General features: G+C 46.4%; 113 protein-coding genes, 13 tRNA genes, 4 rRNA genes, 1 pseudogene, 1 riboswitch and 1 other annotated feature (2 of these 133 only partly in view). Of the genes and pseudogenes, 17 read left to right on the plus strand and 114 right to left on the minus strand.

The features are described 5' to 3' along the window. A protein-coding gene (locus tag NYE45_RS25875) for an MFS transporter (RefSeq protein ID WP_340014533.1) crosses the window boundary here: on the plus strand, nt 1-549 show its final stretch. 831 nt of this gene lie to the left of the window's left edge; 549 of the gene's 1,380 nt are visible here — the last part of the coding sequence; its start codon lies off the left edge, out of view; the stop codon is at nt 547-549. Nucleotides 550-743: 194 nt separating this feature from the next. On the opposite strand, the gene NYE45_RS25880 is transcribed toward NYE45_RS25875, so the two are convergent. The 3 genes from NYE45_RS25880 to NYE45_RS25890 form a co-directional block, all read right to left on the minus strand. Then, nucleotides 744-1,193 (minus strand): nuclear transport factor 2 family protein, encoded by a 450-nt coding sequence (locus NYE45_RS25880; RefSeq protein WP_340014534.1) that lies wholly within the window; start codon nt 1,191-1,193, stop codon nt 744-746. Between the two features lie 282 nt (nt 1,194-1,475). Beyond that, complete coding sequence (locus tag NYE45_RS25885; protein WP_017692155.1) at nt 1,476-1,883, minus strand: Rrf2 family transcriptional regulator; 408 nt, start codon at nt 1,881-1,883, stop codon at nt 1,476-1,478. A 106-nt stretch (nt 1,884-1,989) separates the two neighbouring features. Beyond that, entirely contained in the window at nt 1,990-2,829 is an 840-nt protein-coding gene (locus NYE45_RS25890) for a helix-turn-helix domain-containing protein (RefSeq protein WP_340014535.1), read from the minus strand. A gap of 118 nt (nt 2,830-2,947) precedes the next feature. Here NYE45_RS25890 and NYE45_RS25895 point away from each other — a divergent pair, with 118 nt between their 5' ends. Both NYE45_RS25895 and NYE45_RS25900 read left to right on the plus strand, forming a co-directional pair. Then, a complete protein-coding gene (locus NYE45_RS25895; protein ID WP_340014536.1) occupies nt 2,948-3,952 on the plus strand; it encodes a Gfo/Idh/MocA family oxidoreductase in 1,005 nt (334 codons plus the stop codon). Nucleotides 3,953-3,972: 20 nt separating this feature from the next. Continuing rightward, on the plus strand, nt 3,973-4,920 hold the full coding sequence (locus NYE45_RS25900; RefSeq protein WP_340014537.1) for an aldo/keto reductase: 948 nt from the start codon (nt 3,973-3,975) through the stop codon (nt 4,918-4,920). A gap of 269 nt (nt 4,921-5,189) precedes the next feature. Here NYE45_RS25900 and NYE45_RS25905 read toward each other — a convergent pair whose 3' ends face one another. Together NYE45_RS25905 and NYE45_RS25910 are read right to left on the minus strand one after the other, a co-directional pair. Next, nucleotides 5,190-6,209, minus strand: a complete 1,020-nt coding sequence (locus NYE45_RS25905) for a Gfo/Idh/MocA family oxidoreductase (RefSeq protein ID WP_062836369.1) — start codon at nt 6,207-6,209, stop codon at nt 5,190-5,192. Nucleotides 6,210-6,264: 55 nt separating this feature from the next. Continuing rightward, nucleotides 6,265-7,041, minus strand: coding sequence for a sugar phosphate isomerase/epimerase (locus tag NYE45_RS25910; RefSeq protein WP_047841639.1), 777 nt, complete (start codon nt 7,039-7,041; stop codon nt 6,265-6,267). 198 nt (nt 7,042-7,239) lie between these two features. On the opposite strand from NYE45_RS25910, the gene NYE45_RS25915 reads away from it, so the two are divergent. From NYE45_RS25915 to NYE45_RS25935, 5 genes are all read left to right on the plus strand, one after another. Continuing rightward, entirely contained in the window at nt 7,240-8,070 is an 831-nt protein-coding gene (locus tag NYE45_RS25915) for an AraC family transcriptional regulator (protein ID WP_340014538.1), read from the plus strand. Between the two features lie 206 nt (nt 8,071-8,276). After that, nucleotides 8,277-8,978: a response regulator transcription factor gene (locus tag NYE45_RS25920; RefSeq protein WP_340014539.1), complete on the plus strand. Its 702-nt coding sequence runs from the start codon at nt 8,277-8,279 to the stop codon at nt 8,976-8,978. Between the two features lie 20 nt (nt 8,979-8,998). Further along, entirely contained in the window at nt 8,999-10,447 is a 1,449-nt protein-coding gene (locus NYE45_RS25925; RefSeq protein WP_340014540.1) for an ATP-binding protein, read from the plus strand. A 146-nt stretch (nt 10,448-10,593) separates the two neighbouring features. Continuing rightward, on the plus strand, nt 10,594-11,352 hold the full coding sequence (locus tag NYE45_RS25930; RefSeq protein ID WP_340014541.1) for an ABC transporter ATP-binding protein: 759 nt from the start codon (nt 10,594-10,596) through the stop codon (nt 11,350-11,352). Between the two features lie 2 nt (nt 11,353-11,354). Beyond that, nucleotides 11,355-13,757, plus strand: coding sequence for an ABC transporter permease (locus NYE45_RS25935; protein ID WP_340014542.1), 2,403 nt, complete (start codon nt 11,355-11,357; stop codon nt 13,755-13,757). Nucleotides 13,758-13,839: 82 nt separating this feature from the next. Here the strand turns inward: NYE45_RS25935 and mmuM are convergent, their stop codons facing one another. From mmuM to NYE45_RS25985, 10 genes are all read right to left on the minus strand, one after another. Continuing rightward, nucleotides 13,840-14,907, minus strand: a complete 1,068-nt coding sequence (gene mmuM / locus NYE45_RS25940; RefSeq protein ID WP_340014543.1) for a homocysteine S-methyltransferase — start codon at nt 14,905-14,907, stop codon at nt 13,840-13,842. Next, entirely contained in the window at nt 14,885-16,297 is a 1,413-nt protein-coding gene (gene mmuP, locus NYE45_RS25945) for an S-methylmethionine permease (RefSeq protein ID WP_340014544.1), read from the minus strand. Before mmuP ends, mmuM begins: the two co-directional genes overlap by 23 nt. A gap of 92 nt (nt 16,298-16,389) precedes the next feature. Beyond that, nucleotides 16,390-16,491: riboswitch (SAM riboswitch) on the minus strand. A gap of 72 nt (nt 16,492-16,563) precedes the next feature. Further along, on the minus strand, nt 16,564-17,766 hold the full coding sequence (locus tag NYE45_RS25950) for a Ger(x)C family spore germination protein (RefSeq protein ID WP_340014545.1): 1,203 nt from the start codon (nt 17,764-17,766) through the stop codon (nt 16,564-16,566). Next, complete coding sequence (locus NYE45_RS25955) at nt 17,763-18,863, minus strand: GerAB/ArcD/ProY family transporter (RefSeq protein ID WP_340014546.1); 1,101 nt, start codon at nt 18,861-18,863, stop codon at nt 17,763-17,765. Before NYE45_RS25955 ends, NYE45_RS25950 begins: the two co-directional genes overlap by 4 nt. A 38-nt stretch (nt 18,864-18,901) precedes the next feature. Beyond that, a complete protein-coding gene (locus tag NYE45_RS25960; RefSeq protein ID WP_340014547.1) occupies nt 18,902-20,614 on the minus strand; it encodes a spore germination protein in 1,713 nt (570 codons plus the stop codon). 148 nt (nt 20,615-20,762) lie between these two features. Next, nucleotides 20,763-21,668, minus strand: coding sequence for a methyl-accepting chemotaxis protein (locus tag NYE45_RS25965; RefSeq protein ID WP_340014548.1), 906 nt, complete (start codon nt 21,666-21,668; stop codon nt 20,763-20,765). 178 nt (nt 21,669-21,846) lie between these two features. Beyond that, complete coding sequence (locus NYE45_RS25970) at nt 21,847-24,327, minus strand: EAL domain-containing protein (protein WP_340014549.1); 2,481 nt, start codon at nt 24,325-24,327, stop codon at nt 21,847-21,849. A gap of 146 nt (nt 24,328-24,473) precedes the next feature. Then, complete coding sequence (locus NYE45_RS25975) at nt 24,474-25,598, minus strand: response regulator (RefSeq protein ID WP_340014550.1); 1,125 nt, start codon at nt 25,596-25,598, stop codon at nt 24,474-24,476. Then, the gene (locus NYE45_RS25980; protein WP_340014551.1) at nt 25,576-28,680 is read right to left on the minus strand and encodes an ATP-binding protein; all 3,105 of its coding nucleotides are present in this window, start codon (nt 28,678-28,680) and stop codon (nt 25,576-25,578) included. Before NYE45_RS25980 ends, NYE45_RS25975 begins: the two co-directional genes overlap by 23 nt. A 254-nt stretch (nt 28,681-28,934) precedes the next feature. Then, nucleotides 28,935-29,480, minus strand: a complete 546-nt coding sequence (locus NYE45_RS25985; protein ID WP_340014552.1) for a VOC family protein — start codon at nt 29,478-29,480, stop codon at nt 28,935-28,937. 331 nt (nt 29,481-29,811) lie between these two features. Between NYE45_RS25985 and NYE45_RS25990 the strand changes: the two genes are divergently transcribed. Further along, nucleotides 29,812-31,755: an NAD(P)/FAD-dependent oxidoreductase gene (locus NYE45_RS25990; RefSeq protein ID WP_340014553.1), complete on the plus strand. Its 1,944-nt coding sequence runs from the start codon at nt 29,812-29,814 to the stop codon at nt 31,753-31,755. 116 nt (nt 31,756-31,871) lie between these two features. On the opposite strand, the gene NYE45_RS25995 is transcribed toward NYE45_RS25990, so the two are convergent. Both NYE45_RS25995 and NYE45_RS26000 read right to left on the minus strand, forming a co-directional pair. Continuing rightward, entirely contained in the window at nt 31,872-32,465 is a 594-nt protein-coding gene (locus NYE45_RS25995) for a TetR/AcrR family transcriptional regulator (protein ID WP_340014554.1), read from the minus strand. A 153-nt stretch (nt 32,466-32,618) separates the two neighbouring features. After that, on the minus strand, nt 32,619-33,062 hold the full coding sequence (locus tag NYE45_RS26000) for a VOC family protein (protein ID WP_340014555.1): 444 nt from the start codon (nt 33,060-33,062) through the stop codon (nt 32,619-32,621). Between the two features lie 87 nt (nt 33,063-33,149). On the opposite strand from NYE45_RS26000, the gene NYE45_RS26005 reads away from it, so the two are divergent. Beyond that, on the plus strand, nt 33,150-34,181 hold the full coding sequence (locus NYE45_RS26005; RefSeq protein ID WP_340014556.1) for a YafY family protein: 1,032 nt from the start codon (nt 33,150-33,152) through the stop codon (nt 34,179-34,181). A gap of 26 nt (nt 34,182-34,207) precedes the next feature. Here the strand turns inward: NYE45_RS26005 and NYE45_RS26010 are convergent, their stop codons facing one another. Next, nucleotides 34,208-35,404, minus strand: coding sequence for an MFS transporter (locus NYE45_RS26010; protein WP_340014557.1), 1,197 nt, complete (start codon nt 35,402-35,404; stop codon nt 34,208-34,210). Between the two features lie 185 nt (nt 35,405-35,589). On the opposite strand from NYE45_RS26010, the gene NYE45_RS26015 reads away from it, so the two are divergent. Then, the gene (locus NYE45_RS26015; protein ID WP_340014558.1) at nt 35,590-36,456 is read left to right on the plus strand and encodes a LysR family transcriptional regulator; all 867 of its coding nucleotides are present in this window, start codon (nt 35,590-35,592) and stop codon (nt 36,454-36,456) included. A 22-nt stretch (nt 36,457-36,478) separates the two neighbouring features. Beyond that, nucleotides 36,479-37,153 (plus strand): VOC family protein, encoded by a 675-nt coding sequence (locus NYE45_RS26020; protein WP_340014559.1) that lies wholly within the window; start codon nt 36,479-36,481, stop codon nt 37,151-37,153. A 43-nt stretch (nt 37,154-37,196) separates the two neighbouring features. Here the strand turns inward: NYE45_RS26020 and NYE45_RS26025 are convergent, their stop codons facing one another. Then, nucleotides 37,197-37,562 carry a MerR family transcriptional regulator gene (locus NYE45_RS26025; protein WP_340014560.1) on the minus strand — a complete coding sequence of 122 codons (366 nt, stop codon included), beginning with the start codon at nt 37,560-37,562 and terminating at the stop codon, nt 37,197-37,199. Between the two features lie 128 nt (nt 37,563-37,690). On the opposite strand from NYE45_RS26025, the gene NYE45_RS26030 reads away from it, so the two are divergent. Beyond that, nucleotides 37,691-38,341 carry a nitroreductase family protein gene (locus tag NYE45_RS26030; protein WP_340014561.1) on the plus strand — a complete coding sequence of 217 codons (651 nt, stop codon included), beginning with the start codon at nt 37,691-37,693 and terminating at the stop codon, nt 38,339-38,341. A 443-nt stretch (nt 38,342-38,784) separates the two neighbouring features. Here NYE45_RS26030 and glmS read toward each other — a convergent pair whose 3' ends face one another. The 7 genes from glmS to ppc form a co-directional block, all read right to left on the minus strand. Continuing rightward, nucleotides 38,785-40,617 carry a glutamine--fructose-6-phosphate transaminase (isomerizing) gene (glmS, locus tag NYE45_RS26035; protein WP_036668148.1) on the minus strand — a complete coding sequence of 611 codons (1,833 nt, stop codon included), beginning with the start codon at nt 40,615-40,617 and terminating at the stop codon, nt 38,785-38,787. A 785-nt stretch (nt 40,618-41,402) separates the two neighbouring features. Continuing rightward, the gene (gene glmM / locus NYE45_RS26040; RefSeq protein ID WP_340014562.1) at nt 41,403-42,743 is read right to left on the minus strand and encodes a phosphoglucosamine mutase; all 1,341 of its coding nucleotides are present in this window, start codon (nt 42,741-42,743) and stop codon (nt 41,403-41,405) included. A 72-nt stretch (nt 42,744-42,815) separates the two neighbouring features. Continuing rightward, on the minus strand, nt 42,816-44,309 hold the full coding sequence (locus NYE45_RS26045) for a CdaR family protein (RefSeq protein ID WP_340014563.1): 1,494 nt from the start codon (nt 44,307-44,309) through the stop codon (nt 42,816-42,818). Then, nucleotides 44,302-45,138, minus strand: a complete 837-nt coding sequence (gene cdaA / locus NYE45_RS26050; RefSeq protein WP_017692119.1) for a diadenylate cyclase CdaA — start codon at nt 45,136-45,138, stop codon at nt 44,302-44,304. Before cdaA ends, NYE45_RS26045 begins: the two co-directional genes overlap by 8 nt. 314 nt (nt 45,139-45,452) lie before the next feature. Then, the gene (locus tag NYE45_RS26055; protein WP_062836343.1) at nt 45,453-46,067 is read right to left on the minus strand and encodes a zf-HC2 domain-containing protein; all 615 of its coding nucleotides are present in this window, start codon (nt 46,065-46,067) and stop codon (nt 45,453-45,455) included. 136 nt (nt 46,068-46,203) lie between these two features. Beyond that, the gene (sigW, locus tag NYE45_RS26060) at nt 46,204-46,770 is read right to left on the minus strand and encodes an RNA polymerase sigma factor SigW (RefSeq protein WP_017692117.1); all 567 of its coding nucleotides are present in this window, start codon (nt 46,768-46,770) and stop codon (nt 46,204-46,206) included. 262 nt (nt 46,771-47,032) lie between these two features. Next, nucleotides 47,033-49,825, minus strand: coding sequence for a phosphoenolpyruvate carboxylase (gene ppc / locus NYE45_RS26065; RefSeq protein WP_145152596.1), 2,793 nt, complete (start codon nt 49,823-49,825; stop codon nt 47,033-47,035). A gap of 578 nt (nt 49,826-50,403) precedes the next feature. On the opposite strand from ppc, the gene NYE45_RS26070 reads away from it, so the two are divergent. Continuing rightward, nucleotides 50,404-50,739 carry a WGxxGxxG family protein gene (locus NYE45_RS26070; RefSeq protein ID WP_340014564.1) on the plus strand — a complete coding sequence of 112 codons (336 nt, stop codon included), beginning with the start codon at nt 50,404-50,406 and terminating at the stop codon, nt 50,737-50,739. A gap of 213 nt (nt 50,740-50,952) precedes the next feature. Here NYE45_RS26070 and NYE45_RS26075 read toward each other — a convergent pair. The 20 genes from NYE45_RS26075 to NYE45_RS26170 all read right to left on the minus strand — a co-directional run bounded on the left by NYE45_RS26075 (nt 50,953) and on the right by NYE45_RS26170 (nt 58,953). After that, nucleotides 50,953-51,023 (minus strand) — tRNA-Gly (locus NYE45_RS26075). A 12-nt stretch (nt 51,024-51,035) separates the two neighbouring features. Beyond that, nucleotides 51,036-51,109, minus strand: a tRNA-Pro gene (locus NYE45_RS26080). Between the two features lie 15 nt (nt 51,110-51,124). Further along, nucleotides 51,125-51,201: transfer RNA gene (locus NYE45_RS26085), tRNA-Arg, on the minus strand. A 7-nt stretch (nt 51,202-51,208) separates the two neighbouring features. Then, a tRNA-Gly gene (locus NYE45_RS26090) sits at nt 51,209-51,283 on the minus strand. Between the two features lie 10 nt (nt 51,284-51,293). Then, nucleotides 51,294-51,374, minus strand: a tRNA-Leu gene (locus NYE45_RS26095). A 6-nt stretch (nt 51,375-51,380) separates the two neighbouring features. Then, nucleotides 51,381-51,456 (minus strand) — tRNA-Lys (locus tag NYE45_RS26100). Nucleotides 51,457-51,465: 9 nt separating this feature from the next. After that, nucleotides 51,466-51,540: transfer RNA gene (locus tag NYE45_RS26105), tRNA-Gln, on the minus strand. 12 nt (nt 51,541-51,552) lie between these two features. Beyond that, nucleotides 51,553-51,628, minus strand: a tRNA-Val gene (locus NYE45_RS26110). A gap of 7 nt (nt 51,629-51,635) precedes the next feature. Then, nucleotides 51,636-51,707: transfer RNA gene (locus NYE45_RS26115), tRNA-Glu, on the minus strand. A 10-nt stretch (nt 51,708-51,717) separates the two neighbouring features. Beyond that, nucleotides 51,718-51,790, minus strand: a tRNA-Thr gene (locus NYE45_RS26120). 3 nt (nt 51,791-51,793) lie between these two features. Continuing rightward, nucleotides 51,794-51,869 (minus strand) — tRNA-Asn (locus NYE45_RS26125). Between the two features lie 84 nt (nt 51,870-51,953). Then, a 5S ribosomal RNA gene (gene rrf, locus NYE45_RS26130) occupies nt 51,954-52,070 on the minus strand. A 137-nt stretch (nt 52,071-52,207) separates the two neighbouring features. Continuing rightward, nucleotides 52,208-55,135 (minus strand): 23S ribosomal RNA (locus tag NYE45_RS26135). A gap of 251 nt (nt 55,136-55,386) precedes the next feature. Further along, a tRNA-Ala gene (locus NYE45_RS26140) sits at nt 55,387-55,462 on the minus strand. Between the two features lie 22 nt (nt 55,463-55,484). Next, nucleotides 55,485-55,561, minus strand: a tRNA-Ile gene (locus NYE45_RS26145). A gap of 36 nt (nt 55,562-55,597) precedes the next feature. Further along, nucleotides 55,598-55,714, minus strand: a 5S ribosomal RNA gene (gene rrf, locus NYE45_RS26150). A gap of 156 nt (nt 55,715-55,870) precedes the next feature. Then, nucleotides 55,871-57,423, minus strand: a 16S ribosomal RNA gene (locus NYE45_RS26155). Together the 16S, 23S and 5S rRNA genes with 13 tRNA genes alongside form the textbook arrangement of a ribosomal RNA operon. Nucleotides 57,424-57,665: 242 nt before the next feature. Beyond that, nucleotides 57,666-57,953: a hypothetical protein gene (locus tag NYE45_RS26160; RefSeq protein ID WP_340014565.1), complete on the minus strand. Its 288-nt coding sequence runs from the start codon at nt 57,951-57,953 to the stop codon at nt 57,666-57,668. Beyond that, complete coding sequence (locus NYE45_RS26165; protein ID WP_017692114.1) at nt 57,953-58,183, minus strand: hypothetical protein; 231 nt, start codon at nt 58,181-58,183, stop codon at nt 57,953-57,955. The genes NYE45_RS26160 and NYE45_RS26165 overlap by 1 nt, the downstream gene beginning before the upstream one ends. 152 nt (nt 58,184-58,335) lie before the next feature. Then, nucleotides 58,336-58,953, minus strand: coding sequence for a stage II sporulation protein M (locus tag NYE45_RS26170; RefSeq protein WP_340014566.1), 618 nt, complete (start codon nt 58,951-58,953; stop codon nt 58,336-58,338). A 122-nt stretch (nt 58,954-59,075) separates the two neighbouring features. On the opposite strand from NYE45_RS26170, the gene pdaB reads away from it, so the two are divergent. Then, complete coding sequence (gene pdaB / locus NYE45_RS26175) at nt 59,076-59,852, plus strand: polysaccharide deacetylase family sporulation protein PdaB (RefSeq protein ID WP_340014567.1); 777 nt, start codon at nt 59,076-59,078, stop codon at nt 59,850-59,852. A gap of 100 nt (nt 59,853-59,952) precedes the next feature. On the opposite strand, the gene NYE45_RS26180 is transcribed toward pdaB, so the two are convergent. Then, nucleotides 59,953-60,585 carry a KinB-signaling pathway activation protein gene (locus NYE45_RS26180; protein WP_062836196.1) on the minus strand — a complete coding sequence of 211 codons (633 nt, stop codon included), beginning with the start codon at nt 60,583-60,585 and terminating at the stop codon, nt 59,953-59,955. 125 nt (nt 60,586-60,710) lie between these two features. On the opposite strand from NYE45_RS26180, the gene gerD reads away from it, so the two are divergent. Next, on the plus strand, nt 60,711-61,472 hold the full coding sequence (gene gerD / locus NYE45_RS26185; protein ID WP_340014568.1) for a spore germination lipoprotein GerD: 762 nt from the start codon (nt 60,711-60,713) through the stop codon (nt 61,470-61,472). 85 nt (nt 61,473-61,557) lie between these two features. Here the strand turns inward: gerD and NYE45_RS26190 are convergent, their stop codons facing one another. The 63 genes and pseudogenes from NYE45_RS26190 to NYE45_RS26500 form a co-directional block, all read right to left on the minus strand. Next, nucleotides 61,558-62,658 (minus strand): Mrp/NBP35 family ATP-binding protein, encoded by a 1,101-nt coding sequence (locus NYE45_RS26190; protein WP_340014569.1) that lies wholly within the window; start codon nt 62,656-62,658, stop codon nt 61,558-61,560. A 79-nt stretch (nt 62,659-62,737) separates the two neighbouring features. Then, the gene (gene cwlD, locus NYE45_RS26195) at nt 62,738-63,493 is read right to left on the minus strand and encodes an N-acetylmuramoyl-L-alanine amidase CwlD (protein ID WP_169483052.1); all 756 of its coding nucleotides are present in this window, start codon (nt 63,491-63,493) and stop codon (nt 62,738-62,740) included. 67 nt (nt 63,494-63,560) lie between these two features. Continuing rightward, nucleotides 63,561-63,770, minus strand: a pseudogene (gene sat, locus NYE45_RS26200) (sulfate adenylyltransferase); the annotation flags it as partial. A 65-nt stretch (nt 63,771-63,835) separates the two neighbouring features. Further along, nucleotides 63,836-64,528 carry a phosphoadenylyl-sulfate reductase gene (locus tag NYE45_RS26205; RefSeq protein WP_062836192.1) on the minus strand — a complete coding sequence of 231 codons (693 nt, stop codon included), beginning with the start codon at nt 64,526-64,528 and terminating at the stop codon, nt 63,836-63,838. Between the two features lie 781 nt (nt 64,529-65,309). Next, nucleotides 65,310-65,702: a 30S ribosomal protein S9 gene (gene rpsI, locus NYE45_RS26210; RefSeq protein ID WP_017692105.1), complete on the minus strand. Its 393-nt coding sequence runs from the start codon at nt 65,700-65,702 to the stop codon at nt 65,310-65,312. A 19-nt stretch (nt 65,703-65,721) separates the two neighbouring features. After that, nucleotides 65,722-66,159: a 50S ribosomal protein L13 gene (gene rplM, locus NYE45_RS26215; protein ID WP_024633564.1), complete on the minus strand. Its 438-nt coding sequence runs from the start codon at nt 66,157-66,159 to the stop codon at nt 65,722-65,724. Nucleotides 66,160-66,364: 205 nt separating this feature from the next. Beyond that, entirely contained in the window at nt 66,365-67,138 is a 774-nt protein-coding gene (gene truA, locus NYE45_RS26220) for a tRNA pseudouridine(38-40) synthase TruA (RefSeq protein WP_340014570.1), read from the minus strand. A gap of 159 nt (nt 67,139-67,297) precedes the next feature. Continuing rightward, on the minus strand, nt 67,298-67,663 hold the full coding sequence (gene rplQ / locus NYE45_RS26225; RefSeq protein ID WP_017692102.1) for a 50S ribosomal protein L17: 366 nt from the start codon (nt 67,661-67,663) through the stop codon (nt 67,298-67,300). 34 nt (nt 67,664-67,697) lie between these two features. Further along, on the minus strand, nt 67,698-68,642 hold the full coding sequence (locus NYE45_RS26230) for a DNA-directed RNA polymerase subunit alpha (RefSeq protein WP_017692101.1): 945 nt from the start codon (nt 68,640-68,642) through the stop codon (nt 67,698-67,700). A 136-nt stretch (nt 68,643-68,778) separates the two neighbouring features. Then, nucleotides 68,779-69,174: a 30S ribosomal protein S11 gene (gene rpsK / locus NYE45_RS26235; protein ID WP_017692100.1), complete on the minus strand. Its 396-nt coding sequence runs from the start codon at nt 69,172-69,174 to the stop codon at nt 68,779-68,781. A 19-nt stretch (nt 69,175-69,193) separates the two neighbouring features. Then, complete coding sequence (gene rpsM / locus NYE45_RS26240) at nt 69,194-69,562, minus strand: 30S ribosomal protein S13 (protein ID WP_062329455.1); 369 nt, start codon at nt 69,560-69,562, stop codon at nt 69,194-69,196. Nucleotides 69,563-69,582: 20 nt separating this feature from the next. Next, nucleotides 69,583-69,696 carry a 50S ribosomal protein L36 gene (gene rpmJ, locus NYE45_RS26245; protein WP_003333770.1) on the minus strand — a complete coding sequence of 38 codons (114 nt, stop codon included), beginning with the start codon at nt 69,694-69,696 and terminating at the stop codon, nt 69,583-69,585. Nucleotides 69,697-69,848: 152 nt separating this feature from the next. After that, entirely contained in the window at nt 69,849-70,064 is a 216-nt protein-coding gene (gene infA / locus NYE45_RS26250) for a translation initiation factor IF-1 (protein ID WP_017692098.1), read from the minus strand. A 3-nt stretch (nt 70,065-70,067) separates the two neighbouring features. After that, on the minus strand, nt 70,068-70,376 hold the full coding sequence (locus NYE45_RS26255) for a KOW domain-containing RNA-binding protein (RefSeq protein WP_062836190.1): 309 nt from the start codon (nt 70,374-70,376) through the stop codon (nt 70,068-70,070). 10 nt (nt 70,377-70,386) lie between these two features. Next, nucleotides 70,387-71,139 (minus strand): type I methionyl aminopeptidase, encoded by a 753-nt coding sequence (map, locus tag NYE45_RS26260; protein WP_062836189.1) that lies wholly within the window; start codon nt 71,137-71,139, stop codon nt 70,387-70,389. A gap of 3 nt (nt 71,140-71,142) precedes the next feature. Then, nucleotides 71,143-71,787 (minus strand): adenylate kinase, encoded by a 645-nt coding sequence (locus NYE45_RS26265; RefSeq protein ID WP_036607188.1) that lies wholly within the window; start codon nt 71,785-71,787, stop codon nt 71,143-71,145. A 90-nt stretch (nt 71,788-71,877) separates the two neighbouring features. Further along, nucleotides 71,878-73,176, minus strand: coding sequence for a preprotein translocase subunit SecY (gene secY, locus NYE45_RS26270; protein ID WP_047841120.1), 1,299 nt, complete (start codon nt 73,174-73,176; stop codon nt 71,878-71,880). Further along, nucleotides 73,176-73,616 carry a 50S ribosomal protein L15 gene (rplO, locus tag NYE45_RS26275; RefSeq protein WP_017692093.1) on the minus strand — a complete coding sequence of 147 codons (441 nt, stop codon included), beginning with the start codon at nt 73,614-73,616 and terminating at the stop codon, nt 73,176-73,178. Before rplO ends, secY begins: the two co-directional genes overlap by 1 nt. Nucleotides 73,617-73,659: 43 nt before the next feature. After that, a complete protein-coding gene (rpmD, locus tag NYE45_RS26280; RefSeq protein WP_017692092.1) occupies nt 73,660-73,845 on the minus strand; it encodes a 50S ribosomal protein L30 in 186 nt (61 codons plus the stop codon). Nucleotides 73,846-73,858: 13 nt separating this feature from the next. Then, nucleotides 73,859-74,356, minus strand: a complete 498-nt coding sequence (gene rpsE, locus NYE45_RS26285; protein WP_017692091.1) for a 30S ribosomal protein S5 — start codon at nt 74,354-74,356, stop codon at nt 73,859-73,861. A gap of 27 nt (nt 74,357-74,383) precedes the next feature. Then, nucleotides 74,384-74,752, minus strand: coding sequence for a 50S ribosomal protein L18 (gene rplR, locus NYE45_RS26290; protein ID WP_017692090.1), 369 nt, complete (start codon nt 74,750-74,752; stop codon nt 74,384-74,386). Between the two features lie 117 nt (nt 74,753-74,869). Then, nucleotides 74,870-75,412: a 50S ribosomal protein L6 gene (rplF, locus tag NYE45_RS26295; protein ID WP_017692089.1), complete on the minus strand. Its 543-nt coding sequence runs from the start codon at nt 75,410-75,412 to the stop codon at nt 74,870-74,872. Between the two features lie 30 nt (nt 75,413-75,442). After that, on the minus strand, nt 75,443-75,841 hold the full coding sequence (gene rpsH / locus NYE45_RS26300; RefSeq protein ID WP_017692088.1) for a 30S ribosomal protein S8: 399 nt from the start codon (nt 75,839-75,841) through the stop codon (nt 75,443-75,445). A gap of 32 nt (nt 75,842-75,873) precedes the next feature. Beyond that, on the minus strand, nt 75,874-76,059 hold the full coding sequence (locus NYE45_RS26305; protein ID WP_013312154.1) for a type Z 30S ribosomal protein S14: 186 nt from the start codon (nt 76,057-76,059) through the stop codon (nt 75,874-75,876). A gap of 73 nt (nt 76,060-76,132) precedes the next feature. Beyond that, on the minus strand, nt 76,133-76,675 hold the full coding sequence (gene rplE, locus NYE45_RS26310) for a 50S ribosomal protein L5 (RefSeq protein ID WP_062836185.1): 543 nt from the start codon (nt 76,673-76,675) through the stop codon (nt 76,133-76,135). A gap of 32 nt (nt 76,676-76,707) precedes the next feature. After that, complete coding sequence (rplX, locus tag NYE45_RS26315; protein WP_017692086.1) at nt 76,708-77,061, minus strand: 50S ribosomal protein L24; 354 nt, start codon at nt 77,059-77,061, stop codon at nt 76,708-76,710. A gap of 39 nt (nt 77,062-77,100) precedes the next feature. Continuing rightward, nucleotides 77,101-77,469 (minus strand): 50S ribosomal protein L14, encoded by a 369-nt coding sequence (gene rplN / locus NYE45_RS26320; RefSeq protein ID WP_017692085.1) that lies wholly within the window; start codon nt 77,467-77,469, stop codon nt 77,101-77,103. 34 nt (nt 77,470-77,503) lie between these two features. Beyond that, a complete protein-coding gene (gene rpsQ / locus NYE45_RS26325; protein WP_017692084.1) occupies nt 77,504-77,770 on the minus strand; it encodes a 30S ribosomal protein S17 in 267 nt (88 codons plus the stop codon). A gap of 48 nt (nt 77,771-77,818) precedes the next feature. Next, nucleotides 77,819-78,016: a 50S ribosomal protein L29 gene (gene rpmC, locus NYE45_RS26330; protein WP_017692083.1), complete on the minus strand. Its 198-nt coding sequence runs from the start codon at nt 78,014-78,016 to the stop codon at nt 77,819-77,821. Further along, a complete protein-coding gene (rplP, locus tag NYE45_RS26335) occupies nt 78,006-78,440 on the minus strand; it encodes a 50S ribosomal protein L16 (RefSeq protein WP_017692082.1) in 435 nt (144 codons plus the stop codon). The genes rpmC and rplP overlap by 11 nt, the downstream gene beginning before the upstream one ends. Nucleotides 78,441-78,442: 2 nt before the next feature. Continuing rightward, nucleotides 78,443-79,108 (minus strand): 30S ribosomal protein S3, encoded by a 666-nt coding sequence (gene rpsC, locus NYE45_RS26340; protein WP_076334122.1) that lies wholly within the window; start codon nt 79,106-79,108, stop codon nt 78,443-78,445. Between the two features lie 15 nt (nt 79,109-79,123). After that, the gene (gene rplV / locus NYE45_RS26345) at nt 79,124-79,456 is read right to left on the minus strand and encodes a 50S ribosomal protein L22 (RefSeq protein ID WP_024633583.1); all 333 of its coding nucleotides are present in this window, start codon (nt 79,454-79,456) and stop codon (nt 79,124-79,126) included. 35 nt (nt 79,457-79,491) lie between these two features. Beyond that, nucleotides 79,492-79,770 (minus strand): 30S ribosomal protein S19, encoded by a 279-nt coding sequence (rpsS, locus tag NYE45_RS26350; protein WP_062836183.1) that lies wholly within the window; start codon nt 79,768-79,770, stop codon nt 79,492-79,494. Nucleotides 79,771-79,841: 71 nt separating this feature from the next. Beyond that, nucleotides 79,842-80,672, minus strand: coding sequence for a 50S ribosomal protein L2 (gene rplB / locus NYE45_RS26355; RefSeq protein WP_340014571.1), 831 nt, complete (start codon nt 80,670-80,672; stop codon nt 79,842-79,844). Between the two features lie 30 nt (nt 80,673-80,702). After that, the gene (gene rplW, locus NYE45_RS26360) at nt 80,703-80,993 is read right to left on the minus strand and encodes a 50S ribosomal protein L23 (protein ID WP_017692077.1); all 291 of its coding nucleotides are present in this window, start codon (nt 80,991-80,993) and stop codon (nt 80,703-80,705) included. Next, complete coding sequence (gene rplD / locus NYE45_RS26365; RefSeq protein WP_017692076.1) at nt 80,993-81,616, minus strand: 50S ribosomal protein L4; 624 nt, start codon at nt 81,614-81,616, stop codon at nt 80,993-80,995. The genes rplW and rplD overlap by 1 nt, the downstream gene beginning before the upstream one ends. A gap of 25 nt (nt 81,617-81,641) precedes the next feature. Then, nucleotides 81,642-82,265 (minus strand): 50S ribosomal protein L3, encoded by a 624-nt coding sequence (gene rplC / locus NYE45_RS26370; RefSeq protein WP_024633587.1) that lies wholly within the window; start codon nt 82,263-82,265, stop codon nt 81,642-81,644. Between the two features lie 46 nt (nt 82,266-82,311). Then, entirely contained in the window at nt 82,312-82,620 is a 309-nt protein-coding gene (gene rpsJ, locus NYE45_RS26375) for a 30S ribosomal protein S10 (protein ID WP_017692074.1), read from the minus strand. Between the two features lie 437 nt (nt 82,621-83,057). Then, complete coding sequence (gene tuf, locus NYE45_RS26380) at nt 83,058-84,248, minus strand: elongation factor Tu (RefSeq protein WP_062836181.1); 1,191 nt, start codon at nt 84,246-84,248, stop codon at nt 83,058-83,060. 95 nt (nt 84,249-84,343) lie between these two features. After that, complete coding sequence (gene fusA / locus NYE45_RS26385) at nt 84,344-86,422, minus strand: elongation factor G (protein ID WP_062836180.1); 2,079 nt, start codon at nt 86,420-86,422, stop codon at nt 84,344-84,346. Between the two features lie 49 nt (nt 86,423-86,471). Next, nucleotides 86,472-86,942, minus strand: coding sequence for a 30S ribosomal protein S7 (rpsG, locus tag NYE45_RS26390; protein ID WP_018753997.1), 471 nt, complete (start codon nt 86,940-86,942; stop codon nt 86,472-86,474). An 87-nt stretch (nt 86,943-87,029) separates the two neighbouring features. Beyond that, nucleotides 87,030-87,452, minus strand: coding sequence for a 30S ribosomal protein S12 (rpsL, locus tag NYE45_RS26395; RefSeq protein ID WP_017692070.1), 423 nt, complete (start codon nt 87,450-87,452; stop codon nt 87,030-87,032). 154 nt (nt 87,453-87,606) lie between these two features. Beyond that, nucleotides 87,607-87,855, minus strand: a complete 249-nt coding sequence (locus NYE45_RS26400; protein ID WP_340014572.1) for a ribosomal L7Ae/L30e/S12e/Gadd45 family protein — start codon at nt 87,853-87,855, stop codon at nt 87,607-87,609. A gap of 205 nt (nt 87,856-88,060) precedes the next feature. Next, nucleotides 88,061-91,675, minus strand: a complete 3,615-nt coding sequence (rpoC, locus tag NYE45_RS26405) for a DNA-directed RNA polymerase subunit beta' (protein ID WP_062836179.1) — start codon at nt 91,673-91,675, stop codon at nt 88,061-88,063. Nucleotides 91,676-91,788: 113 nt separating this feature from the next. Continuing rightward, nucleotides 91,789-95,334 (minus strand): DNA-directed RNA polymerase subunit beta, encoded by a 3,546-nt coding sequence (gene rpoB, locus NYE45_RS26410; protein WP_062836178.1) that lies wholly within the window; start codon nt 95,332-95,334, stop codon nt 91,789-91,791. A 394-nt stretch (nt 95,335-95,728) separates the two neighbouring features. After that, nucleotides 95,729-96,349, minus strand: coding sequence for a class I SAM-dependent methyltransferase (locus NYE45_RS26415; RefSeq protein ID WP_340014573.1), 621 nt, complete (start codon nt 96,347-96,349; stop codon nt 95,729-95,731). Between the two features lie 96 nt (nt 96,350-96,445). Beyond that, nucleotides 96,446-96,805, minus strand: coding sequence for a 50S ribosomal protein L7/L12 (gene rplL, locus NYE45_RS26420; RefSeq protein ID WP_062836176.1), 360 nt, complete (start codon nt 96,803-96,805; stop codon nt 96,446-96,448). Nucleotides 96,806-96,877: 72 nt separating this feature from the next. Then, nucleotides 96,878-97,381, minus strand: a complete 504-nt coding sequence (gene rplJ / locus NYE45_RS26425; protein ID WP_062836175.1) for a 50S ribosomal protein L10 — start codon at nt 97,379-97,381, stop codon at nt 96,878-96,880. Nucleotides 97,382-97,404: 23 nt separating this feature from the next. Beyond that, nucleotides 97,405-97,552 (minus strand) — a sequence feature (ribosomal protein L10 leader region). Between the two features lie 68 nt (nt 97,553-97,620). Further along, nucleotides 97,621-98,313, minus strand: a complete 693-nt coding sequence (gene rplA, locus NYE45_RS26430; protein WP_017692063.1) for a 50S ribosomal protein L1 — start codon at nt 98,311-98,313, stop codon at nt 97,621-97,623. 94 nt (nt 98,314-98,407) lie between these two features. Next, nucleotides 98,408-98,833 carry a 50S ribosomal protein L11 gene (gene rplK, locus NYE45_RS26435; RefSeq protein WP_017692062.1) on the minus strand — a complete coding sequence of 142 codons (426 nt, stop codon included), beginning with the start codon at nt 98,831-98,833 and terminating at the stop codon, nt 98,408-98,410. A 68-nt stretch (nt 98,834-98,901) separates the two neighbouring features. Continuing rightward, nucleotides 98,902-99,435, minus strand: coding sequence for a transcription termination/antitermination protein NusG (nusG, locus tag NYE45_RS26440; RefSeq protein WP_024633599.1), 534 nt, complete (start codon nt 99,433-99,435; stop codon nt 98,902-98,904). Between the two features lie 21 nt (nt 99,436-99,456). Further along, nucleotides 99,457-99,648 carry a preprotein translocase subunit SecE gene (secE, locus tag NYE45_RS26445; RefSeq protein WP_017692060.1) on the minus strand — a complete coding sequence of 64 codons (192 nt, stop codon included), beginning with the start codon at nt 99,646-99,648 and terminating at the stop codon, nt 99,457-99,459. A gap of 17 nt (nt 99,649-99,665) precedes the next feature. Then, complete coding sequence (rpmG, locus tag NYE45_RS26450; RefSeq protein ID WP_072735843.1) at nt 99,666-99,815, minus strand: 50S ribosomal protein L33; 150 nt, start codon at nt 99,813-99,815, stop codon at nt 99,666-99,668. Nucleotides 99,816-100,119: 304 nt separating this feature from the next. Further along, the gene (sigH, locus tag NYE45_RS26455; protein ID WP_017692059.1) at nt 100,120-100,764 is read right to left on the minus strand and encodes an RNA polymerase sporulation sigma factor SigH; all 645 of its coding nucleotides are present in this window, start codon (nt 100,762-100,764) and stop codon (nt 100,120-100,122) included. Nucleotides 100,765-100,936: 172 nt separating this feature from the next. Next, nucleotides 100,937-101,458 carry an NYN domain-containing protein gene (locus NYE45_RS26460; protein WP_340014574.1) on the minus strand — a complete coding sequence of 174 codons (522 nt, stop codon included), beginning with the start codon at nt 101,456-101,458 and terminating at the stop codon, nt 100,937-100,939. Between the two features lie 5 nt (nt 101,459-101,463). Next, entirely contained in the window at nt 101,464-102,210 is a 747-nt protein-coding gene (rlmB, locus tag NYE45_RS26465; RefSeq protein ID WP_017692057.1) for a 23S rRNA (guanosine(2251)-2'-O)-methyltransferase RlmB, read from the minus strand. A 43-nt stretch (nt 102,211-102,253) separates the two neighbouring features. Continuing rightward, a complete protein-coding gene (locus NYE45_RS26470) occupies nt 102,254-102,733 on the minus strand; it encodes a Mini-ribonuclease 3 (RefSeq protein WP_340014575.1) in 480 nt (159 codons plus the stop codon). Beyond that, a complete protein-coding gene (gene cysS, locus NYE45_RS26475; protein WP_062836201.1) occupies nt 102,730-104,130 on the minus strand; it encodes a cysteine--tRNA ligase in 1,401 nt (466 codons plus the stop codon). The genes NYE45_RS26470 and cysS overlap by 4 nt, the downstream gene beginning before the upstream one ends. Nucleotides 104,131-104,172: 42 nt before the next feature. Beyond that, a complete protein-coding gene (gene cysE, locus NYE45_RS26480) occupies nt 104,173-104,832 on the minus strand; it encodes a serine O-acetyltransferase (RefSeq protein ID WP_340014576.1) in 660 nt (219 codons plus the stop codon). Between the two features lie 536 nt (nt 104,833-105,368). Further along, nucleotides 105,369-106,826, minus strand: a complete 1,458-nt coding sequence (gene gltX / locus NYE45_RS26485; protein WP_076334125.1) for a glutamate--tRNA ligase — start codon at nt 106,824-106,826, stop codon at nt 105,369-105,371. 33 nt (nt 106,827-106,859) lie between these two features. Beyond that, nucleotides 106,860-107,336, minus strand: a complete 477-nt coding sequence (gene ispF, locus NYE45_RS26490; protein ID WP_017692052.1) for a 2-C-methyl-D-erythritol 2,4-cyclodiphosphate synthase — start codon at nt 107,334-107,336, stop codon at nt 106,860-106,862. Next, nucleotides 107,333-108,025, minus strand: coding sequence for a 2-C-methyl-D-erythritol 4-phosphate cytidylyltransferase (ispD, locus tag NYE45_RS26495; protein ID WP_340014577.1), 693 nt, complete (start codon nt 108,023-108,025; stop codon nt 107,333-107,335). Before ispD ends, ispF begins: the two co-directional genes overlap by 4 nt. Nucleotides 108,026-108,087: 62 nt before the next feature. Beyond that, a complete protein-coding gene (locus NYE45_RS26500; protein ID WP_340014578.1) occupies nt 108,088-109,173 on the minus strand; it encodes a PIN/TRAM domain-containing protein in 1,086 nt (361 codons plus the stop codon). Between the two features lie 173 nt (nt 109,174-109,346). Here NYE45_RS26500 and NYE45_RS26505 point away from each other — a divergent pair, with 173 nt between their 5' ends. Continuing rightward, nucleotides 109,347-109,742, plus strand: a complete 396-nt coding sequence (locus tag NYE45_RS26505; RefSeq protein WP_017692049.1) for a hypothetical protein — start codon at nt 109,347-109,349, stop codon at nt 109,740-109,742. A gap of 130 nt (nt 109,743-109,872) precedes the next feature. Here NYE45_RS26505 and pssA read toward each other — a convergent pair whose 3' ends face one another. The 4 genes from pssA to NYE45_RS26525 all read right to left on the minus strand — a co-directional run. Continuing rightward, complete coding sequence (pssA, locus tag NYE45_RS26510) at nt 109,873-110,604, minus strand: CDP-diacylglycerol--serine O-phosphatidyltransferase (RefSeq protein ID WP_062836169.1); 732 nt, start codon at nt 110,602-110,604, stop codon at nt 109,873-109,875. Nucleotides 110,605-110,649: 45 nt separating this feature from the next. Next, nucleotides 110,650-111,726, minus strand: a complete 1,077-nt coding sequence (gene disA / locus NYE45_RS26515; protein WP_062836168.1) for a DNA integrity scanning diadenylate cyclase DisA — start codon at nt 111,724-111,726, stop codon at nt 110,650-110,652. A 13-nt stretch (nt 111,727-111,739) separates the two neighbouring features. Continuing rightward, nucleotides 111,740-113,107, minus strand: a complete 1,368-nt coding sequence (radA, locus tag NYE45_RS26520) for a DNA repair protein RadA (RefSeq protein ID WP_036671578.1) — start codon at nt 113,105-113,107, stop codon at nt 111,740-111,742. Between the two features lie 260 nt (nt 113,108-113,367). Further along, nucleotides 113,368-115,343, minus strand: partial view of an ATP-dependent Clp protease ATP-binding subunit gene (locus NYE45_RS26525; protein WP_076292149.1) — the 3' portion only. Its footprint extends 487 nt past the window's final position; 1,976 of the gene's 2,463 nt are visible here — the last part of the coding sequence; its start codon lies off the right edge, out of view — the gene reads right to left on this strand; its stop codon occupies nt 113,368-113,370.

Consider the following 115,343-nt stretch of genomic DNA (forward strand, 5'->3'; position numbering starts at 1 on the left):
TCAACGCTGTTCCTGCTGCCGCAAATTTTGGCGCATCTGTATGGACTGACACCTGCTCAATCCGGACTCGTCATCTTCCCGGGTGCAGTCGTATCTATGCTGCTGTCCAACCGGATCGGCCGAATGATTGACCGACACGGCAATACGTTGCTGCTGAAATTTGCACCATGGCTGCTACTGGCAGCTGCCGGGCTATTCGCCTTATTTGCAGACAATAACATCTACGCCATTATGGCGGTCTATGTCCTGCTTAGCGTTGGCTTCTCTTCCCTGACCACCAGCGTGTCCAATGAATTGTCAGGCAATCTGACCATGGATCAGGTCGGCGCAGGTATGGGGCTGTTCCAACTCAGTCAATTCTTCAGCGGTGCTTTCAGTGTTGCTGTTACTGGTGTAGCATTGACGGCGATGCAAAATATGCCACTATCCTCAGCGTACACCAATATTTTCTGGGGCATGACTGTGGTCGCACTAGCATCCGTTATTTTCTCTCAGGTGTATCTGAGAATGCAGTCACGTAAAGTCACGGAAACAAGTACCCGGATCTAACATCTCATTTAACCAAAAGAAGTCAGGAAGGAACCCTCGGGTTCTGAACCTGGCTTTTTTTCTGCCTATTTTCTATACATGTGTCAACTGCCCTCTCCCACAAACACAAAAAAGCCCCAAGGACGCATTCATCACGCTCCTCGGGGCTATTATTCTATTGTTGACCAACTTCTCTATTCTGCTAAAAGATTATACTATTCAAACAGGTCCAGACGAAGACGTTTCAGACTCGTATGTTTGATGTACCACTGGCCGTCGATTTTGACAAATGTTTCGTGGTAGTGCCCAAATCCGTGGAACGATTTGTTCTCGTTGCCCTCCGGGAACGTTACCCAATCTTCCATTGGGGAGATGACCTTCGCTTCGTTCTCGGATACAAATTCAACTTCGGCGCTATGTACATGGTGCACGGTTACGGCAACATCCACCAGATCACGAAATACTTGTACGATCGTATCACGGCCTGTTAATACCGGAATCGGATTACCTTCTGTGCTGAAATCGGCGATTGCATCCGGAGCGAACACGTCACCCAAGATATCCCACTGTTTCGTATCAATATAGCGGCAATAGCGCGCCTTCGTATTCCGAATGTTTTCCAGTGCGAGCAATTGTTCCAGTCCTGTGATCGTTGATTGGCTCATGTGTTGTCCCTCCAGAGATGTAAAATGTGATGTAAGATTGAATCAAGTATGTATGCAACTATACCTTCCTTATTGTACCATTCGACTTCTATTAGGTACAACGACATATTATACGTTTGAATACTAACCATTTTACTTACTCTTGAAGCGTCCCCATGCAACAAAATACCTATAATACAAAAAATCTTTCCTTGCCTCTCGCGAGGATGGGGAAAGATCTAGTTATACCTATGTGGCAGACGAGTTAACCACGGCGATTGAAGCGTCACTTCTAGCTGCAAGTTATAAGGAGTGTGCACCCTTCATCTGGGAAGCCAGTTCCGACATCTTTTTATTGTTCAAAAAACTTTCCATCTCTTCTTCCGCCTGCACCATCACCTGCTGGATCAAGCAGCCTGCGTTATGATTCTGGGAACATTCGAACAGAGACGCCTGACCTTCAATCGCATGAATGATCTCCAGGAAGGAAGGGTCCGGATTTTTACGACTAAGCCGGTAGCCACCATTGGCGCCAGAAGTCGATTCGATCATACCCGCCTTAACCAATTTGGTCAGTATTTTGGAGAGATAGGTTGGTGATACCTTCTGCAGCTCTGCAAGTTGGTGTACACTAACCAGCTGTTCAGGGGCAGTGCTTACAAGATGAAGCATCGTATGCAAAGCATAATTTGTCGCTTTTGAATATTTCATGAGGGCACCTCATTATACACGGATTTAATTTATCCATAATAGACTTGATTGAGCTCTCTGTCAAACCATCACTCTTTAAGCGATGACAACATCGAAAGGATACCGGTTAATTGTGATACAATCCGCGGTAATCCGTAGGTGTCATCCCCTCATGGGCCATGAACTGGCGGTTAAAATAACTGGCATTGGGATATCCCGCTTCCTCCGCGATCTGTCCAATGTTAGCCGCAGGCCTTTCCAGCAGCCATTGCTTTGCCATCTGTAGCCGTGAACGAGTAATAAACTCCATGGGCGTCATTTCCACAGCACTCTTAAACATTTTGCAAAAGTAATACGAACTCACACCTGCGAGATCCGCCCAGTCCTGTAAAAGGAAAGGTTGGCAGGCCTCCTGCTGCATCTGTGGAAGCAACGCAAGAACCCGACTCTCCGCCTTACTTGTGGTGCGTGTGCTCTTTAAAGGTACCGCATGCTGCACGAACTCGGCGAGTACGGCATAGGTCAGTGTGGATAGCTGAGCAGGACGCAGCATGGTGTTCTGTTCCGCTTCAGTCAGTAAAGCCAGATGAGCTTCCTCCCATGAGCTACGCTGCCGTAGCGTCCACAGCAGATTGCGATGCAACCCCCGCTCGATCATATAATCATGCAGACGTTCACCGTAAAAATGAACCCATCGTACATCCCACGGATCATCTTCACTACTATAATAATGCTGTCGCTGTTGCGGGAAATAAAGCACGGCCTGACCTGAGCGAAGCTCATGCACGACTCCGTCCACTTCCACGTATCCCTTGCCTGCAGCGACATAGTGAATATTAAAATTGTTTAGTACGCCTGCCTCCCGTAATACGGAATGCTGAGGATGTTCCATATAATGTCCAACCGATTCTGGATAACAAAAATATGGAATATCCTGCAGGGTTAGCAATACCGTTTGCCTCATCATAACGACTTCTCCTTACTCAACAATATTGTGTTAACTAACTTCAATATATTATCATTTTAATTCGATCATCTATTCCTTATAATCACAATATACATTCATACACAGGAGGATACAACACATGAATTCAGTTCAAAAATTGCGTTGGGGCATTCTTGGTAGCGCTAGCATTGCTGTGGAATCCGTCATTCCAGGCTTGCAGCAATCCGAGTTGAATGAAGTCACCGCGATCGCCAGTCGGGACGAAGATAAAGCCAAGCAGACGGCCGATCAACTCGGGATCGACAAGGCGTATGGCAGTTATGAAGCTTTGCTCGCAGATGATTCCATCGATGCCGTATATATCCCGCTACCGAATCATTTGCATCGGGAATGGACGATCCGGGCTGCTGAGGCAGGCAAACATATTTTGTGCGAAAAACCACTGGCTCTGACTGAGCAGGAAGCTCAGGAGATGGTTCAAGCTTGTGCAGATGCAGGTGTGCAGCTGGCTGAAGCCTTCATGTACCGCCATCATCCACGTTACGATCAGATCAGGGATATCATCGCCAGCGGTGAGATCGGTGAGATCCGCGGTATTCACAGTACATTTTCGTTCAATAATTCCACTGCATCTGGCAATGTTCGCTTTCGGCGGGATTGGGGTGGAGGTGCACTGTATGATATCGGATGTTATTCCATCAGCGTAGCACGTCTGCTGCTTGGTCAAGAACCAAGTGCGGCTACCGTTATTGGCATGTTCTCCCCACAGCATGATCAGGTCGATATGATGGCATCCGGACTGCTGGAATTCGATAATCACGTTGGCGTGACGTTTGACAGCAGCATGTGGGCAGCCTTCCGCAACACGCTGGAGGTATTGGGATCCGAGGGCATTATTGAAGTCCCATCCGCGTTTGTCAGCGGACAGGACCGCAGTTCCAACTTCTATGTAACGGCTGGTGGTGAACGCAGAGAGATTGAAGTCCCGCAAGTGAACCACTACTCTCTACAGGGAGATGATATGGCACGTGCGGTACTTCAGGGCAAGGATCTGCGCTTCGCCCCTTCCGATGCAGTAGCAAATATGAAAGTACTGGAAGCTTGTCTTCGTTCAGCGGAACAACGTACACGAATTACACTATAATCGAGAGGATGAACTGACTTATGGAATATATCGAAATTGCTGGTGCAGGTAAACCCGTCTCCAGATTGATTAAAGGAACCGATTATTTCGTGCATGATGCCTACGATAAAGCAGATATGAATATGGATGCATTTCTATCCATTGGCGGTAACACCGTCGATACAGCGCATATTTATTGTGGTGGAGAGAGTGAAGAAGTTCTTGGTCGTTATATGAAAGAACGCGGTAACCGCGACCAGATTGTCATTCTCACCAAAGGTGCGCATCATGACCAGAACGGACCACGCGTTAACGCTGATGCCATCCGTAGTGACTTGCTGGAAAGTCTGGAGCGTCTTCAGACAGATCACGTAGAGATGTATGCCTTGCACCGGGATGATCCCAATACCCCTGTCAGTGTTATTCTTGAAGCACTGAACGAACACATTGATTCCGGCAAAATCGGCGCGATCGGCGCCTCCAACTGGACCTGGCAGCGGCTAGAGGAAGCCAATGCGTACGCTGCGGCGAATGGCCTGAAGGGTTTTACCTTCAGTAGTCCGAATCTCAGTCTCGCCAAAGCAAACGAACCTTTCTGGGAAGGCTGTGTGTCAGCAGATGCAGAGACACTGGCATGGCATGAGCAAACCAAGCTACCATTGCTGTCCTGGTCCTCCCAAGCACGTGGTTTCTTCACTGGACGATTCACACCTGAAGTTCGGGATAACGAAGATCTGGTGCGTGTATTCTACAGTGATGGCAACTGGGAACGGTTGCGTCGGGCTGAACAATTGGCGAATTCGAAGAAAACAACACCAATCCAGATTGCACTTGCTTATGTATTGAATCAGACGTTCCCAACCTGTGCGCTGATCGGAGCCCAGAATCAGGCAGAACTGCTCTCCTGTGACGAGGGGTCCCGTATCACGCTGACTCCTGCTGAAATCGCATGGTTGGATCTGGGCAGTAGTGTGCCAGCTGGCATCTAAAAAGTTAATCATTCTATCATTTAATCTAATGACTCCAAGGGGCTGATATTCCGCGATAGCGCGAGATGTCAGCCCTTTTCTGTTCTGCACAAGCGATCAGATGCTCTAGCCTTGTTGCACAAATTACCGTATACACTGTTCACTTTCCCCCACTTGCCTAGGAACAAATACAGAAGGACTTACCCCAGAACACATCTCTGAAGGTAAGTCCCTTATATCATAGATTAAGACATATAACATGTTAGAATTTGCACTGTCATTCGGTTGGATTACAGCTTAATGATCTGACCTGTTTTCTCGGATTCGAATGCTGCCAAGATAACTTGCAGGGAACGCAAACCCTCTTCCCCGGAAATTGCTGGAGGTGTTTGGGTCACAATCGACTCTACAAAAGCGTCAATTACACCACTCGGCACTTGTTTCTCGTTGGTAGCCATGGCACCGACTTTGTATGTCTCAACTGTACCATTGGTCAGCTCAACAATAACTTCATCGCCTTCCACTGTTCCGATCTTCATCACACCATTCTCGCACCACAGAACAGTACTGTTGTCTCCGGCTCTGTATTGTGTCCAGCTCGCTACCAGCGTCCCAATCGCTCCGCTCTTCATACGAAGCAAGCAAGTCGCGTTATCGTCAACCTTAGTACCTTCTTTGTGCAGTGTGCTGATGAAACCAGCTACTTCAGATACTTCATCGTTCAGCAAGTAACGGATGAAGTCTGATTTGTGCACGCCCAGGTCGCCCATAGCGCCCATAATGGCTTCTTCTTTGCGGAAGAACCAGCTTTCAGCTCCGTCCACACTCCATGCTTCCGGACCCGGGTGACCGAAGGATGTACGGAAATTCAGGACTTTTCCGAGTTTACCGGAGTCGAGAATTTCTTTTGCTTTCACGTGAGGAGGCATCAGGCGCTGGTTGTGTCCAACCATCAGATACACACCATTTTTCTTGGCAGCTTCGATCATTTGCTCGCCTTCTTCAGTGGATACTGCCATTGGTTTCTCCACCAATACATGCTTGCCTGCATTTGCAGCAGCAATCGCCATTGGTGCATGCAGATAGTTTGGTGTACAAACACTAACGGCATCTACCGTTTCGTTAGCAAGCAATTCTTCGTAACTGGAGTACGCTTTACCGCCGTAAGTCTCGGCCATCTTCTCCGCACGCTCCACGATCGGATCGGCAAAAGCGACGAGTTCTACGTTCTCATTGGCAGCGTACTCTGGAATATGTCTGCGCTCGGCAATGGCTCCACAGCCGAATACAGCAACTTTAATTTTACTCATGTACATAAGTCTCCTTTGACAAATAGATTCGCATTTTTCATGGTTCGATGGTCCATTAGAATTGGTTCAGGTAGTTTTCTTTCAACCAGTTGTAGCTATTGGATACGCTCTCAAGTGGAGGATTCTGACAGACATCCTGTTCCACGATCAACCACTCCACGCCTGCATTCGTAGCGCCTTCAATAACAGCTGGCAGGTCAACCGAACCTTGTCCCAGTTCCAGTGTTTTCATCTGTCCCTGTTCGTCTTTGCTGAAGTCCTTCAGATGAAGCAGCGGCAAGCGACCCGCATATTGTTTAATATACTCGATCGGATTTTGTCCCGCAAATTGTACCCAACATACGTCCATTTCCACTTTTACCGCTTCCGGTGATGTTTGAGCGAACATGGCATCAAACGCATTGGCATCGCCAACCTGGCCGTGGAATTCAAAGTCATGGTTATGGTATCCGAAAATCAATCCTTGTTTCGCTGCTTCAGCTCCATATTGTTGTAACTCAGCGAATAGCTTGGTCCAACCTTCCGCATTCTCAGGACGATCTTCTGGCATCAGGTAAGGGCAAATGATATATTGTGCACCAATTGTTTTAAGATAATCGATCTGTTTTTGCAAGTCTTCGCGCATCGCATGTAGTGAAACGTGGCTGCTGAATCCTTTCAGTCCAAGTTCATCTAGTAGCGCTTTCATTTCCTCAGCTGGAATATCGCCATATCCGGCAAACTCCACACCTTCATATCCAAGGGCCGCTACCTTACGCAACGTACCACGAAAATCTGCTGCAGTTTCATCACGGAGTGTAAACAATTGCAAACCAATATTAAGTTTTTTCATGTAGGATACACCTCTGTTCTCAAATTTGCTTTCATTGCTCTATCTGGTATCATCCTAACGCAAAACAGGCTAGAATGAACATATACAATATAGTCAGAACATGAACTATCTGATCAAATTTTATTTCCATCATTTTGCATCTATTGAATGTAGCCCATTTGAATGCATGCAGGATGAACATATTGGGGGATTTCATCTTTGGATACGTTAGAGACATCTGTGCTGATCTGTGACTACTCATACCACTATAAGGCGTTCACTCATAATATGAAGGGCGAGCTGCAAACCTATCTGTTTCGTCTGCAGACCGAAGGCTCGTGCAAAGTGTATGTACAGGATAAAGAATTCAGGATGACCAGCGGGGATTTGTTGCTGCTCAAGCCTGGTGACGATTATCATCTCGTGGTCGATGAACCACATAAGGAAGGACGTTTGTCCAGCGGAGATTATTATCTGTTCTGTGAAGGCAGCTGGATCGAGAACTGGTGGAAACGGCAGCATCGAGCCACCGTGAGCCGGATAGGACTTGATGATAAGCTAATTAGCCTATGGCGAAATATGTTACTGGAGAAGCGTCGCGGACCTCTTGAGGAAAATGCGGAACTAAAGGATGCGTTACTACGCGGATTATGCCTATATATCGACCGGGCAATCACCGAGAATATTCAGACGGATCGGGCAATTTCCTCTGCGTTGAAGTTAAAACGTTTTATTGAGGAGCATGCTACGGTTACCTTTAAACTTGAAGAGGCGGCACGTTATGCCGGACTCAGCCTGTCACGTGCAGTGCGTCTATTTAAGGAGCATTACAATCAGACCATGATTCAATATGCGATTGAGATCCGTCTGAATGCGGCGCTGGAACGCATGAAATATAGTGAAATGACACTGGAGCATATTGCCGAATCCTGCGGTTTTGCAAGCTATTCCTATTTCCACCGGGTATTCCGGGCGCACTTCGGTGTGTCTCCGGCAGAGTATCTCAAATCCAGACAGCATGAGCCTATCGATGATCTGGAGCATGTATGACGTGCAGTATCAGATCAGAAACCCATAACCTTAAAGAGGTTCATGGGTTATTCTGATACGGTAAACTGTTTTATAAGAATGAAGTTCACTTCAATATTTTTTCATGTGACTCCCACAGAACAAGGCTGTACAATTATAAAGACAGTCATCTTACAAATTCATACATATCCCATTAAATTCACATCTATCATACTGGAGCGATACATATGCTAACCCACCAGCGCAAAGTCCTCATCATCGAGGATGAACCGGATATTTCGCGTATCCTGCGAGATTATCTAACCAAAAATCAATATGAAGCCGCCGTGGCAGCCACTGGTCAAGACGGGCTTCAGATTATGGAGCTTATTCAACCGGACTACATTATTCTAGACATTATGCTTCCAGATATGGACGGAATTGAGGTGTGCCGTGAAATCCGACGACGCAATAATATCCCCATCCTTATTCTGAGTGCCAGAGGCAGCGATACCGATAAGGTACTTGGCCTTGGATTTGGAGCAGACGATTATATGACCAAGCCCTTCTCGCTGAGCGAACTGTTAGCACGGATTAATGCCCACTTTAGACGTTACGACAGCATGACATCGGATCAGGACAGAACAGATCTGCTGCGTCTTGGAAACCTTATGATTGATAAAAAAGCCTATAAAGTTACATTGAACGGAATAGAAGTATCTCTGTCTGCCAAAGAATTTGAACTACTTCATTATCTGGCAAGCCATAAGAATCAAGTTTTCTCCAAAGCCCAGTTGCTAGACGCAATCTGGGGATATGCAACCTATGGTGATGAAAATACCGTAACCGTATACATTCGCAGACTGCGTGAAAAAATCGAGACAGATGCCTCACATCCGACCGTTCTGAAGACGGTATGGGGCGTCGGGTACAAATTCAATTATGAATAAGCGAGATTGGAGGCACCCACATGTCATTGAACATCTGGTCCAGACGCTGGTTGTTAACAACACTTGGCCTTCTGATTATTATGGTTTTAAGTATCCTTGCGCTGTCGATAATGCTATTCCAAAATCGAAATTCTGAACAATCCAACCTGTCCATGAATCAGGTTCGCCTCACGATCAATCCAACTCTGCTCGCTTTGGAGCAAAATCATCAGCTTCTGGGTGAACAAAATATTCATGAAGATATACGTTCCATTGCCAGAGAAAGCGGGGTTCTGCTTACCTATGTGAACCTGGATGGAACAGTGATCATGTCCTCCACCCCCAGCTCTGAAGGAACTCAAGTTAACCTGCGTTCATCTCTTCATTATGATCTGCATCATGCCGCGCAGGCTGCGGACAGTAACGAATCACTTGATATTGCGTTTCCTGTGATGGACGGACCCGCTGGAAGTCAGATCGGCAATGCCATCTTTTCCATCCCCCAAGCTATGGTTACGGTTCAGAAACCGATGACTGTTCCGATTATATGGATTAGCATACTATTGCTCGTGTCACTGATCTTGGGTTTATTTCTATTCTGGATGAAACGAAAACTGAACAAGCAGCTCCTCTCTCCCATCCATCATTTAAAGTTGCATGCGGAATCCATCCTCAAAGGAAATTATGAAGAACAGATTCAGTACAACCGGACCGATGAACTGGGCGAAGTGTATGCCATGTTTGACCTGATGCGTACAGAAATCAAGCATATGAACGAGCTACGCATCCATCAGGAACAAGCACAAAAGGAACTCATCACCAATATATCTCATGATATTAAGACACCGATTACCACGATAAAAGCATACATAGAAGCTATTGAGGAAGGACTTTGCAACGATCAGGAGACGCTGATGGAATATATGGGAGTCATGCGGACCCATACGGATAAAACAGCCCGGCTTGTGGAGGATCTGCTGGTTCATGCACTTCAGGAACTGGGGCAAATTTCAGTGGAAACCCGTGAAATGTACAGTGGGCCTATACTGGAGACGATGTTGAAACCTATTGAACATGTAATACTCACAAGAGGTCTCGTCTATGACGGGACCAAGTCCAACCACATTCCCAATGTGTTAATCGCTATCGACCCTATTCGAATTGAACAAGTCATCTCCAATCTTGTCGCCAATGCCCTCAAGCATACAGCTCCGGGAGACACGATACGTATAACCACAGAACTGAAATCCGAGCACTTGAAAGTGACCATCGCCGATTCGGGCCAGGGCATACGTGTGCAGGATATGCCGTTTGTTTTCCAGCGTTATTTCAGAGGACAAGCGATTCATGCAGACCAACGTGTGCAGGAAGGTACGGGACTGGGACTTTCCATCTGCCAAAGCATTATTGAAGCACACGGAGGCCGTATTTCTTTTACTAGTAAAGAAGGAGAAGGTACGACCTTCCGATTCTATCTGCCGATCTGCTGAGCCACACTGGCGTGGCTATTTTACCAAGTGCCTTTAATTTCCGCTTCAACTCGGAAGTCTGTAATACTTTATTCATAATTTGATAAGGCTTCCTCAACATCCCTCCTCTAGAATGAATCCTATACTGCACTCGGGAGTGATTCGACTTGTCCAAAAAAGTGATTATCCGTGCACAGAATCTGTGCAAGACGTACAACAGCGGAAGTGAGCAACATCATGCTATCCGTAATGTTGATCTCGATATCTATGAAGGGGAATTCACGGTCATCATGGGTAACTCTGGCTCTGGCAAATCAACCCTCTTATATCTGCTAAGCGGACTGGATCAGATCACAGCTGGTGAGGTTTATTTTCGTGACCAGCGGATTGACGCTTACAATGAACGGGAAATGTCTGACTTCCGCACCCGCCGGATCGGTTATATCTATCAGAGCATCAATCTGGTCCCGGACCTTTCCATCAAAGAGAACATTGCTTTACCGGGATATATTGCGGGAAACAAAAAGAGTGACATTCAATCCAGGGCTGCTGAGCTGATGACTACCATGGATATTGATGGACAGCGTAACCGCCTCCCCTCCCAAACTTCCGGAGGACAGCAGCAACGAGCTGCGATTGCACGGGCTTTGATCAATTCGCCGGATATCATCTTTGCGGATGAACCAACCGGAAGCCTGAACCTGGAACACGGCACAGCTGTGCTCGATATTCTTACGGGTATTCACCGGAAAGGACAGTCCGTAGTTATGGTTACGCATGATATTAAAGCCGCCTGCCGGGCAGATCGTCTGATCTACATTCAGGACGGCAAGATAGGCGGAATCCTTGAGTTCAATACCTATGACGAACATCAAATTCAGGATCGTGAAGCGATTATCTTCGCTTTGGTTACGGGGAAGGAATAACGATGGCAGTCATGTTCAAACTTAGCTTGTCTTATCTGAGTAAAAATAAAATCCAAAATACGTTGATTGTGCTGCTCCTGCTACTCTCGACACTTCTTGTATCCACAGCTATTGTCATACTGGCGAACACAGGCAATCAGTTTCAGGAAATGCATTCTCGCACCCATGGATCCCATCAGATCCTGACGTTTGAGAAAGGACTGAATGACCCGGAATTTGTACACGACTGGTGGGCTTCCCAAGATGGTGTTGAGGTATCCCCATTGCTAACGTATCGAACATTGTCAGGCATCGTTCTTAATGAAACGGACATTCCCAACCTGTATCTGTATATGTTTAATACGCCTTCACCGCCATGGGGTGTAGATGAGCTTATTTTCTCCAGTGGGACGCCCGGAACACTTCCCGAGCAAGGCTCCGTCTGGATTCCAACGTCCATGGCGAGTGCCTACCATATCTCGGTAGGCGATACCATTGGCTTCAAAACCAGCTCAAACACACTCGATCTGAATGTGTCCGGCATTGTCATCGATGTACCATACGGAGCGCCCTTCTCCAATACTGCGAGGGTATGGATGAATCCTGTCGATTATCAGCATGATTTCGCTACACTCGCAGGAAACGAACATCACATGATCGGCATCCACTTCAACGATTACAGCATGAATTCGGTGTATTGGGAACGATACAATCGTGAGACAGGCACTCCGTTTCTTGAATCCAAAATGGAGTTCGAAGCGATCTCCTCTTTCTATCTGATTATTAACCAGGTTATTGGCTTCATTATGATCTTCATGGGTGTTGTCATGCTATCCATCGCTTTGATGACGATCGGGTTCACGATTTCGGATGCTATCCTGGCTAATTACAGAACAATAGGCATTCTCAAATCACTCGGGCTAACTTCCCGGAGAACGATAGGTACCTATGTTATTCAATATGCGATGCTATCCATCGCAGCCATTATCCCAGGAATTACACTCAGCGTATGGATCTCCAAGTGGATCATTAATATATCTGAGTCCTCTCTTCGAGTGGATCATCAGAACATTTCAGTTCAAGGATTGGACGCTGCCGTACTGGCTGGTGTGCTTCTATTTGCTATAGTGATTTTGTTTACTGTGTTGTACGCCAAAAAGGCACGCAGCATCCAACCCGTGCAGGCTATTCGGTATGGTATGTCGGAGACAGATCACAGCCGGATGGCCGGTAGAATGAATTCGCCATGGGCACACTGGGTCGGGTTCACACGAATGCCTGTGACCGCAGTCCTCGGACTCCGTCATGTGTTCAAAAACACTAAAAGTTCTGTTCTGACAATCCTGCTGACTACCATGACTTCCTCCGTGCTAGTTCTGGGGTATGTTCTGCTGACCAGTATAATCGGAATTGAACAGACAGCAGCCAAATGGGGATATGACAACGCCAACATCGCAGCAGTCGTAGTGAACAAAAGTAACTTCCCCAAGGCTGAATTAAAGCACGTATTAGCGCAGGATCCGCGGATCAGCAATGTAGGCTGGCAAGGGAACATCACAGGTGTAATTAGCCCGGAATCTTCAACAACAGTAAAGGGCCAATCCATCAGTCTCAACTTGAGTGTAATGGACGGGAGTTATCAGGAGCTTGGATTCGAAACGTTAAAAGGGGATAACCCACAGCACGCAAATGAAATTGCCATTGGTGTACATGTAGCCAAAACATCAAACAAAGATCTCGGTGATCTCATCGACATCTATATTGAAGGAGAAAAGCGTACATTCCTCATTACAGGCATCTATCAGGCGATTGCCAACATGTCTGTTTCAGGCCGAATCACCATCGATGCCATGAGAAGTGTGAACCGGGGTTATGGTGAATTTGATGCCATATTCATTAATGTGAAGGATCTCGCACTAGCGGATAAGATTGCCGGGGCGTTGAATGAGCAATTTAAGGATTTTGCTTCAGTAGTTACCCAGAAGACATTGCTTGATTCGGTTTACGCTGAAGCTGCGAACATCCTGATCTATCCGATGAGCTTGATTGGATTGCTGTTCATCATTGTGACGTTCATCATTATTTTCAGTACCTGTCGAATCAATATCCGCAAAGAGAGCAGAACTTACGGGATATACAAATCTCTGGGGATGACATCCCGTCAAATCCGATTATCGCTCACCATGGGAATGGTTGTGCTGTCCGCTATAGGAGCGATACTGGGTATTTTCGTAGGCGTGTATGTACTACCTCTTCTGCTCGAAATGGTCCTTTCCAATTATGGTATCGTAGAGCTTCCACTGATTCTGAATTGGGGTGGAATGATACTGTTCGCCTGCTTAAGCATCATTGCAGCAGGTCTTGGCTCATGGTTTTCTTCCCGAATCATTCGGGAGACATCGCCACGTATGCTGGTTATCGAATAAGGTAATACGATGCCTTAACACAATAAAAAAATCCCTTCCACGCCTCTATAGAATGTGGAAGGGATTTTCATAATGATATGAGCTATTTCCGCCACTTCTTCGTAAGTGCACCAATCTGATGTGGCGTAGTACGGCAACAGCCGCCAATAATCTGCGCACCCGCAGCAATCCAGGCTTCCGATGCGTCACTCATACTACCACATGTCCCCTGTCCACTCCACGTCTTCGTTGCTGCATCATATACTTCTCCCGAGTTCGGATACACAATAACAGGTTTATCGCTGGTACAGCTCAAAATACCCACTGCTTCCGTCACCACTTCCATCGGAGCACAGTTCAGGCCAATCGCCGCAATCTGTGACTCGGAACCAAACGTCTGTGCACATAACTCAAGCGCTGTGCCCTCGCTGATGCTTGTCCCGTCTTTTAAAGAAAAAGATAACCAGGCATATGCATGAGGAAACTCCTTCAGTACATCAACCAGCACCTGTGCTTCCTGCAAGGATGGAATCGTCTCAAAAGCCAGAATATCAGCACCCGCTTCAAGCAATGCGGCAATCCGCGGACGATGGAATGCAGCCAGCGTCTCATCGGATACTCCGTAATGACCAATGTACTCTGATCCATCCGCCAAATAGGCGCCGTAAGGTCCAACGGACCCGGCAATAATTGGACGTGGACGAAGACCGTCTCCTTTGCGATCCCCTGTAAGATCTGTTTTATTCTCCTCATTCTTCAGCGTCTCTGCACGTACCGAAGGAGCTTCTACAACCTGATCTGTCGAGCTTTCTCTCCCTACTAAACTACTCTGCACTTCTGCCCATACGTCATCTCTCGCCTGTGCAGCCAGTTCCACCGTCTTGCGAATCAGGTCCAACGCATCCTGCTCTCCAATTCCTTTCTTGCTGAAGCCATCCACCGTCGCCTGATAACTGGATGTAATCGCACAGTCGGCTCCTGCTCGGAAATAATCCGCATGGACCTGAACGATAATATCCGGATTCTCGATTAACACACGAGCCGACCATAGTGGATCATCCAGATCACATCCATGCTGTTCAAGTTCGGTCGCCAGCGCTCCATCCAGAATCATGACTGAGTGTTCACGTAGGATCTGTTCTATGGGATTAATCTGTTTTGCTTGCGTCATATACTTGTCCTCTTTTCTTGTTCGCACGTTCTGTCAGATAATAAGCAGCGTAACACACTGCGATAAATGGAACCCCACAATACAGCGCAATTCGCTGTGTCGGGTCAAAAGCAATACCTATGCATGAAGCCAGGCATAATATAAATGAAACAATCGGTACCACGGGGTACAGCGGTGTACGATAAACCAGATCTTTGACCGCATGTCCTTCCCGGATATATTGTCTGCGGAACATGTATTGGGAGGCACTGATGCTCATCCATACCGCAACGACAGCCAGACCTGAAATGGAAACCAGTGTAATATACACGGTACCTGGCGCAATGATGCTCGACAGCAACGCCAGCGCACCACCGACCATACTGATCAGAAGTGAATTCAATGGTACTCCGCGTTTGGTCAATTTGGCAAACCAAGGGGAGATCGTTTTTTTATCAGCCAGAGACCAGAGCATCCGTGAAGAAGCATACAGGCCTGAATTGGCAGCAGAGAGAATCGCTGTCAGAATAACAAAATTCATAATGTCTGCTGCATAAGGTACACCCACCCGCTCCATTACCGCTACAAAAGGACTTTCCAGTACACTGGCATCCGACATGGGCAGTAAGGCAGACAAGATAACAATCGTACCGATGAAGAAAATAACCAAGCGCCACAGCGTCGTATGAATCGCTTTGGGTATCGTCTTTTCCGGATTCTCCGTCTCCCCGGCGGCAATGCCGATTAACTCGGTGCCCGAGAATGCAAAGTTTACTGCAAGCATGGTCATCAATATCGCTGTAGCCCCATGAGGGAACCACCCGGATGCCGTAATATTCGATAGGAATGGAGCCGGTTCAGAGTCTGCCATCGGAATAATGCCGAACATGGCTGCGCCACCTATTATAATGAAGATTACGATGGTCACTACTTTTACAGAGGAGAACCAGAACTCGGATTCCGCAAATAATTTCACCGTCAATGCATTGAACAGGAAGATCATCAGTGCAAAGAGCGCGCTCCATATCCATACGTTTACCGATGGGAACCAGCGCTGCATCAGCAGTCCGGCGGCTGTAAATTCGGAGCCAAGCGCAACAGTCCAGGTTAACCAGTACAACCAAGCCACTGTGTAGCCGGTTGCTGGTCCGATATATTTGGCTGCATAACTATGAAATGCTCCCGTCTCTGGCATGTGAACAGATAGTTCCCCCAGACAGAGCATCACCAGATATACGACGATCGCTCCGATCAGGTAGGATAGAATAGTTCCCAGTGGTCCCGCCTGCTGAATCGTATAACCGGAGCTGAGAAATAATCCCGTTCCAATGACTCCTCCTAGAGAGAGCATGACCACATGCCGGGCCTGCATTTTCCGCTGAAAATGCCCTTTGTCGTTGTTGTTCTCCATACCTGCTACTCCCCTACTTCTTCATCCAGAAAAAACAAAAAAGACCCACTCTTCCTAAAGAGTGCGCCGTTACTGACAAATAAAAACAAACGCTCCTATCTATCAGGCTTTCACCCGCTGGAATTAGCACAGTATCCTTCAGATCTGTTGCTGAGGTTTCTAAGGGCCAGTCCCTCCACCTCTCTGGATAAGAAAATGATTTTTTACTAATATAGCGATCTATCATGAATGTGTCAACATTTAAATAATAAATGTTCCACGCTGCACTATTCGGTGGAAGACCCCGGATTGGTGATGGTGATCTTCACATCATACGTAATCGGCACGGTGCTGAAGATTTGGTCCCAATCATCTTTGATTTTCTTCCATGTTTTTGGTTCTTTAATACGCAAGCTATCCCGAAAATCCGCCACATCAGCTTTATAGGTATGCTGAATTTTGTATAACACCTGTCGAATCTGTTGTTCAGCCAGATCAGAAAATTCCTTTTCCAGTTCTCTGAGGTACGCACCTTTTTCCTCTTCCTCGGGAGCACGCCAATCCTCCATAAGCCAGCCTTGAGATTCAATCTTCACATGGAATGAAATGTCATTGCCAACTACCTTGGGAATAACTTTTACTTTTTTCTTCTTGATTTCATATACAACGGTGAATCCTTGTTTGTTATGTGTCTTTAAGACGCCTCCTTGTTCTTTGGACTTGAGCCATGATAATCCTTCCAGATCCGTTTGACTTAGCTCCCCAATGAATTTGGTCGTTTTACCATCGAATATGCTGCCTCCGGAGAACTTGTCCTCTCCATCGGAATTCAATACATTCTGGAGCAGAAAGCTGGATCCCGACTGCATTTGGGCGTCTAACTTGGACAACAATACTGGCTCCAGGATTTTGTTGGACAGATACGAATTGTTTGTGATCCCTGTGAGATAAAATGCTGGAATTCGAGAAGGGTCCTGGGAAGACAGTACATCTGCCGCACGATGATGACTAATTAACACCAGACAGTTTGGCCGAATGTCGTTATCTCGAAGGACAAAATCAAGCAGTTGGTCCAAACCATATTTTTTGGCAATATCTTTGGAGACGACGATTACCTTCAGATGATGTCCAATGAGAGGCCGATCCCGCCTTAACGCAAACTGACGGAAGATTTGCAACATAGAATCTCCAGTAAGTTGTTCATTGGAATAAGATGTTTTGCCAGAAGATGGCGAACCGGATTGCTGACTCGATTGACTGTTGGAGAAGCCCGGAGCAATTTGCACCGTAGCGGTCACATAGTTCTTCTTGGGATATGTACCTCCCTGATCAGCGATGTCTTTTTCAAATTCTGTCTCTTTACCGACATCTATCCCAAGCCCGACATAGAGACTCAGATCCTCTACCTCCCGGCTGCTCCAGCATCCGGATATCAACAACAGAATACATAAGGCAGAGGCTATACGTAAGAGCATACGGAATGGAATCATGCATGCTTGCCTCCTTTTTTGCGAATCAGACTTAACAACAGTAGTACCAGAGGTAAAATACCAAACAAAAATACGGACACATTGCCCAACATATCTCCTAGTGCGAAAGTATCATCCACTGTTTTGGGCATCATGGCCGTCAAATAAATGAACGGAAGCAGGCCGTACATAATGCCTTTGATTTTTTTGGTACGAAACAAATCACGAATGCCCACCGAAGCGCAGTAATGTGTAATCGCTGTAGTCGAAAAAATCTGCATAATCCAGATGACCAGCAATAAGGATTCGAATCGTTCGAATATCAGACCTTGAATCTCGAAACTTCTTACCAAATCCAGCGTTGGCCAGGTTCGAGTTTTGATCCCATCAAGCGATAAACTGCCTATAACCATCACAACCGTGATCAAATATATAATAGTGGATATGAGAATTCCCCAGCTCATCGCCTTATTGCTTTTCTTCGGATTTTTCATATAGGCAGTCATGATTAACATCACCTCATAACCCGTATATGACAGTAGTGAAGGCTTCAGTCCTTTGAAAACAGGCATAATCCCCTCTCCGAGAACAGGTCTCAGATTACCAATCTCGAATAGCTGGTTACTCAGTAGAATCTCAATGACAAATATAATGATCGTAATCGGCAGAATGATTTCAAACACACGAACAATGACACCAAGTCCACCTGAGATCATATAGATACCGATCCACATGAAGACCATCACAATCGGCCAGGTGGGGGTGCGTTCGAGTAGATACATTCCTGTCACATCAGCCATGACTCTTATTTCAAAAGCGGCAATGACCATGAAATACATAATCATGGCACCGCCCAGTATGTAAGCGATCCAGCTCCCCGTAATTTCACGGGTGAACTGGAACACGGTTTTCCCCGGAAATCTGCGACACAGGGTAACCATAATGATTCCGATACCTGTGATTATCAGTCCGGACAGGATGATGGAAATCCAAACATCTGGTGTACCAACAGCCTTGCTGGTCGTTCGAGGTAACGTCAATATCCCGGCACCAAGCATGTAATTCACAATAATTACAACGGCCTGCGTCGTGGTTAGCTTTCCTTGGGAGTCACTCACTTTAGTTCACCTCCAGTCCTTCTGTAGATGGAATTTAATTATTTTTTTCGATCCTTATCTATCGGATTTGTCATTTTGGGACGCAATCTCATCATATTCAACGGAGCACGGATAACGAAATCCTTCCATTCATTCATGTGATAAGGAACCGCTGGAGCTACATAAGGTACGCCAAAGCTTGAGAGTCGAGCCAGATGTGTACACACAAGCAGAAAGAACATTACAACACCATATAGTCCGAGTATAGCCGCACTAAACATGGCGGCGAATCGTAGAATCCGCAGCGTTAACCCTGCACTATAGACAGGAATCGTAAAGGAAGAAATGGCTGTAACCGCAACGACAATGACCAGGAATTGGCTTATGATACCCGCCTGCACCGCTGCTTGACCAATAATCAAACCTCCGACGATACCCATCGCGGGTGCAATCGGCTTAGGCAGCCGTATCCCTGCCTCCCTCAGAATCTCAATCGAAAGTTCCATAATCAGTACTTCAATGATCGAAGGAAACGGTACTCCCGTTCGCGTTTCAATAATCGTCAATACCAGCTTGGTCGGGATAAGTCCCGGATGGAACGAGATAAACGAGATATACAGTGCAGGAGCAAGCAATGCCAGCATAGCCGCCATAAAACGCAGCATTCGCAAAAAGGTTCCAGGAATCCAGCGTTCATAGTAATCTTCGGGAGATTGGAGCAACATGCTAAATGTCACCGGTACAACCAGTACAAATGGTGTTCCATCCAATAAAATAGCCACCCGCCCTTCCAGCAAAGCGCCGATGACCCGGTCAGGCCTTTCCGTATTCAGTACCTGCTGAAAAGGACTCAGTGTACTGTCTTCAATGAGTTGTTCCACATAACCAGATTCCAGCATCGAATCCATGTCCATCTCTTCAATTCGCTTGCAGACTTCAGCCACAAGATCAGGATCGGCAATGTCTTGGATATAGGCTACCGCCATATCTTTTTTGATCCGTGAACCCACTTCATATTTTTTAATAAACAGACTCTGATCACTTCCATAACGACGCAAAATACCTGTGTTATCACTTAATTGCTCTGTAAAACCAATACGTGGTCCACGAAGCAACCCTTCTGACAAGGGTTCATTCATACCTCGGGTTTTGATCTTATGCGCTCCAATTAATAAAGCACCTGGCAATCCATCAACCAACAATGCATTTTTACCAAAAAGTACGCCAACGGCGAGCTCTTGAAGGGACTTGGTTTCCTCAACCAGACTGACAGGCAGTAATTGATCTTGCAGGTATGCTGACAGTAAGTGTGCGTTGTCTGGATGAAGAAAACCCTCTTGCTTGAGTAAGGGAACACCTTCTAACATTAACGGTGTAATCAAATGATCATCAATCAAGTCCTGATCTACCAAGCCCTCGGTATATACGACCGCAGCCCGTGTATTCGTTCCCCTAATCGTAAATTCCCTAATATGCACGTCTGCATTGAGCCCAAAACTTTCTTTTACGCTAGTCAGATTTGTATTGTACTTATCCGTTAATTTAATATTGGCATACTGCCCTGTCTCCGTCCCCTCACCCTGCCCTTTGGCTGCTGGCGAAATATCCTTCGAGGATATGGACGATTGCTTCGCACGAGAGAAGCTTCCACGCTTAATGGCGGCATTGATCCAGCGCATGGTCAAGGTAATGCCAATCGGAATGATGAAGACCAAAAATGCCTGAATCCATATGGGACTTTTCGGCACATAGGACACAATTGTTGACCACATGTTCCCACCCCAACATTTCTCTGCATGACGAAGCTGCAGGTATTCCCAAGTATTGTGTCCCCGTTTGATCACAATAATTCCCGTTTTTTATGTACAGAACGACAAAAAAACGGTTCCTGTATAAGGAACCGCTATCCGCTATATATGATTATACAATTCTGGTCACATGCTCTGCTTTGGCGTCCAGCAAGTGGGCTGATGCAGCAATGGCCGTAAAATCATTCAAAGCAATCTCAATCCGCTTCTGGCTCTGCTCGACATATTCCTCTACCTTTTTTGTACCGCCTGTGATATTACTAATCTCCTTCGTGATCCCAGTAACACTATCTCGAATCTCATTAATTGAACTCTCCACCATGGCGGACAATTTCTTTACTTCCTTGGCCACGATATCGAATCCTCGCCCGAATTCGCCGGCATGCGCAGCTTCAATGGCAGCATTTAACGCAAGCAACTGCGTCTGTGATGAAATCTCGCGTATGGTTCGTACCACGCCTTGAATCGAACCGGCCTGTTCCTGCAGATGAGTCAACGTTGCACGGTTAGAAGCCGACACCTCTGAGATATAGGAGATACTGGACATTAATTCCTGACTGCGTTCAATACCTACATCTGCCTGCTCATTTAGCTCATGGGACATGTTTTTCAACTCATTCACCACGACTGAGATATTGTTCTGACGATTGGTAATGTTAGTAGCAATTTTGGAGACACCCAGTATTTTTTGGTTCATCTCATCAAAGACTGGCATATAGGTCGCCTCAAGCCATACGGAATTACCCTTTGCATCCTTGCGTTCAACCTTATCCTGGAAGCTGACACCATTAAATATGCTATTCCAAAAAGCATCATAGTCCGGGGTGTTTACGAAATGGCCGAAACATAACTGCTGATGCTTCATACCATACATCTCATCTACCGTATATCCCATCGTCTGGGCAAAGACTTCATTCACATACGTTACCCGTCGATCCAGATCGAATCGAATGATAGCCAGACTTTTCTCCATCGCCTTGATGACCAGTGCATCGGTGACAACATCTTTCTTTACCATATCTAATATAGGCACTTGATAACCCCCACAGTTCATTCCATAATAGACAGCCTTTTACCAGCAAAACAACGAGCACAACAACATATGTATCCATCAGGTTCTAAATGACTCTACTATTGATACCCGATTTGCAGAACTTTGGATCACCTGTTGCCGTTTATTTTTTATGTGTCATTTTTCAGAACGTCAATATTTTACCCGACCGCTGGGGCAAAAAGAAAATCTGCTCCACCTCATCCGCTGGCAACGGCTTGCTGTAGTAGTACCCCTGCACTTCATTGCAATCCTGTTCGGTCAGAATATCCAGTTGTCCCTTCGTTTCAATGCCTTCTGCAATAACATCCATATTCAATTGTTTCGCCATTGTAATCATAGTCGAAACAATGGCTCTATCGCTATGATTAACCGCAATGTCCTGAATAAAAGAGCGGTCAATTTTCACTTTGTGAATCGGGAACATTTTTAGATAACTAAATGAACTGTACCCTGTTCCAAAATCGTCCAGGCTGATCCGAATTCCAAGCTCGGTTAATTGATTGAGTATTTCAATGGAAGCGATCGCATCCATCATCATGCTTTCCGTGATTTCCAATTCCAGATACTGCGGGCTCAAACCCGTTTCAAGTAAAATCTGATGAACCTGTTCCACCAGATTGGATTGATGAAATTGCTGAGAGGACAGGTTCACGGACACCGGAATCAAAGGTCCCCCTGCATCATGCCAATTCCGCATCTGAATACAAGCTTCCCGGAGCACCCGGTTACCCAGCTCAATAATCATGCCCGTCTCTTCTGCAACCGAGATGAACGTGCCTGGATACAATAATCCACGGGTCGGATGATTCCATCGTACCAAGGCTTCGACACCAATCATGCTGACTTCACTTGTCTGAATCTGAGGTTGGTAATGTAACACAAATTCCCCACGATCCAATGCTTTTCTAAGGTCATTCTCCAGAACCATTCGTTCCCGCAGCTCGTGATGCAATTCGGCAGAGAAGAACTGATATCCGTTCTTGCCATTCTTTTTCACTTCATACATGGCCGTATCTGCATGCTGCAGCAGTTCTACAGCATCTTGCCCATGGTCTGGAAATACAGCGATCCCGATACTGCCCGTAACATAGAACTCGCTCTCTTTTAGATAACAGGGCTTCGCAATCGCCTGAATGATGCGTTCCGCCAACAGGGTGATATCTCCAGGACTAGTGTACTGATGAACAAGAATCGCGAACTCATCTCCACCCATTCGGGCAACTGTTACATCCTCACCATTCAGTTCATCCTTAATCCGTCGGCTCATTTCCTGAAGAAACAGATCTCCATAGATGTGTCCAAGAGAGTCATTAATAACTTTGAATCGGTCAAGATCAAGGACCATAACGGCAAACTTCATTTGCTCATAACGATGCGATTCAATCGTCTCCGACAACTTCTGATTAAACATTCTGCGATTGGGCAGTCCAGTCAACTCATCATGAAAAGCCAAATGATAATTTCTCACCTTTACGCGTTTTTCGTCCGTGATGTCCTTCATAATGATGTAATTTCCCACGACCTGTTTATCTACAATGACGGGTGCGAGCACAACGCCAAGTTCAACCCGTTCCTGATTGGTGCGATAGATGACGGTCTCGTACTTCATCTCTTCACCGTCCGTAGCACGTCCGAACATATGCCTGATGCGCTCCCGATCCTCCTCCACAACCATAGTTAATAGAGTACTTACGGATTGATCCTTTAGTTGTTTCTCCTTAATGCCGCCAATTCGAGCTGCTGCCGGATTAATTCCAACAATTCGCATATGAAGATCGATGGAAATAATACCATCCTGATTATGCTCATAGAGTGATTTATACCATTTTTCATTCTCTTGCTTCTCCGACTCCTGTTTGGAAAACAATCTTGATATGTACAGACCAACAAGCGATAATCCCAGTGTAAATAACGTACCCATGGAAATAAAATAGGCCAGACGCTTCTGGTCGAGAATCGTGTTTAATGAAGATATGACCCTGTTCGGGGGCATGTCCGATTCAATGTGCGCTGCCATCATGCCTGTATAATGCATGCCCGCAATGGCCCCTCCCATGATGAGGGCACTTCCAACCTTTTTCCAAACATCATGACGTGTATCCGATTTAAGAAAGTATAACGATAACCACAGCGCTGTAATTGAAGCCGCACATGCAATCATAATTGATAACATGACATACATGGGATCGTATCGAATCTCCACCTGCATCGCATACATCCCGATATAATGCATCAACACGATACCGAGTGCAAACAGACAGGCGCCACCCAATAACTGTAACAGTGATAGACTCTGTCGGGAGACTACCATCAACGCCACCAAAGATGCAACAATGGCTACAGCCACGGAGATCAGCACAATGACAAGATCATAAGAAACGGGAAATGGCAATGACATCGCCATCATGCCAACGAAATGCATGGACCAGATGCCCATACCCATGATAATTGCGCCAAAAGATAGCCATAACCAACGACTTCTGCCGCTGGCTTTGTTAATTCTGCTGGTGAGGTCCAGAACGTTATACGAAGCCGCAACAGCAATCAAATATGAAATCAGGACAAGTACGTTATCGTGTGAACCCGTGCCATGTTGAATACTGTGTTCCAAGGTATGTTCCATTATCGATGCCTCTCTCTACATGTTACTTCTTTCATTATAGAACATCGATTTGAAACATTTCTGAAACCTGAACCATAAGTCCCAATCAAAATGATTTTCGCAGGCAGTGGACCATAAGAAAAACCCACTTGCCAGGGCAAGTAGGCTTAGATTGAACGATTGGATTTCCAGCTTTCGAACCATTCCTGGACAGCCGGATGAGGGAGCATATCCATTTCCTGACTCAACATACGGCATAGCAGGCTGTACTGAACCTCGACCGAACGTCGATCACCGAGTCGATGATACAGGTTCATCAGAACCACATATATATTTTCCTCATCAGGCAACATGCGCTGTATTTTGAGATAATGTGCAACAGCATCTTCATCCTGATGGGCAGCGATATAATAATCTGCAATTTGTTTCTCATGGCGAAGCCAGAGATTGCGCAGTCGGCGTCGCTCCATTTCGGCCCACAGATACGTTGTTTCCCCCAGATATGGACCCTTGTAGAGAGATGAAATCTGTAAATGAAGATCCATCGTTAACGCTGTAACGGCAGGCGCTTCAGCTATCCTTTTCTCCCACGTGTCCATATCCAGGGATGCCCCGTTCAATTGCAGCATATATCCTTCATCGAGGTTGGAAATCTGGATATTAACCTGCTCTGCCTGTAGCTGTTTGCGAATCTGGTAGATAGCCGTATAGAGTTGGGTTACTCCGCGTTTCCATTCAATCTCAGGCCACAGCTGTTCAAGCAGCACCTGCTTGCGAACAGGTTTATCTCGATATTGCAGGAGGAACGAGAATAGTTCCTGGGCTTTGAACGTCTTCCATCGTATGGTGATGGGCGGACTCCCCGCCTTTTCAAATTGCAGTGGACCAAGGCAATGAAGTATAACCTGTGAATCCGGGAACCGTTCAGTAGGATCTGATGTGAGCAACAATCGATGAATCGTCTTCTCCAGCCGCTCTGTCTGCAACGGTTTCAGTAGATAATCCAGAGAATTGAGTTCAAACGCCTTGACTGCATATTCATCATATACCGTGACAAATACAATTTTGGTCGCTGGAAGTTGTTGCAGAACGCGCTCAGCCAGTTCAATTCCGCTCATCTCGGGCATCTCTATATCCAGAAAAACCACATTCGGTCGAACCTGTACAATATGCTCCAAAGCCTGCCGGGGACTGCGGTATTTCCCGATAATATCCAGATCGCTAATGCGCTCCAGTTCCTCCGCAAGATGATTCAACGCGAGCGGTTCATCATCCACCAGTATCGCTTTCATGAAATCCCACCTTTTCTATTGGAAGCCGGACTTGAATCTCGGTTCCCTGTTCCAGGGAACTATGTATGAGCAGTCCCCATCCGAATAGCTGTTTGAGTCGACGCTCAATATTCCGGATGCCGATCCCGCCTTCAAGCGTTGGCCCCTCCATAATCCGTTCCAGTGTTTCCGGCGACATGCCTACCCCGTCATCCTTCACCGTAATCAGAATGAATTGATCATCCCGCGTAACCCGAATCAGAATGCGTCCCCCCTCGGCACGTCGCATAATACCATGACGTACGGCATTTTCCACCAAAGGTTGAATGGTCAGCGGAGGTACCCGGAAGTTTGTGGAGGTCAACACTTCAATCTTAAAGTCCAGCCAATCATCAAATCTTACCTTTTCAATATGTAGATAGGATTGCACCAATTTTAATTCCCGATCGAAAGGCGTCAGTGGATTCGTGTTGTCAAAGCGGAAGCTTTCCCGCAGGTAATTGCCCAATTCATTGAGCAGTTCATTCATCTGTGCAGGTTTGCTTTTGCTTAGCGCTGCAATGGAATTCAGAGTATTGAACAGAAAATGCGGCTTGATCTGCGCCTGTAGAAAGGCCAGCTCCATGCGAATGCGTTCAGCAACTGAACGTTTCATCTGTAGCAAGGTACGTACACGTACACGAAGTTCGGAACCTTCTACCGGTTTGCGCAGAAAATCATTAGCCCCTGCCAGACCCGTTTCCAAAGCGCGATCCCCTTGCCACGCAGAAATGAGTAACAGGATGGGCAGCTCAAACATGGTGTACTGTTCACGGATTTTGCCACAGATGACGGTACCTGATATGCCAGACAGCGTTCGGTTCACGATAATCAGATCCATTTCATCTAATGGATGCATGCTCTGCATGATTTCTTCCGGGTTTCTCACCACAGTCACACGATAATCATCCAGATTCAGAATAGGCAGCAAAAGATTCAAATTCAGCGCATCATCATCCACAATCATAATATGGTACATGCTCGATAGAGATCGTTTGCTTCGGTTCACTGGCAAATTCAGAACATAGTTATCAACCGATTGAGCTGCCGCCTTCTGCTCCATCATAGGCGACAATACAACTTGTGTTTCATCTCTGAATGAATCTGCACTTAACGGTAGCATAAGTATGATGTCCATTACTCCAGATGCACTGTCAGGTACATGTACCGTTCCATGATGCAATTCCGTTAATGCCTTGACCAGATATAACCCTGGAGCATCCGGATTGTGATTCATCTGTGCAAGATCCTGATCCAGCTCGGACTCGAACAAAGCACGAGTAAGTGCAGCCTGTTCCAATGAGATGGCACCTCCCTGCATATGGACACGAACTTCAACCATCCCATTCACTACTGAAGCTTCAACCTGGATCGTACCCGTAACGGTAACCTTCAAGCTATGCTGGAGCACACCTGCTAGAATCTGATGCAAGCGTTGCTCATCGGCAGCTACTCGTGGCAGTGACTTATCCACATGACTTGTAATTTCTATGGAATGGTCATATACCATATATCGGACACGTTCCACCACTTCATCCACTAATGCATAGAAATCAACAGACCGGATCGTCAAATATATTTGCTGCTCACGAATTTGCGAAAAGTCGAGTAAATCATCCACCATGCTGCGCATCATCCAGCCCACCGATGTAAGCAATTGCAGGTCCTGCCTTTGGTCAGCTGTAAGGTGATGGTCTGATTGAAGGCGTGCATCCGCGATACTAATCAAAGCCTGAAGTGGAGTCTTCATTTGATCTGAAATATTGGCCATAAATTCATTTTTGAACCGCTCGACACGCTTCATCTCAAGGGATAGGCGCTTCAAACGTCTATAGGTCAGTACAAATTGCTGCACAAACATCAAGATAAACAAACCCGAGAAGAGAAAGACCTGAATAAAGTACCAGTCACCCATATGGGTGAGACCGAGCTGCAATAATAGATTGGACAAGCTATGTGCGGCAAATATAAAAAAGGCCAAAAATCGATGTCCAGCAACAGGATCGCCACCTCGGAAACTCCGAAGCAGGATTACTAAAGAATAGCTATACACGGCTACATTTTGGATCACCAATACTCCGACCAGATGTGACACCATGTCAATTGGCAATACAAATAACAAGATAATGAAGACCGCGTTGAAGATGTACACCGCATATCTCACCCAACGTCTAATCACCGTTTCCAATTGACAGGCGACAAACATAAACATCCAGAACGTAAGACCGACTATCGACAGAAAATAGACAATGAAGCCCGTAGCATATGTAAGGTCAGGCCATAGCCAGAATAATAATCTGGTCCCCTGATACGAGCTGGTGACCATCATGCTAATGAAAAAAAGAGACATATAGATCCAGCCGCTTCGCGGTGACTGATAATGCATGAAGCCAAAAATCATACTCAGAAAACCAAATACAACCAGAATACCAAATTCAAAAGCTACATTCCTCTGCTGCGATTGGTATATAGTATCCATACTGCCGATGTGAATGGGTTCAATCATTCCCCCGCTATTCGCAAAATCATAGTTGGCTACCTGCACATCAATATTCACTTCGGTACCGCTTATCTCCGTATGTGAGATATAGGGCTCTACTTGGGGGCTATATTGTCCGGCGCTTGTCGAGACAGCTCCGTTCGAACCAATCTGTACCCCGTTAACAAACAACGTGTGGGCTGTACGAATTAATGGAACACGCAAGGCAATCTGCTGTGCAGATTCATCTTCGGCATCCAGCAATATTTTCAAACGATACGTCCCATATCCGAACGCACCCTGATGAAGATAAGGTTCAATGACCGACTGCCAATTGCCAGGAACGATAGCGATATAATCGTGAGCCCTCGTCTCCTCTGTTCCATCCAATAACTGCCCCGGATAAAACAGCCACTCTCCATTAAGGGCGATATCTCCTTCTTTCAAACCTCCGACCTGACGCAGATCCAGTACCCCTTCATGCGCCTTCGGAGCATGCTCATCCTCCAGAAAAGAGAGCACATTTAGTGCGATAAACAAGGCAACGACACCTATAATAAATATAATAAAACGTGTGCGACTCAATAGCTTATCCCCATCCGTAAAACGTACCTATGATTAATCATGTGATGACAGAACAACCTTCCGATCGCTGCCTACATGTACGTATCGTAACACAAAGCATAGGAGCATACACTTCTACATTGCTAACATTTTGCATATTATCTGGGGACGTTTCTCCTCCTGTAAACATGAGAAAAAGGACGATTTATCGTAACATCGTCCTTTTTCTCATGTTTAATTTCATCTTTAACGTTTTTCGTTCTTTCGGCCTGCATTTATTTCGTCTTTCCTGATATCGCTCTGTCAGGTGGAGTCCAGCGCTTTGCTTCACTGTGTTCGGGATACTGTATACCCGCAGGGTAGGAGATCAGCTCAATCAGCATCCCCCACGGTGCCCTTCCATACACAAACTGATTGCCTGCTCCACCTTCAATATGCCCGGACAACGCGCCAGGCTCTGTCAGCAATACTCCGCCCGCTTCCTTGAATCGTCGTGCAGCTTCTTGCATATCGTCCACATACAACGCCACATGCTGCAATCCGTAATCGGATGCCCTAACTGGCTGTGATTGCGATGTATTGGCGTACTGAAATAACTCAACACTGGCGCTCTCCCCAAGCGATAACATCCGAATATGAATTACTTTTGCGCCTGAACGCAGTCCTAGTTTACGCTCTGTCTCAGGCCCTTCCTGTGGCGGATCATCCGGGGTTATATGGTCATAGGCAAGTTCGGCTCCAAACGCCTGTTGGAAAAATAGCGTAGCCTGCTCCATATCCGGCACAGTTATTCCAATATGGTCGATACCTCTCGTAATCATGTTATCCCTTCTTCCTTTATCCATCGAACTTACTTATACACTGCGAAATCCTTACCTATATGATTTACACGAAAAGAGGTCCGCTATAACCATCACTCCTTCCATCTGCGCCTAAGGCTGCTATTTTTTCATGCCAGATGATTCGCAACCTTTACTCTGCTCCAGAAATGTAGATAACATGAATTGATTGTGATTTTTTTCACTTATAATTTATCGCTGAACGTTTACGATGGGTTTATCACTTATATTACTCGCGAGTAACCTGTAATTGTATCAATATTTGTATCTATTCAATTCATCTAATACTTACTAACAACAGGAGGACACACACATGAATCATCCTTATGAAAAGCTGTTCACCCCATTTCGCATCGGAAACATGGAAGTGAAGAATCGAATTGTCATGTCCCCTATGGGAACCAATTCGGCGAGTCCTGATGGTCGCATTTCCCTTGAAGAGATCGATTATTATGAGGAACGCGCCAAAGGCGGCGCGGGTATGATTATCCTCGGAGCACAATTTTTGACCGAAGATCTGGCTCAGGGCGTATTGGAAGGCATTGTGGAGAAAGATTATGTCATTCCATTGCTCACGGATCTGGTCGATGCAGTACAACATTACGGCACCAAAATTATCGCTCAGCTCAGCTGCGGCACTGGACGTAATGCGCTACCAGACCGTTCGGGGAAACCTCCCGTTTCGGCTTCGGCCATCCCCGCCATCTATAATCCGGAAGTTCTTTGCCATCCACTTACGGTGGAAGAAATACAGACCATGATGGAGCAATTCGCCGATTCGGCAGCCAGATTGAAACGGGCGGGCTTTGATGGGATCGAAATTCATGCCCATGCCGGTTATCTGATCGATCAGTTTATGTCGCCGATCTGGAACAAGCGTGAAGATGAGTATGGCGGTACGACAGAGAAACGGATGCGATTTGCCATAGAAATTGTACAGGCGATCCGCCAAGCTGTAGGTCCGGACATGCCCATTTTGTTCCGTATGGCACTAGATCATCGCTTTGAAGGGGGACGTACGGTCGAGGACAGTCTGGAGATGCTGCAGATTCTCGAACGTGCTGGCGTAGATGCCGTTGATATTGATGCAGGCTCCTACGAAAGAATCGATTACATTTTTCCGCCAGCTTACTTGGGCGATGCTTGTATGGACTATATGTGTGAGCCTACTCGTCAGGTTGTGAACATTCCTATTTTGAACTCGGGAAGCCATACACCGGAGAGTGCTGTCCGCTTAATCGAATCCGGGAATGCGGACTTCGTCATGTTTGGTCGCGCATTGATTGCCGATGCCGAGCTTCCTAACAAACTACGGGATAATGTGCGGGAGGATATTCGTCCTTGTATTCGTTGTAATGAGGAATGCATCGGTCGGATCATCGAACGGAATACCAAAATCAGCTGTGCGGTCAACATTCAGGCAGCCAACGAGAAACGCTTCGCGATTCATCCGGCGGAGACTGTCAAGAAGGTCGTTGTTGTAGGTGGAGGACCTTCCGGTCTGGAAGCGGCACGTGTAGCAGCACTCAAAGGGCATGAAGTTACACTGTACGAAAAAGAGGCCTCTGTCGGTGGACAGGTCACCAGTGCAGCCACACCGGAATTCAAAGGCCAGTTGCGCGCCCTGATTGGCTGGTATGAGCGGCAGTTAACCCAGCTACACGTGAAGGTGAAGTTAAATCATGAGATCAAGCCGGATGATCCGGCACTGGAAGCAGCTGATCATATTTTCATCGGCGCAGGTGCGGTACCTCTTGTGCCTCCAATCCCTGGTATTGATAACGATAATGTCGTGGGAGCCATAGAGGCCCATTTACAAAAAGAGCTTGTGCGGGGCGAACATATTGTCATTACCGGTGGGGGGTTAACGGGTTGTGATCTGGGACTTGAGCTGGCTATGGAAGGCAAAAAGGTCACCATTGTCGAGATGCGCCCGGAAGCGGGACAAGATGTGATGTACATTAACCGTGCAGCCCTGATGCCTATGCTCGATAGCTACGGAGTGACCATTCTCGGTGGACATAAGGTCCTCTCCTTTGAGGCCAATGGTTTGCATGCAGAGAAAGCTGATGGTTCCAAAGTGTTCATTGAAGCAGATACGATCATTAACGCCTTTGGGATGAGAAAAAATACAACGATCGCTGAGCTGATCCGGGCCAAGTTCGGAACCAAGACCAGCCTCATGGGCGATTGTGTGAAGATTGGCAAAGTAGGTACTGCCGTTCGTTCCGGCTTTTACGCGGCGAGCGCCATTTAGCCCGTATTCAAAAAGAGCCAGACTCCGGTTTATGAACTGCACCCCATTTGTGAGACACGACTAACAATGGAGGTGCAGTTCAGTTATCCTGGTCTGGCTCTTCCTGTTGAACTTATTTAGCTTCGCTGCTGCATGTCCAATATGCCGTAGAAAAAGAGATCCTGCGTCTGCCGTGCCAGCTGCGAAGGCGTTTCGTGACCTGGCAACAGCTTAATCAGGGTTAACCGTTCAATAATAGCCAGCAGACATTCTGCAAAGAAAATCGCATCGAGATCCTGCCGATAATATCCAGCTTGCTGTTCTTCAATCAGATTCTGTTCCATGAGTCCGGCAATCTCAGCCTTGATGCCCACCGACTCCGGGGACAGATACAATCCAATTCGGGTCAATGCGGGATTCCGTCCGAGGAATCGGTAGATCTGCTCCAACGAGGCCACGACCGATTCCTTGAGGTCCTCCCTATTCTTTCCCGGCCCGATATGACTATCGCGCACTGCTTGACTGAGGCCATTGCGAAAATCTGCCACCAGCTCTGCAAAAGCAGCTTCTTTGCTCTCAAAGTACAGATAGAATGCAGGCTGTGTTAACCCGGCCCGAGCAACAATTGAACTTATTTTTGTCTGGTAGAACCCACTTAATGCAAATTCCTCTGCTGCTGCCTCCAGGAGACGAAGCCTGCTCTTTTTGCCAATAGCTCCTTGTTTTCTCACTTCAACCCCCAGCCCCTCTCTGCTCAGACATCCTGCTCTGTTGTCCAAACCTCTACTGTAGATTATACCTAATCTATGGGGCTACTGAAGTGAAGCTTTAGTGATGAATGTTCACTTGAGGCATACATGAATGAAATGGCTCCTCACCTCATTCTAAAAATCATGCACCGTCACACACAGCTGAATCGCGATGCCATACGGATCACGCACAATGCCGTATCCTGGGCTGAATTCATTTTGCTCGTAAGGTACCAGTACCTTCACACCCTCATGTTGCACCAAAGAATGATACAGTTGATCGATTGTAGCTTTATCCTTGGATTGAATACATAATGACGTGCTGTTTCCCAGCTGCCAAGGTTTCTCCGTATCCATTGCTTCTTCCGCAATCATGATCTTGTTGACCCCAATCTCCAGCACCGAATGTGTAATATACTCATCTTGTCCGGCAGGGTACTCAAAGCCTGGGTTCATCTCCTTCATCTCTTTATAACTTTTCTTGAATATCACCTTGGCGCCCAGAAACTCCTCATAAAAAGCAATGGCTGCCGCCGCATCACCGTTCATCGACAAAAATGGTATCACTTCAAAATTCATTATATTGCCTCCTTGTTCCTATTGGATTACACTTATCACTATAACAACGAAAGGTGCCAATCCATGGCACCATTAAGAGGTCTCGATATGAAAAAATCAGAACGCATGAACCAGATGCTTCGCTTTATTAATCAAAAACAACAGTTCACCCTGCAAGATCTTATGCAGGAGTTCCAGATCTCCAAGCGGACCGCGTTAAGAGATATCGCTTCATTGGAAGAGTTGGGTGCACCCATCTATGTCGAATATGGACGCTACGGCGGATATCGACTGCTGCAACAGATGCAGCTGCCTCCCATTTCGTTTAATACGGGTGAGCTTCATGCCCTTTATTTTGCAATGCAGGCCCTCCGCAGCTTCACCAGCTTGCCCTTTCAGGTTTCTTTCCGTACCATTCATGAGAAATTTATGAGCGCATTATCTGACAAGCAGCGACAGGATATTGAGAACATTCAACACCGGGTTTCCTTCCGACATACGGAGCAGATTCGCGATAGCGCCCATTTGGAGTTTCTGTTGATGGCTGCTGTGCAGAATATAGTGATCCAGATTACGTATCCTGATCAACGGAGATCTACTTATACAGGGCCATCTCCTGCCATCCTTTCTGATCCTGAGCCATCGGATTCACCATCTCGCACATCCAGCTTCACCATCCGTACCATTCAACCCATCTCGCTCTATGCCAGGAAAGGCTACTGGTATTGCCAGGCCTATGATCTGAATAAGCAGGCGTATCGTGTGTTCCGTTGCGACCGGATCACTTCGGCTGAAGTGTCAGACATTGAACCTTTGGCTCATGTTATTGAACTTCAAGCACAGGATCCCCATTCGTTATGGGAACCATCGGAACAAGCAACTCCATTCAAGTGCCTGATTGATGAAGCCGGAGTTGAGCTATTCCAACAAGAACATTTTCCATCTATACAGATCATACACGTCAATGAATCGGGCAGTGAGCCGGCACAAAGGCTTCTTGTCGGTTCGTATGAACCTCATGAGCTTGATTTCATTACTCGGTACCTCGCAGGATTCGGCAAATCTATTAAGATCATGGAACCGGATACGTTAAAAGAATCATTGCGGCAGTACTATATGGGCTTGTTAGATCATGTATAAAGATCATATCTCTATATCCATTTACTTTACATGCCTTTTAGCTCCTGCTCACGATCAATAACTTTTGAGTTTTTCTTATTACCAATAGCTAATTGAACGATAATCTGCAGCACGATGATGATAGCCAAACCATAGAATGCTTGCACGAAGCTACCTGTCAGGTCCTGGAGCCAACCAATCGCCAGCGGTCCAAGTGCTCCAAGAATGTAGCCGCCAGATTGAGTCATAGCGGACCAGCTACTGGCTTCCTGAGCATTGCTTGTCTCATCAATCGGCAACATGAGTGCAATCGGGAACAGTCCACCTGCACCAATACCGAGCGGGATCGCCGCGAGCCACGGGCTGACAGAGAGATTCAGCATCAGGATACCTATCAACTCTAACATTGCACATCCGACAAGCCAGAATACACGTCTTTGGTAACGGTGTACAAGCATGGGAATGAATAACGTTGAGGGCAGCGATATCAATGTAAATAACGTTTGGATGTTGCCGGCAGTCTCTTGACTATATCCATGGCTTTGAATGGCTGGCGCTAGCCAAGCGGTTAGTGAATAGAAGATCGCTGCCATCAGCCCAAAGAACATTGTCAGCGCCCATGCACGCCTGTTCTTCACCGGAAGTGATGCATGAATGACAGCTGAAGTTTGTCCAGATTGTCGCTCTGTGCGCGCAGAATAGGCTAATTTCAACCAGATCGGTAATGCAATGACTGCGAGTAATGTCCATGTGGCCAAAGACCCTTTCCAAGATCCACCCAGCGCATGCTGGAGCGGAACCGATAGTCCCACACTAATGCTGGCCCCCATCACCATCGCTGTAGAGTAGATGCCTACCATAGCTGCCACTCGGTTAGGAAAATACTGCTTAATGAAGCTGGATAACAGCGGACCTGTAAGTGCAATCCCTACACCCGACAGAAAAGAAGTGAACATCATTAACGGTATTGCACCTACGAATAATCGTAATCCCGTACCTAACCCAATAAGGATTAAAGCCAGCACAATGGCACCTTCGTTCCCCCACCTTCTACTTAGTCTTACGGAGAACGGAGCGAATATGCCCATACATAATACAGGTAGTGTCGTTAACAGACTGGCGGTCATACCACTCAAACCCAGATCATGCTGTATGGTGCTCATTAGCGGAGAAATGGATGTAATGGGTGGTCTCAAGTTCAGTGAAGCCAGGATAAGCGCCAAGACAATATAAAAAATTTTCATTATGGATCACCTCATGGTAGTAATAGTATTGTTGCATGTACCAAGATTTATTAATCAGAGAAAGGCTCTTGGGTTGCACATGACTAAGTATAGATTTATCATAATGATTGAACAATACTATTGTTTCTATTAAAATGATTACTAAAACCAATGATTAGAGGTGATTTCCTATGGAGATTCGTCAGATGGAAAACTTTGTTACGGTGTGCGAGGAGCTTCATTTTACTCGGGCAGCTGAGAAACTTGGCATATCTCAACCTACGTTGAGTCAACAAATACGTGGGTTGGAGGATGAGCTTGGTGTTCCTTTGTTTGACCGTGTCGGTAAAAAGATTGTGATGACCCAGGCAGGGACTCTGTTTCTGGAGCACTGTGTACAGATGATCCGGCATTTGCAGAATACCCAGGATGCGCTAGCTGAATTTCGCAATGATCAGCGAGGTCGATTGGTCATTGGCGTCCTTCCATCCGATTTGGATTACCGTCTCACTCCACTACTCGTTGATTTTCATGCCCGATTCCCTAAGGTGCAATTGAAGGTGATCTCTTCGATCTATGTCGTAAATCAAGTGTTGGAAAATGAAGTCGACATTGGCATCGAGATCACGTCTGCCCCTGATAATCGGCTTGTCCGCATCCCTTTGTGCAGTGAAGAATATGTACTTGTCGTTTCCGAGAATCATGATTGGGCTGAACGCAGCACAATTGAAATCCAGGAACTGCGTGATATCCAAACGGTGATGTTCCCCGAAGGATTTACAGGCAGAGAATTGGTCGACAGCTATTGCCGTAAGTATGGATTCACCCTAAACACCATCATGGAGACCAGCTCGGCGACCTCTATCATTAGCCTGGTCAAAGCCAACGTCGGAGGAACACTGCTGCCTTATCCTCTGATCCAAGCCATGAATGAACCCACGCTACGTTGCATTCGAATTACAGACGATCCGCCATACCGACACTTTGAGATCATCCATCGGTCTGACCGCTACCTAACGCAATCGGCTAAGGCATTTATTGAGAAGACGATCGAGTATTTTAATCAAAGGTGAGTTTAAAAGGAGAGATATTGAAATGAGAATAATAGAAGTGGGTTTGTTGACACATCAGATCGAGGCCATAAAGGAGTTTTACGGTACAGTACTGGAATTGGAGCTTGTGGAGGATGGTACAACATTTATTTCATTCCGTGCAGGAAACTCGGTTCTTTCTTTCAAAAAGGCTCCAGAACAAGAGAAGCCATACTATCATGTAGCGTTTACGATTCCAACGAATAAACTCGCTGATGCGAAAAGGTGGGCCCAAGACCGTAACATTCCGTTGCTATCCAAGGATGGTCAGGATGAATTCTATTTCCCCTACTGGGATGCAACAGCCTTCTATTTCTATGATCCAAACGGCAACTTGATGGAATTCATTGCTCACCACTCACTCGATAATGCAGTCGAGGAAGCTTTTGAAGCGAAGCATCTGCTATGCATTAGTGAAATCGGCCTGCCTGTCGAAGATGTTCCTGAGACGATGAGCACATTGAATGAGCATTATCACCTTGAACCCTTTGCCGGAGACGGAAAGAAATTCTCCCCCACGGGTGATGCAGAAGGCATGTTTATTGTCATTAACAAACAGATGCCCTGGTTCCCAGACGGGCGCATGCCCGGTGTATTTGCCACGGAGGTGAAGGTAGAAACGGAGCAGACCGGTAGTCTATATTTACAGGACGGTCTGTACTCTATTGTTTCGATTTGATGTAAGAACGTACTGAATGAAAACCTCAAGAGGGACGACCGGCTCAATACTTACCAAAACCATCCTCACACGTGATATCCGATTTAAGAATTTCGTACAGATTTTGTTTGGAATGCTCTAATTGTTTTTGTGCTTCTTCAATTTCTGATATTTTTGCTTGGATAATGCTTGCTTGATCTTTACTTGAAAACCCGTCTTTAGAGATCATGGACTGGATCTCATGAATCGAAAAGCCTACAGCTACACATTGTTTGACCACTTCCAGATGCTGAATAATGCTCTCCGCATATATTCGATAGTTGTTATGATCTCTTAGCATATGTTCATCCGGGATAATACCTATTTTCTCGTAGTAACGAATCGTGGATATCGGAAGGTTTATCCTGCTCGCCACTTCACTAATTTTCATATGGAACACCCTCATTTCTTTTCTTGCTATAAAGTATACTTCATAGTTTACAATCCTCATAGTGAGACGGAATGAGAAAGAATCCATTACCAACTCTCACCAATATAGATATGAGGAGAGATATCAATATGAACACAATTACCGGTCAATTCAACAAAACAAATGATTTTGATAACATCGTCTTGGAACGCCATTCCGTTAAAGCCTACGATCCTGAAGTAAAAATCAGCCGCGAGGAGATGACCGAAATACTGGCGAAAGCTTCACGTGCCCCTTCGGCCATTAACATGCAACCATGGCGTTTTCTTGTTATTGACAGTGCTGAAGGCAAAGAGAAGCTTGCACCACTGGCCTCTTTTAACCAGATACAGGCACTAACGTCTTCGGCTGTCATTGCCGTATTCTACGATGCTGACAACGTTGAATACATGGAAGAGATTTTTAGCAAATCAGTCGAACTTGGATATATGCCACAAGACATCATGGATATGCAGATGCAGCAGGTAAAACCTTATTATGCGAACATAAATGCATCCCAACTGCGTGATATGAACCTCATTGACTCAGGCCTCATATCCATGCAACTCATGCTCGTTGCCCGTGCTCATGGTTATGATACGAACCCTATGGCCGGCTATGACAAAGACCAGATTGCTGAAGTTTTCGGCTTGGATAAAGAACGCTTCCAGCCCGTGATGTTGATCTCCATAGGGAAAGCAGCCAAAGAAGGCTATCCTTCCTATCGTCTCCCGGTTGAAACGATTACGACTTGGGCGTAACTAATAATAAATTTCAAAACAAACATGACTAATGGAGAACGCTATTCATGAGCATCATTTTCGCACTCATTGCAAATTATCCTGTTGCTCATGGGTATACCTTTTAAAAACTGATCTTGTGGAGAGTCATTAATATGTATTATCTCTGGAGCAAGGATATAAGTTCATATAACAACTATTTTTGTATATTACTCTTGAGAAATAGATAAACTCTCTGTGCGTCCCTATAACATCAGAGTACTTATCCTATAGCCTCTGCTATCAGTCGTAGGATTTCATAAATGTGCCCTCTCCTCTACTGATTTCGACATAGGAATTTTAGCCATCGATTCATTAATGGATAGCTAACAATAGATAGGTTCATAACAAAAAGGGTCCTAATGACAAATGTCATCAGGACCCTCTTTTATATACTTAAATATTATAAGAATTTAACACTCTAACTACTCAACCGTTACGCTTTTCGCAAGGTTACGTGGTTTATCCACATCGTGACCCAGTGCCAGGGAAGCATAGTATGCCAGCAATTGCAGCGCAACTACAGAAAGAGCCGGGCTAAGCAGTGGCAGCGTCTTAGGAATCGCAAACGCTTGGTCTACGGATTTCAGCAATGGTGCTACGTGCTCTTCGTACGTAATTGCCAATACATCCGCGCCACGTGCTTTCACTTCTTTAATGTTGCTCACTGTTTTCTCAAGTACGTTCTCCTGCGTTGCCAGGGCAATAACAGGGATACCATCTTCGATCAATGCGAGCGTACCGTGTTTCAACTCACCCGCAGCATACGCTTCAGAGTGAATGTAAGAGATCTCTTTCAACTTCAAAGATCCTTCTTGAGCTACTGCATAGTCAAGACCACGGCCAATGAAGAAGAGATGTTCATGTTTGGAGATTTGCTCTGCATATCCTTTGATTGCTTCTGCTTGCTCCAACATGGATTCCACTTGCTCAGGCAATGCTTGCATTGCTGCCAGCGTGTGTTCGATCTCTTCTGCAGATTGAGTACCACGAACTTGTGCAAGGTACAGACCAAGCAAGTTGAACGCGATCAACTGCGAAGTATACGCTTTGGTAGAAGCTACTGCAATTTCAGGACCTGCCAATGTTGCGATAACATCATCTGCATCACGTGCAATGGAGCTACCCACTACGTTCGTGATTGCCAGTACATGTGCGCCATTGGATTGTGCTTCACGCAATGCAGCAAGCGTATCGGCAGTTTCACCGGATTGGCTCACTACGATTACGAGTGTATCTTTGTGTACGATTGGGGAACGGTAACGGTACTCGGAAGCCACATCTGTTTCAACCGGAATACGCACCAATTGCTCAATCACTGTACGTCCAACCAGACCTGCATGGTACGCTGTACCACATGCAATGATTTGAACGTTACGGATATTTTTAATTTGTTCTTCAGTCATTTTCAACTCAGGAAGTTGAACTTTTTTACCTTCATTATCGATGCGACCCAGCATTGTATCACGATATGCTTTTGGTTGCTCATGAATTTCTTTCAGCATGAAGTGCTCGAATCCGCCTTTTTCTGCGGTTACAGCATCCCAATCGACACGAATCATTTCCCGAGAAATAAAGTTGCCTTCAATCGTCATCAATTCGACAGCATCATGTGTCAATACAGCCATTTCACCATCATTCAGAATGTACACGTTGCGTGTATGTTCCAGAATTGCCGGGATGTCGGAACCAATGAAGTTCTCGCCTTCACCAATACCAATAATCAATGGGCTTGCTTGACGCACAGCTACGAGTTTCTCAGGCTCATGCTCTGTCAATACACCCAGTGCGAATGCGCCACGCAGCAACGTGATTACTTTTTGCACTGTTTTAACGATATCACCATTGTATTCACGTGCGATCAGGTGAGAAATAACCTCAGTATCTGTCTCGGAAGTGAACGTATGACCTTGAGCCATCAATTCGTCCTTCAGATCCAGGTAGTTCTCAATAATACCGTTATGCACCACAGAGAACTTCTGGCTTCCATCCGTGTGTGGATGAGAGTTCTCATCCGATGGTTTACCATGAGTTGCCCAACGTGTGTGTCCGATTCCGGCATTACCTACGAGTGGTGCACCATCCAGTTTGGCTTCAAGGTTCGCAAGACGACCAAGAGCTTTCGTGATTTGCAGACCTTCCGGTGTGAATACCGCGATACCTGCAGAATCATAACCACGATACTCAAGTTTCTTCAATCCTTCGACCAATACCGATTGAGTGTTCTTATTACCAATATATCCAACAATACCGCACATAATTTATTTCCTCCGTTTGTATATGAATACTGTGTCACGAAGAGAAACAGGCAGAGGCGGCATATCGGAAAAATGAGTGATTGCCTAACGTTTCATGAATACTTGGTACTTATTCAATTATCAATGATCAGAGCGACCTCGTGTCGCCCCGCAGTCATCATAAGCTGTTATGAATGCAATCATGAATGTACATCATTTTCCCGTCCGCGTACTGTTTACGCTCTTCACGCACATTCATTTGAATTTTAGTTTAACTCTTGCACCTGCACCGGCGCGTTGTGTGGACAGTCACCCATCCATTTTCCGCAATCCGGTTTACGGCTCTGGTGCTTCACCGGGAGGTCCCCGCCGAACATTCCGAACACCTCCACCTCGTCAGCTTGATTGCCGTTGATGTTAATCAGCCCTTCAACCCAGGATGATTGTTGATCGGTTACTTGAACCGAACAAACATTCATCCCTCGAAGAAATCCTGATCAACATCATCCCGCGCAACTCCAAGCTCTGGCGCTTGTGTAACTGTAACCTTACGTTCCTCACTTTCTGTGTCTGAATGACGACTCCACTCATTATATGCACGTCAGGTCCATTTTGCAATGGAGCAAAGTACCTGTGACAATTTCAGCATATTTACCCACAATCCCGACCGGATAAACGGACCTATGGTCTCATCAGGCCGGGACGCAGGAATATTCATGAATAAGTCCTAAATCCTGTTATATCATTCCCTTTATACACAACAATTCCCTTTAGAAAACCGTATGCACAAGGGATTTCTTCCAGTCCTATACCAGTTCTTTTTGCACTACATCTGCGATTTGAGACACAAATTGTTCAAGTTCGTCTTTGTCTGGTCCTTCCGCCATAACACGGATCAGGGATTCAGTACCTGAAGCACGAACGAGTACACGTCCATTATCGCCGAGTTGTTGTTCTACTGTAGCAATAGCTTGCTCAATCGCTGAATTGCCCTCGTATTTGCTCTTATCTTCAACACGCACATTTACCAATACTTGTGGGTACTGGATCATCAGCGCTTTGAGTTCACTTAGTTTTTTACCGGAAGCTTTGAGGGTATCCACAAGTTGAATCGCAGTCAGCATACCGTCACCAGTTGTATTGTAATCCAGGAAAATAACATGGCCAGACTGTTCTCCGCCCAAGTTGTAACCGCCGCGACGCATTTCCTCCATCACATAACGGTCACCTACAGCCGTTTTAGCTGTTTTCAGTGCAAGTTTCTCCGTTGCTTTGTAGAACCCGATGTTACTCATAACGGTCGATACAACTGTACTATCTTTCAGTTTTCCTGCACGATTCATCGCATCACCACAGATACACAGAATGAAGTCTCCATCCACCTCAGCGCCTGTCTCATCAATAGCAATCAGACGATCCGCATCCCCGTCAAAAGCAAGACCCAGATCTGCTTTATGTTTAAGCACTTCTTGTTTCAGGTTCTCTGGATGAGTTGATCCACATTGCTCATTGATATTCAGGCCGTTAGGCTCAGCGCCAATAGCAATGACTTCTGCACCAAGTTCACTGAACAACTTCGGTGCCAGCTCATAAGCTGCCCCGTTTGCACAGTCCAAAACAATTTTAAGTCCAGAGAACGACTCATTTACTGTTGTTTTCAGGAAGTCGAGGTAACGATATCGGGATTCTTCATCCGTCGTTACGGTACCCAGACCGCCACCAACTGGCCGTGGCAATTGATCTGTCTCCGCATCCATCAGCTCTTCAATCCGGTTCTCTGTTTCATCAGACAGCTTGAAACCATCTCCGCCAAAGAACTTAATTCCGTTGTCCTCAACCGGATTGTGGGAAGCCGAGATCATCACGCCCGCGTCAGCCTTCAACAAACGTGAAATATAAGCCACTCCCGGAGTGGATACAACGCCCAGACGAATCACATCAGCGCCAATGGACAACAGACCTGCAACCAGTGCGGATTCCAACATCAATCCCGAGATACGAGTATCCATGCCGATAACCACTTTCGGTCTTTCCACACCACCTGCAAGCACGTAACCCCCACAACGTCCAATGCTGTAAGCCAGCTCTGCCGTTAACTCTTTATTGGCAACCCCTCTTACACCGTCTGTACCAAAATATTTCCCCATGATTTAACTCCTTCTATTCGCATCATATACGAGCACTATTATTATTTTTTTAAAATTTTAAAATTAGATCGTTTACGGATTCGAGCCACTTTTACTGCCAGTACCGCTGTTATTGTTATTTAAATTACCTCGATTGGTGGTACTCCCCTGTTGGCCCTGATCCTGATTATCCGTATTCGATTCCGTTTCTTCTTCATCAGGAGCAGGCTCTGTTTCCCCATTTTCAACTTCGGCTGGTGTAGGGTCAGGTGCTACCGTTCCCTCGTCCGTCGGTTCTTCGCCAGGAGTGGTCGTTGTGTCTTCAGCCTTTTCGCTAATTTTGACCGTCGCACTCAATGCAGTGGATGATTCATCCAGCTTGGCAAAACGGGGCAGATCGGCTTCAAGCTTGATCTCATGCGTTCCGACCGCAAGGCCAGCAAGATCCCCGGTCAACGTGAGATCATCACTACTCAGACCCTCAAGCATACTCGCTGAGCCTGTAAGTGTGAGGTTCAGACCGCCACTTCGAGGCGTAACCAGCGTACCTTCCAGTCCATTCCCCGCACCTGTAAGTGTTATGGGGACGTTCGGAAAGACTTTGGTCGTCTCCTCTGCCTCGTCAAATGGTGATATGGTTACCTTAATCTGAATCGAACTAGGCTCGATTTTCTCAAAACCGGAAGGCGGCGTCAAGTCCACGTTAACTGTCGACGTACCCGACTGATCAAACTGCGTCAGATCAAGGGTTACTTGGTCGTAGGACTGTATACCCGCAAGCGCATCCTCTGATCCATAAACCGAGACTTCTTTCACGCTTGGCTCTACCGTGGAGAGTACCAGGCCTTCCGGAAGCTGTCCCGAATATTTGATTCTTAAGGGTACAGATGTATAGGGCTGATTGACCGGAACTCGGACTTCAACCGTTTGAGGCGTTATAATGGCATTTTCAAGGACTTTGCCTTCAGCATCGTATGCCTGAAGCTTCACTTTTTTCTGTATAACATCTTCCTTGGCATCTTTCACGCTCACACTGCCCTGGACCTTCGCTACAGCCTCAAGCTGCCCTTCGGGCAGAGTTACCTTAACCGGAGCTGAAGGTTCAATTACGGGCGTTCCAGCACTGTATCCGGCGGATGGTTCCCCTTCGGGTACAATATTCACATTGAAGGATTTGGTGCCCAATTTTTCTACATTCACGGTAACCATGGATGGCTCCATGCTGACCACTTCTACCCCGGAAGGCAGATCAGGTACCAGCGGCAGTGTATTGGACCCATCTTTCACCTGACTCAGATCGACCAGTACCTTGTAATCATCATTGGTGAAAATCGATGTTAGCATTGAGCGCTGCCCTTTGATCTCCAACCGGACCTCATCCGTACTTAATGAAGTAAGCACATAGCTGTTGTTGTCTAATCCATAAGGTTGAACAGGCACCGTACGTTCCACAACCTTGTTGGTTGTGCCTGTCGTAATCGTAGGAGTGGTCGGTACTTCATCCAGATGAATCATGAACCAGAGCAGCAGGCTCACCGCAAGCGCAAGTATTTTGGCAAAGTTATTATTGTTAAACCACTTATCCATTGTTACGTCCTCCCTTCCGTTTCCAGAAGGTTGTCCAGCCATTCTTTTTCAGATTGGATGTAGGGCGCAACTCCTCATACAGTTTGGCAATCAGTGATTCTTCCTTAATATCACGAACGACCTGTCCATTCATTGCCAGTGACACTTGTCCTGTCTCCTCGGAGACAACCAAACAAATCGCATCTGCAACTTCGGTAATCCCGATTGCTGCACGATGGCGTGTTCCTAATTCCTTACTGATAAACGGATTTTCTGATAATGGCAAATAACAGGCTGCCGCCGAAATCTGTTTTCCCTGTATAATGACGGCTCCATCATGGAGCGGTGTATTTGGAATGAAAATGTTAATCATCAGCTCCGAGCTGACCAGAGAGTGCATCTTAATGCCCGATTCCGTGTAATCGTTCAGACCCGTTTCACGTTCAAATACGACCAATGCGCCAATTTTACGCCGTGACAAATAATTAACAGACTTAATAATCTCACCAATTAATACCGTTAATTCTTCATCACTCGCTGCCGCTGAACGTCCAAACAGCTTACCGCGTCCCAATTGCTCCAGACCACGGCGCAGTTCCGGCTGAAAGATAATGAACACCGCAACGACACCAAAGGTAAACATCTGGTTCATCAGCCACTTGAGCGTATACAGGTTTAGCCACGTACTTAATGCCCAGATCAGCACAAGGAACAGAATGCCTTTTAGGAGCTGAACCGCACGCGTACCCCGCACAAGCAAAATCAATTTGTACATAATATAGGTAACGATCAATATATCGATAACGTCCTTAATGGACTCTGTCCACGTTAAGTCAGCAAAATAATTCATAAGCCAGCCCCCGCTATCCCCATTGATGAGTGAACCCTGATCTCATATTAACCCATTAGGATTTTAAATAATCCTTTATCTCCGCATTTTTGCATTATTGGAATCCTGCAAAATGCTTATCTATATGTAGTAGTATGTTCTCTTTAGTATCTAGGTTATAACGTTAACGTTCAGGTTGCAAGTTACGGCAGTCTCAAACTGCACATAAACATCACATTTACCATGAATTACAAAGTTTACGTATAAAAAAAGAGTACCCCATGCAATCTGGAGGTACCCTGCTTGGTATATACCATTGAAGATTTTACCCTGTTCTAGCGATAAGCCACTTCATTTACCATATTGGTTATTTTGTACCAGAACCAGTCCAGCGCTTGATCAATACTTTTCACCTGACCTGAAATATGCGCCGTTGAAGCCTGAAACAGTTGTCCGTCGATAACCGTCAGATTGCCGTTCACATCACCATATACTTGTGCGGTTCCATTTTCTATCGTAAGATCGCCAGCAATTGACTTACCTTCAGGAACAATAACCGTGTTACCCTGAATCACGATCTGGTCCAGATTATTTCCCTTAACGACCATTTCGTTGTTCTGATTCCAGAAATTCAAGGCGCTAAAGAGCATCACGACCAAAAAGAAGGCTGCCGCCGTCAGCGCGGGATGTCCTTTGACCCATTTGAGCCATGCTTGCTGTCTCTTGGGCTGGGGCAGAGCATTCATAATTCGATTGGTCAGCTCATCAGAGGCAGACGGTGAATAGTGTTTCATGGCAAAGAGTAGCATTTCCGTCTGTTCCAACTCTTTAAAGCGCATGCGACAATCCGGACAGGTCACAAGGTGACTTTTCAGTTCAACCTTCTGGGCCGGGGACAACGACTCATCCAAACATTCATGCATTAAAGAGACGGCCGAGTTGCAATCCATATGAGAGCCAATCCTTTCTTAAATCACTTAGTCCATGAGCCATTAAAAAGCACGCATAAGACTTGCATACATTACATACGCATCCGTTTCGGATATGTTTCAATTAATTTCGCCCATATTTAAAGGCGTTTAACATTTATAACTTATACTCCAATTTTTTACGTAGAAAATCACGGCCCCGATGTACGCGTGTCTTAATCGTTGTTACGGGCATACCTGTGACGTCACTGATTTCCTGTAGCGACAAGTCCTGTAAATATCTCAGAATCATAACGGACTTATACTTGGCTGGCAAACTGTCAATGGCCTCACGAATGAGAGTCTGCGTTTCTGACAGGAGCGCTTCACTCTCCGGTGTACGATCGTCACTCGGAAGCATCGCATAACCATCAGATCCTTCCTGATCATTCAGTTCAGCATCCAAAGAGTATGAAGGTTTCTTCCTACGCAGTCGGTCAATACACAGATTGGTCGCGATCCGGTAGATCCAGGTTGAGAACTTCTGGTTCGGATCGTACTTCTCCATATTACGAAACACACGTAAAAACGTCTCCTGCACAACGTCTTCGGCTTCATGACGATTGTTCAGCATCCGGTATGCCAAATGAAATAGCTTGTCCTTATATAGTTCAACGATTTCTGCGAAGGCTCTCTGGTCGCCCTTGAGCACCAGTTTAACAAGCCTGTTCTCCAAATTGTCCACCCTTATTCCCCCAGACATGCTGATGGGTCTTCCGCCTTCTGATACCCGTCCACACTTGTAATTCACCAATCAAATCGTAAATCAACTTTGGTCAAAAATCAAGACTGTATGACAAATATCCGCCAAAAACAGTAAAAACGGGAACTCCCGCAGGAGTCCCGTTTCATCTCTCACTCCGTAGAGCAGAGAATGGAGCTTTTTAGTTAACAAAGTAATGAGTACTTTGTTACATATGAATCATTCATATGCATTAGTTCAATAATCAACCTGTATTACGCAGCCCTGCAGCAATGCCGTTGATAGTCAACAACACTTCTCTAAGCAGCTCCGTATCGTCCTCACCACGTTCACGCATATCTCTGAGCTCGCTCAGAAGTTGAACCTGCATGTAGGACAACGGATCCACATAAGGGTTACGAAGACGAATGGATTCTTGAATAACCGGTACATCATCCAGAATCTCAGCTTCTCCGGTGATTTTCAGAATCAGCTCTTTTGTGAGCTTGAATTCGGCTTCGATCTGACCGTATATGCGATCACGAGCTTCCTTGTTCGAAGTCATTGCTGAATATTCTTTGGCAATCACAAGGTCTGCCTTGGCTACGGCCATCTGAACCGTATCAATTAGCGTGCGGAAGAATGGGAAGCTTGCATACATTTCTTTCAGGACAACCAGATTTTCCTCTTTATCCTGATAGTAACTTTGCAGCCCTGTTCCTGCCGCATACCATGCCGGAAGCAGATAACGACTTTGCGTCCATGCAAATACCCAAGGAATTGCTCTCAGATCTTCGAACTTGTCGCTACCTTTCCGCTTGGATGGACGTGAACCAATATTCAGTTCACCCACCTCTGGAAGCGGTGTGGATTCCTTGAAGAAGGTAAAGAAGTCCGGATCACGGAAAATCAGATCCTGATATTTCGTCAGGGATACTTCCGAAATCTCTTTGATGATGCTGTCCCAATGACGCTCGGATTCTGATTCTTGCGGCTCAAGTCCATTCAGTGCTGCTGTAATCAAAGCCGAGGTTGCCTGCTCCAGACTGCGGTATGCAATCCCCTGAAGGGAATAACGGGAAGAAATAACCTCGCCCTGCTCCGTGATCTTGATGCCTCCACCAATGGTATGTGGTGGTTGAGCAAGAATACTGCGGTTAAGTGGCATGCCGCCACGTCCGAGAGCCCCGCCACGTCCATGGAAGAACTTAAGCTTAACGCCATGTTCATTACCTACAGCCGTGATTGCATTCATTGCTACGCGCAGTTCCCAGTTGGCTGTAACCACTCCGCCATCCTTGTTACTGTCTGAATAACCAAGCATGATTTCATGCAGTTCGTTCCGTCCTCTTACGCTTGCGCGGTATACAGGAAGGTGGAACAGTTTCTCCATAATGTCCGAAGCCGCATGTAGATCATCAATCGTTTCAAACAGCGGTACCGCTTGAAGTGTAGATACAACCTCACCATTGTGACCTTTGGTGAATAAGCCCACTTCCTTCGCAAATACCATAACCTCCAGCAAATCACTTGCGCCCTGCGTCATACTGATCAGGTAACTTGTGATACAGCCGGTCCCGAATTCGTTCTGGGCACGCTTAATGGTACGGAAGACATCCAGACACTCTTTGGTTCCCTCCGTGTATTGGTGGTAAGGAGACGTAAGCGGACGCGGATCATCCAGCAAACGAGCAAGCAGATCAATTTTACCGTCCTCTGTCAGACGTGCATAATCTTCTACAATGTTCATTTTCGCCAAAATCTCTGACATCGCATTTTCATGTTCCTTACTGTGCTGACGCACATCCAATGCTGCGGTGTGGAAACCAAACAACTCAACTTGACGAATCATTTTGCGAATAGTCGTATCTGCTACGTAATCGGCAAAATGATGGCGCAGACTTCGATCAATGATCATCAGATCATCAATCAAATCCTGAGCGCTATGATAACGGTCAGGCTGACCTAATTTGTTCTCATCCAGTACATTGTTCAGCTTGGCAATCATATAAGCCAATTTGATGCGGTATGGCTCTTTTTCATTCCGCCAGATATCCACTTTTTTCAATGTAACATAATTGCGGTCCTGCTCAATCGACTGCACCAGCTCATCCGATACATGGATGATGTTCGTGCTGAAGCTGAGATGGCCCATAAGTTCAATCATAATCCGTTGGTACTCACGCAAAGCGAGCTTGCGTTGCATCAACAGTGTCTGCCATGTTACATCTGAAGTTACCGAAGGATTTCCATCCCGGTCTCCACCGATCCAGGAACCGAACCGCAAATACGTCGGCACATGCCAGTCATGGTCAGGATAAAATTTGTTCAGGCAGCGTTCCAGCTCCTGATATACATCCGGAAGTACGTGGAACAACGTTTCATGAAAGTAATACATCCCGTTCCGCACTTCATCGAGTACAGTCGGTTTGCGGTCGCGAAGTTCATCCGTCTGCCAGAGGGTAATAACCTCATTCAACAGTTTCTCTCGCAACTGTTCACGTTCACGCAACGTCAGTGTAGGATTATCGAGTAACATGACATCTTCGGATATCCGTTTGTGGATGTCCAGAATAACCCGGCGCATGGCTTCAGTTGGGTGAGCTGTCATAACGAGTTCCAGCGACAGATCGTCAAGAATCTCTTCCACCTCTGTATGAGACAATCCACGTTCCTTAAGATCCTGTACTGCTTTCTCAATCGATCCTGGCTGCACAGCGTCCCCTGCAGAACGTTCATAATCCCGTTTACGCCGGATCCGATGGTTTTGTTCAGCAATATTAACTAATTGAAAATAAATAGCGAAAGCCCGAATAACCTGATGACGATTGTCCGAGTCTAATTCCTGGATCATCGTTTTGAACTCTGCATAGAGTTCTGGCAAAAATTCTGCACGTAACGATTTGCTCGTTTCCCGAATCTTCTCAACGATATCTAGAAGCTCCGTGCCGCCTTGATGGACAAGAACTTCTCCGAGTATATTGCCCAGGAACCGCACGTCTCGCCGAAGCAGGTTGTTGGATTGGCTTTTGCTGGCGGTTACCATAGTTTCAGTCATGCTTATCCTCCCATCTGATCGTTCCATTCGTACACGTAAATTTGACACCTTCATAACATCATACAATAAAATGGTACGAAAATCTTTATTTTTCTACTAGAAAAAATGGGGATTATCCCCGATTTACAGCACAAAAACACGCTTTTTTATTCATTTTCTTGTTCTGCTTCAATTAATGATCATATGCTGTCGCATGATACCTTTTTCACGTACTTTAAATAACTCAAATGTCTCATACCTATTCTAAAAAATTCATAATTATACAGTTCCTTTAGATATGATCCCATGTACCTGATTGTAAGGTTAAACCGCATAATTTCATTGTTTGAGAACAGATGATATACAAAGAAACATGACCGGCAAAGCAAGCTTTTGTATACTTTACCACAGTGACGCAATAAATTAAAGATGTAATTATAAATTTTCTTCCTACTACAGTCTGCTTATTAGAGGAGTTTCTTATGTGTGCTGTGAACGAACTGTATTCAAAGGGATATCTTAACAGACCATTTCTACATATTGTCCTTGTCTTCTTGGGCAGATTAATCTATAGCTCTAACCAAAAAGGAGGAACTCAAATGATGAAAAAAGGTACGACAATTATTGCTTCCGTGCTTCTGGTAGCGGCGATAGCTGGTCCAGCTGCCGCTGATGGTCATATGACCAAAGGAGAGGATACAACCGGCTCACGTGTCCAATCTTATCAGAACAGCAACTACTTGGATCGCACAAACACCAACATGAACATGGATGGAAACTACCGCAACAATGGTGACTACCGTACCAACAGTGTTCGTGCTAACGCCACGACAACCAACCGTGATAACGGTATGGATTGGGGCTGGCTCGGTTTGCTGGGACTGCTGGGTTTAGCTGGCATGCGTAGAAGAGTGACGGATCACAACGAACGTTAAATTGTGCTCACGTTACGTAACAAAGGCTACTGTGTCTTAGAAGCGTCTCATTCACAGAGGTAAACATAAGAGCCAAGACCTCCCTAGTTGGATTGCAAAGGGGGCTTGGCTCTTTTTAAGTAAATCTGTTCTATAACTCTACATAAAATAAATGTTACTTCTTGCGTAAAAATAAAAAAGCCTCTGCATCTGCAAAGGCTTCTTCATTATGTAAGCGGGTGATGGGAATCGAACCCACGCTATTAGCTTGGAAGGCTAAAGTTCTACCATTGAACTACACCCGCATAAGCATAAAATCGGGATGACACGATTTGAACATGCGACCCCCTGGTCCCAAACCAGGTGCTCTACCAAGCTGAGCTACATCCCGATACTAAAGAAATAATGGCGCGCCCTGAGAGATTCGAACTCCCGGCCTTTTGATTCGTAGTCAAACGCTCTATCCAGCTGAGCTAAGGGCGCAAAATATTGGAGCGGAAGACGGGAATCGAACCCGCGACCCTCGCCTTGGCAAGGCGATGCTCTACCGCTGAGCCACTTCCGCAAATAAGGGATGCGCGTGGAGGGACTTGAACCCCCACGTCAAAGACGCTAGATCCTAAGTCTAGTGCGTCTGCCAATTCCGCCACACGCGCATATAATGGTGAGTCATGAAGGGCTCGAACCTTCGACACCCTGATTAAAAGTCAGGTGCTCTACCAACTGAGCTAATGACTCGTAATAAAATGGCTGGGGATATAGGATTTGAACCTATGCATGACGGAGTCAAAGTCCGTTGCCTTACCGCTTGGCTAATCCCCATTAAAAATTAGATGGTGGAGGCTGAGGGGATCGAACCCCCGACCCTCTGCTTGTAAGGCAGATGCTCTCCCAGCTGAGCTAAGCCTCCATCTATATGACCCGTAGGGGATTCGAACCCCTGTTACCTCCGTGAAAGGGAGGTGTCTTAACCCCTTGACCAACGGGCCCCATTTTCAAAGCTCTCAACCGGGATCGAACCGGTGACCTCATCCTTACCATGGATGCACTCTACCTACTGAGCTATGAGAGCAAATGGCTCCCCGAACAGGGCTCGAACCTGTGACAACTCGATTAACAGTCGAGTGCTCTACCAACTGAGCTATCAGGGAATAATATGCATTTGCAGTGCAAATGCAATTCATCGTACAACGTCCACATGCAGAGCCTGTTTTCTATGTATGATGAAAGAGTTCGCTTGGCGGCGTCCTACTCTCCCAGGACCCTGCGGTCCAAGTACCATCGGCGCTAGAGGGCTTAACGGTCGTGTTCGGGATGGGTACGTGTGGAACCCCTCCGCCATCGCCACCAAACGAGCATTTGTGTAACAAATGCGTTCGCGTTCCATTCGGTCCGACACGACTGTGTGGATGAATGGTTCAGCGCATATTCAGAGATCATTCTCTGAAAACTAGATTCGAAACGAAACACGCGAATTATCACTTGCATATTGGATAAGCCCTCGACCGATTAGTACTGGTCAGCTCCATGCATTGCTGCACTTCCACCCCCAGCCTATCTACCTCGTCGTCTTCAAGGGGTCTTACATACTGGGAAATCTCATCTTGAGGGGGGCTTCACGCTTAGATGCTTTCAGCGTTTATCCCGTCCGTACATAGCTACCCAGCGGTGCTCCTGGCGGAACAACTGGTACACCAGCGGTACGTCCATCCCGGTCCTCTCGTACTAAGGACAGCTCCTCTCAAATTTCCTACGCCCACGACAGATAGGGACCGAACTGTCTCACGACGTTCTGAACCCAGCTCGCGTACCGCTTTAATGGGCGAACAGCCCAACCCTTGGGACCTACTTCAGCCCCAGGATGCGATGAGCCGACATCGAGGTGCCAAACCTCCCCGTCGATGTGGACTCTTGGGGGAGATAAGCCTGTTATCCCCAGGGTAGCTTTTATCCGTTGAGCGATGGCCCTTCCATGCGGTACCACCGGATCACTAAGCCCGACTTTCGTCCCTGCTCGACTTGTAGGTCTCGCAGTCAAGCTCCCTTATGCCTTTGCACTCTTCGAATGATTTCCAACCATTCTGAGGGAACCTTTGGGCGCCTCCGTTACTCTTTAGGAGGCGACCGCCCCAGTCAAACTGCCCACCTGACACTGTCCCCGCACCGGATTACGGTACCAGGTTAGAACCTAGATACGATCAGGGTGGTATCCCAACGTTGCCTCCATGGAAGCTTGCGCTCCCACTTCAAAGGCTCCCACCTATCCTGTACAGATCGTACCCAAATTCAATATCAAGCTGCAGTAAAGCTCCATGGGGTCTTTCCGTCTTGTCGCGGGTAACCTGCATCTTCACAGGTATTAAAATTTCACCGGATCTCTCGTTGAGACAGCGCCCAAGTCGTTACGCCATTCGTGCGGGTCAGAATTTACCTGACAAGGAATTTCGCTACCTTAGGACCGTTATAGTTACGGCCGCCGTTTACTGGGGCTTCGGTTCACAGCTTCGGGATTGCTCCTAACCACTCCCCTTAACCTTCCAGCACCGGGCAGGCGTCAGCCCGTATACTTCGCCTTACGGCTTCGCACAGACCTGTGTTTTTGCTAAACAGTCGCTTGGGCCTTTTCACTGCGGCCCCCTCGTGCTATTCACACTACCGGGGCACCCCTTCTCCCGAAGTTACGGGGTCATTTTGCCGAGTTCCTTAACGAGAGTTCTTCCGCGCGCCTTAGAATACTCTTCTCGCCTACCTGTGTCGGTTTGCGGTACGGGCACCATCACCTGGCTAGAGGCTTTTCTTGGCAGTGTGAGATCATGACCTTCGCTACTGTAATTTTCACTCCCCATCACAGCTCAGCCTTAATGATGTGCGGATTTGCCTACACATCAGCCTTACTGCTTGGACAGACATCCATCAGTCTGCGTCACTACCCTACTGCGTCCCCCCATTGCTCATAACGGCTTACGGTGGTACAGGAATTTCGACCTGTTGTCCTTCGACTACGCCTTTCGGCCTCGCCTTAGGTCCCGACTTACCCTGAGCGGACGAGCCTTCCTCAGGAACCCTTAGGCTTTCGGCGGATCAGATTCTCACTGATCTTTTCGTTACTCATACCGGCATTCTCACTTGTATAATGTCCAGCGCTCCTTACGGTACACCTTCAACCCTTATACAACGCTCCCCTACCCCTGATGCAAAGCATCAAGCCATAGCTTCGGTGGTGTGTTTAGCCCCGTTACATTTTCGGCGCAGAGTCACTCGACCAGTGAGCTATTACGCACTCTTTCAATGGTGGCTGCTTCTAAGCCAACATCCTGGTTGTCTGTGCAACTCCACATCCTTTCCCACTTAACACACACTTGGGGACCTTAGCTGATGGTCTGGGCTGTTTCCCTTTTGACAATGGATCTTAGCACTCACTGTCTGACTCCCGGAAGTAAGTCTATGGCATTCGGAGTTTGACTGAGCTTGGTAACCCTTGCGGGCCCCGCACCCAATCAGTGCTCTACCTCCACGACTCTGTTTTCCGAGGCTAGCCCTAAAGCTATTTCGGGGAGAACCAGCTATCTCCGAGTTCGATTGGAATTTCTCCGCTACCCCCACCTCATCCCCGCATTTTTCAACATGCGTGGGTTCGGGCCTCCAGTGCGTGTTACCGCACCTTCACCCTGGACAGGGGTAGATCACCCGGTTTCGGGTCTACGTCCACGTACTATGTCGCCCTATTCAGACTCGCTTTCGCTGCGGCTCCGGCTCTTCACCTTAACCTTGCACGGGAACGTAACTCGCCGGTTCATTCTACAAAAGGCACGCCATCACCCCTAAAACGGGCTCTGACTTTTTGTAAGCACACGGTTTCAGGTTCTATTTCACTCCCCTTCCGGGGTGCTTTTCACCTTTCCCTCACGGTACTGCTTCACTATCGGTCGCTAGGAAGTATTTAGCCTTGGCAGATGGTCCTGCCGGATTCATACGGGGTTTCACGTGCCCCGCACTACTCGGGATCCGTCTCGGAGGGAACAGACTTTCAACTACAGGGCTTTTACCTTCTTTGGCGGGCCTTTCCAGACCTCTTCGCTTAACCGGTTCCTTTGTAACTCCATGTGAGACGTCCCACAACCCCAAAGAGCAAGCTCTCTGGTTTGGGCTTCTCCGCGTTCGCTCGCCGCTACTGACGGAATCACTATTGTTTTCTCTTCCTCAGGGTACTTAGATGTTTCAGTTCCCCTGGTATGCCTCTGCATAACCTATGTATTCAGTTATGAGTAACTGGAAATTACCCCAGCTGGGTTTCCCCATTCGGACACCCCCGGATCAAAGCTTGCTTACAGCTCCCCGAGGCAGTTTCGTTGTTCGCCACGTCCTTCATCGGCTCCTAGCGCCTAGGCATCCTCCGTGTGCTCTTAGTAGCTTAACCATTGCGCTCGTGTTCGAGCTGTCGCTCCGCTTGGTTTGGACTACGTCCAAATCCAAAAGTCGCTCCATTTCGATCACTCGCTCCAGCAATCTACCTTTATACACTTGACTTGTTTAACACAAGTTCAGCTAGGATGATTGTTGATCGGTTACTTGAACCGAACAAGCATTCATCCCTTAAAGGAATGTTCTAATTCGCGTTTGTTTCGTTTCGATATCTAGTTTTCAAAGAACAAACTTGTAAAGCATTTTTGGTGGAGCCAAGCGGGATCGAACCGCTGACCTCCTGCTTGCAAGGCAGGCGCTCTCCCAGCTGAGCTATGGCCCCATATAAAGTTTAAAGGTATAGATGGTGGGCCCTGGTGGACTCGAACCACCGGCCTCACCCTTATCAGAGGTGCGCTCTAACCAACTGAGCTAAGGGCCCACATTTTATATACTATTTGAACCCAAAATGGGTTACGCTTGGCGGCGTTCTACTCTCCCAGGACCCTGCGGTCCAAGTACCATTGACGCTGAAGGGCTTAACGGTCGTGTTCGGGATGGGAACGTGTGGAACCCCTTCGCTATCGCCACCAAACGTTTGAGAGTTTGAGCTCTCAAAACTGAGCAACGAGTGAGTGTTGTGCTCTTCATTTCATCCACACCGAAGTGATGGACCAAAATGAATCGCTGGTGCAGGTTCTTAAAACCTGCTTATTTGAATGTTTCCGTTGCAGGAAACGATTCTCCATAGAAAGGAGGTGATCCAGCCGCACCTTCCGATACGGCTACCTTGTTACGACTTCACCCCAATCATCTATCCCACCTTCGGCGGCTGGCTCCTTGCGGTTACCCCACCGACTTCGGGTGTTATAAACTCTCGTGGTGTGACGGGCGGTGTGTACAAGACCCGGGAACGTATTCACCGCGGCATGCTGATCCGCGATTACTAGCAATTCCGACTTCATGCAGGCGAGTTGCAGCCTGCAATCCGAACTGAGACCGGCTTTGTTGGGATTGGCTCCATCTCGCGATTTCGCAGCCCGTTGTACCGGCCATTGTAGTACGTGTGTAGCCCAGGTCATAAGGGGCATGATGATTTGACGTCATCCCCACCTTCCTCCGGTTTGTCACCGGCAGTCTATCTAGAGTGCCCATCCGAAATGCTGGCAACTAAATATAAGGGTTGCGCTCGTTGCGGGACTTAACCCAACATCTCACGACACGAGCTGACGACAACCATGCACCACCTGTCTCCTCTGTCCCGAAGGAAAGATACATCTCTGTACCGATCAGAGGGATGTCAAGACCTGGTAAGGTTCTTCGCGTTGCTTCGAATTAAACCACATACTCCACTGCTTGTGCGGGTCCCCGTCAATTCCTTTGAGTTTCAGTCTTGCGACCGTACTCCCCAGGCGGAGTGCTTAATGTGTTAACTTCGGCACCAAGGGTATCGAAACCCCTAACACCTAGCACTCATCGTTTACGGCGTGGACTACCAGGGTATCTAATCCTGTTTGCTCCCCACGCTTTCGCGCCTCAGCGTCAGTTACAGCCCAGAGAGTCGCCTTCGCCACTGGTGTTCCTCCACATATCTACGCATTTCACCGCTACACGTGGAATTCCACTCTCCTCTTCTGCACTCAAGTCACCCAGTTTCCAGTGCGATCCGGGGTTGAGCCCCGGGATTAAACACCAGACTTAAATGACCGCCTGCGCGCGCTTTACGCCCAATAATTCCGGACAACGCTTGCCCCCTACGTATTACCGCGGCTGCTGGCACGTAGTTAGCCGGGGCTTTCTTCTCAGGTACCGTCACCTTGAGAGCAGTTACTCTCCCAAGCGTTCTTCCCTGGCAACAGAGCTTTACGATCCGAAAACCTTCATCACTCACGCGGCATTGCTCCGTCAGGCTTTCGCCCATTGCGGAAGATTCCCTACTGCTGCCTCCCGTAGGAGTCTGGGCCGTGTCTCAGTCCCAGTGTGGCCGATCACCCTCTCAGGTCGGCTACGCATCGTCGCCTTGGTGAGCCGTTACCTCACCAACTAGCTAATGCGCCGCAGGCCCATCCCCAAGTGACAGATTGCTCCGTCTTTCCAGTTCTCTTCAGGCGAAGAAAACAACTATTCGGTATTAGCTACCGTTTCCGGTAGTTGTCCCAAACTTGAGGGCAGGTTGCCTACGTGTTACTCACCCGTCCGCCGCTAAGTATCAAGGAAGCAAGCTTCCTATCAACTCCGCTCGACTTGCATGTATTAGGCATGCCGCCAGCGTTCGTCCTGAGCCAGGATCAAACTCTCCAATAAAGATGAATTTCAGTAACGCGGTTAAACGTTATCAAAATCATCTCAGTATTTGAAAAGAGCGATAAGCTCATTTTGAATCTGACGAGATTAAAAATCTCTTTTTTCGCTTCAAAATCATACAGTCCGAAGACTTGTACCAATTTCTCAGCGTCGATCTTGCAAGCAAGATCGTTACTCACTCGTTGTTCAGTTTTCAAAGATCAAACATTCAATTCGTTGCTGTTTTTCATGTTGTCGTCGTTTCAGCGGCGACTTTTATAATATATCATGTTGAAGTTCTCTTTGCAAGCATTATTTTTTCGATTGTTTTCAATCGCTTTATTTTCATGCTTGTTTCGGTGAACCGCTCCTAAAAAAGGAACGAAAATTAATTTACCATATGAAATTAGAAAGGTCAACCCTTTTTCGACAAAAAGTATGAACTCCTCAGTAATTTCAGCATTATCTTGGTTCAGAGGTACAGCACTCGCTATTAAGAGCCGCACCTCACTTCCACTACTATACAGCGAATATATGACCAGCTTCAGCACTACGGCTTCGACTTTTTCAGCTTCCCACCTCTTGCATACTTGGACAACTCTTTTGGCGGAGCAAAGCGTGCATACATGCGGAACACAGTCTTATATCGGCTCGCGATAGCATATTTGATCTCTTGGTCAAGACGATTATCACTTAGATCGAACAGCATTTCATCTAATTCTTTACGCAGCACATAGTCTAGTTCCTTGCATTCCTTCTCGTTAAACAACATACCCAGCATTAGAGTTCTCCTTTTTGTGCATATCCTCTTTATCACACTTACACAAGTTTCATGCAGCCCCCGTGCATTCGCTTTTATGGGTGCTGCTGGAACCCGTTTTATTGTTATGGTCAACTTTCTGAAAATTTATGAATGCCAACCATCACAAAATTTTATCCTCTCACCAGAGCATACGTAAGTGTGCTTTCAATGATCGCTGCTACAAGAAGCAAGATGACAACCCAGAAAGATGCCGTTAAGGTCCTATTCATAAATGCTTTCCACCGCGTTCCAATCGTGTTTCGTTTGTCACTTCCAAGGTGTACAAGGCTTTTAATAACCAGTCCGCCAAACTTCAGTCCGAATGCGCAAGCAATAATAATGACCGGAATCTCAATTATGCCATGCGGAAGTAATCCTTTAACCACAATATCATAGAAGCTTGCTCCATAATTCATCGTGGTGTGCACCACAAATCCAAGCACCATCCCATTGATCAGCAGGAAGATGACAGGCAGAATCCCGAAGAATATACCCGCATAGATGACAAGTACACTTTTGATAGCATTATTGAAAAAGATAAACAGGAAGAAGTTCCATTGCACATTGCCTCCCTGCTCCAGCCGTTCACTGACCTCGCGTAATCCTCCGATTTGGTTCAATAGCAGCTCCTCCAGTGGACCTGTACTCACCCATCCCGCCCCTATTCCTGCGGCAAACAAAACTACCGACCAGATTAAAGCGCTGCGGATGGAACCGAGATCTCTAAGAAATGTACTGAATTTTAACATAATAACCTCCTGTAGAATCTAAAATGATGGACAAACAAGGTTCAGTGACGAATAACTGGGCAGTACGAGCATACATTGGAGAGTAAACAAGCATTTCTTATGGGAGAGGGGCGCTTATTGAAATGAACTCGTTCTATGTATTTAGCGGCAAAAAGATTAAACGTTACCTGATTGTCCTGGTTGCTGCCGTCTTTGCGATCGGTATTATCTATCTGGAGAGAGGTAATGTCTCCGTATTCTCGGAGGAAGCACCATCCGCAGTGTACAGCGTTCCAACCGAGAAGGAAGTTATTGCACTAACCTTTGACATTAGCTGGGGTGATAAACGGACAGAGCCGATTCTGAAAGTTCTTCAGGAGAATAAAGTGCAGAAGGCAACCTTTTTCCTTTCCTCCCCCTGGAGCAAGACACACCCCGAGATTGTCACAGCTATCAAAGATGCAGGATATGAAATTGGCAGCCATGGACATAGACATGAGAATTACAGCAGCCTGACCGAGGAAGAAATTCGCAAAGAGATTTCGACAGCTCATAGCATTTTAACCGATTTAACGGGAAAAGAACCGAAATTACTGCGTCTGCCCAACGGGGACTTTGACAAGCGTGTGCTTCAAGTAGCTAATAGTCTGAACTATCAGGTTGTACAGTGGGATACTGATTCCCTGGATTGGAAAAACCCTGGTGTACAGACTATTGTTGATCGCGTGGTTAGTAAAGCACATCCGGGTGACATCGTACTGCTGCATGCAAGCGATTCCTCCAAACAAACGCATGAAGCACTCCCTGTCATTATCGACAAGTTAAAAAATCAGGGCTATGAATTCGTTACCGTCTCGGAATTGCTGAATCATTCCAGTGTCGAGGGTAAAGAAGTTCGTGACCAAGCCAGTAGTCAGTAAGTGCTTGTTTGCTGGAGCGACAGCTCAAACACGAGGTTAAACGTTGAAAAGAGCTAACCAGGTTAGCTCTTTTTGGTATGTTTTTTATGCAAAACGAATTCTATGCGCGGCTTTCTTTCAAGTGTTCTGCCTTTCCACTTACACTCTGGTTCGTAGATACATCCACCAGCCTGTGCAATATCAGCATTTGGTATGCATTACATAAGAGCAAAGGAACCACAATAAATATGGTTGCAGCGTTCACATCAATACGTAATACGCCGATTGTCTCCACTATGGTGACGGCAATCATGAAAAAGAGCGTTGGTACGAGCGCAGAGATATGAGTCAGTTTTACTTTAACGTAAGCGGTAACAATTGCTGCTGCCAAAATAATGATACCTAGCACGATATCCGATATGCGTTCCCGGTCTCCCCCAACAAACAGGCGCAAAAACATCACGTCAAGCAGGGCTAACACCGTTAGTACAATCTGCACGATCTGCCAACCGCGCTTTGGAAAAACACCTTTACCCATATAATTCAATATCAGATATGCAAAGAAGCCCATTTGTGAATACACGCTGATCATTACCCCTGATCCAAAGAGGATCAGAAGATACAGAAGAAAATCATTCAATCCATTTGTTTTCTCTCCGTTCACCAGCATCATAATCAATCCTGTGCCTAGTGCTCCCGCGGCCCCAATAAGCAAGGCTGTCCAAAACAGGAAAAACCATTTACGTAAATTCAAATGTTTTCCACCCCCGAGTGTTTATTTTACCAACCTTCACAGCAAAAAACCATCATTGCTCAACATATTTCCCCCTTTCCCATCACATACTACATCCAGTATCTAATCAAGGAGGGATTGTACACATGAAACGGCCTTTGTGGCAGCTATGCTGTGTCGTACTGGGGCTATCCGTCATGCTTGCCGGCTGCGGTTCAGATCAGAGTTCTTCGCCTCCTCAGGGCAGTTATAAAGAGATGAAAACGATGGTTGTCGATATTTTGAAAAGTGATGAAGGCAAGAAAGCGGTGGAGGAAGCTCTTACAGGTCAAAGCTCATCCAGCGGTGAAGGCGGCGGTTCAGAAGAAGGTGGCGGCGGATCGGGTGGTGGTTCGGGAACCATTGGTATGAAAATGTTAATGCCTGTGCAATCTTCTGAACAAATACGTATTGCAGTAAAAGATACCATTACAGCTCCCGAATACCAGAAGGAATTTGAAAAGATCATGACAGATCCACAGTTTGCCAGTGAATTTGCCAAAGTGATCAACGCTCAAAGTAAACAGCTTCACATGCAGTTGATTAAAGATCCCACATATCAAAAGTCTGTTGGAGACATCATGAAGTCACCCGAGGTATCCAAGATGTTCATGGATATGACGAAGACTCCGGATTATCGCAAACAGACGATGACTGTTATGCAGGAAGTCATGCAAAATCCGTTGTTCCGTATGGAAGTACTCACTTTACTCAAGAAGGTTGTACAGGACGAATTGCAACCCAAAGTAGAAAGTGGCGGACAACAGGGGCAAGAGCAAGGTGGACAACAAGAGGGCCAGGGTCAAGGTGGTAGTGATGGCGGAGATGGTGGAAGCAGTGGCGATTCTGGCGAAGGCGGAGGTTCATAAACAGTAGGTGTTGATACACCATAGCATCTGAAAAGCCTGCATCCAAATGGACGCAGGCTTTAGTTGTATTTTTACACTCATGCCGTTAGAATTTCGATTCAATGGATCGGGCAACTTCATCGTAGATGGATCCGATACGGGAATCTGCTTTGTACACAGAAGGTGAGAAATCCGGCTCGGAAGGATGATTATCCGGAGTGCCTAATGGAATCTGGGCAAGCAAGCTCGTATGCAGACTCTCCGCAAGCCTTCCCCCGCCTCCACGACCGAAGACATAATCCTTCTCCCCGCAACTGCCACACTCGTAGTAAGCCATATTCTCAACCACACCAAGTAACTCATGATCGGTCTGAATGGCCATCGCACCTGCACGTGCTGCGACAAAAGCTGCTGTTGCATGCGGCGTGGTAACGATGATTTCCTTGCTCTGTGGCAACATCTGATGCACATCCAAAGCGACATCTCCCGTACCTGGTGGCAAGTCGAGTAACATATAATCCAACTCCCCCCACTGGACATCCGTAAAGAATTGACGTAGCATCCGACCGAGCATGGGTCCACGCCAGATTACCGGGTTGTTCTCCCGAATAAAGAAGCCCATCGACATGACTTTGACGCCGAAGCGCTCAACCGGTTGAATAACGCCATCTTCGACTACCGGATATTCCTCAATCCCCATCATGTCGGGTACACTGAAGCCGTAGATGTCGGCATCAATTAATCCCACTTTCTTACCTTGTCGTGCCAAGGCTGCAGCCAGATTAACGGTCACCGTTGATTTACCAACGCCACCTTTACCACTGGCCACTGCAATAAAACGAACGCCCGATTCAGGACTTAACAGCTCATGTCCATCCAGACCCGCTGCGTGACCTTTCACAAGCACTTCGTCCGGATCCGGCTCATCATCAGGTTGTCCCAAATTCAGGCTCTCACGATCATGCTCAGAAGCTGCACGCACGCGAATATGTACATCCTTCATTCCGTGCTGGGACAACAGATTACGTGCTGCATCGCTCAAGGCTGTTGTATCCTCAGGCCGATTCTCCAGTGTCACCATGGTCAAAGCCACATGATTTTCTTTCACCATAATATCACGAACCCATTCCAGTTCGGTCAGACTTACTCCCAATTGCGGTTCTTGTAATGGCTGTAATAGTTCAAGTATCTGTTCTTTTGATAACATCAGACAGCACCTCAGCTTTATCTATTGGCATGTAATTAGGTATGCTGTTCCAATTATATCATTACCCTTCTTGTTATGACTAACTTTTAGGTCGTTCTCCTGAGGAATATCTGAGAACTCCATTATAGATCGAAGCAGCTACTTTACGTTGATAAGCTTCGTCCGCAAGCATACGTGCCTCTTCTGGATGAGAAAGAAAACCCACTTCTACCAGCGCTGACGGGATTTTCAGAGCCTGTAACAGGTAAACTGTATTCACCGTTTTGGCGATTCGATCAGTATTCTCCAGATTACGAACCATCTCTTGTTGAAGCAGATTGGCCAGTCCTTCGTTATCCGGATGGTTAGGTGTATAGAAAACCTGTGCTCCACTCCATCGGTTTGATGGGACACTGTTCATGTGAATGCTGATAAATAGATCCGCTTGCTTATCCTCTATCCTCCGTACTCTTTGTTTCAGATCTTCCGTCTTGCGTTTGGAGTACCCCCTGGTGTCCGATTCTGCCAGATCGGTGTCTATTTCTCGTGTCATCACAACTAAAGCCCCTGCTTGTTGCAAATAATCTCTTACATACAAGGCGATAGCCAGGTTGATATCCTTTTCAATAACCCCCTGTTTACTCACCGCTCCTCCATCTGGACCTCCGTGTCCTGCATCAATAGCAATGACCTTACCCGCCATCGGTAAACTCCAGTAACCTGACGTCTTCGCTGAAGGCAGCTCATAGGACATTACCGCCACTAACATGGCTAGCAAACCGAGGCTTAACATGACTCTCTTGATTGTCTTTAACCTGATCCAGACTACAAAGTGCTTCCCCATATTTTTACGCATAAAAAACCACCTCGTCCCTATAAATGACTCTAATCATCTATATGGGACAAGATGGACAAATATACCGTTAGGACCGGACTTGCTCTGCCATTCCTTCAATCAGCACCTCAGCTACCTCAGGACGTGTAAACTCAGGTGGAGGGCATTGGCCGTCACGTAGCAACCCGCGCACTTTGGTGCCGGAAAGCGTCATGTGGTGTTCCTTATCATGTGGACAAGTTTTGCTGGATGCCATATTTCCACATTTGGTACAGAAGAAACGATGCTCGAAGAACAACACACTGAACTAGCGTCCCTCCTTGAGGCAGAATCGATGTCATCTTGCAGCTCCTTGTTTATCTATTACTTATGAAGGCCACATTCCGTTTTATCATTACCAGACCAGCGTCCAGCACGTGGGTCCTCGCCAGGCATAACTTGACGTGTGCAATGCTCACAACCAATACTCGGGTAATTCTGATCATGAAGTGGGTTATATACAACGTTATTGTCACGAATATATTGCCATACATCTTCTGTCGTCCAATGCGCAATTGGATTAAACTTCATCAAGCCGAATTTTGAGTCATATTCAATCTTTTTTGAATTTGCACGGGTTGGCGCCTGATCTCTACGGATACCTGTAATCCAAGCATCGTACTGTGAAAGAATACGTGTCAGTGGCTCGACTTTGCGGATATTGCAACATCCATTGGGGTCAGACTTCCACATCTCTTCACCATGTTGAGCTGCCTGCTCTTCAGGCGTAATCTTAGGTGAGACACGTACAAAATCAAGATTATAGTTCTCCTGCATCTTATCACGTGTTTCGTATGTTTCCTTAAAGTGAAAATCCGTATCCAGATAAAAAATATCTGTGGATGGGCTGATCTTTTGCAGCATATCTACAAGTACGACATCTTCTGCACCAAAACTACATGCAAAAGTGATATTTGGAAATGTCTCAATCGCATACCGAATAATATCCTCTGGACTCGCATGTTCCAGTTCCTCTGCCTTAGTCCGTGCCAATTCTTCTTTCTCCAACAAGTTCATCTGTGAATTTCCCCCATTCTGCATTTCAATACATTCTAAAGCCGACTAATCTAATATGAATTATGTTTAGTATAAATCTTTCATTGGGGATGTCAATGCCTGCCATATGGTAAAATAAATCAGTTTTCACCCTCACTTAAACGTCTCTTTCACACAATATTTTGTTACAGTTTACGCATTTCTCTGTTAGTCAGATAAAAACAATCCAATTGCTTCAAGTCACCGGGCAGATCAAAGTAGATTACATATCCTTGGAAACCTTTGCTGCTGTTCGGTTTGCACAGTTCATGTCTACATGAGCAGAATTAAAAGCGCCAGTTGATTGAGAATGAAGAAAGAAAAGAACAAGTTTGAAGCTGAGTAGGATTGCAACATATAGTAATTGATATGTAAGGGACTTTTATCGTTTCCATAAGAAATACTGATGAGCCTTAGATCAGAGAATGAAGTGCAAAACAGCATACCGAATGCATTCAGTGAATTCAGTGTGAGCCCAACAGATGACCATGTAAGGAACTGCTATAGAAAGTAGAGGTGAAAGATCGATAAGAGTAAATCGAATGATGTAAAACGGATTTAGAGAGGTTCTTTAAGATGTATTAACGCACATACTAAAAGGTTGTATGGAGGAACATTAAGAGGACTCGACAACAGCAATGAAGGTACAATGTACAAACATGTGGAGAGATATGAGAGCTATATTACAGCAACTGATGCAGTATAAGGTGAGTAGTCATGAACATATAAAAAAGCCTTTGACCGAGGCCAAAGGCTTTTAATATTAACGTTTGGAGAACTGAGGTGCGCGACGAGCCGCTTTAAGACCGTATTTTTTACGCTCTTTCATACGTGGGTCACGAGTCAGGAATCCTGCTTTTTTCAGGGATGCACGGTATTCCGGATCTGCTTTCAACAGAGCGCGGGAGATACCATGACGGATTGCGCCGGCTTGACCGGAGATTCCGCCACCATGAGCAATAACAAGAACGTCATAGTTGTTAAGCGTTTCTGTCAAGTTCAGTGGTTGTTTTACGATCAGTTTGAGTGTTTCCAAACCGAAGTATTCATTAATATCACGTTTATTGATGACAATGCGTCCTTCACCCGGTACAAGGCGAACACGTGCTACCGAATGTTTACGACGACCTGTCCCATAGTATTGTACTTGTGCCATGAAACTGTCCTCCTTTTAATTAACCGCGAAGTTCGTAAACTTCTGGTTTTTGTGCTGCATGTGGATGCTCAGTGCCTCTGTACGCTTTAAGTCTCAACTTCATTTTCTCGCCCATGCGAGTTTTTGGAAGCATACCGCGAACAGCCAATTCCAACATACGCTCAGGTTTGTTTTTAACCATCTCTTCAGCTGTAGTTACTTTCAAACCACCTGGGTGCATTGAGTGACGGTAGTATTTTTTACCTTGCATTTTCTTACCAGTCAATACGATTTTCTCAGCATTGATGATAACAACGAAATCGCCAGTGTCCACATGTGGAGTGAATTGTGGCTTGTGTTTGCCGCGAATCAAAGCAGCTGCTTCGCTCGCCAAACGTCCGAGGGTTTTGCCTTCAGCATCAATGATGTGCCATTGGCGCTCAACTTCGTTAGGCTTAGCCATGTACGTAGTACGCATGAAAAGTTCCTCCTTAAAATGTTCAAAATCATCATTTTCATTTATCTTCGTTCGTTAAGTTATAACTTTAGGTGTTGATGGATTGTAAATTCGATGTGAACCTCTTAATTGGGGCTGTGGGAAAGCCATTAAGAAAACACAACTTTTATATTACATGATAGGCGATTAAATCGCAAGTGTTAATTAAGCTTTTCACTCACCAAATTTAATCTTTTTTGTATTCAAGATCCCAGAGCATTAAACCGCAGCTAACTGCAGTAGGTCCTGCAGCAGATCGATTACATGCAGCAATCATATTCGGTACATCAGAGGCTTCCCGTTTGCCCTCTCCGATCTCCAGCAGTGTCCCTACAATGATACGAACCATATGCTGCAAAAAGCCGTTACCACTCACATAAATGTGAATGACACCCTGATCGCGCGGATGGTCTCTGCACATTGATCGGTCCACTTCCATCCATGCTTCGTATACCGAACGTACATGATTCTCTTTCTGGGACTTGCGTGAAGCAAAAGAGGTAAAGTCATACGTCCCTATGAAATGACGCAAGCCCTCCTGCATTGCCCTAACGTCCAGCTTCGCATGATGATGATACTGCAATCTTCTGTTGAATACATCCGGAAATTGATTCGCATTGACTGTATAACGATACGTTTTCTTTTTCGCTGCATAGCGAGAATGAAAATCAGCCGAAACTTCAATCGCATCAATAACGACAATATCGGATGGTAGTCTGGAGTTGAGTGCAATACACCAACGTTCAATCGGGATCTGGGACTCCGTAGGAAAATTGAAGATCTGTCTGCGAGCGTGAACGCCTGCATCTGTTCGGCCTGAACCTGTAATCTTAACAGTTTCACCAGTCAAAGCACGAATCGCATCTTCAAGATGGTCCTGAATGGTATTCCCTCCCGGCTGTATTTGGAAGCCGTAGTAGGCAGTGCCATCATAAGTTAACGTCATACATAAGTTCCGCATTATTACCACACCTTTGTTCCATACTATACATATCCCTATCCCGAACAGCAAAAGAAGCCCCTTACGGAGCTTCTATTACAGCACGAATTCCGAAATGAAGAGAAAAAAAGGGTTAATCCAGAATCGTTGATTCTGTCCCCTTTCCTCATCTCATCTGTTTTACGCGCGGTCTACCAGTTCCAAGTAAACCATTGGCGCAGCGTCACCACGACGAGGTCCCAGTTTCAGGATACGAGTGTATCCACCTGGACGCTCAGCGTAACGACCGGACAATTCGCTAAACAGTTTTTGGATTGCATCTTGCTCACCATCGATAGTTTCGCGGCGAACATAAGCTGCCACTTGGCGACGGGCATGAAGATCTCCCTTTTTCGCTTTAGTGATCAGTTTTTCAGCAATAGAGCGAACCTCTTTTGCTTTCGCTTCAGTTGTCTGAATGCGTTCGTATAAGAACAGGTCGGTTACCAGGTCACGGAACAAAGCTTTACGTGCGCTGGAATTACGGCCCAACTTTTGGTATGCCATTGTTTTCCCTCCTTCACTTCAAGCACTCGGCTGTCTATTCTTCTGTACGGAGTCCCAAACCAAGTTCCTCAAGCTTCTCTTGAACTTCTTCCAAAGACTTGCGTCCGAGGTTACGGACTTTCATCATGTCTTCTTCCGTTTTCGTAGTCAGCTCTTGCACAGTATTAATACCGGCACGTTTGAGGCAGTTGTAGGAACGAACAGAGAGATCCAGCTCTTCGATCGTCATTTCGAGTACTTTTTCTTTTTTGTCTTCTTCTTTTTCGACCATGATCTCTGCATCTTTCGCTTCGTCTGTAAGACCCACGAAGAGCATCAAATGCTCAGTCAAAATTTTAGCGCCAAGGCTTACAGCCTCTTCAGGACGAATACTTCCATCAGTCCAAACTTCCAACGTGAGCTTGTCATAGTTGGTCACTTGACCGACACGCGTATTTTCCACAGCGTAGTTAACGCGACTGATCGGGGTGAAGATGGAATCGACTGGGATGACGCCGATCGGCTGGTCATCGCGTTTATTCCGATCTGCCTGGACGTAGCCGCGACCGCGATTGGCAAAAATACGCATGTGAAGTCTCGAACCTGGTCCGAGCGTAGCAATGTGCAAATCCGGGTTAAGGATTTCCACATCGGAGTCAGCACGGATATCTCCAGCCGTAATTGCTCCTTCGCCTTCAGCATCAATCTCGAGCACTTTCTCCTCATCCGAATGAATCTTAAGCGACAAAGCTTTCAGGTTAAGAATAACCTCCGTAACATCTTCCATTACGCCAGGAACTGTAGCAAATTCATGCAGAACGCCATCGATTTGAACCGAAGACACTGCCGCACCCGGCAGTGACGAGAGCAAGATTCGGCGAAGCGAGTTTCCAAGCGTCGTACCGTATCCGCGCTCAAGCGGTTCTACTACGAATTTCCCATAGGTGCCATCATCGTTGACGTCTACCGTCTCAATTTTCGGCTTTTCGATTTCAATCACTGCAATACCCCTCCTTCAAAACGTCGGTCCTCTATGAAACATTTACCTTCTCTTGCGAAAACATGTAGTAGTATGCCTAAACAACCATTATTAGCAGATTGTGCCGGAAATATACCACACGCAGGGGCAAATCTCATTAGACACGACGACGTTTTGGAGGACGGCATCCGTTATGCGGGACTGGAGTTACGTCTTTGATCAGGTTAACTTCAAGACCAGCAGCTTGCAAAGAGCGGATCGCTGCTTCACGGCCTGCGCCTGGTCCTTTAACCATAACCTCAACGGCTTTCATCCCATGTTCCATTGCAGCTTTGGCAGCAGTCTCAGCAGCCATTTGTGCAGCAAACGGAGTCGATTTACGGGAACCTCTGAATCCGAGGCCGCCTGAGCTTGCCCACGAAATTGCATTTCCGTGAGGATCCGTAATAGTAACGATAGTGTTATTGAAAGTGGAACGGATATGCGCCACGCCAGATTCAATATTCTTACGGTCACGACGTTTAGTACGTACGACTTTTTTCGGTTTAGCCATTTTCTCTTATCCCCCCTTATTATTTCTTCTTGTTCGCTACTGTACGACGAGGACCTTTACGAGTACGAGCATTCGTTTTCGTACGTTGTCCACGAACAGGCAGACCACGACGATGACGAACTCCACGGTAACAACCGATCTCCGTCAAACGTTTAATATTCAAAGAGATTTCTCGACGCAGGTCACCTTCTACTTTGACCTCTTTATCGATACTTTCACGCAATTTGCTGACTTCATCTTCCGTCAAATCACGAACACGAGTGTCCGGATTGATGCCTGTTGTGCTCAGAATTTTCTGGGAAGTCGTTTTACCGATTCCGAAAATATAAGTCAAGGCGATCTCAACGCGCTTATCACGTGGCAAATCCACACCAGCTATACGTGCCATTTTACGCTACACCCCCTTCTTTAACCTTGTTTTTGTTTGTGTTTCGGATTTTCACAGATAACCATAACATTCCCTTTGCGGCGAATGACTTTGCATTTTTCGCAAATCGGCTTGACCGAAGGTCTTACCTTCATGTGAATTACCTCCTCAAAGTTTTGCTTAGCAAAACCCTCTTCGTAAGCATTGACCTTGTTCTACTATTGTAAAACCGGCTTCGAAGCTTTCGCAAGTTTTGCCGGGCAAAACCCGCTTCATAAGCTTCACAGTTCATTGCAACTGTCTACTACTATTTACGGTAAGTTATACGACCTTTTGTTAAATCATAAGGCGACAACTGAACAACTACTTTGTCTCCAGTCAGGATACGGATAAAGTGCATCCGCAGTTTTCCGGAAACGTGAGCGAGAATTTGATGACCGTTCTCAAGCTCAACCTTGAATGTTGCATTCGGTAGCGGTTCGAGAACCGTACCTTCCACTTCAATGACATCTTCCTTGGCCATTAGTCAGTCTCCTTTCTCTTCAGCTTGAATGTTGGTGGATTCCAGAAATGAATGAACCGCATAGCGGAGCTTTCCATTTGTCACCCGACCACACTCGTTTAAACTGTTCACAACCTCGCTGCTAATCATGGGTTGGAGTTCAAGATGAAGAAGATTCTTCTTCTTGGGTTGATCAAACTTACGTTTGTCTCCATCCGCAATATATACGAACCTACTGTCCGCTATAGCAACAATTACTGCGGCTTGGTCCGCATTGCGGCCTTTACGGATCTTCACAAGTTGACCGAGCTGCGGATTAGACTGATTGTTCATGCCTTATCACCTACGCATTCAGTTTCGTGAAAATTTCCATACCATCTGGTGTAACTGCTACGGTGTGTTCAAAGTGGGCACATAACGTTCCATCAACTGTGACGACAGTCCAGTTATCTTCCAACGTTTTCACATACCGTCTACCTACGTTAACCATCGGCTCTATGGCCAGCACCATGCCCGCTTTAAGCCGTGGTCCCCGATCGGGAAGACCATAGTTCGGAATCTGTGGTTCTTCGTGCAGATCCGCACCTATGCCGTGACCGACATATTCACGCACTACGGAGAACCCTTCATCTTCAATATATTTCTGAATCGCATGAGATATTGTAAACAAGCGAACGTCCGGTTTTACCAGCGCCAGACCTGCGTATAACGAAGCCTCGGTAACGTCCAGAAGACGACGGGCTTCTTCGGAAATACGGCCGACCGGATAAGTCCAGGCGGAATCTCCATGATACCCCTGGTACTGCGCGCCAATGTCAAACGTAACGATATCGCCCTCGTTCAACTTGCGTTTGCCGGGAAATCCATGTACCAACTCTTCATTTACTGAAGCGCACACACTGGCAGGGAAACCGTTATAACCTTTGAAAGACGGCACAGCTCCTTGACTGCGGATGTATTGATCGGCCATATGGTCAAGTTCTCCAGTCGTAATACCGGGAGCGATATGCTCTGCCAAGAGACGATGCGTTTCCGCAACAATTCTCCCTGCTTCCCTCATCAAGCCCAGTTCCGTTTCGGACTTACCAATGATCATCAATTAACCTCTCAGTAAGGACACGATTTCTTGAGAAACTTGATCGATATCCTGTTCTCCGTTCATTTGACGAAGAAGACCTTTAGTCTCATAGAACGTGAGGAGTGGTGCTGTTTTGTTGATATACTCGTCCAGTCGGGTACCTACACTCTCTTCATTATCATCAGAGCGTTGATACAACTCACCGGCGCATTTATCACAAATACCTTCCTGCTTAGGCGGATTGAATACCACATGATATGTGGAACCACAGTTCTTACAAATTCGACGACCCGTCAAACGGGCGAGCAATTTGTTGCGATCCACTTTCAGGTTGATTACATGATCGAGACCTGAGTTCAATCGATCCAGAATGCCATCGAGCGCTTCTGCTTGCGAAAGGGTTCTTGGAAATCCGTCCAAGAGGAAACCTTCTCTGCAGTCAGGCTGCTGCAAACGTTCTTCAACGATGCCAATGGTTACATCATCTGGTACAAGCAATCCTTGATCCATATATTCCTTGGCTTTCATGCCAATGGGAGTTCCCTGTTTGATCGCGAGACGAAATGCATCGCCTGTTGAAATATGGGGAATACCGAACTCTTTCACGATGACGTCTGCTTGCGTTCCTTTTCCTGCCCCCGGAGGGCCCATGAATAGGATGTTCACGTTATGTCACTCCCTCCAAGACTACCCTACATCAACAAACAGCACAATAGGTGCCGGCAAGTAAATCTTCACTCGACCGGTACCTATTGCCTATTTATTGATAAAACCTTTGTAGTGGCGTTTGATCAATTGGCTTTCGATTTGCTTCATCGTATCCAGCGCAACACCGATAACGATCAGGAGGGATGTTCCTCCAATTTGCGCAGATTGAGGCAAACCAGAAAGTGCCCCTAAGAATACAGGCAGAACGGAAATGACTGCCAAGAAGATGGCTCCGGCCATTGTCAAACGAGTCATGACACGGGTCAGATATTTCTCGGTTGCTTTACCCGGGCGAATGCCTGGGATGTAACCGCCGTTCTTTTTCATATTATCAGCCATCTGCTGTGGATTCATCTGTACGAAAGTATAGAAGAATGTGAAACCGAAGATCATCACGACATACAGCAACATACCGAGAGGTTTGTGTGTAGTCAAGTTCTGTCCGATCCACTGTGCCCATAGGCGATCTGCCCAGAAGTTGGCGATGATCGTTGGGAACATCAACAGCGATGATGCGAAGATGACAGGGATAACACCTGCTGCATTAATTTTCAGCGGGATATGTGTATTCTGTCCACCGTACATTTTGTTACCTACGACACGTTTAGCGTACTGTACCGGAATTTTCCGAATCGCCTGCTGAATGTAAATGACCCCTATGATGATCAGCACAATAACAATTGCGATGATTACACCTTTAAGAATATTCATAAACAGTTGGTCAGGTTGAATGAAGTCGGATTCGATGGTTTGTTTGATAATATTAGGCACCGTTGATAGGATACCCGCAAAGATCAAGATCGAAATCCCGTTTCCTATGCCCTTCTCGGTGATTTGCTCACCAAGCCACATCAGGAATGAAGTACCGGCCGTAAGTACAATCGCGATCAAGATATAATCTGCAAATGTAGCGTTAGGCACCATCTCTGTATTGTACAAGCGGTTGAATCCGATCGACGTACCAAACGCTTGAATCAATGCCAGCCCGATGGTTAAGTAACGGGTCAACTGTGCAGATTTCTTCTTACCTTGTTCACCTTGCTTTGCCCACTCCGCTAATTTAGGAATAACGTCCATGGAAAGCAACTGTACTATGATAGACGCAGTGATGTAAGGCACGATCCCGAGCGCAAATATCGAGAACTGGAAGAGCGCTCCACCCGAGAACGTATTTAGAAGTCCAAAAACTTCTTTACCCGCAGAATTTGTCGCTTCGAACACATCTTTGTTAACTCCCGGTACGGGAACAAAGGAGCCGATGCGGTAAATGATCAGTACAAAAAGGGTAAATAATACCCTTTTGCGCAGATCTTCAACCCGCCAGATATTCTTTAGGGTCTTGAACATTAAATCACCTCAGTTGTACCGCCGGCAGCTTCAATTTTCTCAATAGCAGATTGAGAAAACTTGTTAGCTTTAACAGTCAGCTTCACAGTGACATCACCGTTACCCAGGATTTTGATTCCGGATTTAGCGTTTTTAACTACGCCATTCGTCATCAAGAATTCTGGAGTTACTTCAGTACCCGCAGCAAAACTGTTCAGGTCTTCAGTATTCACAACTGCATATTCTTTGCGAGTTGGGTTTACAAAACCACGTTTTGGCAAGCGACGATACAATGGATTTTGTCCACCTTCGAAGCCTGGACGAACTCCACCGCCAGAACGGGAATTTTGTCCTTTGTGACCGCGACCTGATGTTTTACCTGTACCACTACTTGGACCGCGACCAAGACGTTTACGTTCTTTGCGGGATCCAGGAGATGGTGAAAGCTCATGTAACTTCATCGTTCGTTGCACCTCCTTAAAGATTTGTGGGATTATCCCGTTTTTAAGCTTCTACTTCTTTAACAGCAACCAAGTGGCTTACTTTGTTAATCATACCACGGATGGCAGGATTATCGTTTTGTACCACTTTGCTATTGATTTTGCGCAAACCCAATGTTTTCACAGTTGTTCTTTGCGTCTCCGGACGTCCGATCAAGCTGCGGACGAGGGTAATTTCTAATTTAGCCATGAGAATTCCCTCCTTAACCCAGAAGCTCTTCGACGGATTTTCCGCGCAGTTTAGCCACGTCTTCAGCACGCTTCAAACGGGACAAACCTTCCAAAGTCGCATTGACCATGTTCATGGAATTCGAAGAACCCAGAGATTTTGTCAAAATGTCACCTACACCAGCAAGTTCGAGAACCGCACGTACAGGACCACCAGCGATAACACCAGTACCTTCAGATGCTGGTTTCAACAGCACGCGTCCTGCGCCGAACTTACCTGTTACCAAGTGAGGAATCGATGTTCCTACGAGTGGAACGTGTACAAGGTTTTTCTTAGCGTCTTCAATACCTTTGCGAATTGCATCAGGTACTTCGCCCGCTTTACCGATACCAGCTCCAACCCAGCCGTTGCCGTCGCCGACTACAACCAGTGCGCTAAAGCTGAAACGGCGTCCGCCTTTTACTACTTTAGCTACGCGATTAATATTTACAACTCTTTCAGTCAGTTCCAAAGTATTCGGATCTACACGCAAGTCGTTAACCTCCTTTTGAAAAATATCTTAAAACTCAAGTCCTGCTTCACGAGCCGCTTCAGCCAAAGCTGCGATACGACCATGGTACAGATAACCGCTACGGTCAAATACGATGTTGGAAACACCTTTGTCTTTCGCACGTTTAGCAACGAGTTCGCCAACTTTACGAGCTGATTCAACAGATGCACCATTTTTGATGTCAGTGCTCAATTCTTTGTCTACGGTAGACGCGGAAGCGATTGTTACACCAGCAACATCATCGATGATTTGAGCATACATATGTTTACCAGAACGGAATACGTTCAAACGAGGACGTGCTGCCGTTCCTTGGATTTTCTTACGAACACGAAGGTGTCTTTTCAGACGAGCCTTATTTTTATCTGGTTTCGTAATCATCTCAAAGATTCACTCCTTTCAGGTTACCTCGCTGGCTTCAAAGCAGAAGCCACGGGGTATATTAGAAACACACGAAGCAAGCAAGCCGAAAGCCGCGCAAAGGCGGTAAGAGAAATCTTATTTCTTCTTACCGGCTTTACCTTCCTTACGGATGATACGCTCGCCTTCATATTTGATACCTTTACCTTTGTACGGCTCAGGTTCACGAACGGAACGGATTTTAGCAGCGTATGCACCTACACGCTCTTTATCGATTCCGCGAACGATGATTTTCGTATTCGAAGGTACTTCGAATTCGATTCCCGCTTCCGGTGTAATTTCAACCGGGTGAGAGTAGCCAACGTTCAGAACGATTTTATCTCCGGATTTGCTTGCACGATATCCGACCCCAACCAATTCCAGAGATTTTGCGAATCCTTCAGTAACGCCGCTCACCATATTGTTTACAACGCTACGCGTTGTGCCGTGCAAAGAACGGTGAGTTTTGTTATCGGAAGGACGCACAACTGTGATTTCGTTATTTTCAACTGTAACCTTCATGTCTTTATGAAGCTCACGAGTCAAAGTTCCTTTTGGTCCTTTTACCGTAATAACGGTGTTGTCCAGGGTGATGTCTACACCACTTGGTACTGTGATTGGTTTGCGACCAATACGAGACATATGTTGCACCTCCTATCTTGTGACGTTATATTACCAAACGTAGCAAACGACTTCTCCGCCGGATTTCGATTGACGAGCTTCTTTGTCCGTCATGATACCTTTAGATGTCGAGATGATCGCGATTCCCAGGCCACCAAGTACACGAGGTACTTCGTTGCTTTTCGTGTAAACACGAAGACCAGGTTTACTGATTCTTTTCAGACCAGTGATAACGCGCTCGTTATTTTGACCGTATTTCAGGAAAACACGGATAATCCCTTGTTTGTTATCATCGATAACTTCAGCGTCACGGATGAAACCTTCACGCTTCAGGATATCGGCGATTTGTTTTTTCATTGTCGAAGCAGGCATTTCTACCGTTTCGTGACGAACAGTGTTCGCGTTACGAATACGAGTAAGCATATCTGCAATTGGATCAGACATAGTCATTGTGAGTTAACCTCCTTCCCGTTCAGGACTTTTTACCAGCTTGCTTTTTTCACGCCAGGAATCTGGCCTTTATAAGCTAATTCACGGAAGCAAATTCTGCAAATTTTGAACTTTTGCAGGACCGAATGTGGACGTCCGCAACGCTCACAGCGTGTATATGCACGTACTTTGAACTTTGGTGTACGTTGTTGTTTAACTTTCATCGAAGTTTTTGCCACTTAGCCTGACACCTCCTAAATAATTTCGGAGAAAAGGGAGTCTTTCCAGACACCCGGAAACGTTATGCCAACATTACTTAACGAAAGGCATTCCCATTTGCGTGAGCAATTCGCGGGACTCTTCGTCTGTTTTCGCCGTTGTTACGATGACAATATCCATACCGCGGACTTTATCAACTTTATCATACTCGATCTCTGGGAAGATCAATTGCTCTTTCAGACCCAGTGTGTAGTTACCACGTCCGTCGAAAGCTTTGCTCGATACACCACGGAAGTCGCGGACACGAGGAAGCGTTACGTTGAACAGTTTATCGAGGAAGAAGTACATACGCTCGCCGCGCAATGTTACTTTAACACCGATAGGCATATTCTCACGCAGTTTGAATCCTGCGATAGATTTTTTAGCACGAGTGATTACAGGTTTTTGACCTGCGATCAGTTGCAAATCGCTTACTGCGGAATCCAACACTTTGGAGTTTTGGACAGCGTCGCCCACACCCATGTTGATAACGATTTTCTCGATTTTCGGCACTTGCATTACCGTTGTATAGTTAAACTTCTGCATCAAAGCAGGAGCGATTTCTTGCAGGTAACGTTCTTTCATTCTTGATGCCATGAATCATAGCCCTCCTTTCTCATTCGGTTCAATTAGTCGATAATTTCTCCGGAACGTTTAGCAACGCGCACTTTCTTTCCGTTATCCAAAACTTTGTAACCTACACGGGTTACTTTTCCGCTCTTCGGATCGATGTGCATTACGTTGGAAACGTGAATCGGAGCTTCCTTCTCGATAATGCCGCCTTGCGGATTTTGCTGGTTAGGCTTCTGGTGTTTTTTCACCATGTTAACACCTTCCACAAGGACGCGGTTCTCACGAGGATAAGCAGCGATGACACGGCCTTTTTTACCTTTGTCTTTACCGCTGATCACCATAACCGTATCTTCCTTTTTAACGTGAAGTTTGTTGTTATGGGATTCCAGAACTTTTTTCACTCTTGGCATTTCGTACACCTCCTGTTTCTAACATCACGAGATTAAGCTTTAGATAACTTCTGGAGCCAAGGAAACGATTTTCATGAAGTCTTTATCGCGAAGTTCGCGAGCAACTGGTCCGAAAATACGTGTTCCACGTGGGCTTCTGTCGTCTTTTACAACTACCGCTGCATTTTCATCAAAACCGATGTAGGAACCGTCTTTACGACGTACAGAACGTTTCGTACGAACGACAACCGCTCTAACTACATCACCTTTTTTGACAACGCCGCCTGGTGTTGCTTGTTTTACAGAACAAACGATCAGATCACCGATTTGAGCTGTACGACGTCCCGTACCGCCGAGTACGCGGATACACATCAGTTCCTTCGCACCGGAGTTGTCAGCCACAGTCAAACGTGTAAATGGTTGAATCATTTAGTATTCCTCCTTTCAGCAGTGCTGCTGAGCATTAGATGATAACCGCTTTTTCTACGATTTCAGTAAGTCTCCAGCGTTTATCTTTCGAAAGCGGACGAGTCTCCATGATTTTCACCGTGTCACCGATTTTCGCAGTGTTTTCTTCGTCATGTGCTTTGAATTTTTTAGTAACCTTAATGCGTTTATGGTACAAGTTGTGTTTTTTGTAAGTTTCTACAGCAACAACAATTGTTTTGTCCATTTTATCGCTGACCACTTTACCAGTTTGCACTTTACGTGCGTTACGTTCTTCGCTCATTGTTGGCCTCCTTCCTGATTACGGACGGATTGTACATCCTATCCCTAATTAACCGATTCCCAATTCTCTCTCACGGATAATGGTTTTAGCACGAGCTATTTCTTTCCGCACATCACGAATGCGAGTCGGGTTATCCAGCTGACCGGTAGCTAATTGAAAGCGGAGGTTAAAGAGTTCTTCTTTAAATCCGGCAATCTTTTGCTCGATTTCAGCAGAGGTTAGGTTGCGAAATTCACTAGCTTTCATTTGCTTCACCACCCAATTCTTCACGTTTCACGAACTTCGTTTTGATTGGCAGTTTGTGAGCGGCAAGACGCATTGCTTCGCGTGCAATCTCCTCCGGTACACCAGCAAGTTCAAACATGATCTTACCTGGTTTCACTACTGCAACCCATTTTTCTACGTTACCTTTACCGCTACCCATCCGAACCTCGAGAGGCTTTTGAGTGATTGGTTTGTCTGGGAAGATTTTGATCCAAACTTTACCACCACGTTTGATGTAACGAGTCATCGCAATACGAGCCGCTTCGATCTGACGGTTCGTAATCCAAGCCGGTTCCGTAGCTTGCAGACCGTATTCGCCAAAGTTCAGAGTCGTTCCGCCTTTAGCTTGGCCCTTCATATGTCCACGTTGTTGCTTACGGTGTTTTACACGTTTTGGTACCAACATGATTAGTTGCCTCCTTCCTTAGCAGCTTGTTTCTTAGCCGTAGGAAGAACCTCTCCACGATAGATCCATACTTTTACGCCGATACGTCCGTAAGTAGTATGAGCCTCTGCTGTACCATAGTCAATGTCAGCACGCAGTGTGTGCAGTGGAACAGTTCCTTCGCTGTAGCCTTCAGAACGTGCGATCTCAGCACCGCCAAGACGTCCGCCTACTTGAGTTTTGATACCTTTAGCACCAGAGCGCATAGTTCTTTGAATTGCTTGTTTCAGAGCACGACGGAAAGAAACGCGACGTTCCAATTGTTGTGCAATGCTTTCAGCTACAAGAACAGCGTCCAGGTCTTGGTTCTTAATTTCAGAAATGTTGATGTGTACTTTTTTACCGCCAGCAATTTTCGTAATTTGGTTACGAAGATTTTCAACTTCCGAACCACCCTTACCAATAACCATACCTGGTTTAGCAGTGTGAATCGTTACGTTTACGCGGTTAGCCGCTCTCTCAATTTCTACACGAGATAAAGCGGAGTCTTTCAATTTATTTTTCAGGAATTCACGAATTTTCACGTCTTCCATCAAAAGATCACCGAAGTCTTTGCCTGCATACCACTTAGATTCCCAGTCACGGATAATTCCGACACGGAGTCCGACTGGATTTACCTTTTGGCCCACACATTTCCCCTCCTTCTACTTCTCAGATACCACCAAAGTGATGTGGCTAGTACGTTTGTTAATACGACTTGCACGTCCCATTGCACGAGGGCGGAAACGTTTCATTGTCGGTCCTTGGTTCACGTAAGCTTGCGAGATAACCAAGTTATTAACATCTAAAGAATAGTTATGTTCCGCATTCGCAATAGCGGAGTTAAGCAACTTCTCAACGATAGGAGAAGCGGATTTCGGAGTGTGACGGAGAATGGCAACCGCCTCACCTACTTGCTTGCCGCGAATCAAGTCAACAACGAGTTGAACTTTACGAGGAGCAATCCGGATAAACTTAGCATGTGCTTTTGCTTCCATTGTGTAACCTCCTCTCAAACATTAAAGATGTTCATTTATCTTCTTGTTTTCTTATCATCATCAGTATGGCCTTTGTACGTACGGGTTGGAGCGAACTCACCCAGTTTGTGTCCAACCATGTCCTCAGTTACATACACTGGCACGTGTTTACGACCATCGTAAACGCCAAATGTGTGTCCGATGAATTGTGGGAAAATTGTAGAACGACGGGACCAGGTTTTGATTACGTTCTTCTTACCTGAAGCTTCCATCTCTTCTACCTTTTTGAGCATGTAGCCATCAATGAATGGCCCTTTTTTCAAACTGCGACCCATGTGGAGATCCTCCCTTCAAACGTAGCTATTATGCATCCGCAGATGCCTCACGAAGTTATGCACAGTGTGTATTACTTCGTGCGGCGGCGAATGATGTATTTATCAGAAGCTTTATTTTTCTTACGCGTTTTGTAACCAAGAGTAGGTTTACCCCATGGTGACATTGGCGATTTACGTCCGATTGGAGCACGACCTTCACCACCACCGTGTGGGTGATCGTTAGGGTTCATTACTACACCACGAACCTCAGGACGTTTACCCAACCAACGGCTACGACCGGCTTTACCGATTTTGATGAGCTCGTGGTCTTGGTTACCAACAGATCCGATTGTCGCGCGGCAAACTTTCAAAATACGACGAACTTCTCCGGAAGAGAGACGAACGGAAACGTATTTTTCTTCTTTACCAAGCAATTGAGCTTCTGTACCAGCAGCACGAACCAATTGTCCGCCTTTACCTGGTTTCAACTCGATGTTGTGGATAACGGTACCTACTGGAATGTTTTCAAGTGGCAGTGCGTTACCGATTTTGATGTCTGATTCAGGTCCGGAGAATACTTGATCTCCAACTTTCAAACCTTTAGGAGCGATGATATAACGTTTCTCACCATCAGCGTAGTGAATCAGAGCGATGTTAGATGTACGGTTCGGGTCATACTCAATCGTAGCAACGCGGCCCGGTATTCCATCTTTAGTACGTTTGAAGTCGATGATACGGTATTTACGTTTGTGTCCACCACCATGGTGACGAATTGTAATTTTACCTTGGTTGTTGCGGCCTGCTTGTTTGCTCAACGGGGCCAACAACGATTTCTCCGGCTGATTTGTGGTGATTTCCTCAAATGTAGAAACGGACATGTTCCGTCTTGCCGGGGATGTTGGTTTATACTTTTTGATTGGCACTGGGTTTCCCTCCTTACTTCAAAAATTCAATTATACAGTTTCAAAGAACTCAAGCGTTTTGCTGTCTTTTGTCAGCGTTACAAACGCTTTTTTCCATTCGCTAGTATATCCGGAATAACGTCCGTACCGTTTTGGCTTAGCTGGAACACGAAGCGTGTTCACGTTTTTCACTTTTACGTTGAAAATAGCTTCTACTGCCTTTTTGATCTCGGTTTTGTTTGCACGGATATCGACTTCAAATACATATTTCAAGTCGTTCATCATGTCAGCAGTACGTTCCGTAATAATCGGACGTTTTACAATATCACGAGGATCCTTCATTACGCGAGCACCTCCTCTACCTTCTGAACTGCTTCTTTCGTAATGATCAATTTGTCGTGCGAAAGCACGTCAAGAACATTAATGCCGTCAGCAGCTACGAATTTCACGCCTGGAATATTCCGTGCGGAAAGAGCTACATTATCATCATAGCTAGGAGCTACGATCAAAGCTTTACGTCCCACTTTGAGGTTACTCAAGATGGCTGCGAATTCTTTAGTTTTAGGCGTGCTCAACGTGAGAGCGTCCAAAACGATAATGTCATTGTCAAGCACTTTAGATGAAAGGGCTGATTTGATCGCCAAGCGGCGAACTTTCTTAGGCAGTTTGTACGCATAGCTCCGTGGTGTTGGACCAAATACGATACCGCCGCCTTTCCATTGTGGTGAACGAATTGAACCTTGACGAGCGCGACCTGTACCTTTTTGTTTCCAAGGCTTACGTCCACCGCCACGTACTTCAGAACGTCCTTTTACTTTGTGGGTACCTTGACGAAGGGAAGCGCGTTGCATAAGAACTGCATCGTACAGAACGTGTTGGTTCGGTTCAATTCCGAAAACCGCATCGTTCAATTCAACTTCGCCTACTTGGCTACCATCTACATTGTAAACTGATACTTTTGGCATTTTGTGTTCCTCCTTTCTTCAGTGGTTATTTTTTCACCGTTTCTTTAACTTTAATGAGACTGTTTTTCGGTCCAGGAATGGAACCTTTCACGAGCAACACGTTACGCTCAGCGTCTACTTTAACTACTTCAAGACGTTGGATTGTAACTGTGTCATGTCCCATGTGTCCTGGCAGGCGTTTGCCTTTAGGAACGCGGTTAGCTTGGATCGAACCCATTGAACCAGGGCCACGGTGGTAACGCGAACCGTGTGACATAGGTCCAGTGCTTTGTCCCCAACGTTTGATAACGCCGGCAAAACCTTTACCTTTCGAAATACCCGTTACGTCAACGAATTCGCCTTCAGCGAAAATGTCAGCTTTCAGTTCTTGGCCAACTTCATATTCTGCGATGTTGATACCGCGAACTTCACGAACGTAGCGCTTAGGGGCAGTGTTCGCTTTTTTAGCGTGACCTGCTTCTGGCTTGTTAGCATTTTTCTCTTTCTTATCGGAGTAACCGATTTGAATCGCTTCGTAGCCATCATTCTCAATGTCTTTCTTTTGCAAAACAACACAAGGGCCTGCTTCGATAACCGTTACTGGAACTACGTTACCTTCAGGAGTAAATACTTGAGTCATTCCGAGTTTTTTTCCTAAGATTGCTTTCATGTTGACACCTCTTTTCCTTTATACATGGTCTTTGTTGTAGCTTGTATTACAATTTAATTTCGATATCTACACCGGACGGCAGATCCAAGCGCATCAAGGCATCCACAGTTTGTGGAGTCGGGTTAACGATGTCGATCAAACGCTTATGTGTGCGTTGTTCGAATTGCTCCCGAGAATCCTTGTACTTGTGCACCGCACGAAGAATAGTAATGATTTGTTTTTCAGTAGGAAGCGGAATCGGACCGGATACACCTGCACCCGAACGTTTTGCTGTTTCAACAATTTTCTCCGCGGATTGATCAAGAATTCTGTGGTCGTAAGCTTTCAAACGAATACGAATTTTTTGCTTTGCCATTTTAGTCCCTCCTTCTATCGCCCAATTTTTTATCGGACATACTCCGTGAAAATTTTCTAGCCACTGTCCCATGGCAAAGGGGCCGGGTGTGCCAGTAACCTCTCACATCATCGCAACGTCACAGAACAACATTCATTATTATATAGAAAAGATGGGCGTATTGCAAGCATATTTAAGAAAAACATTTAAACTTATCTTTTCTGACGAAATGACTTCGTTTATTGCAGTGTTTTTCTTCAATATCCAGGCTGCCTTGCCAATCCTTCTAAACTCGTAAATGATGTTCATTTCGTATGACGCAGGTTCCGAAACTTTACACATAATAAAAGAGTTCTTTATCCGATGTCGGATAAAGAACTCTTCCGAAGCTTCGTTACAATACAATGTTACTCGTTCCAGTACACTGTTGCATATGCTTTATTCAGCGTTAAGCCGAATTATTTTTGGATAGATGCTACGGAACCGGCACCTACTGTACGTCCGCCTTCACGAATGGAGAACTTAGTTCCTTCTTCAATCGCGATTGGGGAGATCAGGGAAACAGTAACAGTGATGTTATCACCAGGCATTACCATTTCAGTACCTTCAGGCAAGTTGATGATGCCTGTTACGTCAGTTGTACGGAAGTAGAACTGTGGACGGTAACCAGTGAAGAATGGTTTGTGACGTCCGCCCTCTTCTTTAGTCAGAACGTAGATTTGAGCTGTGAATTCTGTGTGAGGCTTAACAGAACCCGGTTTAGCCAAAACTTGGCCACGCTCGATGTTGTTACGGTCAACACCACGAAGAAGTGCTCCGATGTTGTCACCAGCTTGAGCGGAATCCAGCAATTTGCGGAACATCTCAACGCCTGTTACAACAGATTTTTTAGTTTCTTCAGTGATACCAACGATTTCGATCTCTTCGCCGACTTTAACAGTACCACGCTCTACACGGCCAGTAGCAACAGTACCACGACCAGTGATGGAGAATACGTCCTCGACAGGCATCAAGAAAGGCTTGTCAGTTTGACGCTCAGGCAGTGGGATGTAAGTGTCGATCTCTTTGAACATCTCAACGATTTTTTGAGCCCATTCGCCATCTGGGTTTGCCAGTGCTTCACGAGCGGATCCACGAGTGATTGGAGTATCGTCACCTGGGAACTCATATTCGTTAAGAAGGTCGCGAACTTCCATCTCAACCAATTCCAACAACTCTTCGTCTTCAACCATGTCACATTTGTTCAAGAATACAACAATGTAAGGTACGCCTACTTGACGGGAGAGCAAGATGTGCTCACGAGTTTGTGGCATTGGGCCGTCAGCTGCGGATACTACCAAGATAGCTCCGTCCATTTGTGCCGCGCCAGTGATCATGTTTTTAACATAGTCGGCGTGACCTGGGCAGTCTACGTGAGCGTAGTGACGAGTGTCAGTTTCGTACTCAACGTGTGCTGTGGAGATAGTGATACCGCGCTCGCGCTCTTCTGGAGCTTTGTCGATTTGGTCGAATGCTACAGCAGCACCACCGTAAGTTTTAGACAATACAGTTGTGATTGCAGCAGTCAGAGTTGTTTTACCGTGATCGACGTGACCGATAGTACCGATGTTAACGTGGGGTTTATTACGTTCGTATTTAGCCTTTGCCATTTGAACGTGGCCTCCTTAAAATTATAATTTTATGTTTTCACTGAATGAAGTGCTCCGAAATAAATTCTTATGCACTTGCATCCAGTGTGAGAAAACTACTCGGTGCCTTTTGTTTTAGCAACGATTTCTTCAGCGATGCTCTTAGGAACTTCTTCATAGTGGGAGAGTTCCATGGAGAACACGCCGCGTCCTTGAGTACCGGAACGAAGAGTTGTAGAGTAACCAAACATTTCAGACAAAGGTACCTTAGCACGGATGATTTGAGCTCCACTACGGGAATCCATACCTTCGATGCGGCCACGACGGGAGTTCAACATACCCATTACGTCACCCATGTACTCTTCTGGAACTGTTACTTCTACTTTCATGATTGGCTCAAGCAGAACTGGTTTACACTTGTCTTTAGCCGCTTTAAGCGCCATAGATCCGGCAATTTTAAATGCCATCTCATTGGAATCGACATCATGGTAAGATCCGTCTACAATTGTAGCCTTAACGTCTACAAGCGGGAAGCCTGCAATAACGCCGTTTTTCATTTGCTCTTCAATCCCTGACAGTGCAGGTTGAATGTATTCTCTTGGAACGGAACCACCGACAACCTTACTTTCGAACTGGCTGCCTGTACCCGGCTCGAGAGGTTCGAATTCAACCCATACGTGACCGTATTGACCACGACCACCGGATTGACGTACGAATTTACCTTCAACGCGCGCTGGAGCACGGAATGTTTCACGGTAAGCTACTTGTGGTTTACCCACAGTAGTTTCAACCTTGAATTCACGACGCATACGGTCGATGATGATATCAAGGTGAAGCTCACCCATACCTGCCAAGATTGTTTGACCTGTTTCTTCGTCAGTATGAGCACGAAGAGTTGGATCCTCTTCAGTCAACTTGCCGAGAGCAACACCCATTTTATCTTGGTCAGCTTTGGTTTTAGGTTCAACGGCGATTTCGATAACCGGATCAGGGAAGTTCATTGACTCCAGGATAACCGGATTTTTCTCATCACATAGTGTATCACCTGTACCCGTATCTTTCAAACCTACGGCAGCTGCAATGTCACCGGAGTAAACTTCAGTGATCTCTTGACGGCTGTTCGCGTGCATTTGAAGGATACGACCGATACGCTCACGTTTGTTTTTAGTGGCATTCAATACATAAGAACCGGATTGAAGAACACCGGAGTATACGCGGAAGAATGTCAATTTACCAACGTAAGGGTCAGTCATGATTTTGAATGCCAATGCGGAGAAAGGCTCTTCATCAGAGGACTTACGAACTGCTTCAGTTCCATCTTCAAGATGACCAGTGATTGATGGTACATCTGTTGGAGCTGGCAAGTAGTCGATAACAGCATCCAACATCAGTTGAACACCTTTGTTACGGTATGAGGATCCACAGATAACTGGGAAGATCTTAACATCTACAACACCTTTACGGAGTGCGCCTTTGATCTCTTCAATAGTGATCTCTTCGCCTTCCAGGTATTTCATTGTCAATTCTTCATCCAATTCTGCAACACGCTCAATCAATTCATTACGGAGTTCTTCAACTTGCTCTTTGAATTCCGCAGGAATTTCAGTTTCTTCGATATTTTGACCAAGGTCATCTTTGTACATATGAGCCTTTTGTTCAACGATATCGATAATACCGATGAAATCATTTTCAGCGCCGATTGGAAGTTGAATCGCAACAGCGTTCGCTTGAAGGCGATCACGCATGTCAGATACAACGTTCAGGAAGTCAGCACCGATGATATCCATTTTGTTTACATATGCGATACGAGGTACGCCGTACTTGTCAGCCTGTCTCCATACGGTTTCGGACTGAGGCTCAACGCCTTCTTTCGCACTGAATACACCAACTGCTCCGTCCAATACACGAAGGGAACGTTCAACTTCAACAGTGAAGTCAACGTGTCCCGGGGTATCAATAATATTAACGCGGTGGCCTTTCCAAGCAGCGGTAGTTGCAGCGGAAGTAATCGTAATTCCGCGCTCCTGTTCCTGTTCCATCCAGTCCATTGTCGCAGCGCCTTCGTGTACTTCACCGATTTTGTGCGTACGTCCTGTGTAGAACAAGATCCGCTCAGTTGTCGTGGTTTTACCCGCATCAATATGAGCCATGATCCCGATATTACGTGTATTTTTCAAGGAGAACTCTCTAGCCATGAAATGGGTCTCCCTTCAAAATTGAAGTTTTTTTATTGTGAACTGAATCCTACCAACGGTAGTGAGCAAACGCTTTGTTCGCTTCAGCCATTTTGTGCGTATCTTCACGTTTTTTAACGGAAGCGCCTGTGTTGTTGGAAGCGTCGATGATCTCAGCCGCCAAACGCTCTTCCATTGTTTTCTCACCGCGGTTGCGGGAGTAGTTCACGAGCCAACGTAGTCCCAGAGCAGTACGTCTCTCTGGTTTTACCTCGATTGGTACTTGGTAGTTGGCACCGCCGACACGGCGAGCTTTAACTTCCAGGACTGGCATGATATTCTTGATTGCTGCTTCAAATACTTCCATCGGGTCATTACCCGTACGTTCTTGAATCAACTTGAACGCATTATACAGAATGCTTTGAGCAACACCGCGTTTTCCGTCGAGCATGATGCGATTGATCAAACGAGTAACCAACTTGCTGTTGTATACCGGATCTGGCAACACGTCTCTTTTCGTAACTGGACCTTTGCGTGGCATGGATATCCCCCTTTCTTTCTTGTTCAGCAGATCCTGTACCTTCCAGACCTAAGCCAGAAGGCTCTCAGGTTCTCTGCTTATAATAGTTTAGGCTTTTTTAGCTTTTGGACGTTTAGCACCGTATTTCGAACGAGCTTGCATACGGTTGTTTACGCCTGCAGTATCGAGAGCTCCACGAACGATGTGATAACGAACCCCTGCAAGGTCTTTAACTTTACCTCCGCGGATCAATACCACACTGTGCTCTTGAAGGTTATGTCCGATTCCCGGGATATAAGCAGTTACCTCGAGACGGTTCGTCAAACGAACACGGGCATATTTACGAAGTGCAGAGTTTGGTTTACGTGGAGTCATTGTACCTACACGAGTGCAGACACCACGTTTTTGTGGGGCACTGATGTTAGTAGATTCACGTTTCAAAGCGTTGAATCCTTTTTGCAAAGCTGGTGATTTTGACTTCTCAACTTTTGCTTGACGTCCTTTACGAACCAGTTGGTTAATAGTTGGCATGTGATTGCCACCCCCTTCCTCAAATATTCATGTTTCTTTATAAACCTCTTTTCGCTAAGTCCACAGACCCAGGCGGTTCATAAAAAGACAAATGAAAAGTTTTTGCCTTGGAGAATCCTTAAAAAGTTCTCGGACAAAAACGTTCCTTACACTATCATTTTACGACAGCAGCCATAGCTGCTCCCACTCCAATCCCGCAAGCCTTGCCGAGATTTTTCATTGTATCCACTTTCGTGCATTTCACATTGTGTTGTTCACACAGTGCAATGATTTTGGAAGTGAGCTGCGGTTCACTATCTTCTGCGACATAGACTTCGGAAGCCATACCTGTCTGCACCATCCGCATGGTCTGTTTGGTACCAATTTTGACATGAGCATCTTGCAAGGCTTTTTCATTAGACATTGTGCATTCCTCCGAATAGAACCATGTACAATCAGCTGCCCACGCACCTTTGATATATTAGCATCTAGCGCAAGCAATGTCAATGCTAATCCTAAAACATTTTTTCAAAAGTTTACGCACATCAGGAATCGTCCACCTCCATTATACAAGCGTCCGCCTCCTGACGTACAAAACTTTCATTCCCTCTAAATGAGGAGAAATCTATTTAATCAACCGAAACTGGCTCAAGTTCTTCTACTGAAGATTGGCCATCTTCTGGCTCAGCAAATTTGATGCTGCGGTAACGGTGCATACCTGTACCTGCAGGAATCAATTTACCGATGATTACATTTTCCTTCAGACCGAGCAACTGATCGACTTTACCTTTGATCGCTGCATCTGTCAATACACGTGTAGTTTCTTGGAACGAAGCCGCCGAGAGGAAGGAGTCTGTTTCCAGGGACGCTTTCGTAATACCGAGCAGGATTGGTTTAGCAACCGCTGGCTCTTTATCACTAAGAATCGCAATTTTGTTAGCTCTTTCGTACTCATGCGTATCTACGAACGATCCTGGCAACAGCGTTGTATCCCCTGCATCTACGATGCGGATTTTACGCAGCATTTGGCGGATCATAACTTCAACGTGCTTGTCATTGATTTCTACGCCTTGGTTACGGTATACGCGCTGTACTTCCTGCAAAATGTAGTTTTGTACGCCACGTACGCCTTTAATGCGCAGCATTTCTTTCGGATCGATGGAACCATCTGTCAACTCGTCACCAGCTTCAATTTCCATGCCTTCGCTTACGCGCACACGGGAACCGTAGGTAACGGAGTATACTTTGGATTCCGCTTCACCCTGAATTTCAATTTCACGACGATCTTTCGCTTCGCGAATCTCTTTAACTACACCATCAATCTCACTGATTGTTGCTTGACCCTTAGGATTACGAGCTTCAAACAACTCTTGGATACGCGGCAAACCTTGCGTAATATCGTCTCCGGCTACACCGCCGGTGTGGAACGTACGCATTGTAAGCTGTGTTCCTGGCTCACCAATGGATTGTGCTGCAATGATACCAACTGCTTCACCAATCTCCACGTGTTTACCTGTCGCAAGGTTACGACCGTAACACTTCTTGCAGACACCATGACTTGCACGGCAGCTGAGTACGGAGCGGATTTGCAATTTGGTGATTCCCGCTTTGATGATCGCTTCTGCTTTATCGGAGTCAATCAATTCATTGCGACCTGCAATGATTTCTTTCGTTTCCGGATGACGAACTGTCTCGAAGCAGTATCTGCCTTCAATACGGTCGTAGAGATCTTCGATAACCTCTTTACCATCCTGGATACGACTTACCGTAAAGCCTTTATCTGTACCACAATCATCATCACGCACGATTACGTCTTGGGCTACGTCTACGAGACGACGAGTCAGGTAACCTGAATCGGCTGTACGCAGGGCTGTATCCGCCAAACCTTTACGCGCTCCGTGAGTGGAGATAAAGTACTCGAGTACTGTCAGACCTTCACGGAAGTTCGATTTGATTGGGAGTTCGATAATTCGACCGGATGGGTTGGCCATCAGACCACGCATACCGCCCAATTGGGTGATTTGCGATTTGTTACCCCGTGCTTTGGAGTCTACCATCATCATAATCGAGTTGTATCGATCCATGGACTTCATCAGAATCTCAGTGATGTCATCTTTGGATTTTGACCAGATATCAATGATACGGTCATAGCGCTCTTCATTCGTAATCAGACCACGACGGTACTGATTCGTAACGATTTGTGCTTTTTCCTCAGACTGTCTAAGAATTTCAAACTTCTCAGGCGGAACGATAACATCAGATACCGCAACCGTAATACCGGCACGAGTAGAGTACGTGAATCCAAGTTGTTTGATTTTATCCAAAATAACGGCTGTTTCCGTTGTATGGTAAATTTCAAAACAACGTGCAATGATGGAACCGAGGTATTCTTTGCCGACACCGCCAGCCAGAGGAGCATTCATAATAGCTTCTCTGAGATCAGCACCTTTTTCATATACAAATGAGTGATCTGCAGTACCTTGGTACAGGTTCGCACGAGTCGCGTCATTAATATACGGGAAGCTTGCCGGGAAAATTTCATTAAAGATAATTTTACCGATGGTTGTCAGCAGCATGCCTTCTTGCTGTTCTTCCGTGAAGCTTGTTTTACCAAGCGCCTTAACCGGAATAGCCACACGTGCATGCAGACCAGCAGTACCACGTTGGTATGCCGATACAGCTTCGTTAACTGTACGCAGGATCATACCTGTGCCCTTTTCTTCCTTGTTGTCCATAGTGAGGTAGTAAGAACCAAGCACCATATCCTGGGAAGGAGTAACAACCGGTTTACCGTCTTTCGGGTTCAAAATGTTACCTGATGCAAGCATCAGGATACGTGCTTCCGCTTGAGCTTCAGCGGACAACGGAACGTGCACGGCCATTTGGTCACCGTCAAAGTCGGCATTGTATGCCGTACATACGAGCGGGTGAAGACGAATTGCTTTACCTTCAACGAGAATCGGTTCAAATGCTTGAATACCGAGTCTGTGAAGCGTAGGGGCACGGTTCAACAGAACCGGATGCTCCTTAATTACTTCTTCAAGAACATCCCATACTTCAGGACTTACACGCTCAACTTTACGTTTCGCGCTCTTGATGTTGTGGGCAAGCCCTTTATTTACAAGCTCTTTCATAACGAAAGGCTTGAACAATTCAAGTGCCATATCTTTTGGCAGACCACACTGATACATTTTCAGGTAAGGTCCGACAACGATAACGGAACGACCAGAATAGTCAACCCGTTTACCGAGCAAGTTCTGACGGAAACGTCCTTGTTTACCTTTCAGCATGTGGCTGAGGGATTTCAAAGGACGGTTACCAGGACCCGTTACCGGGCGTCCGCGACGACCATTATCAATCAATGCGTCAACAGCTTCCTGCAACATCCGTTTTTCATTTTGCACGATAATATCTGGCGCGCCCAGATCAAGCAGACGTTTCAGACGGTTGTTCCGGTTGATTACACGGCGATACAGGTCATTCAGGTCAGACGTTGCAAAACGTCCACCATCCAGCTGTACCATCGGACGAAGTTCCGGCGGGATAACAGGAAGTACATCCATGATCATCCACTCAGGCTTGTTGCCGGAGTTGCGGAATGCTTCGATAACTTCCAGACGTTTGATTGCACGATTACGACGTTGTCCTTGTGCAGTGCGGAGCTCTTCCTTCAGGAATTCAAGCTCTTTATCCACATCAAGGTCTTGAAGCAGTTTTTTAACCGCTTCTGCGCCCATGCCAGCCTGGAAACCATATCCGTATTTTTCACGGTAGCTGCGGTATTCTTTCTCGGACAACAGCTGTTTTTTCTCCAGTGGAGTTTCTCCTGGATCAGTTACAACATATGATGCAAAATAAATAATCTCTTCGAGTGATCTTGGAGACATATCCAGCGCAAGACCCATACGGCTCGGAATACCTTTGAAGTACCAGATATGCGATACCGGAGCAGCGAGCTCAATATGGCCCATCCGTTCGCGGCGTACTTTCGCACGTGTTACTTCAACGCCACAACGATCACAGACAACGCCTTTATAACGGACGCGTTTGTATTTACCGCAATGACATTCCCAGTCTTTTGTAGGGCCAAAAATCTTTTCGCAGAACAGCCCTTCTTTTTCCGGTTTCAACGTACGATAGTTGATCGTTTCCGGTTTTTTCACTTCTCCGCGGGACCAAGAACGAATTTTCTCTGGGGAAGCAAGCCCGATCTTCATGTATTCGAAATTGTTGACGTCCAACAAGGAGCAACCCTCCTTAACCAATTCCTGTATTCTAGGTTACGCCCTCTCCGGCCGAAGCCGGAGCAAGACGCGAGCCTGATGAAAAACGCCGGTCATCATGCGCTCGAAGCGGTTTATTCCGCTCCGACCTCTGTACCCTCAAGGTTGAGGCTGAGCTTATCGCTCGCAGCGTCATCTTCATCGTCCATTTCTCTCATTTCAATCTCTTGCTCATCTTCACTCAAAATCTTAACGTCCATACCCAAGCTTTGCAGCTCTTTGATCAATACTTTGAATGATTCAGGAACGCCTGGTTCCGGAACATTCTCGCCTTTGACGATGGATTCATACGTTTTAACCCGACCAACAACATCATCGGACTTAACAGTCAAGATTTCTTGCAGTGTATAAGCAGCACCGTATGCCTCAAGCGCCCATACTTCCATCTCCCCGAAACGCTGTCCACCGAATTGGGCTTTACCACCCAATGGCTGTTGCGTAACAAGTGAGTAAGGACCCGTGGAACGGGCATGGATTTTATCATCAACCATGTGTGCCAATTTGATCATGTGCATGACACCTACGGTAACTTCACGTTCAAACTCTTCACCTGTACGACCATCATACAGGACGGTTTTACCATTACGTTGCATTCCTGCTTCTTCCATCGTATCGAAGACGTCATACTCCTTCGCTCCATCGAATACAGGAGTTGCTACGTGAATACCCAGTTGCATCGCCGCCATACCCAAGTGAACCTCGAGTACTTGACCGATATTCATCCGGGAAGGTACGCCCAGTGGGTTAAGAACGATCTGAACCGGTGTACCGTCTGGCAGGAAAGGCATATCTTCTTCCGGCAAGATGCGGGCCACGACCCCTTTGTTACCGTGACGTCCGGCCATTTTATCACCCTCGGAAATTTTCCGTTTTTGAGCGATATATACACGAACGAGTTGGTTAACACCTGGAGGCAGTTCATCACCGTTTTCACGGGTAAATACTTTCACGTCTACTACGATACCGTCAGTACCATGTGGTACTCGCAAGGAAGTATCACGTACTTCACGTGCTTTCTCACCGAAGATCGCATGCAGGAGACGTTCTTCTGCAGTCAGCTCTGTCACACCTTTAGGTGTTACTTTACCAACCAGAATGTCGCCAGCGCTAATCTCAGCACCGATGCGGATAATACCGCGCTCATCCAAGTTACGCAACGCTTCTTCCCCTACGTTAGGGATATCACGTGTGATCTCTTCAGGTCCGAGCTTAGTATCACGTGCTTCTGACTCATATTCCTCGATATGGATGGATGTGTATACATCTTCCTTAACGAGTTTTTCACTAAGCAAGATCGCATCCTCGTAGTTGTAACCTTCCCAAGTCATGAAGGCAACAACGACGTTACGTCCCAGAGCCAATTCACCCATTTCCGTTGAAGGACCATCAGCGAGGATATCGCCAGCTTTGACAGCGGCACCTCTTTTGACAATCGGACGCTGGTTAATGCATGTTCCTTGGTTCGAACGCATAAATTTGTGTAATTTATATTTAACGATATCGCCTTTAACTTCCTGACCGTCCACTTCTTCAACACGACGGAGCCAAATCTCGTTCGCAGAAGAACGTTCAATAATTCCGTCATAATCGGAGACAATACATACACCAGAATCTTTTGCAGCTTTGTGTTCCATACCTGTTCCTACAAGTGGTGCTTTAGGAATCAAGAGTGGAACCGCCTGCCGCTGCATGTTTGATCCCATGAGTGCACGGTTGGAGTCATCGTTCTCAAGGAACGGGATCAGCGCTGTAGCGACGGATACAACCTGTTTAGGAGATACGTCCATGTAGTCAACTCGCTCACTCGGCATCGTAAGGATGTTATCCGACTGTTTGTTGTAACGTACAATGATCGCTTCTTCTTCAAATGTACCGTCTTCGTTCAACTTCGCATTCGCTTGTGCGATGACGTAGTTGTCCTCTTCATCCGCTGTCAGGTAATCAATTTGTTCGGTTACAATACCTGTCTTCGGATCAACCCAACGATATGGAGCTTCAATGAAGCCATATTCATTTACACGGGCGAATGTTGACAAGGAGTTGATCAAACCGATGTTTGGTCCCTCTGGAGTCTCGATTGGACACATCCGGCCATAGTGGGATGGATGGACGTCACGCACTTCCATACCTGCGCGCTCACGCGTCAAACCACCGGGTCCGAGTGCGGACAAACGACGTTTATGAGTCAACTCACCCAGTGGGTTCGTTTGATCCATAAACTGTGACAATTGAGAGCTACCAAAGAACTCTTTAATCGATGCAATAACAGGACGTATGTTGATCAATGCCTGTGGTGTAATTACGTTAGCATCCTGAATGGACATTCTCTCACGAACCACACGCTCCATACGGGACAAACCGATACGGAACTGGTTCTGCAGGAGTTCACCCACCGAACGCAAACGACGGTTACCCAGATGATCGATATCATCCGTGCTACCAATTCCCTGCAGAAGGTTAAGGAAATAACTGATGGAGGAAATAATATCCGCCGGAGTCACGTTTTTAACGGACTTGTCAATGTTTGCATTGGCAATCAGTTTGACCACTTTACCGTCTTCAGTTGGTGAGAACACATCAATCGTTTGCATAGGGATTTCATTAGCATCCAGAACGCCGTTACCCACGTGATACGTGCGGAAACCAACGCTCTTCTCAAGATACGGCATGATTTCATCCAACAAGCGACGATCCACCATTTGACCTGCTTCAGCAATAATTTCGCCTGTTTCTGCGTCAACAAGTGACTCAGCCAAACGCTGGTTAAACAAACGGTTTTTAATGTGAAGCTTTTTATTCATTTTGTAACGACCTACATTAGCCAGGTCATAACGTTTTGGATCAAAGAAACGCGCTACGAGCAAGCTTTTCGCGTTATCAAGCGTTGGCGGCTCGCCCGGACGAAGACGCTCATAGATTTCAATGAGTGCTTTCTCCGTTGAATCCGTGTTGTCTTTGTCCAGTGTGTTGCGGATATATTCGTCATTACCGAGCAGATCCAGAATCTCAGCATCTGTGCCAAAACCAAGTGAACGCAGGAGAACCGTAACTGGTATTTTACGTGTACGGTCGATCCGGACGTAAACAACATCCTTCGCGTCCATCTCCAGTTCCAACCAAGCGCCGCGGTTAGGAATAACTGTAGCGGTATACGTTTTTTTGGCGTTTTTATCTACTTTGGTACTGAAGTAAACGCTAGGAGAGCGAACCAACTGGCTGACAATAACCCGTTCCGCACCATTAATAATAAATGTGCCCGTGTTGGTCATCAGCGGGAAATCTCCCATGAATACTTCCTGCTCTTTGACTTCGCCGGTTTCCTTATTAATGAGCCGGACTTTAACCCGAAGCGGTGCTGCATACGTAACGTCACGCTCTTTCGCATCGTCTACTGTATACTTCGGTTCACCGAGACTGTAATCGATAAATTCCAAAATCAAGTTACCTGTAAAATCCTGGATCGGCGAGATATCCTGGAACATTTCGCGCAACCCTTCCTCCAAAAACCAATCATAGGATTTTTGTTGGATTTCAATCAGGTTCGGAACTTCGAGTATCTCGTTAATTCGTGCATAACTGCGCCGAGTGCGTCGACCATATTGAACAAGATGTCCTGCCAACTTAAACTCACCCCTCAATGTCTACTCACTTTAAAAATTTCGTTGCGAACCTCTGTTTGTAACCTTATAATGGTACACATACAGAGCAAAGCAATGCATCCACAAATAAAGAAAAGCCCTTACTCGAAATGTCGTTCGAAAAAAGAGCAACTTTGATCGGCGGATGTCTTTCCAAATCATTCTTATCCCCAGTTTGCCCAAAATGTACATATTATACGCCAAACGTAGGCATAATAAGCCCGTTCGGCGTAAAAAAAGGTTGACATTTTTAGTTAGCTAAAGCCAAGTAGGGCATCTTAATACTGACATTTTACAATAATACCACGGCCTGAATTTCAAGTCAATAGTCCTATTGCAAAAAAAATGATCCCCTGCTTACTTTACAAACTCTGATTTAGCTTTTGGTAGATGTATCTTCCGCTTTCACCGCTTTAAAAATCCGATAGCCTTTATCCTTCGTCACTTCTTCCACTCTTCCAAACAAAGATTCCAATTTTGCTTTCGCTGACGGGGCCCCTTGTTTCTTCTGAATGACAATCCACAACGAACCGCCTACCTTCAGATGGCGATGTGCCTGTTCGAAAATAGTATGAACCGTCTCTTTCCCAGCCCGTATAGGCGGATTGGTAAGTACGACGTCAAAATTTTGCTTTTTTACTTCAGCCAGTAGATTACTTTGTAATACCGTGACATTGCTAATTCCGTTCACTTTTGCATTTTCCCTGGAAAGTTCAACGGCTCTCTCGTTGATATCGATCATGGTGACATGCCCATCCGGTACAAGTTTGGCTGCTGTAAGGCCCATCGGCCCATACCCGCAACCCACATCGAGAACATGAGCCCCTGATGGCAACTCTATCGCATCAATCAATACTCTGCTGCCATAATCGATTCCGTTTTTGGAAAACACACCGGCGTCTGTCACGAATCGCAGACTGAATCCGCGAAGAACCGCTTCAGTTGCTCTGCGATCATGCGCTACTTGCGGTTTGTCCGAATAATAATGATTGGACATGCCCTCACTCACTTTCCATTTACAATTACAGCAACAAACCCCTTGATATAAGTCAAGGGGTTTGTTGTTTTGTTCATCTAGCTTATAAAAGCTAAATTATTTAACTTCGATTGTAGCGCCAGCTTCTTCAAGCTTAGCTTTAACCGCTTCTGCTTCTTCTTTAGCAACTTTTTCTTTCAATGCTTTTGGAGCGTTGTCAACCAGTTCTTTTGCTTCTTTCAGGCCAAGACCTGTGATTTCGCGAACTGCTTTGATAACGTTGATTTTGGAAGCACCAGCGTTAGTCAAGATTACGTCGAACTCGGATTGCTCAGCTTCAGCAGAAGCTACTGCACCTGCAGCAGCTACTGGAGCTGCAGCAGTTACGCCGAATTCTTCTTCGATTGCTTTAACAAGATCGTTCAATTCCAGTACAGTCATGCCTTTGATTGCTTCCAAGATTTGCTCTTTACTCATGAGTGAACCTCCATATATAATATTATTTTTTTTAATTCATTTGCCACCTAAGCAGCATTCAGATCAAGTTGCTTACGCGCCTTGTTCTTCTTTTTCCGCAACTGCTTTAACCGCAAGCGCGAAGTTGCGCACTGGCGCTTGAAGCACGCTGAGGAGCATGGAGAGGAGACCATCGCGGGATGGCAGTTCTGCCAATGCTTTAACTTCTTGTACTCCGATTACGCGACCTTCTACAACTGCACCTTTCAATTCCAGTGCATCGTTCTTTTTCGCGAAGTCGTTCAGAATTTTAGCTGGAGCCACAACGTCATCTACGCTGAATGCAATTGCAGTAGGACCTGTAAGAACACTATCGAGTTCTGTCAGTTCTGCTGCTGCAGCTGCACGGCGAAGCAACGAGTTTTTCAGCACTTGGAATTCGATCCCTGCTTCACGAAGTTGCTTACGCAACTCAGTTACTTGGGCAACGTTCAATCCGCGATAGTCAACAACAACAGTTGTAACGCTCTCGCGCAATTTTGCTGTTACTGCATCAACGGACTCTTGTTTTGCTTGAATCACTTTTGCGTTTGCCAATCTGTACACCTCCTGATCAAATTTATCCCATTAAGAAAAGCCTCCGTAGAATCACGAAGGCTTGATATATACTCATCATCGATTTGCATCGTTCTAAGTTCTATAATCACACCTCGGCAGGAAATTAAGCCAAATGGCACCTACTGTCTACGGCAAGCATATTCAAATGTCAACGGTCAGTCACTCGGACTCACAACTTTTATATCTTATCAAAAACAGGACAAGCCTGTCAAGAGATATTATCTAAAAGCTGCTGCGTTCACGCGTGCGCCAGGGCCCATCGTGGAAGAAAGACTAACATTCTTCAGATAAACACCTTTTGCTGCCGCTGGTTTAGCACGATTCAGAGCTTCCATGAGAGCTTTAAAGTTCTCATTCAGTTGCTCAGAAGAGAAAGAAGCTTTACCAATCGGTGCATGAATTTGACCTGCACGATCCAGACGATATTCGATTTTACCGGCTTTAATTTCTTGAACAGCCTTAGTTACATCGAAAGTTACCGTTCCGGCTTTAGGGTTAGGCATCAGACCTTTACCGCCGAGCAGTCGGCCCAATTTACCTACTTCACTCATCATATCTGGTGTCGCTACGCAGACGTCGAATTCGAACCAGCCTTGTTGGATTTTGTTGATCATGTCTGCATCACCAACATAGTCCGCGCCAGCCGCTTCCGCTTCTTTCGCTTTGTCACCTTTTGCAAATACCAATACGCGTTGTGTTTTACCTGTGCCGTGTGGCAAGACAACAACACCACGTACAGCCTGGTCTTGCTTACGAGGGTCTACACCCAAACGAACTGCCGCTTCGATTGTTTCATCGAATTTTGCAGTAGCTGCCTTTTTCACAAGCTCTACAGCTTCTGAAGGCTCGTAAGTTGCTTCGCTGTCAATCAGCTTAGCAGCTTCCAGGTATTTTTTACCGTGTTTAGCCATGTTTTATTCCTCCTTTGTGGTGTTAGCGGATATACCTCCCACATCAACCGGTCGCGAATCGACCGGTTTTACGAAGCCATGTTTCTTATGAAAATTAGTCTTCGATGGTGATACCCATGCTGCGGGCAGTACCTTCGACCATACGCATAGCGGACTCAACGTCTGCTGCATTCAGGTCAGGCATTTTTGTTTCTGCGATTTGACGAACCGCATCACGTTTAACAGTAGCAACTTTTTTCTTGTTCGGTTCGCCGGATCCTTTTTCAACTTTAGCTGCCACTTTCAACAGAACTGCTGCTGGTGGAGTTTTAGTGATGAAAGTAAAGGAACGGTCCTCGAATACAGAAATTTCAACTGGAATAATCAATCCCGCTTGATCAGCTGTACGAGCGTTGAATTCTTTACAGAATGCCATGATGTTGACACCTGCTTGACCCAAAGCTGGACCTACTGGTGGTGCTGGGTTTGCTTTACCTGCTGGAATCTGCAGTTTTACCATTTTAATAACTTTTTTCGCCATGATTGACACCTCCTTGCAAAATAGTGGTTAACGGGTTTTTCAACCCTCCCACAAGAAACTTGAAGAGACTATATCTTCTCCACTTGCGTGTATTCCAACTCAAGCGGTGTTTCCCGTCCAAACATGTTCACGTGCACTTTCAACTTGCTTTTGTCTACCAAAATTTCTTCCACGGAGCCTACGAAATTCGCAAAAGGACCGACTTTAATACGTACGGATTCCTTAATATCGAACTCAATTTTCGGCTTAGGTTCAACCATACCCATGTGCTTCAGAATTTGTTCCACTTCTTCAGGCAACAAAGCAGTTGGTTTGGACCCAGAACCTGTCGAACCGACAAATCCTGTAACACCTGGTGTGTTGCGAACAACATACCAAGAATCATCCGTCTGTACCATTTCCACCAAGACATAACCAGGGTAAACTTTACGCATAACGGTTTTTTTCTTACCGTCCTTGTTTACCACTTCTTCTTCCATAGGAACAAGAACGCGGAATATCTTGTCTTCCATGCCCATAGACTCTACGCGTTTTTCCAAATTGGCTTTGACCTTGTTCTCATACCCTGAATAGGTATGAACGACGTACCATCTTTTTTCCATATCAAGCCACCGGAACCCTTCTTAAATAATCGCTTCGATCACAAAGGAGATGCCAATGTCAATGACCCAAAAAAACAGCGTCATAACCACAACAGTACCAAGTACGATCAATGTGTAGTTGGTCAGCTCTTTACGATTAGGCCAGCGAACTTTTTTAAGTTCAGCCCAGCTTTCTGAGAAAAAGGAAATCAGAGATTTGAAACTTCGTTTCACGCCGACACCTCCAAAAACTATCTGGTTTCGCGATGAGAAGTCTGCTCGTTACAAAACTTGCAAAATTTCTTCATCTCCATGCGGTCGGGGTGATTACGCTTGTTTTTTGTCGTAGTGTAATTTCTTTGTTTGCAGTTAGTACAAGCCAAAGTAATAATTACCCGCATGATGTACACCTCCCGAAGACTTCCACATTCAAGCAGAGTCTCTAAATTGATCCTGAAAAAAAGCCATAAATTTAGGCCTACCTAAAACACTTTATCACAAGGGTATAACCATGTCAATGAAAGAATAGCCTTTCATTCACTGGGTATTACTTCCGTACAACGTACTCTCGTTTCACATCTCTGTTTTTCTCTTCTCCTGCATGGACCGAGCGATTACTAGTATAAACATTCTTTGATTTTATAAACTTGAGACACTAAAAAAAGACTCAAACACCGAGCCTTTTCCGTCAACGACAACATGTGTTTAATTATCTCGAACTTCCAGGTACTTTTCAAGCTTGCGCTTCACGCGCTGTAGTGCATTATCAATGGACTTCACATGTCTGTCCAAATCTACTGCAATCTCTTGATAAGATCTCCCGTCCAGATACAACATCAATACTTTACGTTCCAGATCACTCAGAATCTCGGACATTTTATCTTCCAGGCCCACAAACTCTTCCTGATTGATGATAAGTTCTTCCGGATCACTGACCTGGGTTCCACAAATCACATCGAGTAACGTACGATCAGACTCTTCGTCATAAATAGGCTTGTCCAGAGATACATAAGAATTAAGCGGAATATGTTTCTGACGTGTTGCTGTCTTAATCGCCGTGATGATCTGTCTTGTAATACACAGTTCGGCAAAAGCCTTGAACGAAGCCAGCTTGTCCCCTTTGAAATCTCGAATGGATTTGTAGAGGCCAATCATTCCTTCTTGAATAATATCTTCCCGGTCTGCCCCAATCAGAAAATAAGATCTTGCCTTGGCGCGTACAAAGTTACGATATTTGTTAATCAAAAACTCTAACGCTTCGCTTTCGCCTTCACGGAAAGCTTCGACAATGTCTTCGTCACTTTGGTAATCATACTTGGATAACATGATATCTTTGAGGTCGACACTCACAGACAATCCCTCCGGCTGCAACGCAAGGTACCCCGTTACTCTACTCTATGAAATATACGATCAGTATATATGATGGCACCTCACACCGTCAACCACGCTCTGCCTAAAAAAGAACATCAATAACATAAATGTCAAGACTTTCAATATTCTAAATATTGTAAAAAGCGTACTGTTATTCCCGCCGCCATCGCTCAAACTCTTTCAATATATCGGGACTTAACTTGCCCCCGAGTGTATTACGAGTTGTCTTCGCCTGATCTTCTTCCAGTCGTTTCTTTAATTCTTTTTCGTTCTGCTCGACTTCAATCAGCAATTCCCTTGCAGATACGCGTAGCGCTCCCTGTCCGAATATGACATGTTGCTCTACCATATCGCTCGTAGCCACATAGATTTGGCGTCTTCGCATGCTTAGTTCCCGTACGAGTCTCTCAATGCATTCGTCCGCCGTCTCTTTTTCCTTTGTAAAATAGATCTGTACTTTGCTCTGTGTAAAGGATTTACCGAGTCCAGGCACGAGGTAGGCGTCAAACACAACAATGACCCGCCGACCGGAGAACGCCTGATAGTCAGCGAGCCGAAAGAGAAGCCTGTTACGCGCCTCTTCGAGCCCACTTTCCGCCAGTCTAGTTAGCTCCGGCCAGTCACCAATCATGTTGTACCCGTCTACAAGAAGCACATCACGGGAATCAGCCATACCTTCTATTCCTGCGCTTGACGCGAGCGGAGCACTTCATACATGACAACACCCGCTGCCACGGAAGCATTCAGGGAATTAATCTGACCTTGCATCGGTAATTTGATCAGTACATCGCATTTCTCACGAATGAGTCGTCCCATTCCCTTGTTTTCATTGCCGATTACCAGTGCCACAGGGCCAGTAAAGACTCCGTTACCAAAGACACCTTCATGAGCCGTGACATCTGTCCCTACAACCCACACACCTTCTTCTTTAAGGCGATCGATAGTCTGGCCGAGATTACTCACACGAGCCACTGGTACGTACTCCACGGCGCCTGCTGACGTTTTGGATACTGTCACTGTTACAGCTGCCGAGCGACGTTTGGGTACAATGACACCATGCGCACCCGTGCAATCTGCTGTCCGCAAAATGGACCCCAGGTTATGAGGATCTTCAATCTCATCCAACAGGATCAGGAAAGGATGCTCATTCTTCGCTTTTGCTGCGGCAAGAATGTCTTCTACCTCCACATAAGCATAAGGTGCCGCTTGTGCGACTACCCCTTGATGCTGAATGCCTGGTACTGTTTGGTCCAACTTACGCTTGTCCACGTGTTGAATGACAATACCGAGTTTTTTAGCTTCCGAGATAATAGGTTGAGTCAGATGTTTCTGTGCTGTATCGGCAATCCATATTTTATTAATGGTCCGGCCTGAACGCAGCGCCTCCGTCACGGAGTGTTTACCGGCGATCCATTCTTCTTCCATCGTTGTTCGATCCTCTCTGTAATGCGTTGTTTTGTTGAAATTTCTATTTTTTTGTCGGTGATGGCGATTGTTGTTCCGCTTGCTCAATGCCAAGTCCGATCAGTTCAATCATGCGATCATGACGACCACTACTGTAGAGGTATCCAATGAGACATTCAAAAGCCGTAGCATGTCTGTACTCCAGAACATCTGCATTTTTGGGGATACTCCCCGACTTGGCATTCCGCCCTTGCCGGACGATATCCCGTTCCTCTTCTGTCAGTTCAGCCTCGATAGTTGTAAGTATGCGGCTCTGTGCCTTCGCTGATACCAATCCGGTTGCACTACGGTGCAAATGATTGGGACGCATGTTGGCCTTCGACAACAGATATTGACGAACAGCTACTTCATATACCGCATCACCAATATAGGCCAGTGCAATAGGAGGAATCAACCTGGCAGGTCTGGAAGGGGGATATGGGAACCATCCTCCTTCTGTAGCCTGCTCCTGTTGTTTTGGTGTATTTGAATGTCCTTCGCTCATTTGCGCCGCCATCTCATGCCCTGCGCCGTATCCTCAAGCAGGATACCACGTGCAGACAATTCATCGCGGATTTCATCCGCTCTTGCCCAGTTTTTGGACTTGCGCGCTTCTACGCGTTCTTCAATCAGACGCTCTACTTCTTCATCCAAAAGTTCTGGCTCTGCGTCAGTATAGATGCGCAGTACAGCATTCAGTTCATTGAACAACTCGAGGAGCGCACGAATGTCAGCAGCATTGACTACTTCTTGCTGCAACAGTTGGTTGGCTTCCCCTGCCCACTCAAACATTGCTGTAATTGCATCAGGTGTATTGAAATCGTCCTGCATCTTCTCGTGATACTGCTGACGAATTTGGTCGAGTCTTGCTGCAAACTCTGCTGAAATATCCTGATCTACAGTCACCGCATTCAGACGATGGTTCAAGTTACCTACAGCATTCGCAATCCGGTCCACACTGTTCTGTGCCTGCTCCATCGTATCATCCGTAAAGTTCAATGGATTCCTATAGTGGGTAGACAACATGAAATAACGAATCGCTTCGCGTTTATATTGATTCCGCAAGTCTTTTACAAGAACACCATTGCCGAGTGATTTCGACATTTTCTCGTTATCGATTCGGATAAAGCCATTATGCATCCAGTAGTTGGCAAGCGGTTTGCCTGTTAATACCTCGGATTGGGCGCATTCGCACTCATGGTGCGGGAACTGCAGATCCTGTCCGCCCCCGTGTATGTCCAGTGTATCCCCAAGGTACTCCCGAGCCATGGCGGAGCACTCAATATGCCATCCTGGTCGACCATCACCCCAAGGACTGGACCAGTAGATCTCGCCTGGTTTAGCTGCCTTCCAGAGCACGAAATCTTCGGGATGCTCTTTACGCTCGTCCACGCCTACACGGATTCCGAATTGCAACTCCTGCAGGTTTTGTTTCGAGAGTTTACCGTATTCGCTGAATTTGCCTGTACGATAATAGACGTCACCGCCATTTTCATATGCAAATCCCTTTTCAACCAACTCACGGATAAAATCAATAATGAGCGGCATGTTCTCTGTAACTCGCGGATTGCTACTTGCCTTCGGAATACCCAGTCCTTCAAGGTCTTCATAATAGGCCGCAATAAACTTCTCTGCGACATGAGGTACGTCTGTTCCAAGTTGTTCTGCTTTGCGGATCAGCTTGTCGTCGACATCCGTGAAGTTCACCACATAGTTCACTTCATGTCCTGTCTGTTCCAGGTACCCGCGAACCGTGTCGAAAAAGATAACCGGGCGTGCATTCCCGATATGGATGTAATCATATACCGTTGGTCCGCACACATACATTTTTACTTTCCCTGGCTCTTGGGGAACAAAATCCTCTTTTGTACGACTCATCGTATTATAAATTTGAAGCGTCATGGTCACTTATCCTTTCATCCTATACTGCCTATATTTATTGTATCACGTATCACGCACAGTCTCATTTTCACGGGTATTCTGCAGTGTACGTATCTCTTGCTGCAATCGTTCGAGTTCTTGTTGCATACTGCGCAAGGAGTCAACGACCGGATCGGGCAACTGTTGACTGAGGCGATCTACCCGTCGACCATCCTGTTTAACAATCCTACCCGGTATGCCTACCACGGTACTGTTGGAAGGGACTTCCTTAAGTACAACGGAGTTCGCACCAATGTTACATTGATCCCCCACGCTAAATGAACCCAGCACTTTGGCTCCGGATGAGATAACCACATTATTACCAATGGTCGGATGTCTCTTTCCTTTTTCTTTCCCTGTTCCGCCAAGGGTAACCCCCTGATAGATAACGACATCATCGCCAATCTCACATGTTTCTCCAATAACGACGCCCATTCCATGGTCAATAAACAACCGATTTCCGATCGTAGCTCCAGGGTGTATCTCAATTCCTGTCATAAAACGACTAACCTGCGAAATGAACCGGGCAACCGAGAACCATCTTCGCTTGTATAAAAAATGAGCGATCCGGTGTGCCCATATTGCATGCAGCCCTGAGTAGGTGAATACCACCTCAAACCATCCTCTGGCCGCCGGGTCGTTTTCAAACACCACCTGGATATCTGATCTGATCTTCTTGAACATGCTCGTTCCCCTCTTGTTCAGGTTCCCGTCCTCCGGCTTACCGGACGGCGCGTTCCTTGGTAGTGTACTGCACACTCGCCTAAACAAAAAACGCCCCTGCAGCATTTAGCTGCAGAGGCGTTTATCGCGGTCCCACTCTGCTCGGTTCATCCTCAAATAGAATGAGCCCTCAAGCGGTTTGGTAACGGAAACCAATCGTCACAACCTATCCTAACGTTTTCCCATGTCAAGATGACAAAGGCGGGGCTGGATTCGGCTGTGCAGCTCACGGGCGCATTTCGACTGATGGACAGCGGATGGCTCACAGCCACCGCAACCAAAGAAAACTTCCTTTGCTGCGGGACCATCCTCTCTGAATCTGTCCGGGTCAGTCTACTCCTCCCGATCTTTGCTGTTCTATTAGATAAATCATATCAATTATTCGTTGTGTTGTTATTATAGCGAAAAGGCCTCAGACTGACAACAGCCTCCTACGTAATCCATACATCATAAGACTGTGTTCAGATTCCAATTTAATGGAATATCCTCGATTAAACTTATTTTACTTGCGCAAGCAAACGTTCGATCACCGTATCACGGCCCAGAAGCACAATCGTTTGATTCAAATCCCGTCCATGCGTCTGTCCAGTCAAGGCTACACGAATTGGCATAAAGAGCTGTTTGCCCTTAAAGCCGGTTTCTTTCTGTACTTCCTTGATCAATGCAGCCATTTTACTTGGCGTGAACTCTTCGCTCGCCTGCACTTTATCCGCAAATGCCTTCAGTACAGTTGGCACCTGCTCCTCCGCAAGTACTGCTTCTCCTTCGCTTTCCAGCTCGAGATTGGAACGGAAGAACACTTCTGACAATTCCACAATATCGGAGGCAGAATTCATCTGCTCCTGGTACAAGTGTACCAGCGTATATGCCCATTCTTTTTGTTCAGCAGACAGCTCGGAAGAAATACGTCCAGCCTTTTGCAGATGTGGAATGGCCATTTCGGCAATACGTTCCGGGTCAGCATGTTTGATGTAGTGGTTGTTCAAGTGGGCCAGCTTGTGGGTATCAAATACTGCCGGGCTCTTGGACAGACGTTTCGTATCAAAAATGGAGATCAGCTGCTCTTGCGAGAAGATCTCTTCTTCCCCTTCCGGCGACCAGCCGAGTAAGGAAATGAAGTTAAACATCGCTTCAGGCAAATAGCCGAGCTGATCATACTGCTCAATGAACTGAATAACGGACTCATCCCGTTTACTCAGCTTCTTGTGATTTTCATTCACGATCAGCGTCATATGGCCGAATTGCGGCGGCTCCCAGCCGAGCGCTTCATAGATCATCAGTTGACGCGGCGTGTTCGAGATGTGATCTTCCCCGCGCAGAACGTGGGAGATCTTCATCAAGTGATCATCCACAGCAACGGCATAGTTGTATGTGGGAATGCCGTCTTTTTTCACAATGACGAAGTCGCCGGATTCCTTGCTGTTGAATGAAATTGTGCCCTTAACCATGTCATCAAACGTATATGTGCGCTCTTCCGGCACACGGAAACGAATACTCGCTACGCGGCCTTCCGCTTCAAACGCACTAATTTGCTCTGGAGTCAGGTCACGGTGTTTGCCCGAATAACGTGGTGTTTCTCCACGTGCTGACTGTTCCTCGCGCTCTTGCTCCAATTCTTCTTCCGTACAGAAGCAGCGGTAAGCCAGACCCTTATCCAGCAATTCCTGCGTATATTTACGATAGAGATCCAGACGTTCCGTTTGACGGTATGGTCCGTATTCTCCGCCCACGTCAATACTTTCATCCCACTCGATTCCAAGCCATTTCAGGTATTTCAGTTGGCTTTCTTCACCACCGGCAATATTCCGTTTCACGTCCGTATCTTCAATACGAATAATGAATTTACCGTTATTATGTTTGGCATACAAATAGTTAAACAGCGCCGTACGGGCATTCCCGATATGCAGGTGTCCCGTTGGACTCGGCGCGTAACGCACACGAATTTCCGTGCTCATATGATCCCCTCCGTTACTAATTGATTGATGATATCACACACGTACAAGGCAAACAACGGATTGAGCGGCAATGCCCTCTCCCCGTCCCGGGAACCCCAGTTGCTCAGTTGTTGTTGCTTTCACGTTCACCTGCGTTACATCCGCTTCCAGTGCTTTGGCAATAACCTCAGCCATCTGTGGGATGTAAGGAGCCATCTTCGGCTTTTGGGCAATAATCGTTGAGTCGATATTTCCCAGCTTATATCCGCGATCCTTCACAAGCTGCCATACATGCTCCAACAATTTCAGACTGTCGGCATCCTTGAATTCCGGATCGGTATCCGGGAAGTGCTTGCCGATATCCCCGAGTGCCAGCGCACCCAAAATGGCATCACTAATCGCGTGCAACAGCACGTCTGCGTCCGAGTGACCCAGCAGTCCTTTTTCATAAGGAATCGTTACTCCGCCAATAATGCACGGGCGTCCCTCCACCAGCTGATGTACATCAAATCCCTGTCCTACACGTATCATCGCTTCTTCTCTCCCCCTAGCAAAAACGCGGCGTATTCCAAATCTTCCGGCGTCGTTAATTTGATATTGGTATAATTGCCTTCCACAACCTTGACCGACATTCCCTGACGTTCAGCCAGCATGGCGTCATCTGTCCCCAGAAATCCGTCCTGCTCGGCTGATTCGTAGGCGGAGAGCAGGGAAGAAAGACGAAAAGCCTGCGGGGTTTGAATGCTCCACAGACTGCTGCGGTCTGGCGTCGCCGTAACGACTCCTTCCGCATTCACTTGTTTGATCGTATCCTTCACGGGAACGGCCAGTACAGACGCTCCACCGGATATGGCGGCCTCCATGCACCCCTTGATCTGCTCATGGTTCACAAAAGGACGTACCCCGTCGTGAACGAGAACCCAATCCGTCCCAAGTGCCTTCAGGCCTTTATGGACAGAATGTTGTCTCTCTTTCCCTCCGGGGATAACACGGACACGTGAATCCAGTTGGTATTCTTTTACCCAATCCTGGCAGCGTTCAACATCTGCAGCTCCTGTGACCAGCACCATCTCGTGGATCTCGTCCAGTGCAGCAAATACCTCAAGCGTATGTATGAAAACGGGCTTGTCCTGCAGCAACAGAAACTGCTTGCTCTCGGTCGTCCCCATCCGGGTACCGCGACCTGCTGCCACAATGACAACGCCCCACCCTTTATCCATGCCGCAATCCCTGCCTTGTCTGTCAGTTTATCGTTCAACGATACACTACCCATCATACCGCTTTATTGGGCTTTTTCCAACAGTTTCGGCTTCGCAAAGATCATTCTTCCCGCTGAAGTCTGCAGCACACTGGTCACCAGCACTTCCATCATCATGCCGATATACTCGCGTCCGCCTTCCACCACGATCATCGTGCCATCATCCAGATAGGCTACACCTTGACCATGCTCCTTACCATCCTTGATGATCTGCACCATGATCTCCTCACCTGGCAGAACGACTGGCTTGACTGCATTCGCAAGATCATTAATGTTAAGTACAGATACACCTTGGAGTTCACACACTTTGTTCAAGTTAAAATCATTGGTGACCACTTTGCCCTGAAGCACTTTAGCCAATTTAACCAGTTTGCTGTCCACCTCGGAGATTTCCTCGAAATCCCCCTCGTAGATCAGAACTTTTACATCGAGTTCCTTCTGGATTTTGTTCAAAATGTCCAGTCCACGTCGTCCTCTGTTCCGCTTGAGCAGATCCGATGAATCGGCAATATGCTGCAGCTCCTCCAGAACGAATTCGGGAATTACGATTGTGCCTTCAATGAATCCGGTTTTACATATATCAGCGATACGTCCATCGATAATAACGCTGGTATCCAGAATTTTATGTTCTTCCATCCGTCTATCCTCGTCTACCTCCGGATGCCCCCATCGCCCAGACATCCAGAAGGCCCCCAGATCGTCTTTCTTCGCCATGGCAAGGGTGTAGCCGGAATAGGCACTAATCACCGTCAGCGCCACTTGCAGCACTTCTCCTGCCGTCCCCATCCATCCCACAACAGGGTAGAGCAACAAGGCCACGAGCAATCCTGCAACGGTACCTGCGGCACCTGCAGCCAGTTCGTTCATAGGTACTTTTGCCAATGAATCAATTCCACTATGCAGCCTATCTGCCACCAATGTACCACCAATGTTACATACAGCCATAAACATTACAGCTCCCAGCAGCGTTGATATACCAGCTCCCAGTAATCCTGCTGACTGAATCCACTCTGCCATCCATGGGACCGATTTTCCTGCCAGATGATATGCCGTGTAGCCGAACCATGCACCGCACAATCCTGTAAAAGTTAAAATGCCTTTTTTCCACATTAGTCCCTGCACCTCCTTCAATGTATCTTGATCTTTATATCCAGTATGATCCAATTCCTGAATTGCTAATCCCATCCGCAAGAACTTTTTGGAAATGTTGCAATCGTCAGTTGAAAGTAGGTAAATTATTGGCATATAATGAATTCAATTCATATCCCGAGGTGAGTGGCAAAATGAGTACGCTAAGTTTACAGGCTTTCCAGGATCAAGTTTCTGAACTGTTGCTGCGTCATCGCAGTCTGATTGATGTACTGTCCAAAACGGGACAAGCCGGAGCGTCTGTTAACCGTGCCGTGTCCAAAGCCATTACCGAATGCGGCTGCATCGAGCTGCACGCCACCAAGCAGAAATATGCCCCGGAGAGTGATATCGCTCAAACCAAGGGCCTGCTGGAAACGCATGTGGAAGGTGAGTTGTGTGAGAACTGCCGAGAGGTCATCAGCTCTGAATTGGGGCGAAACCTGTTCTACATGTCGGCTCTCTGCAATCTGCTGGACATCAACATGGAAGAGGTCGTGAATCACGAATCACAGAAGTGTTCGACGTTAGGGATGTTTAATCTGTCGTAAGAAGATATGTATGTCGTTCGTAAGGGTTTCTTTTACCGTAAATAGATCTGAATAAACAAAAAGCACGCATTCTCCTAGTCAGGAGCGTACGTGCTTTCTTTGTATTGTGTCTGTCTCCAATGCGCAATGCTTAACGATCAGAAGGACGGGAAGATTTCTCATCCTTGCGCTTTTTGGCCCGACTACGCGAGGCCGCTGTTCGCACATTATGCTTCATTCCATACAAGGCGTATAACACCAGCGGAATAAAAATCAATTTGGATAACTGCTCGGGGAAAATAACGGCTACGGCTATCGCGAATAACACAACCCATGGTGCAATCCAGATTGCTTTGCGCGGCAAACCGACCTTTTTGAAATTGGGATACTTAAGCGAACTCACCATCAGATATGATAACAGCAACGTAGCAATCATCATGCTGATCGGGCCGATATCCTTGTTGAACAAGGACAGTGTAGCCAGCACTCCGCCGGCTGCCGGAATCGGCAGACCTGTGAAGTACCCCGGAATTCCCGGACGAACATTAAACCGTGCCAGACGAATGGCTCCACAGATCGGAAAAGCAGCTGTTGCAATCCAGGCGAGCATCGGCATCGAATCTTGAAATGACACCATAAATATGATCAGAGCTGGTGCTGCACCAAAGGAAACCATGTCGGACAAGGAATCCAGTTCCTTGCCGAATTCGCTTTGGGCATTGAGCGCACGTGCCACCCGGCCATCCAGACCGTCCAGCAGCATCGCTACAATGACCATAATAGCAGCCAAACTGTAATTTCCATCAATCGCAAGCAAAATCGCCATCATTCCAAGAAACAGATTACCCAGGGTAAAGAGATTCGGAATGAATCTGGTTAGCATTGTTGTTTCACCTCATCCATTTCAAGCCTTTATATAGGCAAACCCTTACATCTGTCTGTCGATAAACATCTGCTCCTGCAAACGTTTGAGGCCTTCCTTAATGGTCCGGGCACGAACTTCACCAATACCGTCCACTTCGTCCAGTTCTTCAATTGTAGCCATAATGACATGAGGCAATTGTTCGAATTGATCCACCAGGTTATGGATAATGACATTCGGCAGGCGGGGGATCTTATTTAATACCCGGAATCCGCGAGGTGCAACCGAATCTTCCGAAGTAGCCGCTGATGAAGGGTAGCCGAGCAGACGAACAATATGATGTGCATCCAGCAATTCATCATCCGACAACCTTTTCAGTCCCACGATAATTTCACGGATTTTGTCATCACTGTCGTCACGGGCATAGTCTTTGTACAGCAACCAAGCTTCTTCTTCCGTTGTACCCACGAGCTCTTCCATTTGCATGGAGATGAGTCGTCCCTCATTTCCAAGTTCATGAATGTATCGTTTGATTTCCGTTTTGATCCGCATCACCATTTCGGTACGCTGAATCACGTTAACCACTTCAGGAATCGTTACCAGTTCCTCAAATTCAGAGGCACTCAGATTCGTAAGGGACTGTGTCAATACAGCTTTGTATTTTTCCAGGGTTTGAATCGCCTGATTCGCTTTTGTCAAAATAACTCCAATTTCCTTGAGGGAATAACGAAGTGTTCCCTGATACAAGGTGATGATATTCCGACGCTGTGATATGGAAACCACCAATTTACCCGTTTGCTTCGCTACACGCTCTGCCGTCCGGTGACGAATCCCCGTCTCTGATGAAGAGATCGAAGAGTCCGGGATTAACTGGGTATTGGCGTAAAGAATACGCTTCAAATCCTCACTAAGAATAATGGCTCCATCCATCTTGGCGAGTTCGTACAGATAGTTCGGGGAGAAATCACAGTTAATCGAGAATCCCCCGTCCACCACTTCCATTACTTCAGGGCTGTATCCTACAACAAGCAGTGCGCCCGTCTTGGCGCGCAGCACATTTTCCAGACCTTCGCGGAAAGGTGTACCTGGTGCGATCAGCCTTAACAACTCATTCATATTATCCAGTTGGCTCGAATCTTTCATCTTGTTATGCCCCCTAATCTAAAGCAACCGCTAGTGCATCTGCCACGGTATTCACACCGATCAGTTGTATCCCGCGAGGATGTTTCCAGCCCTTTAAGCTTTTTTCCGGTAAAATGACTCGCTTGAAGCCCAGCTTCGCGGCTTCCTTCACTCGTTGTTCGGCCCGTGATACGGCTCGAACCTCACCTGTCAGACCAATCTCGCCAAAGATGACGTCATCCGGCTTGGTCGGTACATCTCTCAAACTGGATGCAATGCTGACAGCAACCGCCAAATCGACAGCCGGCTCATCAAGCCTTACTCCTCCAGCTACATTCAGATACGCATCCTGGGTCTGTAAAAACATGCCCATTCGTTTCTCCAGCACAGCAATAATCAGATTCAACCGATGCAGATCCACCCCTGTTGCCATACGGCGAGGAGAAGGGAAATGGGTCGTGGAGATCAACGCCTGTAATTCCACAAGCAGAGGGCGTGTACCCTCCATACTGGCAACTACCGTTGAACCTGCTACCCCTAGTGGACGTTCCGACAAAAAGAGTTCGGACGGATTGCCCACCTCACGAAGTCCATCCTCGCCCATTTCAAAAATACCAATCTCATTGGTGGAACCAAAACGGTTCTTCACCGCACGCAGCAAGCGATACGTATGATGCCGTTCTCCTTCAAAATAAAGCACGCAATCCACCATATGTTCTAACATACGTGGACCGGCAATGGCACCTTCTTTGGTAACATGCCCCACAAGAACCGTTGCAATGCCTCTGCCTTTGGCAATCCGCATGAACCTTGACGTACATTCCCTTACCTGTGCTACACTACCAGGCGCACTGGTAACTTCGGGAAGATATACTGTCTGAATGGAGTCGATGACAAGAAAATGCGGCTGGATCTGATCCACCGCTTCCTCTACACGTTCCATATTGGTTTCACACAGCACATACAACTCGGCTGAGAGCGCCCCGAGACGATCCGCCCGCAATTTGGTTTGCTTGACTGATTCCTCACCGGAAACATATAACACACGCAAACCCGAATGCGTCAACGCATGTGACGTCTGCAACATCAACGTTGATTTACCGATACCTGGATCTCCGCCCACCAGAACGAGGGAACCTGGAACGATTCCGCCACCCAATACCCGGTTCAACTCTCCGATTCCAGTCTGCACACGCGGTTCCTGACCGCTATCTATATCTATGATAGGAAGCGGTTTATCTTTACTGTCAAACAGGGGAGAATTTCTCCCTTGTGTTTTGACCACCGTCTCTGTTTCTTCCACCATTGAATTCCATGACTGACAACCCGGACACTTACCGTACCACTTGGGGGCTTCATAGCCGCATTCCGTACATTGAAACTTGGTTTTAACTTTGGCCACTTCAGCACTCCTATAATTTAGTTTTATAACAGCATTTTGCATTATTCGACGAATTTTGCCCAAACTCCCTGACGTGCAGGGTTACTAAAAGTTTACCATTGTTTGAGATTTTTCGTAAAGGATTATCGCAAACTTTACACATGTTCCTGACATAATCATGTCCGTCTTCTGTCCAAAATGTAAAAAATCCTTCCCGGCCGAAGCCGGGAAGGATTAAGGATCACTACAAGCTGGAGTTCAACTCCAAAGCTTGTTATATATTATTTGGTTTCGATTTCCTCGGTAGAAGGAACAACCACGTCTTTTTTCGTTACAGACAGTGCACCGTTCTCTTCGTCAATGAGCAATGAATCCCCTTTGGTTACGTTACCTGTGAGCAACTCTTCGGACAATTTGTCCTCGATATGCTTCTGGATCGCCCGACGAAGCGGACGCGCACCGTAAGCTGGATCGAAGCCGGCTTTGGCAAGGAAATCCTTGGCATTGTCGGTGAGTTCGAAGTCCACTTCGTATTCACGTAGCCGTTTGCGAAGCTCCTCACTCATGAGGGTAACAATCTCTGCAATGTGTTTCTGTTCCAGAGAGTGGAATACGATAATTTCATCAATCCGGTTAAGGAACTCTGGACGGAAGCTTTTCTTCAGCTCATCCATGACTTTACCCTTCATGTTATCGTAATCCGCACCTGCATCCACAACCGCTGTGAAACCAAGTGTAGAGTTACGTTTGATCGCTTCAGCACCCACGTTGGATGTCAGGATAATCAGCGTATTCCGGAAGTCAACCACGCGACCTTTGGAATCCGTGAGACGACCATCCTCAAGCACTTGCAGCAAGATATTGAATACTTCCGGATGTGCTTTCTCGATCTCATCGAGCAGGACTACGGAATAAGGTTTGCGACGAACTTTCTCTGTCAGCTGGCCACCTTCTTCGTATCCAACATATCCCGGAGGCGCTCCGACGAGTCGGGAAGTCGAATGCTTCTCACCATACTCGGACATATCAATACGGATTACTGCATTTTCATCGCCGAACATCGCTTCAGCCAGAGCACGAGCAAGTTCTGTTTTACCTACACCTGTAGGGCCTAGGAAAATGAATGAACCCATCGGACGTTTTGGATCTTTCAATCCAGCACGAGCACGACGAACCGCACGGCTGACGGACTTCACAGCCTCATCTTGGCCAATGACACGTTCATGCAGAATCGATTCTAGGTTCATCAGACGCTGTGTCTCTTCTTCTTTCAGCTTGTTCACCGGAATTCCTGTCCAGTTGGCTACCACTTGCGCGATATCCTCAGGTGTTACCTCGGAATCCGTGCGACCTTGTTTTTCTTTCCATTGATTCTTCGTTACATCCAGTTCTTCACGGATTTTTTGTTCCGTATCGCGAAGCGCTGCTGCTTTTTCGAACTCCTGACTTTGAACCGCTGCGTCTTTTTCCTTACGGATATCTTCCAGACGACTTTCCAGTTGTTTCAGGTTTGGTGGGATCGTGTAAGAGTTCAATCTTACTTTGGAACCCGCTTCATCAATCAGGTCGATCGCCTTGTCTGGCAGGAAACGGTCTGTAATGTAACGGTCAGACAGTTTAACCGCCTGCACAATCGCTTCGTCCGTAATTTTCACGCGGTGATGCGCCTCATAACGGTCACGCAAGCCGTGCAAGATTTGAATCGCTTCTTCCGGAGAAGGCTGATCTACAGTAATCGGTTGGAAACGACGCTCAAGCGCTGCATCCTTCTCGATGTATTTACGATATTCATCCAGTGTTGTTGCACCAATGCACTGCAATTCTCCACGAGCCAGAGCCGGTTTTAAAATGTTAGATGCATCGATGGCACCTTCAGCTCCGCCTGCGCCAATCAAGGTATGCAATTCGTCGATAAACAGGACAATGTTACCTGCTTGGCGAATCTCATCCATAATTTTTTTCAGACGATCTTCAAACTCACCACGATATTTGGTTCCGGCTACTACTGAACCCATATCCAGGGTCATTACACGTTTGTCGCGCAATGTTTCCGGAATCTCATTTGCAATGATTTTTTGTGCAAGGCCTTCAGCAATCGCTGTTTTACCTACACCTGGCTCACCGATCAATACCGGGTTGTTCTTGGTACGACGGCTGAGCACTTGGATGACACGCTCAATTTCTTTGCTACGTCCAATAACTGGGTCAAGGTTATTCTCTCTCGCATAAGCCGTGAGATCACGTGCCAGACTGTCCA

The organism is Paenibacillus sp. FSL K6-1318 (assembly GCF_037976905.1).
In the GTDB taxonomy this organism is placed as follows: Bacteria; Bacillota; Bacilli; order Paenibacillales; family Paenibacillaceae; genus Paenibacillus; species Paenibacillus amylolyticus_A.

Excerpts from the sequence above, each read along its gene's own strand:
- NYE45_RS25880 (WP_340014534.1), bottom strand. The coding sequence starts at position 1,193 with ATGAGCCAATCAACGATCACAGGACTGGAACAATTGCTCGCACTGGAA.
- NYE45_RS25885 (WP_017692155.1), bottom strand. The coding sequence starts at position 1,883 with ATGAAATATTCAAAAGCGACAAATTATGCTTTGCATACGATGCTTCAT.
- NYE45_RS25890 (WP_340014535.1), bottom strand. The coding sequence starts at position 2,829 with ATGATGAGGCAAACGGTATTGCTAACCCTGCAGGATATTCCATATTTT.
- NYE45_RS25895 (WP_340014536.1), top strand. The coding sequence starts at position 2,948 with ATGAATTCAGTTCAAAAATTGCGTTGGGGCATTCTTGGTAGCGCTAGC.
- NYE45_RS25900 (WP_340014537.1), top strand. The coding sequence starts at position 3,973 with ATGGAATATATCGAAATTGCTGGTGCAGGTAAACCCGTCTCCAGATTG.
- NYE45_RS25905 (WP_062836369.1), bottom strand. The coding sequence starts at position 6,209 with ATGAGTAAAATTAAAGTTGCTGTATTCGGCTGTGGAGCCATTGCCGAG.
- NYE45_RS25910 (WP_047841639.1), bottom strand. The coding sequence starts at position 7,041 with ATGAAAAAACTTAATATTGGTTTGCAATTGTTTACACTCCGTGATGAA.
- NYE45_RS25920 (WP_340014539.1), top strand. The coding sequence starts at position 8,277 with ATGCTAACCCACCAGCGCAAAGTCCTCATCATCGAGGATGAACCGGAT.
- NYE45_RS25925 (WP_340014540.1), top strand. The coding sequence starts at position 8,999 with ATGTCATTGAACATCTGGTCCAGACGCTGGTTGTTAACAACACTTGGC.
- NYE45_RS25935 (WP_340014542.1), top strand. The coding sequence starts at position 11,355 with ATGGCAGTCATGTTCAAACTTAGCTTGTCTTATCTGAGTAAAAATAAA.
- mmuM (WP_340014543.1), bottom strand. The coding sequence starts at position 14,907 with ATGACGCAAGCAAAACAGATTAATCCCATAGAACAGATCCTACGTGAA.
- mmuP (WP_340014544.1), bottom strand. The coding sequence starts at position 16,297 with ATGGAGAACAACAACGACAAAGGGCATTTTCAGCGGAAAATGCAGGCC.
- NYE45_RS25950 (WP_340014545.1), bottom strand. The coding sequence starts at position 17,766 with ATGATTCCATTCCGTATGCTCTTACGTATAGCCTCTGCCTTATGTATT.
- NYE45_RS25960 (WP_340014547.1), bottom strand. The coding sequence starts at position 20,614 with ATGTGGTCAACAATTGTGTCCTATGTGCCGAAAAGTCCCATATGGATT.
- NYE45_RS25965 (WP_340014548.1), bottom strand. The coding sequence starts at position 21,668 with ATGGTAAAGAAAGATGTTGTCACCGATGCACTGGTCATCAAGGCGATG.
- NYE45_RS25970 (WP_340014549.1), bottom strand. The coding sequence starts at position 24,327 with ATGGAACATACCTTGGAACACAGTATTCAACATGGCACGGGTTCACAC.
- NYE45_RS25975 (WP_340014550.1), bottom strand. The coding sequence starts at position 25,598 with ATGAAAGCGATACTGGTGGATGATGAACCGCTCGCGTTGAATCATCTT.
- NYE45_RS25985 (WP_340014552.1), bottom strand. The coding sequence starts at position 29,480 with ATGATTACGAGAGGTATCGACCATATTGGAATAACTGTGCCGGATATG.
- NYE45_RS25990 (WP_340014553.1), top strand. The coding sequence starts at position 29,812 with ATGAATCATCCTTATGAAAAGCTGTTCACCCCATTTCGCATCGGAAAC.
- NYE45_RS26000 (WP_340014555.1), bottom strand. The coding sequence starts at position 33,062 with ATGAATTTTGAAGTGATACCATTTTTGTCGATGAACGGTGATGCGGCG.
- NYE45_RS26005 (WP_340014556.1), top strand. The coding sequence starts at position 33,150 with ATGAAAAAATCAGAACGCATGAACCAGATGCTTCGCTTTATTAATCAA.
- NYE45_RS26010 (WP_340014557.1), bottom strand. The coding sequence starts at position 35,404 with ATGAAAATTTTTTATATTGTCTTGGCGCTTATCCTGGCTTCACTGAAC.
- NYE45_RS26015 (WP_340014558.1), top strand. The coding sequence starts at position 35,590 with ATGGAAAACTTTGTTACGGTGTGCGAGGAGCTTCATTTTACTCGGGCA.
- NYE45_RS26020 (WP_340014559.1), top strand. The coding sequence starts at position 36,479 with ATGAGAATAATAGAAGTGGGTTTGTTGACACATCAGATCGAGGCCATA.
- NYE45_RS26025 (WP_340014560.1), bottom strand. The coding sequence starts at position 37,562 with ATGAAAATTAGTGAAGTGGCGAGCAGGATAAACCTTCCGATATCCACG.
- NYE45_RS26030 (WP_340014561.1), top strand. The coding sequence starts at position 37,691 with ATGAACACAATTACCGGTCAATTCAACAAAACAAATGATTTTGATAAC.
- glmS (WP_036668148.1), bottom strand. The coding sequence starts at position 40,617 with ATGTGCGGTATTGTTGGATATATTGGTAATAAGAACACTCAATCGGTA.
- glmM (WP_340014562.1), bottom strand. The coding sequence starts at position 42,743 with ATGGGGAAATATTTTGGTACAGACGGTGTAAGAGGGGTTGCCAATAAA.
- NYE45_RS26045 (WP_340014563.1), bottom strand. The coding sequence starts at position 44,309 with ATGGATAAGTGGTTTAACAATAATAACTTTGCCAAAATACTTGCGCTT.
- cdaA (WP_017692119.1), bottom strand. The coding sequence starts at position 45,138 with ATGAATTATTTTGCTGACTTAACGTGGACAGAGTCCATTAAGGACGTT.
- NYE45_RS26055 (WP_062836343.1), bottom strand. The coding sequence starts at position 46,067 with ATGGATTGCAACTCGGCCGTCTCTTTAATGCATGAATGTTTGGATGAG.
- ppc (WP_145152596.1), bottom strand. The coding sequence starts at position 49,825 with ATGACTGAAACTATGGTAACCGCCAGCAAAAGCCAATCCAACAACCTG.
- NYE45_RS26070 (WP_340014564.1), top strand. The coding sequence starts at position 50,404 with ATGATGAAAAAAGGTACGACAATTATTGCTTCCGTGCTTCTGGTAGCG.
- NYE45_RS26165 (WP_017692114.1), bottom strand. The coding sequence starts at position 58,183 with ATGCTGGGTATGTTGTTTAACGAGAAGGAATGCAAGGAACTAGACTAT.
- NYE45_RS26170 (WP_340014566.1), bottom strand. The coding sequence starts at position 58,953 with ATGTTAAAATTCAGTACATTTCTTAGAGATCTCGGTTCCATCCGCAGC.
- pdaB (WP_340014567.1), top strand. The coding sequence starts at position 59,076 with ATGAACTCGTTCTATGTATTTAGCGGCAAAAAGATTAAACGTTACCTG.
- gerD (WP_340014568.1), top strand. The coding sequence starts at position 60,711 with ATGAAACGGCCTTTGTGGCAGCTATGCTGTGTCGTACTGGGGCTATCC.
- NYE45_RS26190 (WP_340014569.1), bottom strand. The coding sequence starts at position 62,658 with ATGTTATCAAAAGAACAGATACTTGAACTATTACAGCCATTACAAGAA.
- cwlD (WP_169483052.1), bottom strand. The coding sequence starts at position 63,493 with ATGCGTAAAAATATGGGGAAGCACTTTGTAGTCTGGATCAGGTTAAAG.
- NYE45_RS26205 (WP_062836192.1), bottom strand. The coding sequence starts at position 64,528 with ATGAACTTGTTGGAGAAAGAAGAATTGGCACGGACTAAGGCAGAGGAA.
- rpsI (WP_017692105.1), bottom strand. The coding sequence starts at position 65,702 with ATGGCACAAGTACAATACTATGGGACAGGTCGTCGTAAACATTCGGTA.
- rplM (WP_024633564.1), bottom strand. The coding sequence starts at position 66,159 with ATGCGTACTACGTACATGGCTAAGCCTAACGAAGTTGAGCGCCAATGG.
- truA (WP_340014570.1), bottom strand. The coding sequence starts at position 67,138 with ATGCGGAACTTATGTATGACGTTAACTTATGATGGCACTGCCTACTAC.
- rplQ (WP_017692102.1), bottom strand. The coding sequence starts at position 67,663 with ATGGCATACCAAAAGTTGGGCCGTAATTCCAGCGCACGTAAAGCTTTG.
- rpsK (WP_017692100.1), bottom strand. The coding sequence starts at position 69,174 with ATGGCTAAACCGAAAAAAGTCGTACGTACTAAACGTCGTGACCGTAAG.
- rpsM (WP_062329455.1), bottom strand. The coding sequence starts at position 69,562 with ATGGCACGTATAGCTGGTGTGGATTTGCCACGTGATAAGCGCGTTGAG.
- rpmJ (WP_003333770.1), bottom strand. The coding sequence starts at position 69,696 with ATGAAGGTAAGACCTTCGGTCAAGCCGATTTGCGAAAAATGCAAAGTC.
- infA (WP_017692098.1), bottom strand. The coding sequence starts at position 70,064 with ATGGCCAAGGAAGATGTCATTGAAGTGGAAGGTACGGTTCTCGAACCG.
- NYE45_RS26255 (WP_062836190.1), bottom strand. The coding sequence starts at position 70,376 with ATGAACAATCAGTCTAATCCGCAGCTCGGTCAACTTGTGAAGATCCGT.
- map (WP_062836189.1), bottom strand. The coding sequence starts at position 71,139 with ATGATCATTGGTAAGTCCGAAACGGAACTGGGCTTGATGAGGGAAGCA.
- secY (WP_047841120.1), bottom strand. The coding sequence starts at position 73,176 with ATGTTCAAGACCCTAAAGAATATCTGGCGGGTTGAAGATCTGCGCAAA.
- rplO (WP_017692093.1), bottom strand. The coding sequence starts at position 73,616 with ATGAAGTTACATGAGCTTTCACCATCTCCTGGATCCCGCAAAGAACGT.
- rpmD (WP_017692092.1), bottom strand. The coding sequence starts at position 73,845 with ATGGCTAAATTAGAAATTACCCTCGTCCGCAGCTTGATCGGACGTCCG.
- rplR (WP_017692090.1), bottom strand. The coding sequence starts at position 74,752 with ATGATTACGAAACCAGATAAAAATAAGGCTCGTCTGAAAAGACACCTT.
- rplF (WP_017692089.1), bottom strand. The coding sequence starts at position 75,412 with ATGTCTCGTATTGGTCGCAAACCAATCACAGTACCAAGTGGTGTAGAC.
- rpsH (WP_017692088.1), bottom strand. The coding sequence starts at position 75,841 with ATGACTATGTCTGATCCAATTGCAGATATGCTTACTCGTATTCGTAAC.
- rplE (WP_062836185.1), bottom strand. The coding sequence starts at position 76,675 with ATGGCATCAAGAATGAAAGAACGTTACCTGCAAGAAATCGCTCCTGCT.
- rplX (WP_017692086.1), bottom strand. The coding sequence starts at position 77,061 with ATGCCAAGAGTGAAAAAAGTTCTGGAATCCCATAACAACAAACTTCAC.
- rplN (WP_017692085.1), bottom strand. The coding sequence starts at position 77,469 with ATGATTCAACCATTTACACGTTTGACTGTGGCTGACAACTCCGGTGCG.
- rpsQ (WP_017692084.1), bottom strand. The coding sequence starts at position 77,770 with ATGAGCGAAGAACGTAACGCACGTAAAGTGCAAACTGGTAAAGTGGTC.
- rpmC (WP_017692083.1), bottom strand. The coding sequence starts at position 78,016 with ATGAAAGCTAGTGAATTTCGCAACCTAACCTCTGCTGAAATCGAGCAA.
- rplP (WP_017692082.1), bottom strand. The coding sequence starts at position 78,440 with ATGTTGGTACCAAAACGTGTAAAACACCGTAAGCAACAACGTGGACAT.
- rplV (WP_024633583.1), bottom strand. The coding sequence starts at position 79,456 with ATGGAAGCAAAAGCACATGCTAAGTTTATCCGGATTGCTCCTCGTAAA.
- rpsS (WP_062836183.1), bottom strand. The coding sequence starts at position 79,770 with ATGGGTCGCAGTTTGAAAAAAGGGCCATTCATTGATGGCTACATGCTC.
- rplW (WP_017692077.1), bottom strand. The coding sequence starts at position 80,993 with ATGAAGGATCCTCGTGATATTGTAAAACGTCCGATTATTACGGAACGT.
- rplD (WP_017692076.1), bottom strand. The coding sequence starts at position 81,616 with ATGCCAAAAGTATCAGTTTACAATGTAGATGGTAGCCAAGTAGGCGAA.
- rplC (WP_024633587.1), bottom strand. The coding sequence starts at position 82,265 with ATGAAAGCAATCTTAGGAAAAAAACTCGGAATGACTCAAGTATTTACT.
- rpsJ (WP_017692074.1), bottom strand. The coding sequence starts at position 82,620 with ATGGCAAAGCAAAAAATTCGTATTCGTTTGAAAGCTTACGACCACAGA.
- tuf (WP_062836181.1), bottom strand. The coding sequence starts at position 84,248 with ATGGCAAAGGCTAAATACGAACGTAATAAACCCCACGTTAACATCGGT.
- fusA (WP_062836180.1), bottom strand. The coding sequence starts at position 86,422 with ATGGCTAGAGAGTTCTCCTTGAAAAATACACGTAATATCGGGATCATG.
- rpsG (WP_018753997.1), bottom strand. The coding sequence starts at position 86,942 with ATGCCACGCAAAGGTCCAGTTACGAAAAGAGACGTGTTGCCAGATCCG.
- rpsL (WP_017692070.1), bottom strand. The coding sequence starts at position 87,452 with ATGCCAACTATTAACCAACTGGTTCGTAAAGGACGTCAAGCAAAAGTT.
- NYE45_RS26400 (WP_340014572.1), bottom strand. The coding sequence starts at position 87,855 with ATGTCTAATGAAAAAGCCTTGCAAGATGCTCATGTCAAAATTGGTACC.
- NYE45_RS26415 (WP_340014573.1), bottom strand. The coding sequence starts at position 96,349 with ATGTCCAATCATTATTATTCGGACAAACCGCAAGTAGCGCATGATCGC.
- rplL (WP_062836176.1), bottom strand. The coding sequence starts at position 96,805 with ATGAGTAAAGAGCAAATCTTGGAAGCAATCAAAGGCATGACTGTACTG.
- rplA (WP_017692063.1), bottom strand. The coding sequence starts at position 98,313 with ATGGCTAAACACGGTAAAAAATACCTGGAAGCTGCTAAGCTGATTGAC.
- rplK (WP_017692062.1), bottom strand. The coding sequence starts at position 98,833 with ATGGCGAAAAAAGTTATTAAAATGGTAAAACTGCAGATTCCAGCAGGT.
- nusG (WP_024633599.1), bottom strand. The coding sequence starts at position 99,435 with ATGGAAAAAAGATGGTACGTCGTTCATACCTATTCAGGGTATGAGAAC.
- rpmG (WP_072735843.1), bottom strand. The coding sequence starts at position 99,815 with ATGCGGGTAATTATTACTTTGGCTTGTACTAACTGCAAACAAAGAAAT.
- NYE45_RS26460 (WP_340014574.1), bottom strand. The coding sequence starts at position 101,458 with ATGGCTGATTCCCGTGATGTGCTTCTTGTAGACGGGTACAACATGATT.
- rlmB (WP_017692057.1), bottom strand. The coding sequence starts at position 102,210 with ATGGAAGAAGAATGGATCGCCGGTAAACACTCCGTGACGGAGGCGCTG.
- NYE45_RS26470 (WP_340014575.1), bottom strand. The coding sequence starts at position 102,733 with ATGAGCGAAGGACATTCAAATACACCAAAACAACAGGAGCAGGCTACA.
- cysS (WP_062836201.1), bottom strand. The coding sequence starts at position 104,130 with ATGACGCTTCAAATTTATAATACGATGAGTCGTACAAAAGAGGATTTT.
- cysE (WP_340014576.1), bottom strand. The coding sequence starts at position 104,832 with ATGTTCAAGAAGATCAGATCAGATATCCAGGTGGTGTTTGAAAACGAC.
- gltX (WP_076334125.1), bottom strand. The coding sequence starts at position 106,826 with ATGAGCACGGAAATTCGTGTGCGTTACGCGCCGAGTCCAACGGGACAC.
- ispF (WP_017692052.1), bottom strand. The coding sequence starts at position 107,336 with ATGATACGTGTAGGACAGGGATTTGATGTACATCAGCTGGTGGAGGGA.
- ispD (WP_340014577.1), bottom strand. The coding sequence starts at position 108,025 with ATGGATAAAGGGTGGGGCGTTGTCATTGTGGCAGCAGGTCGCGGTACC.
- NYE45_RS26500 (WP_340014578.1), bottom strand. The coding sequence starts at position 109,173 with ATGTGGAAAAAAGGCATTTTAACTTTTACAGGATTGTGCGGTGCATGG.
- NYE45_RS26505 (WP_017692049.1), top strand. The coding sequence starts at position 109,347 with ATGAGTACGCTAAGTTTACAGGCTTTCCAGGATCAAGTTTCTGAACTG.
- pssA (WP_062836169.1), bottom strand. The coding sequence starts at position 110,604 with ATGCTAACCAGATTCATTCCGAATCTCTTTACCCTGGGTAATCTGTTT.
- disA (WP_062836168.1), bottom strand. The coding sequence starts at position 111,726 with ATGAAAGATTCGAGCCAACTGGATAATATGAATGAGTTGTTAAGGCTG.